The sequence below is a fragment of the Marinospirillum alkaliphilum DSM 21637 genome (genome assembly GCF_900119735.1).
Classification (GTDB): domain Bacteria; phylum Pseudomonadota; class Gammaproteobacteria; order Pseudomonadales; family Halomonadaceae; genus Marinospirillum; species Marinospirillum alkaliphilum.
The window spans coordinates 113128-220903 of sequence record NZ_FPJW01000001.1; the positions used below are offsets into that span (position 1 = coordinate 113128).

Consider the following 107776-nt stretch of genomic DNA (forward strand, 5'->3'; position numbering starts at 1 on the left):
CCACGGTGATCACCGGGTCATGGATGGCATCGGACAGGGATAACAGCATGGCAGGCTCCGGAATCAGCATAGGTAGAGTGTGACTTACATTCTAGCGGCTTTTTTATAACGGGTGGCAAGGCTTAAACCAAACCCAGCCCACCCGACAACCAGCGGCGGCGCTCCACAAACTCGTGCCGGAAAACGCCAGATGGGCCACCGGGCCACCAAAAGAGGTTAACCCCAGGCGCAGGAAAATCAGCAGGGTCGATAGAAAGGAAGCAGATTGATTCATCAGTTTTCCGCCAAAATGAATCATTCTACAGGCTGTTCATGACGGATTGATGCAAAATAAGGGAAACAGATCATCAAGTGAATGAATTGGGATGGCGTGTAAGAAATTCCTGATGGCAGCGACAGACCAGTATTCAAGCCGCTTATCCGAGGAAACAGACTGTGCTGAAAAAACTGGTTTTTTTGTCCTTTCTTGTACTGCTGGTGCTATTGATCTGGCAACTGGGCTGGCTGGACGCACTGACTTTCGAGAATCTGAAGCGTCAACAGGCCGAGTTGCTGGCCTGGCGTGATGCACAGCCCTTGCTGGTCAGTGGCTTCTACTTGTTGGTGTATGTGGGAATCACGGCCTTGTCACTGCCGGGTGCAGCGCTGATGACCCTGGCCGGTGGTGCAATTTTTGGGCTGGGCTGGGGGTTGTTGCTGGTTTCTTTTGCTTCAACGCTGGGCGCCACACTGGCGATGCTGGTATCCCGTTTTCTGCTGCGAGACTGGGTCAAGACTCGCTTCAGCAAAACCATGCAAAAACTGGATGCCGGTATTGAACGCGAAGGGGCTTTTTATCTGTTTGCCCTGCGTCTGGTGCCTGCTTTTCCCTTTTTTGTCATCAATCTGGTCATGGGATTGACCCGTATGAAGGTGTGGACCTTCTGGTGGGTCAGTCAGCTGGGTATGTTGCTGGGCACTGCTGTTTATGTGAACGCCGGAACCCAGCTGGCACAACTCCAGTCGCCTGCCGATATCCTGTCGATTCAGTTGCTGGGTGCTTTTGCCCTGCTGGGGGTGTTTCCATTGCTGGCCCGCAAGGGGCTGAGTGTGTTCAAAAGTCGTCAGGCACTGGGTCGCTGGAAAAAACCTCAACACTTTGATGCCAACCTGCTGGTGATTGGTGCGGGCAGTGGTGGACTGGTGTCGGCTTACATTGCTGCTGCAGTGAAAGCCAGGGTGATTCTGGTGGAAAAACACCAGATGGGCGGTGACTGCCTGAACACCGGTTGTGTGCCTTCCAAAGCCTTGATTCGCTCGGCAAGGCTTGCCCATGAGATGCGCCATGCCGATCATTTTGGCCTTGAAAAACAGCCGCCTGAAGTTGATTTTGCCGCAGTGATGGATCGTATTCACTCGGTGATCAAGGCGATAGAACCCCATGATTCTGTTGAGCGTTTCACCGGATTGGGGGTGGATGTGCGTCAGGGTACAGCACGCTTGCTGTCACCCTGGGAAGTGGAAATCACCTTGAACACAGGTGAAATCCAGCGGGTCACGGCACGCAGCATTGTACTGGCCACCGGTGCTGAACCGCTGGTGCCGGATCTGCCCGGTCTGGAGCAGGTGGATTATCTGACATCCGACAACCTCTGGCAGTTGCGGGAACGCCCTGAACGCTTACTGGTACTGGGTGGTGGGCCCATTGGCTGTGAGTTGGCGCAGGCCTTTCAGCGGCTGGGTTCACAGGTGACTCAGGTGGAGCGGGGGGCACGCATTCTGCCGCGTGAAGATCAGGATGCCAGCCAGCTGGTGATGCAGTACTTTCGTGATGAAGGGGTGGATCTGCGACTGGAACATCAGGCCTTGCGGATTGAAGTGGACGGCAAGCAACGCTGGCTGGTGGCGAGTGACAAGGCCGGTGAAGAAGTACAGCTACCCTTCGACCGCCTGCTGGTGGCGGTGGGTCGCAAACCGCGCCTGACAGGTTATGGTCTTGAAGAACTGGGATTGTTGCCGGATTCCGGTAAAACCCTGGATACCAACACCTACCTGCAAACCCTCTACCCTAATATTTATGCCTGTGGTGATCTGGTGGGCCCTTACCAGTTCACTCATGCAGCCTCCCATCAGGCCTGGCACGCCTCCGTGAATGCCCTGTTTGGTCAGTTCAAACGTTTTGCCGTGGATTATTCTTTTTTACCCTGGGCCACCTTCACCGACCCGGAAGTGGCGCGTGTGGGACTGAATGAGCAGGATGCCAGAGAACAAGGCATTCAATATGAAGCGACCACCTATGGCATTGATGATCTGGATCGAGCGCTGGCGGATGGGCAGGCTTACGGTTTTGTGAAAGTGCTGACAGTACCGGGCAAGGACAAGATCCTCGGTGTGACTCTGGTCGGGCCTCATGCCGGAGATCTGATCGCGGAATTTGTACTGGCGATGAAGCATGGCCTTGGCATGAACCAGCTGCTGGGCACCATTCACATCTACCCCACCATGACAGAAGCCAACAAATTTGCTGCCGGTCACTGGAAAAAAGCCCATGCACCGGAAGGCGTGCTGCGCTGGTTGAAAAAATACCATCAATGGCGGTTATAGGAGGAGAACGGTTTGAGCAAGGCCAGTGTGGTTATACCGGTGTTGAATGAGGCTGATCAGTTGACTGAACTGCTGAAAGCACTTCAACCCTTACGGGGTCAGGGAGTGGAGCTGGTGCTGGTGGATGGTGGCAGCAGTGATGCCAGTTGCAGTCTGGCAACAGGGTTGGTGGATCAGTTACTCGAATCACCGGCCGGACGTGCCATACAGATGAATCGAGGTGCGGCGGCAGCTCGTGGTGAGTGGTTGTTTTTCCTGCATGCGGATACCCGCCTGACAGCGGCTTCACAGCAGGCTTTGCTGGCATTGACTGAACGGGACAAGGCTTGCTGGGGGCGGTTTGATGTGTGCATTCAAGGTAAACACCCCCTGTTGTGGCTGGTGGCACGAATGATGAATCTGCGCTCCTGCCTGACCGGTATAGCCACCGGGGATCAACTGATGTTTGTGCATCGCTGCCTGTTTGATGCGGTGCAAGGTTTTGTGGAACAACCCCTGATGGAAGACATCGAACTGTCCAGACGCCTGAAAAAGATTTGCCGACCGCTTTGTCTGTCTCAACGAGTGATTACCTCGGGGCGACGCTGGGATCAACGCGGCTTCTGGTCCACTGTGGTTTTGATGTGGCGTTTGCGCTGGTGTTACTGGCGAGGTGTTGCGGCAGAGCAGCTGGCGCGGGAGTATCAATAATGCAGGACTCAGTATTGCAACTGGCTATTCTGGCGCGCGCACCGGTACCGGGACAATGCAAAACCCGCCTGATTCCGACACTCGGTGCTGAGGGTGCGGCCGCACTTCACGCGCGACTGGTGGAGTATTGTGTCAACACGGCACTGAAGCTGCCGGATGCAGTGGTGACCTTATGGACAGCAGGAGCGGCAAACCATGCTTTTTTTCAACAGCTGGCCGAGCGTTTTCCGCAACTGCAGTGGCAAGAACAAGTCACAGGTGATCTGGGCGAGCGCATGCATCAGGTGTTTGTTCATACCGGGCAACCGACCCTGCTGATCGGCAGTGACTGCCCGGCGCTGACGGTGGATCTGCTGCAAGACTGTGCCGATCACCTGAAGAATCATGCCGCTGTGTTTGTGCCTGCCGAAGACGGCGGTTATGTACTGGTGGGGCTGCAATCACCCTGCCGTGCACTGTTTGTTGAGGTGGACTGGGGTACGGATCAGGTGATGCTGCAAACTCGTCAGCGCTTGCAGCAACAACAGCTGCGCTGGGTGGAACCCGCCAGCCTGTGGGACGTGGATCGACCGGAAGACCTGTTGCGCCTGGATGTGTAAGATTTTGTCCGGTGTGGCGACCAAGCCTGATCTGAAGCTGTTTTCTGAATCGACCAATTTTGAGGAAAAACCATGCATGCCACCTTGCCCCGTTTGATTGCCACGGACTTTCCGGCCCTGCAGCGCAGCCGGCTGGAAGTGTTGCAGGCCAACATCACCCTGACCTGCAACCAGTCCTGCTTCCACTGCCATGTGGCTTCCAGCCCCAAACGCAAGGAAGCCATGAGCCATGCAACCCTGGAGCTGCTGTTGCAGATGCTGGATCAACACCCGTCCATTCACACCCTGGACATCACCGGTGGCGCACCAGAACTGCACCCGGAATTTCGCTGGCTGGTCAGTGAAGCGCGCAAACGCAATGTGACGGTGCTGGATCGTTGCAACCTGACCATTTTAAGTGAGCCGGGGCAGGAAGATACGGCGGCATTTCTGGCTGAACAGCAGGTGCAGGTGGTTGCATCCTTACCCTGTTACTCAGCAGAAAACGTCAATGCCCAGCGGGGTGATGGTGTTTTTGAAGCCAGCATCCGTGGGCTGAAGCAGTTAAATGCGCTGGGTTATGGTCAACCGGGAGCAGGGCTGGAGTTGCATCTGGTTTACAACCCACTGGGTCCCAGCCTGCCGCCGTCACAGCAATCACTGGAGACGGCCTACAAGGAACAGCTGCAAGCTCATTTTGGTATTCAATTCAATCATCTGCTGACTCTGGCCAATATGCCGATCCAGCGTTTTGGCAGCACCCTGATCAGCAAAGGCCAGTTTGAGCCCTACATGCAGTTGTTAAAAAGCAGCTTCAACGCCGCCACCCTGCCGGGTTTGATGTGCCTGAATACCCTGTCGGTGGATCATCTGGGGCAGGTGCATGATTGTGACTTCAATCAGCAACTGCAGTTGCCGCTGGGAGACGCGAGGCAACCCGTGCATCTGCAGGAGTTGCTGGATGTAGAACTGAATGGTCGACCCATCCGTGTGGCTGATCATTGTTATGGTTGCACTGCCGGGCAAGGCAGCAGCTGTGGTGGTGCGTTGACCGGTTAAAGGAGTGCAGCATGACTGACGAAGCCTGGTGGCGTGGTGGTGTTTTTCTGCTGGCGCTGTTGCTGGTGGCCAGCCTGGAATTCTGGCGACCCAAACGCGGCTGGCGTGAATCCAGAACCCGGCGCTGGGGCATTAACCTCAGCCTGATTGCCTTGAATGTGGTGATCCTGCGCCTGACGCTGGGTGCCGCAGCCATCCTGATGGCTGTGCATGTGCAGCAACAGGGCTGGGGATTGCTGAATCTGGTTGAGCTGCCGGTGTGGCTGAAGTTCCTGATCGGTTTGTTGCTGCTGGATCTGGCCATCTACCTGCAGCATGTGTTGTCTCATGCCCTGCCGATCTTCTGGCGACTGCATCAGGTGCATCATGCTGATCTGGATCTGGATGTCACCACCGGCCTGCGTTTTCACCCGCTGGAAATCCTGGTATCGCTGATCTACAAGGTGGCCGTGGTGGCTGCGCTGGGGTTGCACCCCCTGACCGTGCTGGTGTTTGAAGCCCTGCTGAATGCAGCATCCATGTTCAGCCATGCCAATATCCGCTTGTCAGCACAACTGGAGCGTATGCTGCGCTGGTTGATCATCACCCCGGACATGCACCGGATTCACCATTCCATCCACCGGGATGAAACCGACAGCAACTTCGGTTTTTTCCTGTCGATCTGGGACCGGCTGTTCGGCACCTATACTCAGGCACCTCGGGATGGTCATCTGCAGATGGTGCTGGGACTGGACTACTGCCAGCAACCCCAGCAGGTGGGCTTGATCAGGCTACTGCTGATGCCTTTTCGGCCTTTGCCAAAACCTGCTGCGGAGTCTGAAAAGCCCTAAGGCTTTCAGCGCCGGTTGAGTTGCTGCAGTAGCTGGTCAAGCACACCACCATGACTGAAGTGATCTGCCTGCGCCTGTTGCCAGCCACCAAAAAACTCATCCACCGTTACCAGCTGCAGCGCCGGAAAACGATCACTGAATTCAGCGGCGATGACGGGGTTGGCCGGGCGGTAATAATGCTGGGCAATCAGCCGTTGCGCTTCATCGGAGTAAAGGTGTTCCAGATAGGCTTCGGCTACAGTACGCGTGCCGCGTCGATCCACGTTGGCATCAATCACAGTCACTGGGGGTTCAGCCAGAATACTCAGTGAAGGTAAAACAATCTCGAACTGGCCGGGTGCCAGTTTTTCCATCGCCAGAAAAGCCTCATTTTCCCAGGCCAGAAACACATCCCCCAATCCACGCTGTACAAAACTATTGGTGGCACCACGCGCACCTGGGTCCAGCACTGGCACACGAGCAAAAAGCTGCTGTACAAAATTCCGCGCCTGCTCTTTGTTGCCGTATTTTCTTTCGGCATAAGCCCAGGCAGCCAGATAGTTCCAGCGGGCACCACCGGAGGTTTTGGGGTTGGGTGTGATCACCTGCACATCATCACGAATCAGATCATCCCAGTCCTGAATGCCTTTGGGGTTGCCGGATCGAACCAGAAACACCACGGTGGAGGTATAAGGGGCGCTGTTGTAGGGCAGGCGTTGTTGCCAGTCGGCGGGAATCAATTGGCTGCGTTCATGCAATTGGTCGATGTCATAAGCCAGCGCCAGCGTGGCCACATCAGCGGGCAAGCCTTCGGTCAGTGAACGTGCCTGGGTACCTGAACCCCCGTTGGACAGGCGAAAGTTCACCCGTTGTCCGGTTTGCTGCTGCCACCACCGGGCAAACTGCTCATTGTAATCCCGGTAAAACTCGCGGGTGGGATCATAAGACACATTCATCAGCGTAATGCTGCGGGCTTCCGCAGACAGACTGACCAGTAACAGCAAGGCAAGGGTGGTGGCAAACAAAAAGCGAATCAACAAGGACAGGGTGGACAGCATTTCCGGCTCCGCAGCATTCAATCTGGATCGTCTGGATCAAACAGTTGGCTGGCAGATTAAAGGAAAAGGCAATCAACAGAAAAAGAATAAAAATCTGTAGCGATAGCAGATTGTGGAATATGCAGTGCAGTTTTTCTTGGTTGGGTTTCATAAGTAATCACATTAAATTGACCAAACCGAAAAGAACAGAGTGAGTGCTTGCCATGAAAAACCTACGAATGTGTTGCTGTTGCTTGCCATCTGTTACGCCTTCAACCGTTTTTCAGGAGCAGCACCATGCCATTAACTTTTGTGATCGAACACCTGAATCAGCAATTAAAAACACTGCATCCCAGTGCAGCATTGAGTCGCCACGCTTCATTGGAGTATGAGCAGCAGGCTGTTTATGCCCAACTGGGCGAACTGCGACTCACCCCGGTACAAAGCAGTGTTTTTCGTATTGCCAATACGCAACGCGTTGCCAGTGACAGTCATCTACTGGTAACGAATTCCTCTGGAAGGCAGCAACCAGTTGAAGTGCTGTATTTACAGGTCTGGGATGCGGAAGACGTGATTTTTCTGGATCGTTTCCTGCGTACCCTGCATGCACTGCACCATGTCAACCAGCAGCATCAGGGTGCCACAGAGCAACTGATACTGGATGTGCACGCTCGCCATCTGAGTGCTGTACCCAGTGGGCACGGCCAGGTATTTGAAGGTTTGTTGTCCAGCCTTGGGTTGGCACCAGCGCAGATTATCCTGCGCCTGAACCTGCCGACCTGCGATGATTGCAGCGGTATTGAGCAGGCCATCAGCAGCTTTGCGGCTCGTGGTTACAGTCTGCTGGCTGCCTGTGAACACCCGGATTTATCGCAATTGAACCTGTTAAAAGACCTGGGTGTGCAACTGGTATCACTGAATCTGCAACATTTGCAGCAGCAGAATACGGACTGGGCTCAGGTTCGTAAATGGTCGAAAGTGGCTGGTTACCACGACCTGCAAACGCTGGTTGAAGGTGTTGCAACAGCGGCGGAACTTAATCTTTTACTGGATCTTGGTTTTCAACTGGTCAGCGGTTCATTGCTGAACAGCAGTGATCTTCAGCAGTTGATCACTGCAGGAAAGGCGGGTCAGCTTTTTGCTCAGAACTGTCGTTTACACCCCGAGATGGGGTTGGGTCTGTAACTTGGTGTGTCCTCCTCATTGTCAGACTTTGCCGCCAGCAATGGCGGCTTTTTTTTGGAAAAGAAAATGAACGTTGCCCTGGATGCCTTGCAACAACACTTTCAAAATGAACAACACAAACTCTGGGGGGGGTACTGATCCGCTACAGAAATCGCCTGAAGGTATCAGCGGTTTTTTTGCGCACCTGCAATTGCAGAGTTTTTTTCAGCCACTGCTGAATGCTGCCACCTTACAGCCGGAAGCCCATGATGATAAGACGCTCCTGCCGTGAGGGCGGGTGCGCCTTGAACTCTCATCAGTCATTCAGCCCAAACAGGCGCGCAGCATTCTCATAAAGCAGCTTTTCCAGTCGATCTTCCTTGAATCCCAGTTGCAGGGGCCGGCAAAAAAAGTGGGGGATGCGGGTTCAGTAATGCTGCCGAAAGCTTTCTGCCATCCTGGCCAGCTTGAACATTCTGTTGTTATCTCGAGCCTGTTGGTGTGCATCAGGCGCAAGAATCAGCATTAAGTAGTAATACTGTGGGTGGATTGCACCCTGACAATAGACCAGATGAATATCGCTGGTTCTTCGGAAGGGAGCAAGATGGGCTGGCCAATCAGGAGTGTTTGCAGGTTTCAAATGCAGGTGTTGAACTTCTTCGCTGCGGATCAGTGGCAGATTGCTTGGGTGATCATAAGGAACATCTCTGCCGAAGGTATCAGGCAATACACCAGAATCCTTGTATTGCCTGAAGTCACTCAATAGATTCTCCAGCTCTTGTTTGGGTAGTTGCTGTTTCAGCAACTGACTGGCAAACACCCGGATCATTCCACAAACACTAGGTCTTGATCAGAAGCGCTGTCCAGTAAGGAAGCACCCTGTTCTGCAATTTCCTTGAGCCGGGTTTCTTCTGGACGAAAGCGGGAACGGAAGGTTTGTACTCCCTGTTGTTCAGCGGCCTTTAGCAGCTGTTCGAAAACGGCAGCAGATACCATGTAACCGGCAGGTTTGTTGTTGGACAATACCGCAACCGGTTCGTTGATGAAGTACTGGGCTGGGTTTTTGCGTAAGTCCGTCATGCTGACGGTTTTTTCGGCAAGTATTACATGCATGCTCATAAAACACCTCTGCACTATTTTGTGCTTTATTGTGTATAGGATAGCATGTATTAAAAAATACGGAGTAGTGTGTGTTTTTTTGATTTTCAGGTCATTGTTGGCTCATCCCTGAGCCATGCGTTGATACTGGTCACTCGGTGGCTCAGGCCGCCGGGTGGGTTTCTTTCAGAAACACCTTGCTGTTCAGCGGTTTGATCCAGGCTTCATCCCCTTGCAGTAATCCAAGTGCACGGAACTGCTGTTTTGGCAGTTCTGCAGTGATTGGGTTGGGTGCTGCGTCGGCCTTGAGTTCCACTCTTACGGTGTGTCCGATGACGGTGACGTTTTCGATCACCGCGTGCAAGCCATCTCCGGCACTGTTGTCTGCACGTAATTCAATCTCGTGTGGGCGGATATAAGCCAAACCGTCTTGTTGTGCAGCATCACTGAGGTGAGGCGTTTCCAGTTGCAGTTCACCGATACGGGTTTGTCCCTGATCCACACGGGCATGAAACAGGTTGACCTTGCCGAGGAACTGGTAAACAAAAGGATTGGCCGGGTGATCATACACTTCTTCTGGCGTACCTTCCTGCTCGACCCGTCCGTGATTCATCACCACGATACGATCGGCCACTTCCAGGGCCTCTTCCTGATCGTGGGTGACAAACACACTGGTGACGTGGATTTCATCATGCAGGCGGCGCAACCAGCTGCGCAGTTCAGCCCGCACCTTGGCATCCAGCGCACCGAAGGGTTCATCCAGCAGCAGTACCTTGGGTTCCACCGCCAGTGCCCGCGCCAGGGCAATACGCTGGCGCTGACCGCCGGATAACTGGCTGGGGAAGCGATGGGCGGTCCAGTCCAGCTGAACCAGTTCCAGCAGATCCATCACTTTTTTGCGGATGGCTTCTTTGGAAGGTCGCAGTTTACGGGGCTTGACGGTCAAGCCATAGGCCACGTTTTCAAAAACGGTCATGTGTTTGAACAAGGCATAGTGCTGGAATACAAAGCCCACACCCCGTTCACTGACGTGCTGGTGAGTCTGGTCTTCACCATGAAACTCAATGCTACCGGAATCAGCCTGCTCCAGCCCGGCAATAATACGCAGCAGGGTGGTTTTGCCAGAACCGGATGGCCCCAGCAAAGCGGTCAATTGTCCTTCGGGCAGGTTCAGTGAGACATTGTCAACGGCGACAAAGTCTTTAAAACGCTTGTTGATCTGATTGATTCGAATGCTCATGAGGGTGTCCTGTAATCTTTAATGGGATGAACCGGTTTCGCCGCTGCGTTGTTCATGCCATTCGACAAAACTCTTCACTGCGATGGTGACCAGTGCCAGACCGGTGAGGATTGAAGACACGGCAAAAGCAGCAGTGAACATGTATTCGTTGTAAAGCACTTCGATGTGCAGGGGCATGGTGTTGGTTTCACCCCGAATGCGACCGGAAACAATGGCCACGGCACCAAACTCCCCCATAGCACGAGCATTACACAGAATGACGCCGTAAATCAGGCCCCACTTGATGTTGGGCAGAGTGACATACCAGAAGGTTTTCCAGCCGCTGGCACCCAGTGTCAGCGAGGCTTCTTCTTCCTGTTTGCCCTGTTGTTGCATCAGCGGAATCAGTTCACGCGCGACAAACGGTAGGGTGCCGAAGGCAATGACAATGACAATGCCGGGTACGGCAAAAATGATGCGCAGGTTGTGAGCACTCAGCCAGTCACCTAGCCAACCCTGCGAGCCGAACAGAATTACAAAGATCAAACCGACCACCACAGGAGAAATGGCAAAAGGCAGATCAATTACAGCCAGCAGCAGGGGTTTGCCACGGAATTCAAACTTGGCGATGGCCCAGGCAATGGCCACACCAAACACCATATTGATAGGAACAACGATCACCACCACTAATAGTGTCAGCCGGATGGCGTGGGCAGCATCCGGTTCGGTGACGGCGGCATACCAGACTTGCAGACCCTGCTCAAAGGCACCGTACAGCACCACCAGCAGCGGCAGCACCAGAAAAAGTGCAAGAAAACTCAATGCCAGGGCAATCAGTGACAGGCGAACCCAGTCCGGCTCTTCGGTGGCGCGTTTCCAGCTTCCGGCCCGATCCAGTGTCAGCGCCGTGTTTGCGGGGATGGATGACGACATGAAATGAATCTCCCTTCTCAGTGGGCAAAACGGCGGCTGGACCACCATTGCAGGCCATTGATGATGATCAGTAATACAAAGGCAGTCAGTAACATCACGGTGCCGATGGCGGCAGCACCGTTGTAGTCGTACTGTTCAGCTTTGGCGACTATCAGCAAGGGCGTGATTTCAGTCAGGTAGGGCATGTTGCCGGAGATGAAAACCACTGATCCGTACTCACCCAGCGCCCGTGCAAAAGCCAGGGAAAAGCCGGTCAATAGCGCAGGCAGCAGGGTAGGAAAAATCACCCGGCGCAGGGTGGTCAGACGAGAAGCCCCCAATGCAGCCGAAGCTTCTTCCAGCTCGCTTTCAAAGTCTTCCAGCACTGGCTGTACGGTTCGCACCACAAAAGGCAGCCCGATATAGGTAAGTGCCACCACCACACCCAGTTGGGTGTAGGCGACACGGATGCCAAAGACCTCCAGATACTGACCCACCCAGCCGGTGCTGGCATAAAGGGTGACCAGGGCAACACCGGCCACAGCGGTTGGCAGGGCAAACGGCAGGTCGATCAGGGCATCCACCACACGTTTACCGGGGAAGGTGTAACGCACCAGCACCCAGGCCACCAGTGCACCGAATACCAGATTGATGGAGGCACCAATCAGTGAAGCAAAAAACGACAGCCGGTAAGAAGTCACCACCTGAGGATGGCTGATGGCACGCCAGAACTCTTCCCAGCTCATCAGGCTGGTGTAGAGCAACAACCCGCCAACCGGGATGAAAAAGATAAAGGTCAGATACAACAAAGAAAAACCCAGCGTCATATGAAAGCCGGGCAGTACACTGGGTTGTCTTTTGAACAGTGGCATAAACTAACAATCTCCGTGATGGGTCCCTCAGGGATTCAGCAGTGCCCACCTCCTTGTGGGCAGAGTTCACATCAGCGGCGGTTACGAGCAATGTTTTCCAGGATGGCATCAAAAATACCGCCATCATTGAAGTGATCGTTCTGGGCCTTGTCCCAGCCGCCAAACACTTCATCAATGGTGAAGAAGTTCACTTTCGGGAAACGATCCGCAAACTCAGCGGCAATTTTCGGATTGGAGGAGCGGTAGAAGTGTTTACCGGCCAGACGCTGGGCATCGTCAGAGTAGAGTTCATCCAGGTAGGCCTGAGCCACGGTGCGAGTGCCTTTGCGATCCACATTGCGATCCACCACCGTGACGGGAGGTTCGGCCAGGATGCTCACCGATGGAACAACAATTTCGTACTGACCGCGACCCAGTTGCTCCACCGACAGGAAGGCTTCATTTTCCCAGGCGATGAACACATCACCGATACGACGCTGAACAAAGGTATTGGTGGCACCACGCGCAGCTGGATCCAGCACCGGCACGTTACCAAAGATCTTTTCTACAAACTCACGGGCTTTTTCATGGCTGCCGTATTTCTTTTCGGCATAACCCCAGGCGGCCAGGTAATTCCAGCGTGCACCACCAGAGGTTTTTGGGTTAGGCGTAATGACCTGCACATCATCACGGATCAGGTCATCCCAGTCCTTGATGTTTTTGGGGTTACCGGCACGCACCAGCAACACAATGGTAGAGGTGTAAGGAGACGAGTTGGCGGGTAAACGTTCCTGCCAGCCTTCTGGAATCAGTTGTGCGCGTTGACGCAGGGCATCCACATCATAAGCCAGTGCCAGAGTCACCACGTCGGCATCCAGTCCATCAATCACCGAACGAGCCTGTGAGCCTGATCCACCATGTGACTGACGGATATTGACCGTTTGCCCGGTCTTGCCACGCCAGAGGTTGGCAAAGTGGGTGTTGTATTCACGATAGAACTCGCGGGTCGGGTCATAAGAAACGTTCAGCAGGTTCACCGTCTGGGCACTTGCCAGTGCAGTGGTTCCCAGCAGAACCGAAGTCAGGGCGGCCGTGGCCAGTTTTTTCAGCATCGTTGCTTCTCCATCAGGGTTTTGTTTTGTGATGCTGCGGATACTAAGCGGCCAGACTTTTGCAAAAAACGAATAAAAGCTGAAATGTTAATCACAAAAACTGCTAATGAAGGAGTGTTGGCAGTTGCAGCCGCTATTGCAGAAAAACTGCTATGGATATTCATATTCCATATTTCTGGTTATATCTGCGCATGCTTAATATCGCTGCATCGAATAAACTTTTTGTGCGGTGCATGCATTCATCATGAATTTTCAACAGTTACGTATCCTGCGTGAGGCAGCACGCCAGAACTTCAACCTGACTGAAGTGGCCAATGCCCTGTTTACTTCCCAGTCGGGAGTCAGCAAACACATCAAGGACCTGGAAGATGAGCTAGGTGTGGAGCTTTTTGAGCGCAAGGGCAAGCGTCTGCTGGGATTCACTGGCCCGGGGCGGGAGATTCTGGATGTGGTGGAGCGCATCCTGCTGGATACTGCCAACATCAAACGCGTGGCACAGCAGTACACAGAAGAAGATGAAGGGCATCTAAGTCTGGCGACCACCCATACTCAGGCGCGTTATGTGCTGCCTGCCATCATTACTGAGTTCAAGAAAACCTTTCCACGGGTGCACCTGGAGTTGCACCAGTGTGGGCCGGAAGAAATTGTCAGTTTGTTGAAGGCCGGTAAGGTGGACATAGGTATAGCCACTGAAGCCCTGCATGATGAGCCCTCCCTGGTTTGCTTTCCCTTTCACTCCTGGCAGCATGCAGTGGTGGTGCCAAAACACCATCCATTATTAGAAGAAAAAAACCTGACGCTGGAAGCGGTTGCCCAGTATTCGATCATCACCTACCACCAGGGATACACCGGACGCCGCTCCATTGATTTGGCATTTGAACAGGCTGGTCTGAAACCGGATATCGTGATGTCGGCGCTGGATGCGGATGTGATTAAAACCTACGTGGAGCTGGGGCTGGGGATTGGCATCATTGCCTCGGTGGCCTGGCAGCCACAACGCGACAGTGAGCTGGTATTGCTGGACTCAACCGATCTTTTCCCGGTTAAAACCACCCAGTTGGCACTTCGCCGGGGGCACTACCTGCGCAGCTTTGCCCTGCACTTGGTGCAGCTCTGCTGCCAGAACCTGTCTGCCGAACAGATTCAGCAACAGGTACAGTGATCAGTGGATTCAAAACCCCAGCAGTTTTTTGCGCAGGGGTTTGATGATCAGTAATGCCAGAACCACCAGTGCCAACCACTCCAGCCATTCCGGCAGGAGTTCCTGTGCCTGGCTGGCGTGGATCACCGGGTTGATGCCCAGGGTTTGCAGTGTGGCATCCAGCAGCCAGCCGAGTAATACACTGCTGCCGAGAATGCCGGTCAGGTACAGTGCCAGTGCCCGGTTACCAAATTCCCTGCGAAATACGCCGAGTGTGGCCAGGCTGGTGACCGGCCCGGCCAGCAGGAACACCAGTGCCATGCCCGGTGACATGCCGGTCAGCAGCAAACCGGCGGCAATCGGGGTGGCGGCAGTGGCACAGATGTAAAGCGGTATTCCGATTACGGCCATCAGTAACAGCGACCAGAAATTACCGGACAAACCACTGAGCGCATCGGGTGGCAACAGGGTGATCAACAGCCCTGCCAGCAATAAACCGATCACCACCCAACGGCTGATGTCATCCAGCAAATCGGCAAAGGCATAGTGCAACCCCTGTTTCAGGCGAGTGGCAGGAGAAGTGGCTGTTTCGTCTTTTTTGTTGTCACAGCAACCACCGCAGCAGGCTGTTTTGGCCGGGGCAGGTTCAGTCAGTGGCACGGGTCTGGGTTGTTCAGTGGTGGCGACTAACAAACCGGTATTGATGGCGGTGAAAACGGCACCCAGTACCCTGACACCGGCCATCAAGGGGCCAAGCAAAACACTGGTCAGCAGGATGGAGTCCACACCGACACCGGGTGTACCAATCAGAAAGGCAGTGGTGGGGCCACGCCCGGCACCACCCCGATGCAGTGCCAGAGAGGTTGGTATGGCACCACAGGAGCAGATGGGCAAGGGTACACCGATCACTGCTGCCCGGCTGATGCTGCCGATACCACGCCCACCGATCCACTGCTGAATCAGGCTTTCCGGCATAAAAGCCTTGATCAACCCGGCCAGCAACAAACCCAGCAGCAGCCAGGGAGCGGCACTGAGCGCCACACTGAGAATACCGATGATCCACTCCATCGCTTGGCTCCTGATCAAGTTTGTTGATTTTACCCGCAGTCGCTGGTTTTTTCAGGCTGCTGTGGCCGCTGCTTTGCTGCCACCCAGCGTTGCAGGCAATGTCCGAGCAGCAGGCTGGGCAAAAACACCAGTGCTTCCCATGAGGGGTTAGCGATCAACGCTACAGCAGGACCTGGGCAATAACCACTGATGCCCCAGCCAATACCAAACAGTCCAGCACCCAGTAGCAATGAAGGAGTAATGGTGGTTTGTCCCGGCAGCCGAAATTGTTCAGCCAGCAGGGGGTGGCGGCGTTTCAGGATCAGGTGAAAACCGATCAGGGTTGTGCCAACTGCTCCACCCAGCACCAGCAACAGGCTGGGATTCCATTCACCGGCAACATCCAGAAAACCCAGTACCTTGAGTGGATCGGTCATGCCCGATACAGCCAGTCCCAGACCAAACACCAGACCGGCCAGCAATGTTGCCAGGTGGTTCATCACATTACTCCAAACAGGTGGCGTACTACAAAGGTGGTGAAAACAGCGGTGAGCATAAAAGTCAGTACCGCAGCCAGAGAGCGCAGGGATAAACGGCCCAGGCCACACACACCATGACCACTGGTGCAGCCCTTTGCCAGTGAAGTACCAAAACCAACCAGCACGCCGGCCAGAGCCAATAACCAGACTGGGAAACCTTCACGAGCCGCGGGGCGTTCTCCACCCAGGGCATAAAACATTGCAGCGCCTGCCACCAGACCGATCAGGAACAGGGCAGGCCAGAGGCGGTCGGGTAAAAACACCAGGCGATTGATCAGGCCACTGATACCGGCAATACGTCCGGTGAACAGCAGCAATAGACAGGCTGCAGCACCAATCAGCAAGCCACCGATCAGTGCCAGAAAAAGAGGGTCCAGGTTCATGTCAGAAAATCCGAAGTGTTGCTTCAGCAGAAGCTTTCCAAGAATTTTCTAATTATCGCACTGTCTGGTGGACTTTCCTATCAGCAGCCAGCTGGTGGTGGCAATTGTGGGGGATCAGGGTAAAGGTTCAGGCGGTTTGTTTTGCGGCGAGCAGTTGCCTGTCTATCAGCAGTGGTTGCAGGCTCAGAAATTCCTGAGCGGAAGCCTGCCAGGAGTAAAGGGCTGCGATCTCGGCACATTGCCTGCGATCCAGTTGCAGGGCAGCCAGGCAGGCTTGTTGCAGGTTGTCATCCAGCACCCCATTAATACCTTGTTGCACCACATCCAGCGGGCCGGGCACCGGAAAGGCGGCCACCGGAGTGCCACAGGCCATGGCTTCCAGCATCACCAGGCCATAGGTGTCTGTCAGCGAAGGGAACACCAATACCGAGGCTGCCTGATAAGTCAAGGCTAGTGCTTCACCCTGTTGATAACCGAGAAAGTGCACCTGTGGGTAAGCCTGTTCAAGCGCCTGGCGTTGTGGCCCGTCACCGATCACCCATTTTTCACCGGGCAGATCCAGTTCCAGAAAGGCCGACAGGTTCTTTTCCGGAGCCAGTCGACCGACATAAAGAAACACGGTTTTTCCGGATGCAGCCATTGCAGGGGCGGGCCGGAAAATACGGGTGTCCACACCCTTGCGCCATAACTTCAGGCGTTCAAACCCCTGATCACTGAACACCTGCTGCATGCGTTCGGTGGTGACCAGGATGGCCTGACTGGGTTGATGAAAATGACGCAGCAAGGCATAACTCCACCTGATTGGCCACCAGGGCCAGCGGCTGCTGACATATTCCGGAAAACGAGTGTGAATGGCGGATGAAAAGGCCAGTCCGTGCTGCGTCAGCCAATGACGGGCAGCCCAGCCCAGGGGGCCTTCGGTGGCCAGGTGCACGGCATCGGGGTTCAAGGCTTTCATGGCTTTTCCGACCTGCCACAGATTCCACACCAGCGGAATTTCCGGGTAGGTCGGGCAGGGCAGGCTGCGAAAATCTGCCGGAGACAGGATGCTCACCTGGTGGCCCAGTGCACCGAGTTCCTGTTGCAAGGCCTTTAGGCAGGTGACCACACCATTGACCTGGGGCTGCCAGGCATCAGTGATAATCAGCAGTTTCATGCTTCACTTCCGGTCACGGCAGTTTCTTTTTGCTGTTCGACCTTCTGCTGTTCGTTTTTCTGCTGCGTGTCGGTTAATCGCCAGAGTTCGATCTGGCCATCCCAGTTTTCAATCAGTGCCGTGCAGGACTCCACCCAGTCGCCACAGTTCAGGTAGTCGACTTCATTCACGCGGCGGATTTCGGCATGGTGAATGTGTCCGCAGACCACACCATCCAGACCGCGACGGCCACATTCATGGGCAATGGCTTCTTCAAAGTAACTGATGAAGTTAACGGCTGATTTGACCTTGTATTTCAACCAGGCAGACAGGGACCAGTAACCGTAACCCCAGCGTCGTCGCCAGTGATTGAGCCAGCGGTTCAGCACCAGCGTCACTTCGTAGGCTGAATCGCCGAGAAAGGCCAGCCAGCGGTGGTAACGGGTGATCACGTCAAACTGGTCACCGTGAACCACCAACAGGCGGCGGCCATCCAGTGTGGTGTGCACGGCCTCATCCACCAGACGGATATTGCCAAGGATCAGGCTGGCGTAACCACGCAGAAATTCGTCATGGTTACCGGTGACGTAGATCACTTCGGTACCCCGTTTGCTGAGGGTCAGCAGGCGGCGAATCACGTTGGTGTGCGCCTGGGGCCAGTAGATGCCACTGCGCAGTTTCCAGCCGTCAATGATGTCACCGACCAGATAAATGCGTTCAGCCTGGAACTGTTTCAGAAAGTCAGACAGGTGTTCTGCCTGGCAATCTCTGGTGCCTAGATGAACATCTGAAATCCACAGGGTGCGTACACTGCGCTTTTGATTCGGTTTGATGAACTGGGCACTGGTCATGGCCGATTACTCTGGCTGGTTTTTTCTGATTCTTCTTCTGACAAGTGAAACCTGTGTGAAAGACCTGTGATGTTTTGATGGCAGCGGGTGCAATTTTTTTGATCACTGCTAATCTTGACTGAAAGGTTGAATTCTTGAGCCATCTGGATCTGGGGAGCAGGAGCATGCATGGGGGCAGCGTCAGGAATGAAAGCAGCAGATGGTGGCATAGGATGCCTGCCAGATGGATGGCGGTATTGCTGCTGCTTCTGATGGTGCCCCCGTCACAGGCTCAGCCGCGTGAATTGCGTGTCGGTCTGTATGAAAACCCTCCCAAGTTGTTCATCGGGCCGCGGGGTGAACCTCGCGGCATGTTGATTGAGTTGCTTGATGAGATTGCACAGCGTGAAGGCTGGAGTATTGAGTATCACCCTTGTTCCTGGTTGAACTGTCTGGAGCAGCTGGCGGCGGGGCAACTGGATTTAATGCCTGATGTGGCCATTAACCCCGAGCGCTTACAGCGTTTTGATTTTCATACCTACCCGGCGCTGAATTCCTGGTCGCAGATTTACCGGCATCCCGATCAGCACATAGAGTCGCTGCTGGATTTACAAGGCAAACGTGTCGCCGTGTTACAGGGCAGTGTCCAGGATGCTGCCCTGCGTCAGTTACTGGCTGGCTTTGAAGTTGAGTTTTATCCGGTACCGGTGGTTTCCCTGGATCAAGCCTTTCGAGCCGTGGCTGAGCGGCGTGCAGACGCGGCCATTGCCAACTATCAGTTTGGTGGTTATCGCCATGGTGATTACGGACTGGTGGAAAGCCCCATTGTATTAATGCCCGCACGCATTTTTTATGGTGCGCCTCAGGGCCAGCAGCGGGATGTGCTGGCCCGCATTGATTTTTATCTGGAGCGCTGGCTGGCTGAACCCAATTCCCCTTATTACCAGATCATCCGTCGCTGGGGTGGTCAGCGTCCGGAAACGCTGGTGCCCGGTTTTGTCTGGCAGCTGCTGGCGGCACTGGTGGTGCTGGGGGTGGTGTTAACCGGTGGCATGTTGTTGTTGCGCTTGCAGGTTAAAAAGCGCACCCGGGAATTGGCAGCCTTGAATCGTCATCTGGAACATCTGGCTCACTATGATTTACTGACCGGGTTGCCGAATCCGATTCTGCTGGCTGACCGTTTGCAGTCCCTGATGCAACAGGCCAATGAAAATCAGACGCTGCTACTGGTTGCACTGATTGATCTGGATGGTTTCAAGCAGATTAATGATCGCCATGGCACCGATGTGGGTGATCAGTTGTTGATTGGACTAACACACCAGTGGCGCTCTTGCCTGCCGGAAAAATACCTGCTGGCGCGTTTGGGTGGTGATGAGTTTGTGGTCGTCATGCCGGGGTTAAAAAATCAGGAAGAAGGGGTGTATCAGGCGCGTTATTTACAGCAGTTGCTGGAGCGCCCGGTGACGCTTGGGGAAAGGGAGTTGCAGGTGTCTGGCAGTATAGGTTTGTGTTTTTATCCGCAGGGTGAAGAACACATCGAGGCTGAACAATTGTTGCGTCAGGCCGATCAAGCCATGTATCTGGCCAAACAGACCGGCAAGCACAGTTTTCAGGTGTTTGATGCTGAATGGGATCGCCATATCCGGGGGCAACACGAATCCCTTGAACGCATCCGTCTGGGGCTGAATCAGGAAGAATTTGTGCTGTTTTATCAACCCAAGGTGAATCTGCGTACCGGTCAGGTGGTCGGGGTGGAAGCACTGATCCGTTGGCAGCATCCCGAACGCGGTCTGTTGGCTCCGGGTGCCTTTTTGCCACTGGTGGCGGAGCAACCGCTGGATGCGGCACTGGGCTACTGGGTGCTGGAAACCGCCCTGCGCCAGATGAGTCATTGGCAGGCGACAGGCCACTCAGTGCCGGTGAGCATCAATATTTCAGCACACCACCTGCAGCAGCCAGACTTTGTGGCTCGTTTGCAGCTCTTGCTGGACAATCATCCGCAAATCAATCCTGCGGATGTGGAGCTGGAAATCCTGGAAACCAGTGCGCTGGAAGATGTGCAGGAGGTTTCTGCCGTGATGCGAGCCTGTTCCCGCCTGGGGGTAGGGTTTGCGCTGGATGACTTTGGAACCGGTTATTCTTCCCTGACTTACCTGCGTCGCCTGCCTGCCCAGTTATTAAAAATTGATCAGAGTTTTGTGCGCGATATGCTGCAGGATGAAGAAGATCTCGCCATTCTGGAGGGTGTGATTCGTCTGGCTGCAGCTTTCAGACGCCAGGTGATTGCTGAGGGGGTGGAAACCCTGCAGCATGGTAACGAACTGCTGAAGTTGGGATGTGAGCTGGCACAGGGTTATGGCATTGCCCGCCCCATGCCTGCTGCAGAAATTCCGGAGTGGATTAAACACTGGCAGCAGGCACCGGTCTGGACGGCTTGATGCTTGTGCTTCAAGTGGTGAAGCGCTGCAGCTGTTGCTCCAATCCTTGCAGTAACTGTTCCAGGCTTTGGCTGTTATGTTCCAGCTCACCAACAGCTTGTGTGGTTTCCTGATACAGCGCATGCATGCCATTGGCCAACTGACTGAGTTGATCAGCCGTCACACGTTGCTGACTGGCCGCTGAAGCGGTTTCCACATTGGCACTGTGAATGCCACCAACAGCCTGATTGATGTTGTTTAAAGAAGCCCCGGCCTGTTCCAGGTGATGGCTCACTTCATCGGCTTGTTGCAGGCTGAATTCCATTTTACTGACAGCCTGCTGGGCTGCCTGACGGTTGGCATCCAGCAAACGGCTGATTTCTACTGTGGCATCACGTGAACGCCCAGCCAGTGAGCGCACTTCATCTGCAACAACTGCAAAACCACGACCTGCTTCACCGGCTCTGGCGGCTTCTATGGCGGCATTTAATGCCAGCAGATTGGTTTGTTCGGCGATGTCGTTGATCACATTCAGGATGTTATTGACCTTTTCACTGTGTTCAGCCAGTTCATTAACCTTGCTGGCAGAATCACGCAGGGCCGATTCCAGTGTCTGGTTGTGCTGCTGCAGCGTTTGCACCAGTTGGCTGCCATTGGCGGCCAGCTGGCTGGCATCCAGTGAAGCTTGTTGGCTGGTTTCGGCATTGTTGGCTATACCATGAATGGCCTGGTGTAACTCCTCTACACTGGTCAGCATTTCCTGCAGGCGTTGTTGCCCCTGTTGCACCTGTTGATCCAGATTGTTGGCCACGCGTTGCCCCAGGCTGGAGCTGTTGGAAACTTCGGTGGTGGCGTGGATCACCTGCTGCAGGAGTTTGCGCACCTGTGCCAGCATAGTGTCAAAGGCTTGTGCTGCCTGCGCGGTTTCATCCTTGCCTGGCAGTGCCAGTTTGCGTGTTAAATCCAGATCCTGGGCAACACCTTCCATGGTGCGGGTTAATTGCAGGGTCGGGCCACTGATTTGTCGATAGATGAACCAGGCCACCAGAGCACCAGTAAACACCAGTAGCAGGTTGGATAGTCCGATCACTATGAGCCGCTGTCCAGCTGCTTGCAGCTCGGTATTTACCTGCTGTGCCAGGCTATCCAGCAGTTGCTGGCGCTGCTTGAGAGGCTGCTGCATCAGCTCATCTGTCAGTTGTAACCACTGGTCGGCAGGGGTGCTGAGGCCAAAGTTGCCATCCAGGTAAATCTGTTCTGCCAGGCTACGAATTTCACTGACCTGCTGATGCTTTTCACCCTGCAGCCATTGCTTTAACAGAAGTTCAGGATGGTCAGGCAGCTGGTTGTTGTAACTGTTGAAAAAGACCGATTGCTCACTCAGCAAACGCACAAAACGTGGGTAGGCTCCGGTTGGAAAATAGGTTTCCTCAAAAGCCACAGCCATCAGCAGGCGCTCTTCATCCAGACGAGTCACCGCCAGCAACAACGCGTGGTGTGCTGAGTGCCAGCGAGTGGTCAGGCCATCGGCGTGGCCGGATAAGAGTGTGGAGAAAAGTTCCAGCTGGCTGGCAAGCTGGTTGATGGGGTGATCAGCTTGTAACAAACCCGCCAGATTCAGCGGTGTATCAAGGCTTTCCTGTACTCGTGTGCGGTAATGCTGCAAGGGGCGTTGCAATTCAGTGGGTAAGGAAGCAGTTTGTTGGTGCAGTTGTTCCAGATTGCGCAGCAGCGAAGAAGAGGCAGCCTGAGCATTGTTGCCGGAAAGTTGAGCGCTGCGCAGTTGCAGGTAGTCACGCACCGACAGGTCGAGCTGGGTGCGAGCCTGTACCAGTTGTTGTTGCAGTTGCAGGCCAGCATAAAGCTGCAGGTCATTACGCGTGCTGAGGCCAGCATAAACCAGCATGCCCAGTAGCGGCGGCACCACTAATAACAGGAGTTTGACGCGCACGGAGATATTGCGCACGAACGTCAGCATAAGACTTTCCCCTTTGTTCTTTATCATTATTTTTTGGGAGCTGGGAGGGAGCTCACACGCCTCTGAGAGGAGAATCCTAGACGAAAGTCAAAAAAAAGCCATCATAAAGTGATAGCTTTTTGTTAATTGCTCTGTATTTTCTGTGTCGCTTTCTGGTGGGTGGGGTCAGTCCAGTCCGCCAAAACGTTTGTAGAAGCTGGCGTTGGGGGTTGGCAGGGGGCCGGAAGCATTTTCCAGGGTTTGATCCAGCCATTGTTCGGCACGAGCATAGATCAAACGGTAGAGATTACGGCATAACTGACGGGCGCTGCGGCCCTCCCAGTCGCCGGGCAGTAGTTCGTCCGGCAACTGCGGATCACGCAACAGTACCTTGCGGTATTCGTGAATCAGCAGGGTGCGGGCAATCAGGCATTCTTCCGGTGTCAGGCTGTCGTCGATTTTTAATTCCTGCCACAGCGGGCGGAACTGATTCAGAAAATTACGATAACGGTCAGCCAGGTGTTCCAGGTTCCAGCTTTCCTTGACCTGTAAGCGCAGGGCGCGGGAGGTGAGCAACTCCTGGGGTTCACTCTGCATCACGATGATGTCGTCGAGTGCTTCACGTTCTTGCAGCAGTGGCAGGATTTCACTGCGTTCAAAACGGGGATGGGCCATCACGCCTGGTGCCAGGCTACCAAAACCCATCCATTCCAGTTCTTCCTTGACGGTGCGGCGTTTGCTGTTGTCCAGTTGGGATAAAAACACCAGGCACCAACTGCCAATCCACTGCTCGGTTGAGGCGTTGTAAACCTGTTTAAAGGCCTGCTCAAAGCGGCGCAAACCTGGCCCGGTCAGGCTGTAATAACTGCAGCGGCCCACCTTGTCAGCCTGCAACCAGGATTCCCGTGTCAGGCGGAAGACGGAGGTGCGCACCAGGCGTTCACTGATGCCCATGGGTTCCAGTAGTTTCATCAGGCTGCCCAGCCAGACGGTGCCACCACGCGGAACAATGGCATCACCATAAAGGGTGATGATCAGGGAGCCAGCCCGTAGTGGGCGTTTTTGTTGAAAGTTGTGAACCAGCAGGTCCAGTTGGGTTTTTGCGGCCATGGCCTTTGCTTTTCCGTTGCTGAAGTCATACATCTGCACCGGCGTTATTATCCTTGTCTGGATGCGCAGGTAAAGCGCTGTGGACAAAGCTTTGCAGGATTTTGACTTCGGTCATTGTTGTTATTTGGTATCAGGCAAGCATGAAACTGGTTGACAGGCTCGTTATGATACAATAGTTTTTGATCTAGCTCATCAAATGTGTCGCTTTTGAGGGCTGATCTAGCCAGGAGTGATTCACCTTTTGTTAACAGTCTGCTGTTTCCGGTTTCGGGCATCTGCTGTTGTAAAGGGTATAAGTGATACGGATTTTCATTTCTTGGATGAAAGGTCTGTTTTGCTTTTGCAACAAAAATAAACGAGGGCAGCCACTGCCCCAATCTTGGAGAACAACAACAATGAGTAAAAAACTCTTGCGCCGTGCGGGCTTTCTGGCCGCAACCCTGGCTGCAGGCATCTTTGCAGGTGCTCAGGCCGCTCAGCCGATCAAAATCGGTTCCTTCCTCTCTGTGACTGGTCCGGCATCCTTCCTGGGTGACCCGGAATTAAAAACCCTGGAAATGTACGTTGAGCGTATTAACGAAGCCGGTGGTGTGCTGGGTCGTCCGCTGCAGCTGATTCATTATGATGATGCTGGCGATGCCTCTGCTGCACGTAACTTCGCCAGTCGCCTGGTGCGTTCAGACCGCGTGGATATCATTGTTGGTGGCAGCACCACGGGTACCACCATGGCTGCAGTACCGCTGATCGAGCAGGCACGTACGCCGTTTATCTCCCTGGCGGGTGCTGTGGTGATCACTGATCCGGTCAAACCCTGGGTATTCAAAACCCCTCAGTCTGACCGTGCCGCTGCCCAGCGTGTACTGCAAGACATGAAGGATCGCGGTATTACGCGTATTGGCCTGATTTCCGGTACTGACGGTTTTGGTCGTTCCGGTCGTGAGCAAACATTGGCAGTGGCTCCTGAAATGGGCATCGAAGTGGTTGCTGATGTGACTTACAGCCCTTCTGATACTGACATGACCGCCCAGTTGACCCGTATCCGTAACACCCCCGGTGTGCAGGCTGTGTTCAACTTCGGTTTTGGCCAGTCCCCAGCCATTGTGACGCGTAACTACGCACAACTGGGCATTGATCTGCCTTTCTATCAGTCTCACGGTGTAGCGTCTGACCGCTTCCTGGAACTGGTCGGCCGAGCGGGTGAAGGTCTGCGTCTGCCAGCTTCACCACTGCTGGTACCGGACTCTCTGCCGGATACCGACCCACAGAAGCGTGTGGTACAGGCCTACAAGTCTGCTTATGAGCAGCGCTGGAATACCCAGGTCTCTACCTTCGGTGGGTATGCTTTTGATGGTCTGATGCTGGCAGTAGAAGCCATTGAAAGAGCTGGCAGCACGGATCGTGAAGCAGTGCGTAAGGCGCTGGAAAGCATCCAGGGTTATGTGGGTGTGACAGGTGTTTTTAATATGTCACCGACTGACCATAACGGTGTTGGCCCTGAATCCTTCCGTATCCTGGAAGTACGCAACGGCCAGTGGCATCTGATTCAGTAATTCTTTTCTAAAACCTGCCTGACGGTCAGCGTTCCGGTGCCTTGATGGGTACCGGACTGCTGCCGGCTTTCGACGGGACAAAAACCATGTTCGCAGAATTTATACAATACCTGTTTACCGGTATCACCATTGGTGCAACCTATGCACTGGTGGCTCTGGGTTTTACCCTCATTTACAACGCCAGTCATGTGATCAACTTTGCTCAGGGTGAATTCCTGATGATCGGTGGCATGGCGACTGTATCCCTGCTGGGAATGGGATTCCCGATGCCTGTGGCGATCGTGCTGGCGGTGATGCTGGCCGGTATCATTGGTGTTGCGCTGCAGCGTTTTGCCATTGCACCGGCAAAACAGGCGGATGTGGTCACCCTGATCATTATTACCATTGGTGCATCCATTTTTATCCGTGGTATTGCCCAGCTGGTGTGGGGCAAGGAATACCACGTGATGCCGAATTTCTCCTCCGACGAACCCATCCGTTTATTCGGTGCCGTGCTGAACAGCCAGAGTTTCTGGGTGCTGGGCATTGGTGCCTTGCTGGTGGTGGCGTTGGTGCTGTTTTTCACTCGTACCCTGATGGGTAAGGCCATTCTGGCAACCTCCATGAACAAGGATGCAGCCCGCCTGGTGGGTATTCGTACCCAGATGGTGTTGATGCTGGCCTTTATGCTGTCCGCGCTGCTGGGCTCCATGGCGGGTGTCACGGTGGCTCCGATTACCTTCACTGCTTATGACATCGGCATCATGCTGGGATTGAAAGGTTTTGTGGCTGCTGCACTGGGTGGTCTGGGCAGTGGTGTGGGTGCAGTTGTGGGTGGCCTGTTGCTGGGGGTGGTGGAAGCCATGACCGCTGGTTACATCTCGTCTGACTACAAGGATGCCGTGGCCTTCTCAATGATTCTGCTGGTGCTCTTCTTCATGCCACGTGGTCTGTTCGGCAGCCGTGTTGTGGAGCGTGTGTGATGCTGAATTCGTTTATGCAGATGCGATTAAAAGGGCTGGTGATCCTGGCGGTGATCATCCTGATCCTGCCGCTGTTCATGAGCAACCCTTTTCACTATGACATGGCCACCCAGATTGCCATCATTGCTGCCACCGTGGTGGGGTTGAACCTGCTGGTGGGGTATGCCGGGCAGATCAGTCTGGGGCATGCCGGATTTTTTGGCATCGGTGCTTATTTCAGTGCGGTCATGACCAGCAATTATGACTGGCCACCCTTGCCAACCTTGCTGCTGGCCGCTGCGCTGGTGGGTGTGATTGCCTGGATTGTCGGGCGGCCGATCCTGAAGCTGAAAGGCCACTACCTGTCGATGGCAACGCTGGCAGTGGGTTTTATCATTGCCATCATCATCAACAATGAAGGTTGGATCACCGGTGGTCCGGATGGTATGCCGGTGCCTTCTTTCAGTGTGTTTGGCTGGGAACTCAGCTCCTTTAACCAGTACTCCTTCCTTGGTATGGAGGTGAACGGTTACAAGGCCTGGTACTTCTTTGCCGGACTGCTGTTGCTGCTGGCGGTGTGGGTGGCACAGAACATCATTGATTCGCCGATTGGTCGTGCACTGCGCTCGGTGCATGGCTCCGAGGTGGCGGCTCGCGTCGTGGGTGTGGATACCGCCCGCTACAAAAGCCTGGTGTTTGTGATCTCGGCTGTTTACGCCAGTTTGATGGGCAGTTTTTATGCACACTTCACCGGTTTCATTACTCCGCACATTGCCAGTTTTGAACACTCCATCGTGTTGATCACCATGGTGGTATTGGGCGGTATGGCCTCTACCTTTGGTGTGATTCTGGGCGCTGCGGTATTAAAGCTGTTACCCCAGGTGCTGGCTGATTTCCAGGAACTGGAAATGATGATGTTCGGTTTGATTCTGATGCTGACCATGATCTTCATGCCCAAGGGTCTGCTGCCCACTGCCCAGAAGCTGTTGAAGAAAAAGATGAGCCGGAAAAAAGTGGAGGAACAGGCATGAGCGCCCTGATCGATGTCAAAGGTCTGGACAAGGCTTTTGGTGGTGTGAATGCGGTCGAAGGCCTGAGCTTCAGTGTGGATGCCGGGCAGATCTATTCGGTGATTGGCCCCAATGGTGCGGGCAAAACCACCCTGTTCAACCTGATTACCGGCATTTACACCCCCACCAAAGGTGAAATTCACCTGAATGGGGAAAGTGTGGTGGGAATGGAACCCAACAAGCTGGCTGAGCGGGGCATGAGCCGTACCTTCCAGCAGATGCAGATTTGCATGAACATGACGGCGCTGGAAAACGTCATGCTGGGGCGACACCTGCAGTTAAAAAGCAATCTGCTGACTACGCTGCTGCGCCTGCCTTCACTGTTAAAGGATGAAGAAGACTGCCGCGACCATGCCATTGAACTGATGAAGTTTGTGGGTTGTGGTGAATACATCGAAAGTGATGCTTCGGCCATGTCTTACGGCGCGTTAAAGCGCCTGGAAATTGCTCGCGCACTGGCTGCTGATCCCAAGGTGATTCTGCTGGATGAACCGGCAGCGGGCCTGAATGGTACTGAAACGGCAGCACTGGAAGCATTGATCAAAAAAATCGCTGCACAGGGCATCACTGTGGTGCTGGTTGAGCATGACATGAAACTGGTGATGGGCATTTCCAACCGGCTGCTGGTGCTGAATTATGGTCGCAAACTGGCCGAAGGCACCCCGGAAGAAATCCGTAACAACCCTGATGTGATTGCTGCCTATCTGGGTGGCTGAGCGAGGAGGCAAGAACATGACGCAAGACCAAAATCAGATTGCGCCTGCCCGCTCCCGCAGTGAGCAGGCCATCCGCATCATCATTCGTGAACACCAGGGGTTGTGGCGGATCATTGATCTGCTGGACCAGTTGGAACAGGACATGAACATCAATGCCAGCCAACCGGATGAATTGTTGTTCAGTACCATTTTTGACTACATCGAACACTTCTCCAACCGAGTGCACAGCCAGCCGACTGAAATTCGTCTTTATAAACTGTTGCGCGAAAAGGCACCGGAAACCGCGCCGCTGCTGGATAAACTGGAAAAGGGTTATGTGGTTGGTCACCAGAAGTTGCTGGAGCTGCGCCAACTGTTGCGTGAGTGCATGGTCAACTGGCCAAATGGCCGGGAAGCCTTTGGTCACGCCCTGAGCCGCTTCAGTGTGGCGCTGCGCAAACACATCAAAAAAGAAGAAGGGGTGGTGATTCCCCGTGCGCGTGAAGTGCTGGCACCGGAAGACTGGGACCAGATCATCAGTGCGCGGGATCAGCAGGATGATCCGCTGTTTGGTGACCGGGTGCGCGAAGAGTTCCGTGAGCTGCGTCACCGCATCATCAGCCTGACTCCGGAACGCCTGGGTGGTCTGGGACTGGCGCATACCGGTCGAGTCACGGCCCACCATCAAGGGCAGGAAATGCTCTCGATCAAGGGGCTGGTGACTTCTTATGGTCAGATCGAAGTGCTGCATGAGGTGGATATCAGCATCAAAACCGGTGAAATCGTTTCACTGGTGGGTGCCAACGGTGCCGGTAAATCCACCCTGCTGATGACCATCTCCGGTTTGCAGCCCACCGACAAGGGGCAGATGCTGTTTGAAGGTGAAGATCTGGCAAAAATTCCGGCAGACAAGCGGGTGGCCAGAGGCATTGTGCAGGTGCCGGAAGGTCGTCAGGTTTTCAAGGACCTGAGTGTGCATGACAACCTGCTGCTGGGTGCTTACACTCGTGGCAAGACGCCGGAAGTGATGGAGGATCTGGAAAAGATTTACGGCAAGTTCCCGATCCTGCGTCAGAAACGCCATAACCTGGCGGGTGAGTTGTCCGGCGGTCAGCAGCAGATGCTGGCCATGGGACGGGCGCTGATGGCCAGACCCCGTTTGTTGTTGCTGGATGAACCTAGTATGGGTCTGGCACCGCTGATCGTGGAAGAAATCTTCCAGACCATTCGTGAACTCAAGGACGAAGGCATCACGGTGTTTCTGGTGGAGCAGAATGCGTCTCAGGCGCTGGCACTGGCGGATCGTGGTTATGTGCTGGAAACCGGCGAAGTGGTGCTGTCGGGTACCGGTAAAGAACTGCTCAGCAACGAGAAGGTGCGCGAAGCCTACCTGGGCATGTAAACCCTCTCAGGTTGTGAAAAGCACTGGCAGGTGACTGTCAGTGCTTTTTTTATGGGCGCATAATTTTTCGTTAACCAGGGTTGAGCATTTATGGTTGGAAAGAGTCGATAAGGCCGGGCTTAAATGTATAGAATTGGTATGGCGCAAATTAGGAAAAGAGCAGAAACCTTCTGTTGACATCCTGTAACCTGTCGGCCTAAGTTCATATTAATAATGTGCATCTGAGAAGCATCATGTCGTCAAAAGGTTTTGAGTTGCTGAAGATTTCTTCCGGCGAATTGCAGGCAGGGCAGCCTGCGCCTTGGGCTGTCTGCGATGCAAAAGGGCAGGAGCTGCTGAAAAAAGGTGCATTGGTTCCTTCCGAAGATTTTTTGCGGCTACTCGAACAGGTGGGCTACTTTGCCCGTGAAGTGGTTGCAGGGCCGGTTCGTCAACCGGTGACTTTTAAAGGCCGTGTTAACCCCTTTGCCGAGTTTGATGATCTGTGTCTGCAGCTGGAATCCCTGTTTGCAGACCTGGAAACACGCCGTCAGCTGTCACCAGGGAGTGTGAAGCGGCGCATTCAGGACATCATTGTTAACCTGCAGGGGTTGGTTCGTTATGATGCCGACGCGCTGATGGGCGCTGTGCACCTGTCGGATCGTTTTGAATACCATGTGCACCACCCGATGCAGATAGCGGTGCTGACAGAGCTGATCCTGGAGCGGTTGAAGGTGCCTCAGGATGTGCGTCTGAGTACCCTGTCAGCAGCCCTGACCTCCAATCTGGCCATGAACCCCTATCAAAAAGCACTCAACCAGCAAAAAGGTCCACTGAGTGACGCTCAACGCAAGATGATCAACACCCACCCGCTGATGAGTGCAAATAAACTGCGTCAATCAGGTGTGGATGATGAACTGTGGATTGAACTGGTCGAGCAGCACCATGAAAAGGTGGATGGCACGGGTTATCCCAGAGGCTTAAGGGGGAATCAAATTCGCCACGAAGCCCTGGTCCTGGCACTGGCTGATGTATATTCAGCCATGGTGACCCCCCGCGTGTATCGTGGCCCGCTGAAACTTACCGAATCCTTAAAAGACCTTTTTATTCAGCGTGGCAGCAGTTTTGATGACAAACTCACACGCATCTTCATCAATGAGCTTGGGCTGTATCCGCCGGGTATTTATGTTCGTCTGAACAATGGTGAGCTGGCTGTGGTGGTGGGGCGCTCCAGTGATTTTAAAGCGCCTTTTGTAGCCAGTATCAAAAAACCGGATGGCAACATGCATCCGTCTCCCCGCCGCCGTAACTCCGGTGAAGAAGAGTTTGGCATTCGCCACGTGTGTGATCCTACCGACCGGGTCAGAGTTGACCCTTCCCAGCTGTGGGGCTTTGATGCCCTGAGGGTCAACATCAAGGTTGACCTGAGCAACGTGGACCCATTCATTCGCGGGTTGCGTTGAACCTCGGCGTTAGATAAAAAATCTTATCTCGCACTTGCGCTATATGTTTTTGGTATAGCTGTTAGTTCCCCTGTGCCGTGTCTTCACCTGAAAAACTCAGCAAGAATGCAAACACTTGCTTCATGGCAGGTGCACCTCCGAAAGGAAATTCCTTGCTGTAACACTTATAAAAACAAAACAGGTGAATTATGAAATCAAAAAGCTTATCAAAAGCTCCATTATTTAATATCGGCAAACTGGCCGCACTGGCTGTTACGCCTCTGGCGGCTGCCATGTTTGCTGCTTCTGCCCATGCCGTGACCTTCCAGGCCAATGACAACACCACGGTTGGCATCGGCGGCATTATCTTTGCGCAGGCGGTATGGGCCAATCCGGACAATGATGCAGATCGCGGCAATGCCGATGCGGATACTTCCTTTGGCATCAATCAGGCAACAACGCGTCTGAATTTTGATATTCGTACCCGTACGGAATACGGCGAAGTACGTGTTTTGCTGGAGGATGAGGTGTCAGGGGCAACTCCGGGTCGACGTCATCGTGCCCTGTTCTGGGGTGATTATGTGGCAGGTTGGACCTGGTCAAACTTTGCCGATTTCACCGGTGGCGGTGAAGTTCTGGCGCCCGTGCCTCTGGCTGCGGGTTCTTCCTGGGCAAGTCGTAACTTCATCTTTGGCCGCAACTTTAACCTCGGTGATGCCGGCTCCTTTGCCGTGTCACTTGAGGATCGCCAGTTGCAGGGTGACAACGGTACTGCTGTGCCTGACCTGACCGCCAACTATCGTGCAACTTTCAATGGCATCGGGCTGCATGTCGGTGCCCAGATGTACCAGTTGGACAAATTTGATGGTTCCGGCGATTCCGAAGCCAAGACCCGCTTTATTGTGGGTGTTCGCGCGCCGGTAACGGATGATCTGACATTGCGTGCATCCTTCATCACGGATGAAGACAACTATGACGGTGTGGCTGTTTCAGCGCAGTACAAGCTGACTGATCGTCTGCGCACCAACCTGGTGGTTGAGCAGATCATGCACAGTGATGATGCCATGGGAACCCGCGGCGCTGGCAGTACCGTTGTACGTCGCCCAGCCGATCGTCCGAAAGGACTTTCCGGCCCGCGCCATGAAGATCACCAGAAAGTTTTCGTGAATGCGATTTACCGGACTCAGTTGGGTGTGGAGCTGGGTGGTGAAGTCGAAATCTACAATGATGACGACTACACCGATACCCTGCTGACTTTCCAGGCCAGGTACGGCTTCTAAGCGGTCTGTCAGCGATTGATGTACCTCAAGCAGTTATGTGGCGTTGCCCGTCTGATTCAGACGGGCTTTTTTAGCCTGAAAATATAACCATTTGATATGTATCAAAAAAGCAAGCCACAACAACAATAAGGAGGCGTTCCATGAAACGCTGGCTGATGATCAAGAAGCTGCTGCCGCTGGCACTGGCAGGCAGTATGACCTTCCTTTCTGCAGCTCAGGCAGCAGAACCCATCCTGATCGGGGCTGCTGCATCCAAAACCGGACCCATGGCCGGTGGCGCGGCAGTGACCTACTGGCCCAATGTCAAACTCTGGGAGCATGAGGTCAATGCCCGTGGCGGTCTGCAGATGGCCGATGGCAGCAAACGTCCGATTCGCATCATTGAATACGATGACCGCACGGATCCGGCGGAAACCATTCGTGCCGTGCAGCGTCTGGCCACCAATGACCGGGCCGATTTCATTCTGGCACCTTACAGCACCGGGCTGGCACTGGCTGCGGCACCCATTTTTGACCGTTACGGTTACCCGATGGTGAATGTCAGTACCATCACGGACCAGACCGATACCCTGTCAGCCCGTTATGAGCGGATATTCTTCACCCTGGGCAAAACTTCGGTGCTGGCTGCCGGTGTGGTGGATGCACTGGTCCAGTTGCGGGAAGCCGGTGAGATCGGCAACCGGGTGGCGCTGGTCAATGTTGCCGATGCCTTTGGCATCGAGTTGGCACAGGCTGCTCGTCCGGCACTGCAGGAAAAGGGGTTTGAAATAGTGTTCAACCGTTCTTACCCGCTGGGTACCCAGGATCTGACGCCGGTGATGCGCGGTGCAGCGGCTGCCCGCCCGGATGCCTTTGTGGCCTTTTCCTATCCGCCGGATACCTTTGCACTGACGGAACTGGCACAGGTCGAGAACCTTGACGTCAAGGTTTTTTACACCGCAGTGGGCACTCCCTTTCCGTCCTACAAGGGGCGTTTTGGTGATGCCATCAATGGTGTGATGGGTGTGGGTGGTGTCAATGCTGACTCTGATGCTTTTCAAGCCTATCAAAAGCGGCATCAGGAAGTAACGGGGCAAGCTCCAGACTTCTGGGCCAGTGCCGTGCAGTATGCCAGCTTCCAGGTGCTGGAGCAGGCCATTGAAGGGGTGGGTGGCGTTGATCGTGCTGCGGTGACTGACTACATCAAGAACAACACCTTTCAGACGGTGATGGGTGAGTGGCGTTTCGAGAACCAGCAGATCCGCAGTTACTGGACCGTGGGTCAGTGGCAGGACGGTGAGTTCAAGGGAATTGCTTCGGAAGGCAATCTGCCCGGTGCCGTGGCTCCAACTATCAAGAACGGCTGGAAATGATCAAGACGGTGCATCCATTCAGGGTGCACCGCCAACTGAGTGAAAAATTATGGTGATTCTGCTGACCGGATTGTTTCTGGGGGGGATTTACGCCCTGATTGCAATGGGACTGTCACTCCAGTATGGCGTGGCGCGCATCATGAATCTGGCCAGTGGTGAAATGCTGGTGGCCGGTGCCTTTGCCGGTTTCTGGGTGTATACGGCGTTCAGTGTCAGTCCTTATGTGGCGTTGTTTTTTGTGGTTCCTCTGGCATTTGCCTTTAACTGGCTGATTTACAACTGGTTGTTGTTGCCGCTGGTGCGCCGTGCAAAAAATCGTGGCCAGTTGGAAGTGGACAGCATTCTGGCCACCTTCGGCATGAGTTTTGTGCTGGTTGGAGTGATGCTGATGGCTTTTGGTGGCAGCTACTTCAGTTACTCCTGGCTGGCACGGCCGATTGAGTTGCTGGGCAGCAATTACAGCCAGAACCGGGTGCTGGCTTTTGCGGTGGCTGCGGTGATCTGTGGTGGTCTGTACCTGTTGATCAATCGCACCCGACTGGGATTGTCCATACGTGCGGTGGCGGTTGACCCCAGGGCAGCCGGACTGGTGGCCATTGATGTGAAAAAAGTGGCCGCCCTGACCTTTGCGCTGGGCGGTGCCGTGGCTGCAGCTGGTGGCACCCTGCTGAGCACCTTCCTGACCTTTGATGCTTCCATTGGTGTGGTGTTCACCATCAAGGCACTGGTGATTGTGATCATGGGGGGGGTTGGTGATATCCGCGGTGCCATTGTTGCAGCGCTTGCGCTGGGGCTGGCTGAAACCCTGGTGGCCACCCTGCTGGATCCGGGGCTGACACTGGCCGCCGCATACCTTCTGTTCATTCTGATTCTGTTGTTTCGCCCCCAGGGGTTGTTCGGGAGGAGTGCATTATGAAACAGCAGGAACTGATTCGCCTGGTACTGGTGGCGCTGGTGTTTGGTCTGCTGGCGCTGTTGCCATTGATACCCGCCAATGATCGCCTGATGGCACTGGCAGTGCCGATTGCCATGTATGCCGTGCTGGCTACATCCTGGTCACTGTTTTCCGGGCCGACTCACTACATCTCGCTGGCCACTGCAGCTTTTTATGGTGTCGGCGCCTATACCCTGGCCAATGGCCTGGAAGTGTTTTCCTATCCGCTGTTGCTGCTGATGGCGGCACTGCTGGGCGGAGGTCTGGCAGCACTGGTGGGCATGACCACACTGCGCCTGTCCGGGGTATATTTTGTGATCTTCACTCTGGGACTGGCTGAGCTGATTCGTCAGTTGGTGACCTGGTATCAGAACAACTTCACCGGCAGTCGGGGCAGTTATGTGTTCACCGATATCACCGAAGCACAGATTTACTGGCAACTGCTCGGGCTGCTGGCACTGGTGTTTCTGCTGGGCTGGCTGATCAACCGTTCACGTCTGGGTTTTGCCATCCGCATCATTGGCAATGATGAGCTGGTGGCCCGGCACAGCGGCATCAACACTGCCCGAACCAAAGTACTGCTGTTCATCTTGTCCGGCGCCTTTGCAGCCGTGGTGGGCGCAGTGATGGCACCACGTTTTGTTTATGTGGAGCCGTCCATGGCTTTTTCACCTCAGTTATCCTTCATGGTAGTGGTGATGGCCTTGCTGGGTGGGGTGCATCGCCTGTGGGGGCCGCTGCTGGGCGTGGTGCCTTTTGCCATTGTCTGGGAATTGATTGCGGCAAACTTTCCGGGGCAGACCGTGTTGTTCATGGGGCTGGCTTTCCTGGTGGTGGTTTATTTCATCCCGCAGGGTGTGGCCGGTGTGCTGGAGCAGCAACTGCATAAAATCAGGCAGCGCCGGGGAGGATGAGATGAATAAACCGACGGTACTTGAAGTACGCAACCTGACGCGCCGCTTTGGTGGCCTGGTGGCGGTCAACAACATCAGTTTTGATGTGCACGAACATGAGGTGGTGGGTTTGATCGGTCCGAATGGCTCCGGCAAGACCACTACCATGAACCTGATCTCCGGTGCCCTGCCGCCAAGCTCCGGTGAAATCTGGCTGGGGGACACCTGCATCTCGCGACTGCCGGCACGCCGGATTGCCCGCAGTGGTGTGGCACGAACCTTTCAGTTGGTGCGCATGCTGCCCTCCCTGTCGATTCTTGAAAATGTGAAAGCCGGTGCGGTGTTTGGTCACCAGCAGCTGTGGGGTTCCGAGCTGGATCACCATGCCCGGCGGTTACTGGAGCGGGTGGGGGTGATGCATGACCCTGATGCACCCACCTCCAGCCTGACCTACATCGATCAGAAACGGGTGGAGCTTGCGCGTGCCCTGGCATCCAATCCACGGGTTCTGCTGCTGGATGAATGGCTGGCCGGACTGAATCCCACGGAGCTGCAGCAGGGCATCGAGCTGATTGCAGATCTGCGTGATGAAGGGCGCACCATCCTGCTGGTGGAACATGTGATGGATGCCATTCGCAGCCTCTGTGACCGATGTGTAGTGATGAGCAGTGGCAGCAAGATCAGTGAAGGCGGCACGGAAGACGTGCTGTCTGATGCAGCAGTGATTGAGGCCTATCTGGGGAAAGACGATGAGTGATGATCAGGGTTTGAGCTGCCGGGATGTGGTGGTGGCTTATGGGCAGCATCCTGCACTTCGGGGTGTTTCCGTGCAGGTGGCACCCGGAGAGCTGGTGGTGATTCTGGGTGCCAACGGTGCAGGCAAGAGCAGTCTTCTGAATGCACTGGCCGGGCTGGTGCCCAGTCAACAGGGAGAGATGCTGCTGGGTCAGCAGCCGCTGACCGATCTGCCGCCGCACCGGATTGTTGAAGCCGGGCTGGCGCTGGTGCCGGAAGGGCGGGGCATTTTCGGTGACCTGAGTGTAGAGGAGAATCTGCGTCTGGGTGCTTATTCAGAACGTGCCCGCAAACAGGAGCAGCAGAATCTGGCGCTGGTTTACAGCCTTTTTCCGAAGCTGGTTGAGCGACGCCGACAGATTGCCAGAACCATGAGTGGCGGTGAGCAGCAGATGGTGGCCATCGGTCGTGCAATGATGTCGGCACCGGCGATCCTGATGCTCGATGAACCTTCACTGGGCCTGTCACCGCTGCTGACCTCTGAGCTGTTTCGTTCATTGCGCAGGGTGCGCGACACCGGTCTGGGCATTCTGCTGGTGGAGCAGAATGCCCGTCAGAGTCTGGCGATTGCAGACCGGGGTTATCTGCTGGAAAACGGTGAGATCATCGGCAGTGACCAGGCCGCTGCACTGCTGGCAGACCCTGCCGTGCAGCACGCTTATCTGGGCGGTGCTGCAGCAAAACGAGCGGGGTGAAATCAGATCGCTCAGCTCAGGCAGAGTTTTTTCAGCAGCCTGAGCAGTTCCTCGCGTTCACAGTCGCTCAGTGCTGCCGTGGTTTCCAGGTCGCAGCGCTGAGCGATTTCTTTCAGTTCATTCAGGAGCTTTTCACCCTGGCGGCTCAGGTAGAGTCCGTAAGAGCGCCGGTCAGTCTGGGAGCGAATGCGCAAGGCCAGGTTGCGTTGCTCCAGCTTGTTCACCAGTACCACTGCCTGAGGTGGCTCAATGGCCAGTGCCTTGGCCAGGTCTGCCTGCATGATGCCGGGGTTCTGTTCCAGGATGGCCAGTGCGGAAAACTGCGCAGGGCGAAGGTCGTAGGGTTCAAATGCCTCAACCACACACTGAAATGCTTTTAACTGGGCACGGCGCAGGGCATAACCCAGCAGATCATCCAGAAGAATTGTGCTGGGGCTGGTGGTACGGCTATTGACGGGATCCATGGCACTTTCCGATGTGATTGTGATGTTGGCAGCTGGTCATTTTAGTTTTTTTGCATCAGGGAAGCTATAAAAGTTTGTTCTATTAACTATCTTGTTTTTTGATCTTGTACTAGGCTGCAATCATGAAATATAGTTAATTAAGTTAACTAAATGGCTGCAGTACATCAGCCGCTTCATCAAAGCAAAACTTTCAACAAAACAAAACAAGAGAAGCAGATATGAGCAAATACAAGGATCGCTGGACCTGTATCAAGGCTGAAGTCACCGCTGAAGGCATTGGTTGGCTTTATTTCAATCGCCCGGAAAAACGCAACGCCATGAGTCCCACGCTCAACCGTGAAATGATTGATGCACTGGGTGCTCTGGAGCAGGATCAGGATGTGCGGGTGCTGGTGCTGACAGGTGAAGGGGATGCCTGGACTGCCGGCATGGATCTCAAGGAATACTTCCGTGAAGTGGACGGTGGTCCTGAAATCCTGCAGGAAAAGATACGCCGCGAGGCATCCGAGTGGCAGTGGAAACTGTTGCGCATGTACAGCAAACCGACCATCGCGATGGTCAACGGCTGGTGTTTCGGTGGTGGTTTCAGCCCACTGGTGGCCTGTGATCTGGCGATTGCGGCAGATGAGGCAGTGTTCGGTCTGTCAGAAATCAACTGGGGCATTCCGCCCGGTAACCTGGTCAGCAAGGCCATGGCAGATACCGTGGGTCATCGCCAGTCACTTTATTACATCATGACCGGTGATACCTTCACCGGCAAGGAAGCTGCTGCCATGGGGTTGATCAACTCCAGTGTGCCGCGCTCAGAACTGAAAGCGGCAGTGGTTGCGCTGGCAGGCAAGCTGCTGGACAAGAATCCGGTGGTGCTGCGAGCGGCCAAAAATGGCTTCAAGCGTTGCCGCGAGCTGACCTGGGAGCAGGGGGAGGATTACCTCTACGCCAAGCTGGATCAGGCACAGTTGCGTGATCCTGAAAAGGGTCGTGAACAGGGACTCAAACAGTTCCTGGATGACAAGAGCATCAAGCCGGGTCTGCAAGCTTACAAGCGCACCTGATTTGGCTGGCGGGGCCATTGATGGTCCCGCCTGTGGCAGCAAAATTATAAAAACAACAGCATAAGGAGGCCGGATCGGTGTCCGCCTTACTTGAACAGAAAAATGCCAGAAATGTGCGTATCGGTTATCCGGGTCTGCGGGTGACACAGCAGCAGGCTTTTCACCTGGAGCCGGCTGAGGCTTTGCAGCCCCTGCAGTCTCGCTTGCTGGACAGTCTGGTGAGCTGGGCTGAATTGCGTCCACATCAGACTTTTGTGGCCATGCGACAGCAGGGCGGTGACTGGCAGCACATCACCTATGCCGAGATGCTGCAGCAAGTGCGTTGCCTGGCCACCGGATTGCGCCAGTTGGATCTGGGGCCGGACAAGCCGCTGGCGATCCTGTCCGGCAATGACCTGCATCATCTGACCCTGGCTTATGCCGCCATGTATGCCGGTATTCCCTATTGCCCCGTTTCACCGGCTTACTCCTTGCTGGCCACAGATTATGAAAAGCTGGCCGCCATCCTTGAACAACTGACTCCCGGTGCATTGTTTGTCACGGATACTGCTCCGTTTGCAGCGGCCATCAGTGCCGTGGCAAAACCCGGTACCCCCCTGATCAGTGTGTCCGGCAGTGTTGAGGGTTTTCCGGCAGTGGCGTTTGCCGATCTTCAGCAACAACAGCCTGATGCAACCACTGAGGCCGTGTTCAGAGCCACCGGGCCGGATACCCTCGCCAAGATACTTTACACCTCCGGTTCCACCAGTCAGCCCAAGGGAGTGATGACCACCAACCGGATGCTGTGCGCCAACCAGCAGATGTTGCTGCAGACCTTTCCCTGTTTTGCAGAGCGACCGCCGGTGCTGGTCGACTGGCTGCCCTGGAATCATGTGTTTGGTGGCAGTCACAACATTGGCATCGTGCTTTATAACGGCGGCACCCTTTATATGGATGAAGGGCGTCCCACGCCTCAGTTGTTTGCTGAAACCCTCCGTAATCTCAGGGAGATTTCACCCACTGCCTATCTCACGGTGCCGCGAGGCTGGGAAGAGCTGGTCACAGCACTGGAGCAGGATGCAGATTTGCGTAACACCTTCTTCAAGCGCATGCAGTTGTTCTTTTTTGCGGCCGCCGGGCTTTCCGATGCTGTACGACGGCGCCTGGATGCCGTGAGTCTGGCTCATTGTGGTGAGCGGATTCGCATGATGGCCGGGCTGGGTATGACCGAAACCGCACCTTCCTGCACCTTCACCACCGGTGATGTGGATCTGCCCGGTTACATCGGTCTGCCTGCTCCGGGTTGCCAGATTCGCCTGGTGCCGGTTGGTGACAAGCTGGAAGCCCGTTATCGTGGCCCGCATGTCACCCCCGGATACTGGCGTGCCGAGCAGCAAACCCGTGCGGTTTTTGATGAGCAGGGTTATTTCTGTTCCGGTGATGCCATCCGTTTTGTTGATCCAGAGCGTCCCGAGCTGGGCCTGATGTTTGATGGCCGCATTTCCGAGGACTTCAAGCTCTCCACCGGTGTGTTTGTCAGTGTCGGTCCCTTGCGCACCCGCATCATTCTGGCTGGTTCACCGGTGATTCAGGATGTGGTGATCACCGCTCCGGATCAGGATGAAATCGGTCTGCTGGTTTTCCCGCGTGTTGAGGCCTTGCGTGAACTGCCAGGTGCAAAAGCGGATGCCTCACTGGCCGAGCTGATCAGCAGTCCTGCTGCCCGGACCTGGCTGCAAGACTTGCTGCAAGAGGTCAACCTTGAGGCACGAGGCAGCTCCAGCCGTGTGGCCTGGGCCTGCCTGCTGGCTGATTCACCCTCCATCAACAAGGGCGAGGTGACCGACAAGGGCAGCATCAATCAGCGCGCAGTGCTGCAGCATCGGGCAGCAAAGATCACCGCACTTTATGCCGGTGAAGACAGGGATCGGGTTGATGCTGACCCCATGAAGTCCTGAGTGACTGGAGAAAATCGATGTGGCGTTATCAGGCACCGCTGAAGGACATGCAGTTTGTATTGAAGGAATGGCTGCAGGCTGATTCCTTCTGGCAACAGCATTCGCAGTATCAGCAACTGGATGCGGAAACGGCCGACCAGATTCTGGAGGAAGCCGGTCGTTTCTGCAGTGAGGTGCTGGAGCCACTGAATGGCAGCGGTGATCTGGAAGGTTGCCGACTGGAACAGGGTGAGGTGAAAACCCCGGCAGGTTTTCCACAGGCCTGGCAGGCATTTGTGGATGCCGGATGGCCTGCAATGGCCTGCAGTGAGGACTGGGGTGGGCAGCAGTTACCGCAAGTGCTGCAGGCTGCCGTGACGGAAATGATTTATGCCTGCAACCATGCCTTTGGCATGTATTCCGGCATTGCGCACGGGGCCTATGAGTGCATTTCCCGTTTTGCCTCGGCTGAATTGCAAGATCGATACCTGCCGAAGCTGGTGTCCGGTGAGTGGTTGCCAACCATGTGCCTGACCGAACCTCAGGCGGGCAGTGATCTGGGGCAGCTGCGCTGCAAGGCTGAGTCGGACGGCAAGGCGCATCGACTGACCGGCAGCAAGATTTTCATTTCCGGTGGTGATCAGGACCTGACCGACAACATCATCCATCTGGTGTTGGCTCGCCTGCCGGATGCACCAGTCGGGACCCGTGGCATTTCGTTGTTTCTGGTGCCCAAATGGCTGGACCATCCCGGTGGGCAGCGCAATGCAGTCTACTGTGACAGCCTGGAAAAGAAGATGGGCATCAGAGGCAGTGCCACCTGCAGTCTGAGTTTCCAGGGAGCCACCGGCTGGCTGATTGGTGAACCCCATGCCGGTCTGCAGGCGATGTTCAGCATGATGAATGCAGCACGCCTGTCAGTGGCACAGCAGGGGCTGGGGCATGTCGAGGCGTCGCGCCAGCGGGCCGCAGCTTATGCGCTGGAGCGAACCCAGATGCGGGCACCACCACCACCGGGTGAGCTGTTACGTGACCCTGCCCCGCTGCACTGGCATCCGGCCATGCGCCGCAGATTGCTGGAGCTGAGGGCTTTCAGTGAAGGCATGCGGGTGATCGGTTACTGGACTGCACAACTGCTGGATCAACAGGATGAAGCCCTGGCTGGTTTGCTGACACCAGTGGTGAAGGCGTTTTTCACTGATCGCAGCTTCAGGCTGGCCAGCTCGGCCTTGCAGGTGTTTGGTGGTTACGGTTACACCCATGAATACGGCATTGAACAAACCCTGCGGGATAGCCGCATTGCCATGATTTATGAAGGCACCAATGAGATTCAGGCCAATGACCTGCTGTTGCGTAAGGTACTGGCTGATCAGGGGCAGCAACTGCAGCGTTTGCTGGCGTTGGTGGATGCCGAAATTCAGCAGGCTACATCTCACAGCGAGCTGGACGCTTATTGGAGGCATCTGCAGCAGTTGACCCAGGCATTGCAGCAACTGGTTGAGCCATTGCAGAAGACGCCGGACGCTGAGCGTCCGCTGCGCGCCGCCGATGACTTTCTGCAATTGATGGGCCTGTACCTGCTGGGCTATGGCTGGCTGCGATCGGCGCGCCTTGCGTTGCAGGCGAAGGGCAGCGCCGGCCCGGTTTTTTATCAGCACAAGCTGGCCACGGCAGATTTTTATTTCCGCTATCTGTTACCGGAAGCGGATTACCGAATCAGGATGGTTGAAGCCTCCTGTTATCCTCTGGCTCACCTGAGCTGGATTGAGTAACACAAGACGCACAAGTCAGAACAACAACAAAGAGGGCGAAGTGATGTTCAGAAAAAGCAAAACCCTGGCAGTCATGCTGACCGTGGCCGGACTGGGTCTGTCGACCATGGCAACAGCTCAGACCCAGACGCTGCGTGTGGCGCATTTCATGCCAACCACCGCACCCTTGCACTCACGCTTCATACAGCCCTGGTGTGACCGGATTCAGGAAGAGTCCCAGGGTCGCCTGCAGTGTGAGATTTATCCGGCCATGCAACTGGGTGGCACACCACCGCAACTGATCAATCAGGCGCGTGACGGTGTGGCGGATATCATTTTCACCCTGCCGGGTTATACACCGGGTCGTTTTCCACTGACGGAAATGTTTGAATTGCCGTTCTTCACGGCGGAGCAGAAAAACTCTTCCATGGCACTGTGGGATTTCATTCAGGAAAACAGTCTGCAGGAATTTCGTGGCGTCAAACCCCTGATCACGGTGGTGAATGGCTCAAACTACCTGCACTTCCGCAATCGCCAGGTGCAAACCCTTGAAGATCTCCGGGGTGTTTCCATTCGAGGGCCGTCTCGTCTTGGTAATCGACTGATTGAAGCACTGGGCGCCACCCCGGTCGGCATGCCGGTGACCCAGATGGGTGAGAGCCTGTCGCGCGGCATCATTGATGGCACTGTTTTGCCCTGGGAAGCAGTACCTGCCTTCCGTCTGCATGAGCTGACCCGTTACCATGCCCTGACAGAAGGGGATTACACCATGCTGACCTCCACCATGGTGTTTGTGATGAATGAACGCCGTTACAACAATCTGCCGGATGACCTGAAGAAGGTGATTGACAACAACTCCGGCCAGCAGGCTTCCGGCTGGGGTGCCGAGGTGCTGATGTCCGGACATGAGACCGGCATGCGCATGGCACGTGATGCAGGCAATACCATCTATGCCATTGAGCCTGCAGAAATGCAGCGCTGGAGACAGGCCGGTCAGACGGTGATTGATCGCTGGATCCAGGAAAATACCAGCAACGATGTAAATGCGCGTGCCTTGTACGAGCGGGGCCAGGAGCTGATCCGTCAGCACTCCGACCGTTTGTGATGCGGCGCTGAAAGCCAGGTTGACCGGCTCAGGAAAAGAGCTGGTCAACCTGTTGTTGCACCAGATCCATCACGGCTTTCTGGGTCAGGGTTGTCGGACGTCGGGCGCTGCAGGCCATGTAGAGTTTGATGTGCAGGCAGGGATCAACAATCGGGCGAGCCAGCAGTTGATGCTGGGCACCCAGACTGTTGACGGCATGGATGGACAGCACGGCCGATCCGGCACCATCAGCAACCAGATCCAGAATGGCATTGATGCTGTCAATTTCCAGCACGATGTTTGGTTTCAGTCCCAGTGCAGCCAGTTCCGATTCCACAAACATGCGAATGGCATTGTGTGGGCTGGGCGTGATCAGTGGGTGGTCAGGCAGTTCTTTCAACGGCACGGCCAGCTCTTCATCCGGCAGGCAGCGGGCACTCTGAACCAGATAAAGGGGCTCTTCGGCCAGTGGCAGCAGGTCAACTTCCGGTGAAGGGGCGGCATTGTACAGCAGCGCCAGATCCAGTCGTCCGGCAGTCAGTGACTCGACCATACCGGATGACAAGCCTTCGGTGACGGACAGGCTGGCTTCCGGCAGATGGGCCTTGAAGGCATGAATCAGCGGTACGGTGAGCACTTTTGAAAGACTGGGCGGCAGACCGACAGCAACCTTGCCGACCAGGCTGCCGCGAACCCGTGACAGCTCCTCACGGGTGCGGGCGATCTGGTGCATGATGCCGCGACCATGATCCAGCAGCATCTTGCCGGCTTCGGTCAGGGTGACACCACGGCCATTGCGCAGCAGCAGGTTCTGGCGCAACTCCACTTCAAGCAAACGCACCTGACGACTCAGTGCCGGCTGGGCAATGCCCAGATCAATGGAGGCGCGGGTAAAGCTGCCCAGCTCCGCCACACGAATGAAGTATTCAATCTGCTTCAGATCCATGATGTTGCTCTGTTGTTATTGGTATGCAGTCATGGTAACAGATATTGCAAATTTATATAACAGTTAGCTGGATATGTCTGTGGAGCTGGTTCCGGCCCGGAGCGAAGATGCCGGGCTGACTTGTCATCCCAACCCGAGTTGATTTCTGCATGTCCAATCTGTTCACTGTACTGGCCCTGTCCCTGTTGCTTGGCCTGCAACCCCTGACCACTGACCTGTATCTTCCGGCACTGCCTTTCATCACGGATTTTTTTGATGGCAGCATGGGGCAGGCACAGTTGACCTTGTCTGCCCTGTTACTGGCCTTTGGTGCTTCCCAGTTGATCTGGGGGCCTATATCCGATCGCTTCGGCCGTCGACCGGTGTTGTTGTTCGGTCTGACGCTTTACACCCTTGCCGCCATTGGCAGCACCTTTTCCTTTTCCATGGAAAGCCTGATTGCCTGGCGCGTGCTGCAGGGGGCTGCAATGGGGGCGTCCATCATGTGTGCACGGGCGCTGGTCCGGGATCTGTTTGATGATCCGGTAGCCGGTGCCAGATTGATGAGTCAGGGGTTGACCGGGCTGGGCGTACTGGCCTGCATCAGTACACCGATTGGTGGCCTGCTGACGGATCTGTTTGGCTGGCGCATGGCCCTGATGTTTCTGGCGCTGGCAGGGGTGGCATTGCTGGTACTGCTGGCATGGCGTCTGGAAGAGACCCTGAAGGCACCCAGTCTGGATGCACTGAAACCGGCTTATCTGGTGCAGACCTGGCGCAGCATTCTCGGTAATCGGGTGTTCTGGGGCTTTGCCCTGTTGCAGGCTGGAACCTATGCCGGGCTGTTTGTGTTTCTGGTCAGTTCTTCTTTTGTGTTCATCCGACTGCTGGGTGTTTCACCGACCGTTTACGGTCTGCTGATGTTCTCCATGTCGATTGCCTTCATTCTGGGCACCATGTTGTGCCGTCGACTGCTACGCCATTATTCGGTGCCCCGCACCGTGGCTGTCGGTGGCACCTTATCCCTGCTGGGAGGAAGCCTGCTGGCGGTGTTGTCACTGCTGGGTGTGCAGAGCCTGCTGGCCATCATGTTACCGGTGTATCTCTTCATCATGGCACATGGCATTAACCAGCCCTGTTCGCAGAGTGGTGTGATGGGACCTTTCCCGCGTGCAGCCGGTGCTGCCTCGGCCTGGAGCAGTTTCATCATGGTGCTGGTGACTTTTGTGATCGGTCACTGGCTTGGGCAGTTCATGGGCGACAGTGTTTATCCGATGACGCTGGGCATGTGGTTCTGTGGGATTTTCATTGCACTGGTGGCCTGGGTGCTGGTTCCTTTTGCTGCACGCAGTGGCGTGCGTCACCACTCGACAGGCTGATGAAAAGTACCAGTTATTGCATGGCATGCACTGGATCGTGAGCCATTCAATTTTTGACTAGCAGCTAGTTCGCAAGGCCTCAGGTTGAATCTGTGGCAAAAGGGTAGAGTTGTCCTTGTCAGGTTCCGGCCAATGATGGCCGGCCCATCAAAACAACAATGACGATGACTCATGCAAAAAGCCATTCCTGCCCTGTTCATGCGCGGTGGTACATCCCGCGGTCCTTTTTTTAATGCGGCAGACCTGCCCGATGATGCGGTTGCCCGTGATCAGGTGTTGCTGGCGGTGCTGGGATCACCGGACCGGCGTCAGATTGACGGCATGGGTGGTGCTCATCCACTGACCAGCAAAGTGGGCATTGTGTCGCCCAGCCAGCGCCCCGGCATCGATCTGGAATTCCTGTTTGCCCAGGTGACTCCAGACAAGGCCCTGGTGGATACCACCCCCAACTGCGGCAACATGCTGGCTGCCGTGGTGCCTTTTGCACTGGAGACCGGGCTGGCGCAGGCACAGGGAGACACCACCACGCTGCGGGTGCTGACACTCAATACCGACATGGCCGCTGACATCACCGTGCAGACACCGGATGGACAGGTGAGCTATCAGGGAGATGCCAGGATTGATGGTGTGCCCGGCACTAGTGCGCCGGTGACGATCAGCTTTCTGGATACTGCAGGTTCAGTTTGCGCCGGGCTGCTCCCCACAGGCAAGGCCTGTGATGAGATTGATGGTCTGCAGGTCACCTGCATCGACAATGGCATGCCGATGGTGCTGCTGCGCGCGGAGGATGTCGGCCGCAGTGGCCATGAAAGTGTGGATGCACTGAACCGTGATGCTGAACTCAGGGCCCGGCTGGAATCTCTGCGCCTGAAGGCTGGTGTGGCCATGGGGCTGGGTGATGTCAGCAGTAAAACCTACCCCAAGATGTGCCTGATCAGCCCTGCCCGTCAGGGTGGACATCTCAATACCCGCTGCTTCATCCCACATGTCTGCCATGAAGCACTGGGTGTGCTGGCCGCTGTCACGGTGGCCACTGCCTGCGTGTTGCCCGGATCCGTGACTGAGGGTGTGGCGGTGGTGCCGGATGGACAGGTGAAACACCTGTCGATTGAACACCCGAGTGGTGAGTTCACTGTGGAGCTGGAAACCGATGCGGCCGATCCCGGAAAAATTATCCGTGCGGCCCTGCTGCGAACCGCACGTTTACTGATGCGCGGCGAAATCATGATTCCAGCGGACAGCTGGAAGTGAACACTAATCAGTCCAACGGACAGAACCCTTGCGGAGCCAGAACATGATCATTGATATTCACGGCCACTACACCACTGCCCCCAAGGCACTGGAGGACTGGCGCAACCAGCAGATCGCCAGCCTGAAAGACCCTGCGCTGGCACCACGGGTGGCTGATCTGACAATCAGCGATGACGACATCCGGGAAACCATCGAAAGCAATCAGTTGAAACTGATGAAGGAGCGGGGGCTGGACCTGACACTCTTTTCGCCCCGTGCCAGCTTCATGGCCCACCACATCGGTGACTTCAACACCAGCGCCACCTGGGCCGCCATCTGCAATGAGCTTTGTTACCGAGTGGCTGAGCTTTTTCCGGAAAACTTCATCGGTGTGGCGATGCTGCCCCAGTCGCCGGGCGTGGATCCGAAAACCTGCATTCCGGAGCTGGAAAGGTGCATCAATGAATACAACTTTGTCGGCATCAACCTCAACCCGGATCCGTCCGGCGGTCACTGGAAGGAGCCACCACTTTATGACCGTCACTGGTACCCCATCTACGAAAAAATGGTTGAACATGACATCCCAGCCATGGTGCATGTCAGCACCAGTTGCAACGCCTGCTTTCACACCACTGGTGCCCACTACCTGAACGGTGACACCACGGCTTTCATGCAATTGCTGGAATCGGACCTGTTCAGTGACTTTCCCGAACTGCGCTTTGTGATTCCGCACGGTGGCGGTGCTGCTCCTTACCACTGGGGGCGTTTCCGTGGCCTGGCGCAGGCGCTGAAAAAACCGGAGCTGGAAGAACACCTGCTGAACAATGTCTGGTTCGATACCTGCGTTTACCACCAGCCCGGCATCGACCTGCTGACGGATGTGATTCCGGTGAAAAATGTACTGTTTGCCTCGGAAATGATTGGTGCAGTACGTGGTGTGGACCCGCGCACCGGCCACAACTTTGATGACACCAAACGCTACATTGAAGCGGCTGACCTGACGGCTGAAGAGCGCTTCCAGATCTACGAAGGCAATGCCCGTCGGGTTTACCCGCGGATGGATGCCATTCTGAAAGCCCAGGGTCGATAAACACTAAACATGAACAAGCAGCCATCCAGGATATCACTCGGGAAGGTGGATGCAGGCGGGGGACACGCACCTGGGCCTGTGCAGCCACCCAGGATATCACTCGGGAAGGTGGCCGCAGGCGGGGGACACGAGCCTGAGCCTGTGCAGCCATCCAGAGGAATGGTGATTCAGGAAATGAACAGGAGAAGGTCATGACAGAGTATTACAACCAACTGGGCGTGGTGAAACGCACTATTCAGCGTGCAGATCCGGCCGCAGTGGCAAAACTGTCGCGTTTTGGCACGGCCACCATCCATGAGGCCATGGGGCGGGTCGGACTGATGAAAGCCTGGATACGACCCATTTATACCGGTGCTTATGCCTGCGGCACTGCGGTGACCGTGCTGCTGCAGCCGGGTGACAACTGGATGATGCATGTGGCTTCCGAGCAATTGCAGCCCGGTGACCTGGTGGTGGCTGCCTGCACCACTGAAAACACCGATGGTTTTTTTGGTGATCTGCTGGCCACCTCCTTTCAGGCCCGTGGTTGCAAGGGACTGATCATTGATGGTGGCGTGCGGGATGTGAAGGACCTGACCGCCATGCAGTTCCCGGTGTTTTCCAGAGCCATCAATGCCAAGGGTACCGTCAAGGCCACCCTGGGGTCGGTCAACATCCCGGTGGTGTGTGCCGGTGCACTGGTGCACCCTGGTGATGTAGTGATTGCTGATGATGATGGCGTGGTGGTGGTGCCTGCAGCCCAGGCCCAGCAGGTTGCTGATGCTGCCGAAGCCCGCGAAAACAACGAGGCATCCAAGCGTGAACGCCTGGCTTCCGGTGAGCTGGGACTGGATATGTACAAGATGCGTGAAACCCTGGCCGCAGCAGGACTCAGGTACATTGACTGACAAGGAACTCATGATGCGTTTTGAAAAAACTCCCGGCTGGCTGGACTGGTATGCCAACCCCTCCCGGCCGTGCTTCAAGGTGCCGGATGGTGCAGTGGATGCTCATTGCCACGTTTTCGGTCCCGGTGATCAGTTTCCCTATGCGGCAGAGCGTAAATACACTCCCTGTGATGCCTCCAAAGACCAGTTGTTTGCCCTGCGGGATCAACTGGGTTTTGCACGCAATGTGATTGTGCAGGCCACCTGCCATGGTGCAGATAACCGGGCGTTGGTGGATGCACTCAAGGCTTCTAAAGGCAAGGCACGAGGCATCGCCACGGTGCGCCGCGACGTCACTGATGCCGAATTGATTGAACTGCACGAAGCCGGTGTGCGAGGCGTGCGCTTCAATTTTGTGAAGCGGTTGGTGGATTTCACACCAAAGGATGAGCTGCAGGAGATTGCTGCACGCATCGCCAGGCTGGGTTGGCACATCGTGATTTATTTTGAAGCAGTGGATCTACCGGAACTCTGGGATTTTTTCACTGGTTTGCCGACCACTGTAGTGGTGGATCACATGGGGCGTCCGGATGTAAGCAAACCAGTGGATGGCCCTGAATTTCAGCTGTTTGTGAAGCTGATGACCGAGCATCCGAATATCTGGTCCAAGGTCAGTTGTCCGGAGCGCTTGAGTGTGACCGGCCCGAAAGCACTCAAGGGTGAACAGCAGGCCTACCAGGATGTGGTGCCTTTTGCCCGTCATCTGATTGAGCGTTTTCCTGATCGGGTGCTCTGGGGAACCGACTGGCCCCACCCTAACCTGAAAGACCACATGCCGGATGACGGGCTGCTGGTGGACTTTATTCCACAGATTGCCCTGACACCGGAAACCCAGCATCTGTTGCTGGTGGACAACCCGATGCGCCTGTACTGGCCAGAGGAGGTAAAGTGAAAGGCTATAACGATGCATTCAAGGATGTACCGGGAACGGTAATCTTTGATGCCACCCAATCGCGGATTGGTTTTCATCTGAACCAGTTCTGCATGTCACTGATGAAAGCGGAAAACCGGGAAGCCTTCAAGGCTGACGAGCAGGCTTATCTGCAGCTGTACCCGATGAGTGATGAGCAGCGGCAGGCAGTGCTGGACCGGGATTACAATCGCATGATTGCACTGGGTGGCAATATCTATTTTCTTGCCAAGATCGGTGCAACTGATGGCAATTCCTTTCAGAAGCTGGCCTCTATCATGACCGGGGTATCAGAAGAAGAATATCGCAACATGATGCTGGCCGGTGGTCGTTCACCGGAAGGCAATCGCAGTAAATCGGAGGATCGTTGACATGGCACGTATCACTGGTGGCATCACCACCTCTCATGTTCCGGCCGTTGGTGCCGCAATCGATCTGGGTAAAACCGGCGAAGACTACTGGCAACCGCTGTTTGCCGGTTATGAGTTTTCAAAAAAGTGGATGGCTGAAGAAAAACCCGATGTGGTGATTCTGGTCTACAACGACCACGCTTCGGCATTTTCATTGGAACTGATCCCAACCTTTGCCATCGGCTGTGCAGAAAGCTTCCAGCCTGCGGATGAAGGCTGGGGACCACGCCCTGTGCCAACCGTGCAGGGGCATTCCGAACTGGCCTGGCACATTGCCCAGTCGACCATCCTGGATGAGTTTGACATGACCATTGTCAACAAGATGGATGTGGATCATGGCCTGACGGTGCCGCTGTCACTGGTGTTCGGTGAGCCGGAGCAGTGGCCCTGCAGAATCATTCCGCTGGCGGTGAATGTAGTGCAGTATCCGCCACCCACCGGCAATCGCTGTTATAACCTGGGCAAGGCCATTCGCAGAGCAGTTGAATCCTTCGGTGAAGACCTGAATGTACAGATCTGGGGCACCGGTGGCATGTCGCATCAGTTGCAGGGGCCACGTGCCGGCCTGATCAATCAGGCGTTCGACAAGGCCTTTCTGGATCAACTGGTGAAGGATCCCGAAGCCCAGGCCCGGGTGCCGCACATTGATTATGTCCGTGAGGCCGGTTCAGAAGGCATCGAACTGGTGATGTGGCTGATCATGCGGGGTGCACTGGATCTGGATGTGGAAGAGGTATACCGCTTTTATCACGTTCCGGCATCCAATACTGCGGTGGGTCACCTGATTTTGAAGAACAGAACCTAACCCAACCTAACCCCGAAATGTTTCACTCAGCATCAAGGAGTGCAGGATGAAAACAATTAAAGTCGCATTGGCCGGTGCCGGTGCTTTTGGCATCAAACATCTGGACGGCATCAGGAATATTGATGGTGTGGAGGTGGTTTCCCTGATCGGTCGTGATCTGGAAAAGACGCGCACGGTGGCCGAAAAATATGGCATAGGTCATGTCACCACTGATCTGAATGAAACGCTGGCAATGCCTGAAGTGGATGCAGTGATTCTCTGCACCCCGACCCAGATGCATGCCTCTCAGTCACTGGCCTGTCTGAAGGCTGGCAAGCATGTGCAGGTGGAAATTCCGCTGGCCGACAGCCTGAAGGATGCGAAAGCAGTGGTTCAACTGCAGCAGGAAACCGGCCTGGTGGCCATGTGTGGCCATACCCGCCGTTTTAATCCCAGCCACCAGTGGGTCAATGAAAAAATTCGCAATGGTGAGTTCAACATCCAGCAGATGGATGTGCAAACCTATTTCTTCCGCCGCAGCAACATGAATGCGCTGGGTGAACCTCGCTCCTGGACCGATCACCTGTTGTGGCACCATGCCGCGCACACCGTGGACCTGTTCATTCACCAGACCAGTGGTGACATCGTGCAGGCCAATGCCGTGCAAGGTCCGATCCACCCGGAGCTGGGCATTGCCATGGACATGTCCATCCAGCTGAAAAGCAGCACCGGTGCCATCTGCACCCTGTCGCTGTCGTTCAACAATGATGGCCCGCTGGGTACCTTTTTCCGTTATATCGGTGATACCGGCACTTATATAGCCCGCTACGATGACCTGGTCAACGGCAAGGAAGAAGCCATTGATGTCAGCCAGGTGGATGTCTGCATGAATGGCATTGAACTGCAGGATCGGGAGTTCTTCCGTGCCATCCGTGAAGGCGATGAACCCAACTCCAGCGTGGCACAGGTCTTGCCATGTTATCGGGTATTGCAGCAGCTGGAAGCACAGTTGAATGCGGCAGGTTGATCACTAACCGGAGGAAACACCATGAACACCAAGCCTGTGAAATCCACACGCCGACTGGGCCGTTTTGAGGTTTTTCCTCTGGGGCTGGGTTGCATGAACCTGAGCCATGCCTATGGAGTGCCACCGGATCGCAGGCAGGCTGAACAACTGTTGTTGGGTGCACTGGAACGGGGTGTGAATCACTTTGATACAGCTGCGCTGTATGGTTTTGGTGCCAATGAACAACTGGTTGGCGAGGTGCTGGCACCGCACCGTGAGCATTTTCATCTGGCCAGCAAATGTGGCATGACCGGGGTGGATGGCAAGCGGGTGATTGACGGGCGGCCGGAGACGATTCTACGCACCTGTGATGAAGCCTTGGCACGCCTGAAAACCGATCACATCGACCTTTATTATCTGCATCGCTGGGACAAGCAGGTACCGATAGAAGAGAGTGTTGGAGCTCTGGCCGAGTTGGTGCAGCAAGGCAAGGTGCTGGATATCGGGCTGTCGGAGGTCTCTGCCGCTACTCTGCGCCGTGCCCATGCCGTGCACCCGGTGGCTGCCTTGCAGACTGAATACTCCCTGTGGACCCGCAATCCGGAGATTGCGGTGCTGGATGCCTGCCGTGAACTGGGTGTCTCCTTTGTGGCCTTCAGTCCGCTGGCAAGGGGTTTTTTATCGGGTGCTTTCAACAGTCTGGCAGATTTTGATGCGCTGGATGCCAGAGATATTCGTCGTGGCATGCCCCGTTTTCAGCCGGACAACCTGCCAACCAACCTTGCCTGGTTGCAGCAATACAAAAGGCTGGCAGAAGAGGTGGGTTGCAGTCCGTCCCAACTGGCACTGGCCTGGTTACTGCACAAAAATGACCAATTGATTGCCATTCCCGGTACCACCCGTCCCGACCATCTGATCGACAATCTGGCAGCCATGGAACTGCAACTGGATGCAGCGCTCATGCAGCAGCTGGAGGCATTGATCAACCCGCAGACGGTTCAGGGTGCCCGCTACAATGTCGCCACCCAGCAGGAAATTGACACCGAGGAGTTCTGATTTCTCCAGGTTATAACATTTCCTGATATCTGCTATCCGACTTCAAGTCTTTATCAGGGCAAGGAAAAGCCAGAAACTGAAAATCACTGAGCAGCCGATGTGCTGCCAGATACACAAAAACAACTATAAACGCGAGGTTTACCATGTCCTTTCGACGTTTGACTCTGGGCCTGCTGGCCACTTCAATGCTGGCTGCAACCGGCCTGGCACAGGCTGAAACGGTCAAGCTGCGTGTGCATCATTTCCTGCCGCCGACAGCGCCTGCCCAGGCAAAGTTCATTGATCCCTGGTGTGCAAAAATCAAGGAAGAGTCCCAGGGCCGGCTGGAATGTGAAATTTATCCTGCCATGCAGCTGGGGGGATCACCATCCCAGTTGATCAACCAGGCGCGTGACGGGGTGGTTGACATTGCCCTGACCCTGCCAGGTTACACTCCGGGTCGTTTCCCGGTTTCTGAAGTTTTTGAACTGCCTTTCATCATGAAAGACCAGAAGGCCAGTTCGCGAGCGCTGTGGGATTTCATCCAGGAAAATGCCATGGAAGAGTTTCGTGGCGTCAAACCGATAGCCACCTGGTTGAATGGTGCTTACCACATCCACCTGCGTGATAAAAAAGTAACCACCCTGGAAGACATGCGGGGTCTGCGCGTGCGAGCACCTTCACGCCTGGGTAATCAGATGCTGCAGTCACTGGGTGCGACACCTGTCGGTATGCCAGTGCCTCAGATGGCTGAAAGCCTGTCTCGCGGTGTGATTGATGCAGCCATTGTGCCCTGGGAAGTGATTCCGTCCACTCGTGCTCATGAAATGACCCGCTTTCATGCGGAGGCGGTGGCTGAAACGGCGATGATTTCCGCCACCGTGATCTTTGTCATGAACGAGCGCAAGTACAATAGCCTGCCTGATGAGTTGAAGCGTGTGATTGACAACAACTCCGGGCGCGAAACCTCGGCCTGGGTGTCCGGTGAGTTTGAAGCTGCCAATGCTGCCGGTCGCAATGCCGCTCTGAACCGTGGCAATGATGTTTATGCCTTGTCCGGCACTGAAATGCAGCGCTGGGTGGAAGCAACACGCCCGGTGCTTGCCAGCTGGATTGATGACATGAACAAGCGTGGTGCCAATGGTCAGGCGCTTTATGATCGTGCTGTTGAATTGATCAATCATTACAACTGAACCCGACCCGTAAACCAGGACATCCTGCTGCTGTTCGCAGCAGTCAGGGTGCTTCAGAGGCAAGCTTCATGTCTGAAATGTCAACTCCTGCTCAACCCGGTGAAGGCAGCAACCTGCTGTACAAACTGATCGAATGGATCTGCCTGGCTTTTGCTGTCATCGGTGGCCTGATCTTCATTCTCGAATCAGTGATGACGGTCATCAGTGTGCTGGGGCGGGCGGTGTACAACCAACCCATTCAGGGTGATTACGAAATAGTGCAAATGGTTTCAGCCATGGCCATTGCCTTGTGTCTGCCCTATTGCCAGTTGCGCCGGGGTCACGTGTTTGTGGACTTCTTCACCCTCTGGGCTCCGGAGCGCCTGAAAAAGGCACTCGACAGTCTGGCGGCACTGTTGCTGGCGCTGGTGGCTTTTCTGCTTTGTTGGCGGGTGTATCACGGTTATCTGGACATGGTGGACTACCAGGAAACCACCATGGTACTGGGTTTACCCATCTGGTGGACCTACATCCCAATGATTCCTGCATTTTTCATGCTCGGTGTGGCAGCTCTGGTCACCTGCTTGAGCGACCTGAAGGAGCTGTTTAAATCATGACAGGTACAATGATTGGCATCATCATGATGCTGGTACTGATGGGCATGCTGGTGATCCGGATTCATATTGGTATTGCCATGTTCATTGTTGGTGCCGTGGGTTACATCTGGATTTCCGGCTGGTTTCCGCTGATCAGCTTTCTGAAAAGCATGCCTTACAGCCGCTTTTCCATCTATGACCTGTCAGTGATTCCGCTGTTTCTGCTGATGGGTCAGTTTGCCACCCATGGCGGCCTTTCAAAGGCACTGTTCCGCGCCGGTAATGCCTTCATTGGCCACTGGCGTGGTGGTACCGCCATGGCGGGTGTGGCTTCCTGTGCCGGTTTTGGTGCCATCAGTGGTTCTTCGCTGGCCACTGCCGCCACCATGACACAGGTGGTGCTGCCGGAATTGCAGCGCAAAAAGTACAAGGATTCCCTGGCCGCCGGGTCCCTGGCTGCCGGTGGCACCCTGGGGATGTTGATTCCACCATCAGTGCCGCTGGTGATCTACGCCATTCTGGCGGAACAGAACATTGCCAAGCTGTTCATGGCAGCCTTTGTGCCGGGCTTGATTGCTGTGGTCAGCTACATGCTGGTGATTGGCATCATCACCCGTGTTGACCCTGCTTCCGGTGGTGAGCTGGATGCACCTCACAGCTGGAGTGAGCGGATTTACACCCTGATCAACACCTGGCCGGTGCTGCTTATTTTTGCTGCTGTCATCGGTGGGATTTACAGCGGTATCTTCACTCCGACCGAAGCGGCCTCCATTGGTGTGATGGCGACAGGCTTCATGGCCTGGAAGACCGGTGGATTAAAAAACGGTGTCTGGCTGGATTGCCTGACCGGTACAGCAACAGCCACCGGCATGATGTTTCTGATACTGCTGGGTGCAGACATGCTGAATGCCTTCATGGCCATCAGCCAGATTCCTGCCAATTTTGCCAGCTGGATTCAGGGGCTTGGACTCAATCCCTTTGTGGTGCTGTTTGCACTGATTGTGATCTACATCCTGCTCGGTTGTGTGATGGACTCCCTGTCCATGATCCTGCTGACCGTGCCGATTTTTCTGCCGGTGGTTCTTGGCATGGACTTCTTCGATCTGAACATGGAGCAGAAGGCCATCTGGTTCGGCATTCTGGCGCTGGTGGTGATGGAAATCGGCCTGATCACACCACCGATCGGCATGAATGTGTACATCATTGCCAACATGGCCAAAACCATTCCGATGGCCACCATCTTCCGCGGTGTCTGGCCTTTCCTGATTGCTGATGTGATGCGGATCGTACTGCTGGTGGCGTTCCCGGTTCTGTCGCTGGGTCTGATCAGTTGGCTGGGTGGATAGGGTACTGCTTCCTTGCCGCGATGACAGGAGCCTCAGAGGTTCCTGTCCGGTCAGCAGGCCTCAATAACAACAATGCAGAGGTTGTCATGAATGCAAGGTTCACTGCTTCGGCAGCAGGACGTTTTTCCGTCCGCAATATCCTGTACATGGCCATTTTTTATCAGATCTTCATTGCCATCTTTGTGGGCGTGATCGGTTTGCAAGGCATGCAAGGCCAGTTGCAGGGCTTTGATCAGACCTATCATCACCGCATTGTGCCGTTGAACGGGTTGAAACACCTGTCGGATCGTTACTCTATTGAACTGACCCAGTCGGTGCAGCAGGTTCGGGATGGTACGCTGGATCCTTACACTGCTGCTGAAAATATTCAGCAGACCTATGATGCCATCACCGCAGGTTGGGAAGCGTACCTGGCGTTGCCTCAGACGGCTGGTGAACAACAGCTTTACCGGCAACTGAGTCCGCAGCTTGAGCAGGGGCACGAGATGATTCGTGGCATTATCGGGCAGTTACGCCTGGGGGCCACCATGGAGCTGCACTTTGTTGCTGAAACCGAGCTTTACCCGGCCATCAATGCGCTGGTGGGGGGCATCGGCAATTTGATTGAAGTGCTGTTGCAGCAGACCGAAATGGATTACTTGCAGCAGCAACAGGATTTTCGTCAGGCGGTGTGGACGGTGGTGGGGGTGATCCTGTTTGCTGCCATCACTTCAGCGGCTGCCGGACTTTATTTTGCGCGGTCAATTCTGATGCGTCCCCTGAAGGAAGCCATGCGTTTTGCCCGGGATATTGCCAGCGGTCAGTTGAATACAGCAATCAGTCTTCGGCGACGTGATGAAATCGGTGAACTGGTTCAGGCGCTGCAGCAGATGCAGCAGGAGTTGCGACGGATGGTGGAAACCATCCAGTCCAATGCGGAACAGATTGCTGCTGCCAGCGGTGAGCTGGCCGGTACCACCGATGCCATTTCCGAGGCAACCGATCAGCAGTCCGAGGCGGCGCTGAAAATCAGCAGTGCCATTCAGCAACTGCGCAGTTCAATCGAGAACATCAATCTGCTCACCGGTGAAGCCAGGAACATTTCCCGCCACTCCGGTGAGCTGTCCCGCCAGGGTGAGCAGGTGTTTGAAGCCGTGATCCTTGATATCCGCCGAGTTGCGGAAATTTCTGCTCAGGCTTCGGACTCTGTCACGGTGCTCGGACAGCATTCTGATCAGGTCACCCAGGTAGTCACAGTGATCCGTGATGTGGCGGAGCAGACCAATCTGTTGGCCTTGAATGCGGCGATTGAGGCGGCACGGGCAGGCGAACAGGGGCGGGGTTTTTCAGTGGTGGCGGATGAAGTACGGCAACTGGCAGAACGTACAGCGGCCTCCACCCGTGAAATCACCCAGAAGGTCAATCTGATCACTGAAGGAACTGCAGCAGTAGTGCAGGTGATGCAGCAGCAGGTGGAGCAGGTACAGGAAAGTGTTCAGCAGGCCGGGCATGCCGGTGAGGTGATCCGTGATATCAGCAAGGCGTCTGCGGAGGCCGTGAATCGTGTGGGGCAGGTCTCTTCGGCACTGGATGAGCAGACACGCACCAGTGCCGAGGTGGCCGAGAGTGTTGAGCAGATTGCCCGCATGAGTGAGCAGAACAACCGGTCTTCCACCGAGGTGGCCAGTTCCAGTCGACGTCTGGCCGAGCTGTCCAGATCCCTGCAGGAAACCGTTCGGCGTTTTGTGCTCTGAAAGGCTGTTGATGAAAGCAAACAGGCGGTCATTTTACTGGCCGCCTGTTTTTTGCCGCATGCTGCGTGATTCAGCTGTCGTTGGTGTTTTCCAGTACCAGCACCCCGGCGCCGGTGTTGGAGATGGGGGCATGGTAGTGTTTGTGCACCACTTTCACCTCAGGCTGCAAGGCGCCACGCATCACCATCCACATGATCACCTCAATGCCTTCGGTACCGGCTTTTTCCATGATTTCCGTGTTGCTCAGTTGAGTCAGCCATTCCGGATCATGGATGATTTTTTCCATGCACTGCAGGTCAAAATCCGTATCCAGAATACCGGCACGTTCTCCCTGCAACTGATGCGACAGGCCGCCGGTTCCGAAAATCACCACCTTCAGGTCTTCCGGGTAAGACTCAATGGCCTGGCGCAGAGCCTTGCCCAGTGCAAAACAACGGCGTGCACCGGGCAAGGGGTGTTGTACGGTATTCACCGCCAGTGGCACCACCTTGACCGGCCATTCGTCCAGATGGCGCCACATCAGTGCCATGGGCACCACCAGGCCATGATCCACCAGCATTTCCTGACAGGTGGCCATGTCAAAATCGCTGTTGATCAGTGATTCAGCCAGATGCCAGGAAAACTGGGCATCACCCTTGAAGGAACTCAGTGTTTTCAGTCCCCAGCCTTCATCAGCATTTTCATACTGATCGGCACAGCCAATGGCAAAGGTCGGTACCTGATTCAGAAAGAAATTCAAGCCGTGATCGTTGTACACCACGATGGCAATATCCGGTTTCACCTCATCCAGCCAGGCCTTGACCGGTTCATAACCATCAAAGAAACGTTTCCAGTAGGGATCCTTTTCCAGCTTCTGGCTCATCGCATTGCCGATGGCCGGAATGTGTGAGGTGGTGAGCCCACCAACAATCTTAGCCATGCCAGTAACCTCCGGTTTTTCTGAGCTTCTCTTCAAACCCCTGCGCCTGATTCACCAGGTGCTGCTTGAATTCGGGCGTGGTGATGCCGTGAAAGGATGCTCCGGCATCCTGAACCGTCAGGCCATGGAACACCGCAATCTTGGCCAGATAATAGATATTGCCGCCCAGTTGCAGCAGCTTCAGAAAATCGCCCCTGAGTACCGCCTCACGCTGTTCATCACTGAGGTTGTACTTGCGGCAATAGGCATCCATGTCACGGGCAAACTCGTCCCGGTTGGCCTGTTCATTGAATGAAAAGGCCATGCGGTTCAGGTTGTAACCCGAGTGGGAGCGTTGACCGTCAAAAACATAGGTGCCGGGAATGGCATCATAGTCGTGCTGTTTCCAGACCATGGGTTTGGCCCTCCTGACGTTGTTTATTTCAGGTCTTCAAACGGCAGGCCGACATACTGCTCGGCAATCACACGCTGGCCATTTTCCGTGTTCAGGAAATAATCCAGCTCGGACTCCATGAAGCGCTGAAAAGTCTGTGCATCGGTGCCATTCACGTCCAGGTTGTCGTACTCGTGCATCATGTTGGTCATCCACCAGGAGAAGCGCTCACCGTGCCAGACACGGCGCAGGCAGATGTCGGAATACTGGTTGATGCAGTCCTTGTCACCTTCCCGGTAAACACGGGTCATCACCTTGTAGAGCGTGGCCACATCGGAAGCGGCCAGATTCAGACCCTTGGCACCGGTGGGCGGCACGATGTGGGCGGCATCTCCAACCAGGAACAGCTTGCCGTACTGCATGGGCTCACAGACAAAGGAGCGCAGCGGAGCAATGCTTTTTTCAATGCTGGGGCCGGTGACCAGTTTGTCGCGTACCGAAGCGGGCAGGCGTTTTTTCAGTTCGGCCCAGAAGGCATCATCCGGCCAGTCCTCAACCTTGTCGGTCAGAGGCACCTGCAGGTAATAACGAGAGCGTGTTGATGAACGCTGGCTGGCCAGGGCAAAACCACGATCTGTCTTGCTGTAGATGAGTTCGTCATGCACCGGTGGTGTGTCAGACAGCAGACCCAGCCAGCCAAAAGGATAAACGCGCTCAAACTCGGTGCGTACCTCGGCAGGAATGGTCTGGCGGGAAACACCGTGAAAGCCGTCACAGCCCGCAATGTAGTCACAATCCAGACGGTGGGTTTCACCCTCAAGCGTGTAGGTGACGTAAGGCTGTTCGGATTTGACGTCATGCAATTGCACATCCTGAGCTTCGTAAACCGTGGTCTGGCCGGAGGCCTTGCGGGCATTCATCAGGTCCAGGGTGATTTCGGTCTGGCCGTAACAGACCACAGCATCACCACCGGTCAGTTTTTTCAGATCAATGCGGTGCCGCTGGTCATTGATGCACAGCTCCACGCCATCATGCACATGACCTTCCTGATCCATGCGTTCGGCAACGCCGGCTTCCCGCACCAGGTTGACAAACCCCTGTTCGAGAATGCCGGCCCGGATGCGGCCCAGCACATAATCGCCGGTCACCCGTTCCAGAATCACATTGCTGATGCCCTGTTTGTGCAACAACTGGCCCAGCAGCAGGCCGGAAGGCCCGGCACCGATGATGGCAACCTGGGTTCTTGATTTGTTCATTGCTCACCTCTTTTGTTTTTGTCTTTGTGTCAATTGGGTGAGTCAAGGATCCGTCAGGGTGTTTTTTGACTGAAGTCAGGTTTCGAGCAAAAACTGGTACTTTTCTTTCAGTGGTCCGATCAGTGGCAGTGGGTGTGTTCGTGCTGGGCACGGTATTCGCGGGGTGAGCAGCCCTGGTGCTGGCGAAACAGACGAGAAAAATAGGCCGGATCACTGAAACCCAGTTCAAAGGCAATCTGTTCAATGTGGATGCGGGTGTAGATGAGTTTGCGCCGTGCTTCCAGCAGCAGGCGTTCCTGTAGCAGTTGTTTGGCGTTGCAGTTCAGCAGGTTGCGGCACAGGCGATTGAGGCGGGCCGGTGGCAGGTTCAGTTCGCGGGCATAGTCTTCCACCTTCCACTGCTCAGCATAATGCTGTTCCACCAGATGGCGGAAGCTGCGGATCAGCGACAGGCTTTGATCCGGGTTCTGTTGTTCCAGTCCCAGATCCAGCCATTGGCGTTTGAGCGACATCATCACCAGCCGCACCAGCCATTTCTGAACCAGAAACTGGCCGGGGCGTTCGGAATTGAGTTCCTGCTGGATATCGCTCAGGTAACCTTGCAGGCGTTGCAACTGCAGGTTTTCTGGTGTGAAGCGAATCATCTGTGGCGCAGACAGTAGCTCGGAAAAATGCCCTGCAGTGTGGCTGTAATCCTGATCTTCCAGCAGGTCCAGTCCAAAGGTGAGCACCGATCCTTCGGTGCCGGGGGCAAAATGAAAAGCATGCACGGCACCCGGTGGAATGCAGATGGCCACCGGACTGTTGCATTGCTGACGTTGTTCATCCAGCAACACCTCAGCGGAGCCGCTACTCATCACCACCACCTGATACAACTGGCCGTGTCGGTGCGGTCGGATCACCCAGTTGTTGGAAGAGCTGCGGGTGGAGATGCTTTCAATGTGCAGGGACTCCAGCACACTTTTTTCCGGCTGTTCCCCGTAAAGGGTGAAAAAGGGAATCTGTGCGAGGCTATTCATTGCCGGCTCCGATGGTCAGTCAGCATTGCGGATCTAGGTTAGTGTCAAATCACCCCTGTGGCTATCGCATCCTGTTATAGCTGTTAGAGCCATGTAAAAGGCTTGTATCTGGTACAAAAGCATCCTACTCTCACCCTGTAATTAGTTAAGCAGTATAACTATTGTTTTGCATCAACAAAAATAACAGGAGCAACTCAGATGTTCACAGTCCATTCCATGATCAATAATCAGGATTGCCCGGCCACTGGCGGCAAGACTTTTGATGTCATCAGCCCGGTGACCGGTGAAGTGGTGACCCGCGCTGCAGCATCCACCCCTGCTGATGCAGTGAAAGCGGCTGATGCTGCAGCTGCAGCTTTTCCTGCCTGGCGCGCCCTGGGACCCAATGCACGCCGCGCCCTGTTATTGAAAGCAGCTGATATCCTTGCCACCAAGGGTGAGCAGGCGTCCAGTCGCATGACTGCTGAAATGGGTGCCACAGGCCCCTGGGGTGGTTTCAACACCCACTTTGCCTGCGGTGTGTTGCGTGAAGCTGCTGCCATGACCACGCAGATTGCCGGTGAAGTGATTCCATCTGATGTACCCGGTAGTCTGGCAATGGGCATTCGTCAGCCGGTGGGTGTGGTGCTGGGTATTGCGCCCTGGAATGCCCCCTTGATTCTGGGAGTGCGTGCCATTGCCATGCCACTGGCCTGCGGCAATACCGTGGTGTTCAAGGCATCCGAGCTGTGCCCGGCCACACACCAGTTGATCAGTGATTCGATGCGTGAAGCCGGTATTCCGGAGGGTGTCATGAACATGGTGATCAATGCACCGGAAGATGCTCCGGAAGTGGTCAAAGCCCTGATTGATCATCCGGCGGTGCGCCGCATCAACTTCACCGGTTCCACCCGGGTTGGCAAGATCATTGCCAAACTGGCAGCCGAACACCTGAAGCCAGTGTTGCTGGAACTGGGCGGCAAAGCACCGTTGCTGGTGCTGGATGATGCTGATGTGGATGCAGCCGTGAATGCGGCAGCCTTTGGTGCCTTCATGAACCAGGGGCAGATCTGCATGTCAACCGAGCGCCTGATTGTCACTCCGGCTGTTGCTGATGCGTTTGTCAGCAAGCTGGCAGCCAAGGCCCAGGCGCTGCCGGTGGGTGATCCGGCCGGTGGCAATGTGGTGCTGGGTTCCGTGATCAACAGCCATTCCACGGAAAAACTGAAAGGACTGATTGATGATGCGGTCGGCAAAGGGGCAAAACTGGTTGCAGGCGGCAAGGCGGATGGCAATCTGATTCAGGCCACGGTGCTGGATGGCGTTGACAGCAGCATGCGGATCTACAGTGAAGAGTCTTTTGGTCCAGTGGTGTCGGTGATTCGTGCGAAGGATGAAGCGAATGCCCTGCATCTGGCCAATGACTCCGAATATGGTCTGTCCAGCGCCATTTTCAGCCGTGATGTGTCACGGGCCATGCAACTGGCAGCACAGCTGGACAGTGGCATCTGCCATATCAACGGTCCGACCGTGCATGACGAGGCCCAGATGCCTTTTGGTGGTGTCAAGGCCAGTGGTTACGGGCGTTTTGGTGGCAAGGCTGCAATCAATGAGTTCACCGAGCTGCGCTGGGTCACCAGCCAGACTGGCGAGCGGCATTATCCTTTCTGAGTTGACGCTTGCTGAATTGACGTTTTCCCAGTCGAAATGACGCAGCTGTAAACTTCAGGCTGTCCACCTTGTGGACAGCCTTTTTTCGATCCGTTTCAACGGGTTTTCAAAACCAGTTTCTGCAGCAGTTCGACCAGTTGTTCGGCACCTTCCTGCCAGTTTTCTTCCAGCATCATGCCGTGGCCGGTGTCCAGCCAATAGGCCTGGGTGCCATAGGTGCTGGCAGTGAGTTGCACCATGTCCGGTGGAATCAGCCGGTCGTGGCGAGCTCCTACCACCACCAGCGGTGTGCGGGCCACTGCCCAGGGTGCAGGCAGATCCTGCCAGCTCATGTCCCATAACAGGGGCAGGGATTCCCGCACCATCTGTTGCATCCACTGCAGCATCTTGTGTCCGTTCACCGGGCGGGCAAACATGAAGTGGGCAAACTCATGCGGTGCCACGGTTTCCGGCAGCAGGTAGTTTTTGCTCATGCTCAGCGCCTGCAGCGGGTTGCTGAGAAAGCTGCTGAAAGAGACGGGCAACAAGCCCTGCGGTGGAATACTGGCCAGCAGCAGTGCACCGCGGCCGCGATACTGTGACAGGTAACTCTGTACCACCATGCCGCCCATGGAATGACCCACCAGCAGGGGTTGCTGGCCGTGGCTCTGTTCTATGGTGCGAATGGCATCAGCCAGATCCTGCACGTATTCCTGCAGACTGTATTGTCCCAGTGGGTCGGGTGCCGAGGACTGACCGTGACCACGAAAACTCAGGGCGTAGGCATGAAAGCCCTGTTGCGCAAACCAGTCCAGATAATATTCGGCCCAGATCCAGGCGCCGCTGAAAATACCATGCACAAACAGTACCGGCGGTGCGTCCTGTTGATCCGTCAGACGGTATTGTAATTCCAGGCGGGGAATGGGGTTGGCCGGAGTGCGGAACATCAGGGCAGGAATCAGGTTCATCGTTTGCTTCCTTTGACGACAGATGAATGCTGGTCAGTTTGTCCTGAGGCAGAATGAAAAGCAATGGCAGGATCATGAACAAAAAAAGCCACCCGGTGAAACCGATGGTGGCTTTTTGCTGATGCAGCTTTCATATGCAGGATATGAAGCGGGAATGCTGGTCGGAGTGAAAGGATTCGAACCTTCGACCCCTGCCTCCCGAAGACAGTGCTCTACCAAGCTGAGCTACACTCCGAACGCTGCATATCATAATGATTTGCCCTTGATATGCAAGCGATTTGTTCAGCCGACCAGGCGTCCGATCAGGCTGCGCTGGTCCACTTTCACTTCGCTCAATTCGACCTGAATCCGGTCGGTGAGACGGTAACGTATGGCGTCACCAATCATGATCCAGCCGTGTTCCGCATCGGCATTCATTTCTTCTTTCACGGCATGAATGCTGGAAGCGGGTACAAACACCACCGCACCATTGGCCTGCAGTCGGGCGCGCAGACCACCGCGGTTGATGCTGATGATTTCGGCATCAAAACGCTCGCCGATCTGTTCACTCAGGAAGCGGGCATAAAGCCAGTCCTTCACATCCCGTTCAGCCAGTCGGTTGATGCGACGGGCTGCGGTCAGTTGTTCGGTCAGGGTGTCTTCCAGCGGGTGCGGCGTGACACCGGCCAGCACTGCTTTGATCAAACGGTGGTTGACCAGATCGCCGTATTTGCGAATCGGTGATGTCCAGGTGGCGTACTGTTGCAGGCCCAGGCCAAAGTGCGGACCCGGCAGGATCGACAGCAGTGAATAACCCTGATCCTTGCGCAGGCGCGCATCCAGCCAGCCGGATGGCAAGTCATCCAGTGCCAGTCGCAGGTGACGGAAACCGGCCAGGGTGTCCAGGGTTTCGGCATTAAAGGCTTCGCCGTGGTAATTCAGTCCCTGTTCTTCAATCAGCTTCAAGGCATGGCCGATTTTTTCAGGGTCAAAGCCCTGATGCACGTTGTAGATGCCCTGACCGACTTTTTCTGCCAGCAGGTCTGCTGCACAGGTGTTGGCCAGCAGCATGGCTTCCTCCACCATCTTGTGGGCCACTCGACGCTCTTCAGCAAGAATGTCCGTGACCTTGCCATCGGCATCCAGCACAAAGCGGTAGTCCGGCTGGTCGCGGAACACCAGTGCATGATCATGTCGCCATTGCAGGCGGGTGGCAGCCAGTGCCTGTAATTGACGCAAGGCATTGGTCAGGCTGTCACTGGTCGGTTGCCAGTCGCCCTGACCCTCCAGCCAGTCGGATACCTTCTGGTAGTCCAGGCGGGCGCTGGACTGAATCCAGGCCGCAGTGAAGTCAGCCGGTCCGACCAGATTGCCAGCGGCATCAATGCGGATGCTGGCCACCAGTGCCGGGCGTTTCTGTCCTTCCATCAAGGAACAGAGATCGTCGGACAGGGTTTTCGGCAGCATGGTGACGGTGCGGGCCGGCAGGTAAAGGGTGAAGGCACGGGTGCGGGCCTCAATGTCAGCGGCACTGCCTTCGAGCACATAAGCAGAAGGGTCAGCAATGGCGACTTTCAATTCCCAGCCACCGGCATCCAGCGGGGTGATGGCCAGTGCATCGTCCATGTCCAGAGTGGAGTCACTGTCGATGGTGAAAAAGGCTTCTGCCGTCAGATCCTGGCGCACCAGCCCTTCCGGGTCGGTCAGGGTCCAGTCTTCTTCAATCACCGGTTGTTCATGGGGCAGGTCGTGCCGTGCCAGAATCACCCACCAGGGAGCGTAGTGATCCTCGGCAGTGGCAATCAACTGAGTGACTTCAACAAAAAAGCTCTTGTCAGCCGGTTTCAGCGGATGGCGTTCCAGAAAAGCCACCACCCAGTCACCGTCCTTCAGGCTGCTTTCATCCAGCCCGGAAACACTTTTGCCTTTTAACGGCTGCTTGATGGAGGGGTGATCAGGCACCACTGCCAGTTTGCCTTGCACCCGCTGGATGCGGCCGATGAAACGGCTCAGGCTAGCTTCCAGCAATTCCTCGGGTTCAGCGGTCTGGCGCTGTTCACCCTTCTTGTCGGTTTCTTCATGCAGGGCGGCGCGCACCAGATCACCGTGCAGCACCAGCTTCATCTGCGGTGGTGGCACAAAATAACTTTTGCCGTCTTCGGTTTCCAGAAAACCAAAACCCTTGTCAGTGGCCTTGATGCGCCCTTCCACACGCGGTGTGGACTCACGCAACTGGGATTTCAGCTGCGACAGCAGGGCGTTGTTTTTCAGCAGAGCATTTTGCATGGAACCAACCTGTTCAGACGGCAAAAAAGAAGGGGCTCACTATACCGCCAGCCGGTGACGAAACAAGCCTTTTTGGGTAAACAGGCTTTTTTCCGGCTGGCACCTTGTGTGGGTCGGCAAGGGGTTATTCAGCAGGCCGGTCCGGGATCATGAATTGCTGAATCTGCATCTGGCGCATTTCACTGGGGCTGGGGCCGACAAAATGCCCGTACCAGACCGGAGCGGTGCCAATCAGGAAACCGGCGACTGCCAGCGCGGTGCCCAGCGTGCGGCGTTTTTCCCGCAGGGTCAGGCCAAGAATCACAATCACCACGCCAATGAAGTGCAGAAACACAATGCTGGGTGCCATAAAAAGGGTCCTGTTGTTAAACTTCGAAATCAGGTTTCGGATTCTACCCCATTCATCTTGCTGATTTCATTGCCGGAGCGCTTATGTTGCATCCCCGCAGTTTTTCCCACCAACAGGCTGAAGTCATGCTGGCTGCAGTGCAGATGACCAGCAGTGAAGACTGGGCCCACAATCGTGACACGGCTGCCCGACTGCTGGCCGAGGCAGCAGGTTCCGGTGCAGAACTGGTGGCCTTGCCGGAGTTTTTCCCGTTATTACATCGGGATGAACAGGCCAAATTTGCCCTGGCTGAACAGGATGGGCAGGGGCCCATGCAGGATTTTCTGGCTGAGCAGGCGCAGCGACTGGGTATCTGGCTGGTGGGTGGCAGTGTACCGTTAAAAAGCCCGTTTCCTGATCGACTCACCAACACCTGCCTGGTGTATGGCCCGGACGGCGGTCGGGTGGCTCGTTATGACAAGATTCACCTGTTTGGTTTTCAGCGCGGGGAAGAGCGTTACAACGAAGCCAGCAGCTTTGTGCCGGGTGATCAGCCGGTGACCTTTGATACTCCCTTTGGTCGGGTGGGGCTGGGCATCTGTTATGACCTGCGTTTCCCTGAGCTGTTTCGCCAGTTGGACAGTGTTGACCTGCTGGTGTTGCCTTCGGCCTTTACGGTGCCGACCGGACGGGCGCACTGGGAGTTGTTGCTGCGTGCCAGGGCGGTGGAAAATCTCTGTTACCTGCTGGCACCGGCACAGGCCGGTGAACATGCCAGTGGCCGTCGCACCTGGGGGCATTCAATGCTGGTCGATCCCTGGGGGGAGGTGCTGGCCTGTCTGCCGGAAGGTGAGGGTGTGATAACCGGTATGTTCAGCAGCCAGCGGCTGGCCGAGCTGCGTCAGCAGTTACCCGCACTTGAGCATCGCCGTCTGTAAGCAGTCATTGCGCCCGGACAGCTCAGCACGGTCTACTCAGGAAAAGGGTTTTTCCGGTACCCCGTTTTTAATCCACAGCTCCAGCAGTTCTTTCAGGACCGGCAAGGGTGACTGTTCCGGCTCCCGTTCAGCGGTCAGCAGGGTGACCGGGCCAGTCTGCAGGGCATGGATCAGTTCATCGGTCTTGTCGGGCTGCTGGTAGAGTTCGTCGCGGTAATAACGGGCAAAGTTTTTCCAGTCCAGTTCACCCTGGGCCAGCTGACGCTTCAGGCCACTGCTGGGTGCCACCTGCTGACACCAGAGGTCGATGTCCAGATCCCGCTGATCCCGCCCGTGTGGCAACAGTCGATCCACCAGAATGCGGGTGCCATCCTGCGTTTCTTTGGGGGCGTAAAGCCATTTGATGTGGAGCTTGTCGGTCATGGCTGGATTCCCTGTGCAATTGGCCTGACGCTGGCGCGTGTCTCAGTTAGAATAGGCCACTTTATCTTGTTCCCGCGGGGGTTCTTTTGTCTGTCTCCTTGTCCGATTGGCTGCGTCCTTTCATTTCCCTGTCTTGTGATGACCGCGAGACAGGAGAGATTTTAGCCGAATGTCGCCTGTCGCAGCTAGCGGATGCTTACCCGTTTCTGTATCTCTGTTGGCAGCAGTCCACTGCTTCTTCCTTGATCAACGGCTTGCTGGTGGTTCAGGCCATGCAGCGGCTGCACTGGATCAGCGAAGCAGAGGCAGATGCCTGGCAGGGGTTGTTTGCCCGCCATTTGTTGTTGCGTTTTCCCCGCTGGCAGACCTGGCTGGCGGAACTGGAGCATGAAGGTTTTTCAGCACCCCGGTTACAGCAACTGGCAACCGCTGATTTTTCCGCCTGGAACCAGCTGGAGCAACCGGCGGAATCCCTGGCGGCTTTAACTCGGCGTTTGCCGGAGCCACTGCGGGTGCGCAGCACCCCGATGGGTTATGCACTGGCAGTGCGTGCATCCAGTTTTGTGGTTTATGGTCAGCCGTTGAATGACCCGGAGCTGTTGCGTCAGCGTTTCTGGCCAGATGTGCAGGCCACCCTGAATGATTATTGGCAGGTGCATTCCGCCACTGATTGCCGCCAGCTGCTCTATTGGTTGTGCGGACAGGGTCAGCGTTATGCCTGGCAGCTGGATTTTCAGTGGTTGCAGCAGGCTTCTGATGAAGACCATGAACTTTGGCGCAGTGAACTGCCGGAAGGGTTTGATGGTTATGGTGACCTTCTGGAAACGCTGGTCGAATTGCCCCAGCTGGATGTGGCCGCCTGGGACTGGGTACGCATGGCGGACCTGGCACTGGCCGGATATCTGGCCGGTTACCTGACCGCCACCGAATGGCGCAGTGTGGCGCTGGTGGCCCTGTGGCTGCTGCGCAGCCAGTATCAGAACTGGCAACAACTGCGTGACAGTTACCTGCTGGGTTATCAGCTGTGGCAGACCCAGACCAGTTTCACCCTCAGCCCCGAGCTGGAGCAGACCTGGGCACTGCTGACGGAATCGCCCTTTTCACCCTGCAATCAACTGGACTGGCAGGCCCTGTCTCTGGATCACCCGGATTTTCGTGATGCCATCCAGCATTTTTCCGCCCGCCTGGATGATCCACTGTTGCTGGGTTGCCTGGTTGCCAGCCTGCGGGATGATGCCTGCCTGCTGACCGGTCTGGAACCGGGTAGTCTGCCCGCTTCACGGCGCAATGATGCACGTGAATACCTGTTTGCCGGGCTCGACATCCAGGCTGAAGAAGGCCTGACCACTACGCTGGCGCGTTTCTGGCAGCCGGGACGGGTGCATCATTATGATCAACTGGCGCTGAATGCACGGGTCGGACGGATTCCCCAGTTGCCTGACAATCTGGCGGCAGTGCCGGAAGTCTGGGATGCCTGGCAACAACAGGCCCCCTTGCTGGCTGATCTGGTGAAGCAGCCCGCCGGGGTGGTGATGGCGGAAAAGTATGCCTTTTATCTGGTCAAGGCACTGGAAACCGGCCATTACCCGGAAACTGAAGCCCGCCAACTGGCGCTGGCACTCAAGGATTACCTGAGCTGGCACTACCCTTCCGCCATGCAATTATTAAAAGCCTGGCAGGGCTGGGATGAAGTGCTGACTCTTGGCGGTGAGGAAAAACCCCTGCAGGCTGAACTGGAATGGCACCTGAAAGATCCCGGCAGCCTGTTCCGCTTCCTGCCCTGGAAACGCCCGCCCACCCGTTTCACCGAACCGGGTAAACCGGTCAGTGAAGCCGATCTGGCGACACTGAATCTGGTTGGGCCGCTGACCGGCATTCACTGGTCCTGGCCGGAAAAACTGCCGATGGGCCCACGTGAGGAGCTGCGCAATCTGCTGCAGGAAACTCACCTGTTCCAGCAGGAAGAAGATCTCAAGGACTACCTGAATCACCTGTTCCAGGCCGGTGACCGTCAGGAGTTCATGATTGCCTTTTCACCCTTCACCCTGAATCCGGCCAGGCTCGATATCGAAATCGAAACCCATGAGCAGGAAGAGCGGGATGAAGAGCAGGAAGCCTATTACCAGCGGCTGTTGCGGGTGAAGCACAATACCCTGGGCATCAATGATGTGGACCTGGCCGCCTGGGACATGGTGCAGCTGGTGGATCTGGCGGTGGCCGGTTATCAACTGGACTGGCTGGACGATGCTGAGCTGCTGGACTGGCTGGCGCGGATACGCGGCCTGATCACCCGTGAATACCACGGTTGGGCAGACTTTGCCCGTGCCCTGCTGGCCGGTTACAACTTCTTTATGAATGAAAGTGACAACCGCGCTGAACTGCTGGAAGTTTTCAGTCAGCGACTGCTGAGCCTGTTGATTGCAGTACCGCCCCAGGGCGGCCTCTGGTACACCCTGGCCTGGCCGGGTGAACGCCAGCGCGACTGGCATCAGCAGGCGACGGCACTGGGCAGTGCTCGCCGCCGATTACACTGAACCGATGAAAATTGTATCCTGGAATTGCAATGGCGCACTGAGGCGAAAGTTGGCACAGGCTGATAGCCTTGATGCTGATGTGCTAGTGATTCAAGAGTGCGAAGACCCGGCTTGCTCTACGGACGAATACAAAGCATGGGCAGGGAGTTATCTCTGGATTGGTGAGTCAAAAAATCGTGGTATTGGTGTGTTTCCTAAAAAAGGCTGCACAGTTCAACGCTTAAACTGGAGTGGCTTTTTTCATTTGCCTGGTCTGCAAAGTCAAAGTGAAACGCTATGCTGGAGCACAGAAGACCTTCGTTTGTTTTTGCCATTCACAATTAATGAAAAGATCACTGTATTGGCTGTATGGACCAAAGGCAGTAATAACGAGTCCTTTGGTTACATTGGGCAATTCTGGAAGTACCTTCAAATTCACCGCTCAGACTTGCACAAGCCTGGCACGGTCATTCTTGGCGACTTCAACAGTAATTGTGTTTGGGACAAACCAGATCGCTGGTGGAATCACTCGGATGTAGTGGCGGAACTCAGTGTGCTGGGATTTCAGAGCCAGTATCATCATGACTCAGGGGAACAGCAGGGGTGTGAAACCCGGCCAACTTTCTTCTTGCAGCGTAATCTCCAAAAACCCTATCACATAGACTATTTTTTCACGTCCTCGGACCTAACCGAGTCGTCGGAGCTGTCAGTGGGCGGCTATGAAGACTGGATACCCTTCAGTGACCATATGCCTATGACCCTGCTGCTGGGAGGGGATAAATGGATCCATTAGCTTTAGCTGTTGGTTTCCTGCTACGTTGCTCATAACCAACTGTTGTAGTGCGTTTATATTTTGCCAGCCTACCACCGAGTGTTGTAATTGCTGCGCTTCACGGCCAGTGATTGGTTAAGTCAGTTAAGTAGACAGGCTAAAAGATTCACGTTATGAGCGCAGGCCAGGCAAGGCGAAATTGACCGAGAAAGCGCAGTTTACACGTAGTAAATGAGCATTTTGAGGTCAATTTCAACGCAGCATGGCCAAGCGCAATAGTGAATCCTAGCTGCGCCCGTGGGGGCTATCCAGGTCCAGTAGTGGTCCTTCAGGCACCACCCGGGTGGGGTTGATCATGTCGTGGCTCTGGTAGTAGTGGCCTTTGATGTGCTGGAAATCAACGGTTTCCTTCACGCCGGGCCACTGGTACAACTCTTTCAGGTAACCCTGCAGGTTGGGATAGTCGGCAATGCGGCGCAGGTTGCATTTGAAGTGCCCGACATAAACGGCATCAAAACGGATCAGGGTGGTGAACAGCCGCCAGTCGGCTTCGGTCACCTGATCACCACAGAGATAACGCTGCTCACCCAGCCGTGTTTCCAGCCAGTCCAGCGCCTTGAACAGCGGAACCACAGCTTCTTCATAGGCCTCCTGGCTGGTGGCAAAACCTGCCTTGTAAACCCCGTTGTTGATCTCGTCATACACCCGCGCATTCACTGCATCAATTTCACTGCAAAGATGATCGGGATAGTAGTCCCCGGCAAGGGCACCGATACCATCAAAGGCTGAATTGAACATGCGAATGATGTCGGCAGATTCATTACTGACAATGGTTTGCCGGTGTTTGTCCCACAGCACCGGCACGGTGACGCGGCCGGAATAGTCCGGGTCTGCCTGAGTGTAAATCCGGTGCATGTAATCCGCCTGAAACAGCGCGTCAGCAATCACTCCGGGGCCGGGTTCAAAGGTCCAGCCGTGTTCAGCCATGTACCAGTGCACCACGGATACATCAATCAAGGCTTCCAGCCCTTTCAGGCGACGAAAGATCAGGGTGCGGTGAGCCCAGGGACAAGCCAGTGACACATACAGGTGATAACGACCACCCTCGGCCTTGAATCCTGCCTTGCCGCTGGGACCGGCTGAACCATCAGCGGTGATCCAGTTGCGGAACTGACTTCTGGAACGCTCAAAACGTCCGCCGGTTTCTTCGGTGTCATACCACTGATCGTGCCACTGACCTTCAACAAGCAAGCCCATCAATCTCTCCAGTGCAGTTATTCTGTATTATCAGAAAGTTATTCTAAAAGAATCAGACCCCTGCAACTGCCGCAGGTTCAGGGTGCAGGCAATACATCCACCGCCACATGCAGATCATGTGCGCCGCCACCATTCATCACGCCTTTCAGCGGGGTGACATCAGCATAGTCCCTTCCCCAGCCGAGTGTCAGGTAACGCTCGGAAGGGGTGCTGCCGTTGGTGGGGTCAATTTCCATCCAGCCCCAACTGGGCACAAATACACCCAGCCAGGCGTGGCTGGCGTCAGCCCCCAGCAGTTTTTCCTGCCCCGGTGGTGGCAGGGTTTCCAGATAACCACTGACATAACGGGCGGCCAGACCGATGGAACGCAAGGCCCCGATGGCCAGGTGGGCAAAGTCCTGACACACCCCCTTGCGATTGTGCAGCACATCCAGCACCGGCGTGGCCAGGGTACTGAATTCCGGGTCGTATTTGAATTCGGTGAAAATGCGTCGATTCAGGTGCAGGATGGCTTCAATCAGCGGACGGCCCGGTGTGAAACTTTCCATGGCAAACTCGGCCAGCTCCGGTTGACGACGGATGAAGGGGGAGTCCAGGGTGAACAGTCGGGCTTCCAGGCAAGCGGCCTCGGTGACCGGGTTCTGGTGGTGGCTGCCGGGTGCCATCTGTTCAGCCACGGTTTCCCAGGGGGTGGTCATGCCGATGTCCGGTTGCGGGCGTGGCTGGGTAGTGACCTGGCTTTCCACCGTCACTTCCAGACTGTCATGGATGTCCTGAATGGCAAAATACACCACTCGATTTCCAAAAAAATCACGCCGTTCATGCTGGCGCAGCGGTTCCGGGGTGATGATCAGTCGGGTGTTTTCACACTTCTGCCAGGGCAGGTCCCGCAACAGCAGTCGTGCCTCGTTGTGGCTGAGGGTGACACTGCTGGTGTAGTCGTAACGGGTGGTGTGGCGCAGCAGGTATTTCATGTTGACGGCTCTCATACACTGGTCTGCAGGGTGACCAGCTGCCGTGGTGTTTCGGCATGGCTGAAGTGACTGTGCGAAATGGCGTCGGACAGGCTGGAAATGGGATCAATCAACTGGTCCAGCAGGGCCTCCAGTGCCTTGCGGGCATCTCTGGAGGTATCCAGATCCACCAGGCTGTCGAGATCCACCAGGTGCAGACGGCTGGTGGCTTCAATCACCAGACGGGTTTCCCGGCTGCGGAAGGGCGAAGAACCCGGCTGCGGCAGGCGTTCAATCTGGCGGCCCAGTCGCTTCAGCATGTAGCCGACCGAGCGCGGATTGGTTTCATCAAACAGCAGCAGATCCAGAATGGCGGTCGGGTGCAACTGTGAGCGGTAACGGCGGCGATATACCGTGAGGTTGTCGGTGGTTGCCAGCACCACTTCCCACAGGGGAATGCCCGGTTGCTGGGCGGTGATCAAAGCCAGTTTCAGCAGTTCGAGGCTGGTCAGCAGGCGCTCAATGAAACGGCCGATGTCCATGAAACGCCAGCCGTAATGGTGCGGCATGGTTTCATTGCACAGCCCGAAAAAGGCGGCCAGATGGGTGACCAGGTCTTCCAGACTGCGGCGCCCACTGCTGGCACCCTGGGTGCGCGGCAGGTCATTGAATTTCTGACGCAGGCTGTTGAGGGTACGCCAGGCATCATCACCCAGGTGATCACGCACTGCGCGGCTGTTGCGCAAAAAGTGGCTGAACAGCCAGGGCAGGCCATCCATGCTCTGTTCACCCAGTTGATCCAGCAGTTTTTCACGCAGCAGGATGAACTGGCGGCTGCTGCGGGAATTCATCTTGCGGGCACGAATCAGTGCCGGGGTGTCTTCGGTGGAATCAAAGTCCGGCAGCTCCACTTCCAGTGCGGTGAACAGATCCGGTAGCAGTGTCTGGTCCAGCGGTAACTGGCCGTCTTCCAGCAGATGCCCCAGGGTTTCACGCAGCAGGCGGGTGCGGTTGTCCAGGCGTTCACCGTAACGACCCATCCAGAACAGGCTGTCGGCGACACGACTGGGCAGGTCCTTGCCGTCACGGGTGACCAGTACCGGGCCGTGGGCCTGGCGCAGCAGACTGACGTGCGGCTGGGTGACTGGTGCCAGTACCCAGATGTCTTTCACCAGGGTGCTTTCCATCACCGGGGTGCCGGGTTCAGCAACCCAGGCCAAGCCGCCGGGCATGATGCGGTGCTGACGCTCACGCGCCGGTTTTTTCATTTCACCCGGATCAGCCAGGCTGAACAGGCGCAGGTTCACCGGCTGGGGTTGCAGGCGTTGTTCGCGGCTGTTGAAACTGGGGGTGGAGGCGGCCTGCATCGGCAACTGGCCAACATAAAGGTGTGGTGAGTGCTGCATGGCCTGCTGCAGGCGTTCACGCTGGCTGGTGGTCAGGTGTTCGGGATGGATCACCGTGCCGGGGTCGCTGATGTCGCGCAGTTGCCAGCGGGGTGGGAACTGCAGCAGGTCTTGCAGGTGTTCAGGTTCACCGCACCAGCGGGTTTCACGGCCTTTCAGCAGCAGTGGCTCACCCAGTAGAAACTCGCACAGTGCAGGCATGAAGCAGGTCAGTGCCGGGTGTTCCAGCACACCCACACCCAGGGTGTTGGCAATTTCCACTTCGCCACGACGGGCTGCCTGCATCAGACCGGGCACACCCAGCAGGGAATCACCGCGCAGTTCCAGCGGATCACACCAGGGATCGGTGATCTGGCGCACAATCACGTCCACGGTTTTCAGGCCACCGAGGGTACGCATGGCCACCTGACCGTCACGCACCACCAGGTCGCCGCCTTCCACCAGTGAGAAGTTCATGTAGTTGGCCAGCCAGGCGTGTTCAAAATAACCGGGGCTGCCAGGGCCGGGGGTCAGCAGCACAATATTGGGTTCTTCGCGGTGGTGTTGGGCCAGCTGTGCCAGGCAACGGTGCTGTGCCTGCAGAAAACCGGCCAGTCGCCGCAAGGGTGCATCCCGGTAGAGGGTGGACATGGCACGTGCCAGCAGGATGCGGTTTTCCAGCGCATAACCGGCACCAGAAGGCGCCTGGGTCCAGTCGGCCATCACTCGCCATTCACCCAGGTGATCACGAATCACGTCCATGCCGTGGAAAATCAGCATCGGGCGTTCCGAGCGGTGTTGATTGTCCGCCGCAGCAAACAGCCAAGCCGGGTGGGTGTAAACCAGTTCGGGAGGCAGGATGCCATCACGGATCACCCGGCGTTCACCGTAGAGGTCTTCAACCAGGGCTTCCAGCAGGCGGCTGCGCTGAATCAGGCCCTGTTCCAGCGGTTCCCAGTCCTGGGTACTGATCACATAGGGCAGGGGGTCCAGTTGCCAGGAGCGCAGTTTACCGGCATCGTCTTCATAAACGTTGAAGGTCACACCGTTTTCATGCAGCAGGTTCTGCACTTCTTCTGAGCGCTGGCTCAGCCCATCCAGACCCAGATCAGCCAGTTCATCCAGTACGCCTTGCCAGCGGGCACGAATATTGCCATCCGGTTCGACGAGTTCGTCATAACCCGGCGTGACCGGGTAGTTGTCCAGCAACTGGCGCAACTCGTCACCGAGTGCAGAGGTATTCAGCATGACAGAGATATTCCCGATGGCATTTAGCTGCTATTGTCACCAATTATTGTCACCTCCCACAAGAGGCGCGTATTCAGGGAGTCCAAAGGCATGAAGCTTTATTCCTGCACTGGCTGTGGTCAGTTGGTGTTTTTTGAGAATACCCAGTGTAATCACTGTGGTGCACTGCTGGGCTTTGTACCGGAACAACTGACGTTAACAGCCTTTGAACCGGTGGATGGAACCCTTTGGCGTCCCCTGGGACAGCAGGATTTCACTGTTCCCCTGTATCGCCAGTGCAGCAACTATCAGTACCAGGCCGTGTGCAACTGGATGCTGCCAGCGGATGATCCGCATGATTTCTGTATTGCCTGCCGCCTCAACCGCACCATTCCGGACCTTGGCCAACCACAGAATCGCGGGTTCTGGCTGAGCCTGGAAACCGAAAAACGCCGCCTGATCTACAGCCTGTTGCAACTGGGGTTGCCACTCATCTCCCGCTCAATTGATCCGACCGGGCTGGAATTTGATTTTCTGGAAGACACTGAACCCACCTTTTCTGAAAGTGGGCGGGTGCTGACCGGTCATTCCGAAGGCCTGATCACGCTGAACATTGCTGAGGCTGATCCGGTGCGGCGCGAAAAGATGCGCAGCCGCATGGCAGAACCTTATCGCACCCTGTTGGGGCATTTTCGCCATGAGTCCGGCCACTACTACTGGGACCGACTGATCCGCAACAGCCAATGGTTGTTTGCCTTCCGGGAGCTGTTCGGGGATGAGCGCCAGGATTATGCCGCCGCCTTGCAGCGGCATTACAGTGAAGGTGCCAGCGGTGACTGGCAACAGCAGCATGTCAGTGCTTATGCCAGTGCCCATCCCTGGGAAGACTGGGCAGAAACCTGGGCGCACTACCTGCATATTCTGGATACCCTGGAAACCGCTGGGCAGTTTGGCCTGAGTGTGCAGCCTTCATTGAGTGGTGCTGCCGGTGTGCAACTGGCTCAGGGGTTCAATCCGGCGCTGGGTGCCGATTTTGACTGGCTGATCCAGACCTGGCTGCCACTGACCACCGCACTCAACAGCCTGAATCGCAGCATGGGGCATGATCATGCCTACCCGTTTGTACTGGCCCCGGCAGTGATCAACAAACTGCGGCTGGTGCATCAGGTGATCATGGCACAGGGCTTGCTCTGATTTATTCAGGTTTCTAAAGTCGTTTATTCGTGAGACAGCGAGGGAATACGTCACCATGACCATCCGTGTTGCATTGAAGCACCATACCCGTTACGACTTTGACAAGCCGGTAAAGCTGTCACCTCACCTGATACGTCTCAAGCCTGCTCCCCATTGCCGCACCCCGATTGACAGTTATTCCCTGAAAATCACCGGCGGTGAATATTTCATCAACTGGCAGCAGGATCCCTTCGGTAACCATCTGGCACGGCTGGTGTTTCCGGACAAGGTGAAGTTTTTGCAGGTCGAAGTGGAAGTGGTTGCCCCGATGACGGTGATCAATCCCTTTGATTTTTTTGTGGAAGAATCCGCCGAGCAGTTTCCTTTTTCTTATCGTGACAGCCTGAAACGCGATCTGGCTCCTTATCTGGAAGTGACCGAATCCGGCCCGTTGTTGATGGAGTGGTTGACCGAGGTGCCACGTGAACCGGCAGCCATTGTCAACTTCCTGGTCGCAATCAACCAGCGTTTGCAGCAGGACATTGCTTATACCGTGCGGCTGGAACCGGGGGTGCAGACGGCGGAAGAAACCCTGGAAAAACGCCTGGGTTCCTGCCGGGATTCGGCTTGGCTGCTGGTGCAGATCCTGCGGCATCTGGGGCTGGCGGCCCGGTTTGTATCGGGTTACCTGATTCAGTTGACGCCGGATGTCAAAGCGCTGGATGGCCCGTCCGGCACGGAAGTGGATTTCACCGACCTGCACGCCTGGACGGAAGTGTTTGTGCCCGGTGCCGGTTGGATCGGTCTGGACCCTACCTCCGGCCTGCTGGCCGGGGAAGGCCACCTGCCGCTGGCAGCCACTCCGGAGCCAACCTCTGCCGCCGCCATCACCGGTTTTTCTGATCCCTGTGAAGTGACCTTTGATTTTCACATGGAAGTCACCCGCATCCACGAAGAACCCCGTGTCACCAAGCCCTACACCGAAGACGCCTGGCAACAGATCCTGCAACTGGGTGAACAGGTGGATGAAGTGCTGGAAGCGGAAGACCTGCGCCTGACCATGGGTGGTGAGCCCACTTTTGTTTCGATTGATGACATGGATGCACCAGAATGGAACACGGCCGCGCATGGGCCCACCAAACGGGGCCTGTCTGAACAGTTATTAAAACGCCTGCGTCCGCGTTTTGCGCCCGGCAGCCTGATGCATTACCAGCAGGGCAAGTGGTATCCGGGTGAAAGCCTGCCGCGCTGGGCGCTGGCCTGTTACTGGCGCAAGGATGGTCAGCCGTTGTGGCGGGAAGACCGCTGGCTGGCCGACATTACCAAAGATTACGGCGTGGGTGTGGCACAGGCCGGTGCTTTTTCTGAAACCCTCACTCGTCGGCTGGGGGTCAGTGCCCGCTGGCTGATCCGTGCGTATGAAGATGCCTACCATTACCTGTGGCTGGAAAGAAACCAGCCGGTGGATGTGGAGCTGGAAGGCGAAAACCTCAAGGATGATGAAAACCGTGCCCGTCTGGCCCGCTTGCTGGAGCGTGGGCTGGATGAAGTCACCGGGTTTGTGTTGCCGCTGGCGCGTCCGGAGCCCGGCAAGGGTTGGACATCCGGCCACTGGCCATTAAAACGCAGCAACCTCTACCTGTTGCCCGGTGATTCCCCGATGGGATTACGCCTGCCGCTGTCGGCCCTGCCGCGAGCCGGACGGGATGATCAACCACAGCCATCCAGCCTGTTTGAACCCCGCCAGCCACTGGCTGACCTGCATGGTGAAATGGCCAGCCGTTACAGCAGTTGGCAGACACAGCAACCACAACGGCTCAGTGACCAGTACCCGGATGAACCGGGTGCGAAAGTGATTCACACCGCGCTGTGCATTGAACCGCGTGAAGGCAAGTTGTTTGTGTTCATGCCACCGCTGCATGATCTGGAAGCCTGGGTCGAGTTACTGGCTGCAGTGGAACAGACGGCCGCCCAGTTGCAGCTGCCGGTGTGCATTGAAGGTTATCCGCCACCGTCTGACCCACGCATTGAAAAATTCATGATCACCCCGGACCCCGGTGTGATTGAGGTCAACATCATGCCCGCCCGCAGCTGGCCGGAGCTGGTGCGCAACACTGAAATTCTTTATGAAGAAGCCCGCCAGACGCGACTGGGCACCGACAAGTTCATGCTGGATGGGCGTCACACCGGCACCGGTGGCGGTAACCACGTCACCCTTGGTGGTGAAACCCCGGTGGACTCCCCCTTCCTGCGTCGCCCGGATCTGCTGGCCAGCATGCTGACCTACTGGCAACACCACCCCAGCCTGTCTTACCTGTTTGTGGGGCTGTTCATGGGGCCCACCAGTCAGGCGCCACGCATCGATGAAGCGCGCCATGAAGCTCTGTACGAGCTGGAAATTGCCCTGCAACAGATGCCAGTCGGTGAAGTCACCCAGCCCTGGCTGGTGGATCGCCTGCTGCGCAACCTGCTGACCGACATCACCGGCAACACCCACCGGGCTGAATTCTGCATCGACAAGCTGTATTCACCGGATAGCCCCACCGGGCGTCTGGGACTGCTGGAGCTGCGCGGTTTTGAAATGCCGCCGCATGCCCGCATGAGTCTGATGCAGCAACTGCTGATTCGTGCACTGGTGGCGCGTTTTGCCCGTGAACCCTATCGCAAGCCGCTGGTGCGCTGGGGCACCAGCCTGCATGACCGCTGGATGCTGCCGCATTACCTGTGGCAAGACCTGCAGGACGTACTGAAGGATCTGGCCGACTTCGGTTTTGATTTCCAGCCGGAATGGTTTGCTGCCTTCCTGGAATTCCGTTTCCCCAGTTATGGCCGGGTGACCTACGACGCGGTGCAACTGGAACTGCGTCAGGCGCTGGAACCCTGGCATGTGCTGGGTGAAGAAGTCAGCGGGGGTGGTACCGCCCGTTATGTGGATTCCTCCGTTGAACGGCTGCAATTGAAGGTGAAGGGCTTTAATCCGGCCCGTCATCAGGTCACCTGCAATGGCCGCCTGCTGCCACTGCAAGCCACCGGTGTGGAAGGCGAGGCGGTGGCCGGGGTGCGTTACCGTGCCTGGCAACCGCCATCTGCACTGCATCCGATGATTCCGGTGCATGCACCCTTGGTGTTCGACCTTTACGACAGCTGGAATCAGCGTTCACTGGGCGGCTGCACCTACCATGTGTCGCATCCGGCAGGTCGAAATTATGAATCTTTCCCGGTCAATGCCAATGAAGCCGAAGCCCGGCGTCTGGCCCGCTTCTGGCCACAGGGACACAGTCAGGGACGGATGCAGCCGGCACAGGAACCAGTGAATCGGGAATACCCCTGCACGCTGGATCTACGTTGGCATCACCGGGCCAGGGATTGATCTGTATTGCGTTGAAACCGACGCTGTGATAACTGGTATACAGATTGCAACAAAGTCGTCATGGAAAACAACAAACCGGCCTCAGGCCTGGTTGCAGTAAGGGGAAGTCAGTCAGATGAGCAAGATCAACTGGAACAACTACGCCTTTAATGGCTTTTATGATGAGCTGATGGCCGCCCCCGGAGTGCCGCATCCTGCGGCCAGAATGCTGTGTGAATACCTGGCGCAACTGGATGCGCGAGAGCTGAAAGAACACAAGCATGCGGCTGAAGTGGCCATCCAGGTGATGGGCATCACCTTCACCGTCTATTCCGAAGGCAGCATGATTGACCGGGCCTGGCCTTTTGATATTGTGCCCCGAATCATTCCACTGGATGAATGGCAACGCACCGAAGCAGGGCTTAAGCAACGGGTGCAAGCCCTGAACATGTTCATTGATGACCTTTACCATGATCAGAAGGTGGTCAAAGATGGTGTTTTACCCAAAGAAATCCTCGCTCAATCGGTGAATTTCCGGCCTCAGTGTGTGGGCATCAACCCGCCGCACCATATCTGGGCACACATCTGTGGCTCCGATCTGGTGCGTGATAAAGACGGCGCCCTGTATGTGCTGGAAGACAACCTGCGGGTGCCCTCCGGTGTGTCTTACATGCTGGAAAACCGCAACGTCACCAAACGCATCCTGCCGGAGCTGTTTGCCACCGGGCGCATTCAGCCGGTGGATGACTACTGTTCCAACCTCTATGACATGCTGGCTGCCATGTCACCGCGTCCCGGTGATGACCCGCAGATTGTGGTGATGACACCCGGCATCTACAACTCGGCCTATTTTGAACATTCCTACCTGGCCCAGCAGATGGGTGTGGAACTGGTGGAAGGTTCCGACCTGCTGGTGGGGGATGATGATTGCGTTTACATGCGCATGGTGGATGGCCTGAAACGGGTGGATGTGATCTACCGCCGCATTGATGACCTGTTCCTCGATCCGGAAGCCTTTAACCCGGAATCGACACTGGGTGTGGCCGGGCTGATGCGTGCCTGGCGCAAGGGCAAGGTGGCACTGGTGAATGCACCCGGTGCCGGCGTGGCCGATGACAAGGTGGTTTATGCCTTTGTGCCGGAGCTGATCCGTTATTATCTGGATCAGGAACCGCTACTGCCCAACGTGCCCAGCTACCTGTGCATGCGGGATGACGACCGGCGTTATGTGCTGGACAACCTGGATAAACTGGTGGTTAAACCGGCCAATGAATCCGGTGGTTACGGCATGCTGGTCGGTCCTCATTCCACCAAGGCAGAACAGAAGCAATTTGCCGAGCTGATCAAGGCCAACCCACGCAACTACATGGCCCAGCCGACCCTGTCCCTGTCCACGGCACCCACCCTGTGTGATGGTGTGGTGGAAGCCCGCCATGTGGATCTGCGGCCGTTTATCCTGTCGGCCGGTAACCAGACTCACGTCACCACCGGTGGTCTGACCCGTGTGGCACTGACCCGTGGCTCGCTGGTGGTCAACTCCTCTCAGGGGGGCGGCAGTAAAGACACCTGGATTGTGGATGTGGACAACCTCGATGGCGCGCTGTCACCCAGCCAGTCGCAGCATCAGAATCAGGGAGGTGAGTGATCATGTTGTCTCGTGTTGCTGAAAACATCTACTGGCTGGCCCGTTACCTGGAACGTGCCGAAGACACCGCGCGACTGATCAGCGTTAACAGCCACCTGCTGCTGGATTTTCCACGGGCCACCAGCCTGGGTTGGGACTCCCTGGTGAACATCACCGGCAGCGAAGCCATCTTTGACAAGCACTATGACAAGCGTGATGAAACCAGTGTGCTGAATTTCCTCTGCGGGGATCGGCGTTACGGTGGTTCCATCATCTCTTCGCTGGCTGCTGCCCGTGAAAACCTGCGCACCACGCGAGACATCATGCCGCGTGAAATCTGGGAAGAAATCAACCAGCTTTACCTGGATACCGACAAACAGGTGCAGGCAGGCATCAACTCCCGCAACCGTGATAACTTCCTGAAACGGGTGATTCGCAGTTGCCAGACCGTCACCGGCCTGATTGAAGGGTCACTCAGCTACACCCAGGTGCGTACCTTCCTGCTGCTGGGTCGCCACCTGGAACGCGCCGACATGACCACCCGCATCATCGATGTGCGCTCAGCCAACCTGCTGCCGCGTTCCCCGGAAGAACTCACCCCCTTCGAGAACCTGCAGTGGATGAGTGTGCTGAAATCCCTCACCGGCTACCAGATGTACCGCCAGCAGGTACGCCTGCGGGTGAAAGGCCCGGACGTGCTGCGCTTCCTGCTGCAAGATAAAGCCTTCCCCCGTGCTGTGGCCTGCAGCCTGCGGGAAATGGTGCAAGTGCTGGAAGCCCTGCCGCGCCACGAACGAGTGCAACAAGTGGTGGACGACCTGGTGAAACTGCTGATTGCCGCCGACGTGGAAAGCCTCGCCGCCGAGCCGGAGCAACTCCACCTGTTTGTGGACGAACTGCAAATCGGCTTTAACCAGGTGCATGGAGCCATCGCTGAAAACTACTTTGGTGCCACTGATTAACTGATCTGCTTGACTGGCTACCAACTGAAGCCCGACCTGAAAAGGCCGGGCTTTTTACTGAGCTGAATCAAAACCTATGTAGTGTTCAGCTAATCCCAGACAGGAGCTCATGCATGGGTTTCTATTCTGCCAGATAGCTTCTGTATTACCCACTGATTCAGGCTGGCGTGATGTGTTCTGGCTTCTTCATCCAGTTGGCGATGCAGCTCTGGTGGAATACGCAGATTAAACTTTCCTGAATAGGGTTTATCTGGTTCTTTCCCTTCTGCTGCACAGAACTCCAGATAGTCATCCACGCTATCCTGGAACGCCTGTTTGAGCTCTTCAACACTGCTGCCTTGAAAGGTAATAACATCCAGTATCCCCAGAATTTCTCCATGGAATAGTTCAGCGTCCTGATCAAACTCAATATGTGCCTTGTAGCCTCTATGTTGCATCATGGCTGTACTCCTGCATTACTTAAGAAGCGCCTTACGGATTTTACAGCACCTTTGTCTGTTACCCGTTCTGGGTGTGGGCGATGAAATACAGCCAGGCACCCATTCAGGTTTACTCTGACACGGGAACCTCTCCCTTCTGATATTTTTGCGCCCAGTGCTGTAAACAATCCCTCAATGTCTGACCAATGCAGATCGGACTGTATAGGATCACTGAAAACTTTTTGTAAGGTTTTTTTGTGCTTGCTGTTCATACAGTACCATATTTTAGTATCACCCTTCCAGCCCTTTCCCCGCGCCTTTGCGGGCGATCAGTTCGATTTTGTAGCCATCGGGATCTTGCACAAAGGCGATTTCGGTGGTGCCGCCAAGCACCGGGCCGGGTTCGCGGGTGATGTTGGCTCCGGCTGCGCGGAGTTTGTCGCAGGTGCCATAGATGTCATCCACGGCGATGGCGATGTGGCCGTAACCGCTGCCCAGGTCGTATTCACTGGTGTCCCAGTTGTGGGTCAGTTCAATCACGGCCTGTTCGGATTCCGGGCCGTAACCGACAAAGGCCAGGGTGTAGCGGTATGCTTCGTTTTTGCTGGTGCGCAGCAGTTGCATGCCCATCACTTCGGTGTAGAACTTCAGGGAGCGGTCCAGGTCGCCAACGCGCAGCATGGTGTGCAGGATTCTCATGAGTCTGTGTTCTCCTCTGGTTCATCAAGGGTGTAAATCCGGGTGGTTTCGCTGCGGCCGCGCAGTTGCACCTCGTCAATGTAACGGGTCGCAATGTCATTGCCGAGCTGCTGCTGTACGGCTTCACTGACCAGCACCTGGGTGCCGTATTCCTTGTTGATGCTTTCCAGTCGTGCCGCCAGGTTCACGGCATCACCCAGTATGGTGTAGTTGATGCGTTCGCTGGAGCCGATGTTGCCCACCAGGGTTTTGCCATAGTGGATGCCGATGCGGGTGTGGAAGGGCGGCAGGCCCAGGGCTTCGCGCTCGGCATTGTAGGCTTTCAGTTTGCGCATCAGCATCTGGGCACTTGTGACCGCACGATGCACCGGATGTTCCACTTCCAGCGGCGCGCCCCAGAAGGCCAGCACGGCATCACCGATGTATTTGTCGATGGTGCCTGCGTTGTTCATGATGGTGGTGGACATCAGTTCAAAGTATTCGGACAGCTGTTCGGTGAGTTCCGCCGGTGACAGTTGTTCGGAAATGCTGGTGAAGTTTTCGATGTCGGTGAACATCACCACCAGCATTTTTTCTTCACCGCCGATGCGGGTTTCAACACCAGATTCAATCAACTGGCGCACCAGGGTTTTGGGGATGTAGCGAGAGAAGGCCGACATGCCGTTTTTCAGGCTGTTGAGCGCATCCTGGGCCATGTGGATTTCGGTGATGTCGGAATTGGTCGGGATGGTGAAGCTGGTGTTCAGGGCTTTCAGCTCTTTGGCCTGCCAGGCCAGTTCGGCAATCGGGCGACCCATGCGTCGGGCCAGCACATACACCAATGCAATGAACACCAGCAGGATCACAAAAGACACCAGCATGGAGTGGCGTGCAGTGGCACGAGCCGGCGCAAACAGCACGTCTTCGGGAATCAGGGCTGCCAGCATCCAGCCGTGCTGGCCAAAACGTAGTTCTCGCAGCGAGTAGAGCAGGTCGCTTTCCTTTTCCAGCGGCAGGGTGCCACGCTGGCTACCCTGCTGATACAGGCGATAGACCTGTTGCAGGTTGTCACTGCAGAGAGTGCCGTCACAGGAGGTCACCACAATGCTGCCGTTGTTGTCATACAGCACCAGCTCTCCACCGAGGATTTCAGCCTGACGTTGCATGTAGCGCTGCAGTGCATCGAGGGTGATGTCCATGCCTGCCACCTTGATGCGCAGGCCGGAATCATCAAACAGCGGCACTGATAGCGTGATGCCGCGTTGTTCGGTCTGATCAAAGCGATACACCGAACTCATGAAAGGATTGCGTCGATCCACCGCCTGCAGGTACCAGTCCTGCAGCAGTGGATCATGTTCAGCCAGGCGGCTTTCGATGATGCGGGTGTTCAGGTCTTCATCCAGGTATTCAATGATTTCCACCCGCTGGCCTTGCACTGGTGCCAGGTGCCGCAGGGAGGGTTCAGGATGCTGGCGGGCTTGAAAATAGCGTCCTTCACTGTCGGCCAGATAAATGCTGGAGATGTACCGGTTGGACAGCCGTTCTTTCATCAGGCGTTCCAGTTGTGGTGTTTTTTCCAGACGGCTGGAATCACTTTCCAGTGCCAGCAGGGTACGCAGGTGACTGGCAGACTGGGAGAAGTGCTGGCTCAGTCGCGCAGCCACGTTTTCGGTGATCTGTTCCGTCAGTTGTTCAGACAACTGCAGGGCACTGCGATGTGACTGGCTGTAGTTGAACAGGATGATCAGGCTGCCGACCAGGATGGTGAGGGTGGCAAACAGCATCACCTGGTTGAAGGTGAAGCTGCGGGTGCGGTGGGGAAGATTTTTAATCGCGGACATGGACACCGGCCTCCCTTGCTGCAGTCAGAAATGCATTCCAGTGTTGTTGGTAAAGGGTTTCTCCCGTGGCAGACAGGGGCAGCAGAAAGCTGTTGCCTTCCGTCAGGCGCTGGGTCATCCAGTTGGCGGTGCGCGGGGCTTGTCCCTGTGTGGTCAGTAACGGTGAGCGGTAGCCGGTATGCAGTGCCATCAGGCTGTTGGCTTCGATGTCGGTCAGGTGAGCCAGCAGTTTTAATGCATCATCGGGTCGGCTGCTGCTTCTGGGGATCACCAGCAGATCCATGCGTTGAACGGCCTGCCCTTGAGTGACGGTGTTTTCCAGCGAAGTGAAGGTGTAACCATTGCGGCTGCGCATCAGATGGCTGGCTTCACCCTGATGCAGGTGTGCCAGTCGGATCTGTTCCCAGCGCAGCAGTTGCAGGATTTCATTCGGCCCGGTGATGCTGTGCAGGCTGGGCAGCAGGCTGTGTAACCAATCGCTGGCGGCTTGCAGGTGTTCAGGCTGTTCGCTGTTCAGTGGCAGATTCAGTGCCCGAAAAGCCAGCGCAAACACTTCACGCGGATCATCCAGCAGTGCCAGTTGACGCTCATGACCAGGCTGGGTGAGTTGGTTCAGGTTGCTGAAGTGAGTGGTGCTCTGCTCCGGGCGCAGGATACCGGCATTGCGCCAGAGCAGCGGGCGGCTGTAGTGATAGTGGGGATCAAAACTTTTGCCATGCAGTCCGCTGTTGAGCAAAGTCAGCGCAGGCAGGGATGTTGCCGGCAGGGAGATTAACGCCTGTTGCAGTTCGGGAGTTAACTGGTGGGCAGGCAGCAGCACCAGGTCCGCCTGCTCCGGCAGTGAGCGGTTATCGGCCACTGCCCTGTCATCCGCTAAAGGCGTGTAACGTACAGCCAGGCCGGTGCGAGCTGTGAAGCTTTGCAGCACTTCCACCGGCAGATACCCCGGCCAGCCGTACACCTGTAAATAAGGGGTTTCGGCCAAGGTGCCAGTGCTGAACAGCCATAACAGCAAAAGTGTGTTTCTGAGCCGGACAACAGCATTCATCAGTGCTCTCCTTGCAGTGCTGGTTATCAGAAATTCAGGTTATTCGGTGTTGGGTTTGCCAATCCACACCCTGACTTTTTTCAGCCAGGGCAGATCACTGGCTTTTTCCAGTAAACGGGTTTCCAGTGCTGAAATCTGTTCAGGCTGCACCTGATCCGCACTGTAGAACAGATCCACATCAATACCCAGATTCAGATAATGCAGGGTGGTGTGGTGGGGGCGTTCGTAGTCGGGATCACCCACCCAGCGCTGGTGCAGGTTGTTCAGCACTTCCGGGCGCAAGGGCAGCATGCGTGCCGGGTCGGGATTGTCGGTTTCGGCGTCATCTTCCGGGTCGATGTGGAAGGTGACATCGGAGATGTGTTCAAATTCATCACGCAGTTGTCGGGCCACCCAGACACCAATTTCATGGCCTTCGGATACACTGGCATAAGGAGCCACCTGCAGGTGGATATCCAGCAGGCTGCGGCTGCCCATGGTGCGGGTGCGCAGGTGGTGAACATCGCGCACACCGGGAACACTGCGGGCAATTTCACGGATTTTTTGTGTTTCTTCATCCGGCAGTGCGGTATCCACCAGTTCCTTCAGGCTGTTCCAGATCAGCTTGATGCCGATGCGTGCCACCATGATGCCGACAATCACTGCCGCCAGTTGATCCAGCCAGGGGAAGCCGAGTAGTGCGCCGCCGATGCCAACAAACACCACAATGGAGGACAGGGAATCGGTACGATGGTGCCAGGCATTGGCCTCCAGCAGTTTGGAGTTGATCTTGCGGGCAATCCGCAGGGTGTAGCGGTAAATCCACTCTTTGCTGAGAATGGACGCTACGGCCACCAGCAGTGCAATGGCACCGGGCGTCATCAGCTCACCGGCGTGCAACAGACGAGTCAGACTGTCCCATACCAGTGCACCGGCCACCGCAATCAGGATGGCACCCAGCAGCAAGGTTGCCAGGGTTTCGTAGCGGTCGTGGCCGTAGGGGTGATCCTGGTCGGGTTTCTGACGGCCGAAGTGAGTGGCGCCCAGCACCAGAAAATCACTGAGCAGGTCTGACAGGGAGTGGATGCCGTCAGCCACCAGTGCTGCAGAGTTGGCCCAGAAGCCGACCAGGATCTTGGCGATGGCATTCAGGGCATTGACCACCATGCCAATCAGGGTGACCTTGTGGGCGGCGCGTGTTTCGACATCCTGGATGCTGGACATACTGGCTTACCTTGCGTTCTATAAAGGTTGGCTGAGTCCGGGGCCGTTTACAAACGACCCAGAAAGTTTTTCACCGGGTTGGCATACATGGCCAGCCACTGGGCCTGATACTCTTCGGGGCAAGCCGCCAGACGTTCATTAAAGGCGGCGCGCACTTCGGTGTCAAAAGACGGAATGGCAAAGTCACCTTCCTGGTGCAAGGCTTCCAGCGCCAGGTAATTGCTGGGGAACAGGCGGTAGAGACGACGGATCTGTTCATCCACGGCAGCAGCCACTGCATCAGCATCTTCAAAATCACCATCCAGTGGCTGACCAAAGGCAACATGCACCCGCCCTTTGTAACCGGCAATGCCCTGGGCGATGCTGTCGATGTCTTCAAACTCACCCTTGGCGTAGTGGCCATCTTTCTGTTTTTGCACCACTTCACGGGATTTTTGCACATCCAGCGGATCATATTCGTAGCTGAGCGCAACCGGCACGATGTTCAGGTCGTGGATGGTGTCAGCAAAGGCTTTGCCGCTTTTCTTTTCAGCCATGCAGAACATCTTGATGATGGCCGGATCAGTGTGATCAATGCCGTCTTTGGCGCGACCTTCCTTCTGGGCAATCCAGATGGACTGGTGTTCTTGTTTGATGCTGTGGTGAATGTACTGGGACAAGAGGTTAAAAGCCGCCATCATCTGGCGGATGCCCTTGGCCGAGCGCTGCACAATAAAGCTTTTGTTCAGACGCATCAGGTCGTTGACATAGGGTTTTTTCAGCAGGTTGTCACCAATGGCAATGCGCACAGTGTCCATGTTGTTGATATGCAGGGCATAGTTCACAAATGCCGGGTCCATGGCGATGTCACGGTGGTTGCTGATAAACAGGTAACTCTTGTTTTTATCCAGGTGCTCGATGCCATCCACGGTGAAACCCCGGGTGGTGGTGGCAATCATGCGGGCCATGTAAACACCCACATACACCTGCAAATCACTGATGGAGCCAATGCGGATCACACGACTGGCCAGCGCGCGGCTGATCATCCAGCGCAGTGCCGGGGCGAGAAAGCTGTCGGCCAGGCGGGGAAATTTAAAACGCAAAATGGCACGCAGTAATTCCGGATCTTGCGGCAGGCGATCCAGCACTTCGCGAACTTCTTCATCACGATAAGGACGGATGGCGTCAAAGGCCTCAGGTGAGGCGTTCATCAGACTGGTTTCCATGCTTCGGGCAAACCTCGGTATTCGGATCAGGGCAGCAGGTTATCACTTAAACCCTGATGCACGGCCAGCAGGCGGTCGATCAGGGCAGACAGGGTATTGCTCATCAGGATGAACTCGGCATCCAGGGCGATCAGTGGGTCCTGGTCCGGGTTGACATCTGCGGCTTCTTCCAGCAGTTGTTCAGCAAAGTTCAGGCTTTTCAGCGTTAGCTGATCAGTCAGGGTAAAGTTGACCTGTTGTTGCCAGTCCAGCCGCAATTGGGTGACACGTTTACCCGCTTCCAGCAACTGGCGGATTTCATCACTGGCCAGATCCTGGCCTTTGCAGCGCATCACCGACTGTTCGTCTTCAGCATCGCGCAGCTCACAGCTGTCCAGCAGCTCAAAATCAGATGGGCCGCCTTCAGCCACCCAGCCGGTCATCACCTGTACTGGAGCCAGCTGGGTATTCAGTGGCACCACCGGCAGACTGCCGAGGCCTTCACGCAGCAGATTCAGTGCCAGTTCGGCCTGTTTGTCGCTGGTGGTATCCATCATCACGCGGTTATTCTGCCCATCCAGCCATACCCACAGGTGGCGTGAACGGGTAAAAGCCTGTGGCAGCAGGGTCAGGCGCAATTCTTCAGCCAGATTCTGGCGCTCTTTACGGCCAACACGGCGTTGTTCTTCGGCTTCCAGCGCTTCAATGCGTTCCTGTAATTGTTCCCGCACCACCGTGGATGGCAGGATTTTTTCTTCGATCTTCAGTTTCAGCAGCCAGTGATCCCCCTGACTGTGTACCCTGAGTTTGCCACCGGCCGGTGATACCCAGCCGGCAGTGCTGTCTTCCTGGCTGCCGCAGTGGCGGAAGGGGCGAACAGCCAGTGCCTGCTCCAGTTTGTCGCTGTTCCAGTTTTGCGGGGTACGTGCCTGATAGATGCGTAAGGCTTTAAACCACATTCAAAAAATCCTTCCATTCAGTGAGCCGGGTATTATCCCTGATCCTGAAGTGGGAAGCCACCGAAAGCAAAAGACCCGTGCCTGGGCACGGGTCTGGGCATCTCCCCGGTCGGGTGTGACCGGGCGAATGGGGGTCAGGAGTTGCCGGTGATGACGGCGGGGTTTTTGTGGATGGCAGATACGCCACGCATTCCTGACCACATGTCTTCGCGGCCTTCACGCCAGCCACTGAGCCAGCTGGTGCGCAAGTCTTCCTGTTGGGTCGGGCATTTTTCCCGCGACTGACCAGCCAGGCCAGCCTGGTATCCACGGGTGTAAACACGGTTTGCACGATCTCGTTTCTGACGCTTCATAGAGTACGGCCTCTCTTGCTTTGATGTAAGATACAGCTTTCCATCTACTTCCAACGGCAGGTCACCACCTGGCAAGTGCCTCAAGCTCTATTGATAGGCCAGATGACATGTGAATGACAGCTTTTTTTATTTATCGTTTCAGTGCTTCCGATTGCTCCTCACAATAAGGCTTAGATATGTCATCCCTGAATCAGCTCCACACCCTGCATGTAGCCTGCTCCCGAGGCCTTGAATCCCTGCTGGCGGAGGAGTTGCTGCAACTGGGGTTTGTCTCGGCCAGAGCAAGAGTGGGTCGAGTGACCGGCGAAGCCACGCTGGAAAATGCTTACCGTGCGGTGCTCTGGTCACGACTGGCCAGTCGCGTGCTGTTGCAGCTGGAAGAATCTTCAGCCCAGAGTGCAGAAGAGCTGCAAGAGTGGCTGGCACTGGTGGACTGGAGTGAACACCTGTTGCCGGAAGGCAGCCTGGCGATTGATGTGATCGGCACCACCCCCCAGTTGCGCAACACCCACAATACGGCTTTGCAGGCCAAGGATGCCATTGTCGATTATTTCCGCCAGCAGCGCGGGCAGCGTCCTTCGGTGGAAAAAAATCGCCCGGATGTGCGTTTTCAACTGAGGTTTGAGAAGGGCCATAAAACCCTGCTGAATCTGGATCTGGGTGGTGTTGGCTTGCATCAGCGCGGTTATCGCCTGCAGGCTGGTCTGGCACCCTTGCGGGAAACCCTGGCGGCCGGTTTGCTGATGCGTGCCGGTTGGCCCCGGTTGTATGCGGAAGAAGGCGCTGCGTTGCTGGACCCCTTCTGTGGTTCCGGTACCCTGCTGGCTGAAGCAGCCTTTATGGCGCTGGATATTGCACCGGGGCTGCTGCGCCCTTGGCACGGGCTGGAAAACTGGCTGGGACATCGCCCGAAACTCTGGCAGGATCTGTGTGAAGAGGCTGAAGCCCGCCGTGCTGCTGCGGCCAGTCGTGAACTGAATCTGGAAGGCAGTGACCAGGATGCCCGAGTGATCCAGATGGCCCGTGACAACCTGGAACGTGCCGGGCTCTTGCATCAGGTGCGTCTGATCGAACGGCCACTGAATGCCCTGCCTCCTGCCTTTGCCGAGCGTGGCCTGTTGATCACCAATCCACCCTACGGTGAGCGCCTGGATGAATTGCCGAAACTGGCGGGTGTTTATGCTGAGCTGGGGCAGCGGGCGGTGCGGGATTACCCCGGCTGGCGACTGGCGCTGTTCACCAATAATCAGGAACTGGCCTACCGGGTGCCGCTGAAACCCTACAAAAACTATCCCTTGCAACATGCCTCACTGGAGTGCCGCCTGTATCTGTTTGAAGTGCCTCAGCAGCAGGCCGGCAGCTTGACTGAGGCTTCTTCACGGACCGACCGGTTGCAAGGTGAGCCATCTGTTGCTGCCCCCATGCCGGTGGTGTTGAGTGAGGGGGCGCAGATGTTTGCCAATCGTCTGGGCAAGAACCTGAAAAAACTGGCGCGTTGGGTCAAGCGGGAACAGATTGAGTGTTATCGGGTGTATGACGCCGACATGCCGGAATATGCCCTGGCAGTGGATATTTACGGGGATCAGGTGCATGTGCAGGAATACGCGCCACCGGCCAGCATTGATGAAGGCAAGGCACAGAGGCGCCTGATGGAAGCCCTGCAAGCCATGCCATCCGTGCTGGGCGTCTCTGCCGATGCCATCCACTTAAAACAGCGTCGCCGTCAGAGCGGCAAACAGCAGTATGAAAAGTTCGGCGGGCAGGGGGTGTTTTTCCCGGTGCGTGAAGGCCAGGTGCAACTGCTGGTCAATCTGACTGATTATCTGGACACCGGACTGTTTCTGGATCATCGTCCGGTACGCCTGCGCATTGGCCAGGAAGCCCGTGCCACGCGTTTCCTCAACCTCTTCTGCTACACTGGTGCTGCCACCGTGCATGCGGCCGTGGGTGGTGCCATCCACACCACCAGTGTGGATCTGTCCAACACCTATCTGGGCTGGCTGGAACGCAACCTGAAACTGAACAAGGTGGATCTGAAACGCCACAGCCGGGTGCAGGCAGATTGCCGCGAATGGCTGAAGCAGGATCGGGGTGCTTATGACCTGATCTTCATGGACCCGCCAACCTTCTCCAACTCCAAACGCATGCAGGGCACACTGGACATCCAGCGGGATCAGGTGGAGCTGGTGCACCTGGCCATGCAGCGCCTGAGCACTGACGGCCTGTTGATCTTCTCCAACAACCTGCGTGGCTTCAAAATCAGTCCCGAACTGGAAGAAGACTTCGAAGTGGTCGATATTACCCGCAAGACCCTGGATCCGGATTTTGAACGCAACAGCAAAATCCACCAGTGTTTTGAAATCCGCCACCGCTGATCTTTCTAATGTCACCTGTCGAATGGTGGTCGATTCAAACGACCAGACCTACCGGATCATCTGATCCGGTAGGACAACGTTTCGGGAGGTTTACATGCAACTGCAACAGAAAATTATTCCCTGTCTCTGGTTTGATGATCAGGCCAAGGCTGCAGCGGAGTATTACGTTGGAATTTTCCCTTCATCTCGCATCACCCACATCAGCCGTTATCCCGATGCCGGGCAAGAGATCCATGGCAAGCCACCGGGCTCAGTATTAACAGTCAGCTTTGAACTGGATGGTTGTCCGTTCACGGCACTCAATGGTGGGCCTCACTTCAGGTTCAATGAAGCCATTTCGCTGCAGGTGATCTGTCAGGATCAGGCTGAGGTGGACCATTACTGGTCGGCACTGGCGGCAGGTGGTGATCCTGCAGCACAGCAATGCGGCTGGCTGAAAGACCGTTTTGGTTTGTCTTGGCAGGTATTTCCGGATGAGTTGACTCACATGCTGGATGACCCAGACCCTGACAAGGCAAATCGGGTGATGGAAGTCATGCTGCAGCAGAAAAAGATTCAACTGGATGCGTTGCAGCGTGCTTATGCCGGATGACCCTTTAACCTCTGCGCCGGACATTCACCGGCAACTGGATCAGCTCTATCGCCAGCATTCCCGTCAGGTGCTGGCAACCCTGATTCGCCTGCTGGGCAGTTTTGAGCTGGCCGAGGATGCCCTGCAGGAAGCCTTTGCACAGGCAGCAAGGCACTGGCCGCAACAAGGCATACCGGCGCAACCATTGGCCTGGCTGATCAGTGCCGGACGTTTTCGCACCATCGACAGGTTGCGTAAACAAAAGCATGAAACAGCCCTGCCACCCCGGGAGGTGGAACAACTGATCGAAAGCCCCGAAACGACTGGTGACGAAGTGATAACCGATGACCTGTTGCGGCTGATTTTCACCTGCTGTCATCCCGGACTGGGGCGTGAAGCCCAGCTTGCATTGACCCTGCGTGAGGTCTGCGGCCTCACCACCGAACAGATTGCCAGTATTCTGCTGCAGAAACCCGCCACCCTGGCACAACGGATTGTGCGTGCCAAACGCAAGATCCGTGATGCGGCCATTCCCTATGAAGTACCGGAGCAACGTGAGTTGCCGGAAAGACTGCAGGCGGTGTTGCAGGTGATTTACCTGGTGTTCAGTGAAGGTTATGCCTGCAGCAGTGGTGAGCAGTTGCTGGACGTGCAGTTGTCGGCGGAAGCCATACGTCTGGCCAGACAGCTGGTGCAACTGCTGCTGGCCACTGAAGCCATGGGGTTGCTGGCTTTGTTGTTGCTGCAGGATTCCCGGCGTGAGACACGGTTGGATGCTGAGGGTGATCTGATCACTCTGGAACAGCAGGATCGCAGTCGCTGGGATCAGGCACAGATTCATGAGGGCCAGGCATGGCTTGAGCGGGCTTTAAAACAGGGGCATGCGGGTATTTATACCCTCCAGGCGGCCATTGCGGCCTTGCATGCTGAGGCGGCAACACCGGATGCAACGGACTGGGGCCAGATTCTGGGATTATATGACCACCTTCATCATCAGCTGCCCACTGCCGTGGTGGCATTGAATCGTGCCGTGGCCCTGGCCATGCACCGGGGACCTGAGGCTGGTCTGGTTGCCCTGCGTGCGCTGGCTGCGGAAGGGCAGTTGCAGGATTATCATCTGTTTCATGCAGCTGTTGCTGATCTGTATCGACGCAATGACCAGTTGGATCTTGCCATGCAGGCCTATCAGCAGGCGCTGGCCTTGTGTGAGCAGGAGCCTGAACGACGTTATCTGAAAAAACGCCTGGAGCAGTGTCGATTTCAGCAGGTCAGGGACGACAAGAGATACCAGAACAAGGGTCTCGACAGATAACAGGAGTGAAAACGATGAAATTCATGATGATGCGCAAGGCAGACAGCAAAACCGAACAGGGCTGCATGCCTTCAGATGAGCTGCTGCAATCCATGGGTGAATACAACAGACGAATGCATGATGCGGGTGTGTTTGTTTCCGGAGAAGGCCTGCGACCGACATCGGAAGGGTATCGCCTGACGTTCCGCGGCAGTGAACCCCTGGTGACCCAGGGACCTTTTACCGAAACGAGAGAACTGCTGGCCGGTTTCACGGTGCTGGAAGTGGATTCACCGGAACAGGCCATCGAATGGGCAAGACAGTGGCCACGCGAGGATGTCGGTGACGGTGAGCTGACGCTGGAGCTACGGCGCTATTATGAGCTTGCAGACTTTGCCGAAGGTGAGGGGCTGGAAGTGCATCGCCAGCTTGATCAACAACTGACCCGGCAGCCATCCGGCATCAATAGCTATTTGATGTTCAACGGTCACTGCCGGGAAGCACTGAGTTTTTATGCCGATCTGCTGGGTGGTCGTATCGAGGCACTGCTGACTCATGGTGAAACACCTGCTGCCAGTGAAGTGGCTGCTGACTGGCAAGACAAGATCATTCATGGTTGCATTAACATCGGCGGACGCCGTCTGATGGGCTCAGATGCACCTGCCGACCACTATCAGCTACCCAGGGGCATGATGGTGCAACTGGAATATGCACAGGTTGAACAGGCGCAGCAGGTGTTTGAACAGCTGGCAGCAGGTGGGCAGGTGCAGATGCCTTTTGGCGCAACCTTCTGGGCAGAAGGGTTTGGCATGCTGACGGATCGGTTCGGCATCGGCTGGATCATCAACTGCTCGCATTGTAATGGAGAGGATTCATGAAATATCTGGCACTGGTTTATTACCAGGAAAGTCAGGTTAATGCCATGTCTGAACAGGAATGGCATGACCTGAATCAGCAGTGCATCGGCTGTGTTGAGGGGTTGGTGGAAAAGGGCAAGTATCTGGCAGGGCAGGCGCTGCACCCAACGGATACTGCTACCACCCTGCGCATGCGTAATGGTGAGTTGCTGATTTCGGATGGTCCTTTTGCAGAAACCCGCGAGCAACTGGCGGGCTTTTATCTGCTGGATGCTCAGGATCTGAATGAAGCCATCCAGCTGGCCAGTAAAATACCACCGGCCCGATTCGGCAGTGTGGAAATCCGTCCGGTGCGGGAATTGCCACCCAAAGATCCGGTCTGATCAGTCCGGATCTGCTGACTGCTTCTGGTTCTGGTTCTGACGGTTTTCTGCTTTATGCCGATACATGGCCTTGTCGGCATGTTGCAGCAGTTCGGATGCGCTTTCACCGTCATCAGGATAGGTCGCCAGCCCCAGGCTGGCGCTGATGTTCAGGGTGATGGTGTTCAGCATAAAAGGCTCTGCCACGGCAGCGGCCAGTTTGTCCATCACGCGGGCCGGTTCATCCGGGTTGCTGATCTCTGGCAGCAGCACCACAAATTCATCACCACCGATGCGGGCCAGCAGGTCTGTGCTGCGTAATTGATGTTGCAGTCGTTGTGCCACGGCTTTGAGCAGTTGATCACCCACTTCATGGCCCCAGGTGTCGTTGACTGGTTTAAAACCATTCAGGTCGATGAAAATCACTGCCAGTGAGTGACTGTAACGCTGGGCCTGAGCCAGTTGCACGTCCAGTCGCTCCATCAATTGCAGGCGATTGGCGATGCCTGTCAGGGAGTCGTGTCGGGCCAGAAAATGCATTTGTGCTTCGGCTTCATCTTTGGCTTCCAGCGTCCGTTCCAACTGGTGTTTGAGCTTTAACAGGCGCTGGCCACTGTGGTATTGGTGCAAACCGAAGGCCAGCAGCAATCCCATGCCCAGCAATGAAGCCGCCAGAATGACCAGAATCACACCAAGGTTGCGGGGCTGGTTCACTTCAATATGGATGTGGCGGTTCAATACAGCCTGAACTTCCTGTTCAGTGAGGGTGGCAATCGCCAGATTCAGCTGGTCGCGCACGGCCTGATGTTCCGGCAGCAAGCCAATCCGCAACTGGTTGCGGTACTCCGGTATGGCACCCACGATCCGCAGGTTGAACCAGCCTTCCTTGCGGATGGTGTAAGCAGCCACGGTTAAAGAGCGAATGGTGAAGTCGGCCAGTCCTTTGTCGATCAGGTCAAAGGCTTCAAACTCGGATGCAACCGGAATCACCGTGAGATCGGGAAAATCCCGCCTGACCCGCTCCATGATGGAGGTGCCACTGGGCAATGCCACCCGGCTTCCAGCCATGCCTTGCAGGCTGCGCACATAAGGGTGATCGCTGCGGGCAATGATGACATTCGGATCAGTCAGGTAGGGTTCGGTGAATATCAACCACAGGCTGCGTGCTTCGGTCTGGTTCAGCAGTGCCAGCGCATCACAGTCACCCACCTGGGCCATGGCCAGGCTTTCATCCCAGTCACGGCTGGGTTGCACTTCATAGTCCAGACCGACACGGGCAAAAATCATGTCCAGCAGGTCGGCAGCGATGCCAATGAACTCACCTTCCGGTGTCAACCTTTCCAGTGGTTCCCAGTCAGGGTCAATGCACATGCGTACCGGTGGTGTGGCGGCAGACTCAGCACTCCAGGCAGGCAGAGTCGACAGCATCAGCGGCAATAACACCAGCCAGGCGTAAAACCAACGGATGTGGGTGGGGGAGGTTACTGACGAGGCTGCATAAGCGGGGTGCATCATTGTCTGGTGGTGCCCTGCAGAGGGTGTAATCAATTGTAAGCATATTGATGGAGTGATGTCACTTCAGAGTTTCAGTCAGGTCTTGCGACAAGACACCACAGGGACTACGGGTTAACCCTTCTTTGACTTTGGTCTATGCTGGCGGCACAAAAGCTATAAGATTTATTGATAACTGATAAGAAACCAGAATAGTGAGCTTGCCATCATGAGAAGACCTGTCCGTATTGCCATCACCGGAGCTGCCGGTGCCATCAGTAACAGCCTGTTGTTCCAGCTTGCTGATGGCAGCATGATGGGTGACGACCAACCGGTGATCCTGCAATTGATTGAAATGCCAGAGCGTATGGAAGCCTTGCGTGGACTGGCAATGGAACTGGAAGACTGTGCCTTTCCGCTGCTGCATACCATCACCCTGCATGACAATGTGGAAGAGGGATTCAACAATGCCCATTACGCCATCCTGATTGGTGCTCGCCCACGCGGACCGGGTATGGAGCGGCGTGATCTGCTGGAAGTGAATGCCGAAATTTTCACCCGCCAGGGCAAGGCATTGAATGATCATGCCAACCGTGATGTGAAGGTACTGGTGGTGGGCAATCCGGCCAACACCAATGCGTTGATAGCCAGCCGTAATGCGCCGCGTCTGTCTCCATCACAATTCACTGCTTTGACCCGGTTGGATCACAACCGTGCCAAAGGCATCCTGGCCAATCATACCGGCGCCAACCCACAGGATATTGATGGCATCATTGTCTGGGGCAACCATTCCACGACTCAGTTCCCGGACTTGCACCATGCTCGGGTATTGGGTGAGCCGGTACTGAATCAGATAGATGATGGCTGGTACAAAAACGAATTCATTCCCCGGGTACAAACCCGTGGCGGGCAGATTATTCAGGCGCGAGGTGTATCCAGCGCAGCATCTGCCGCTCAGGCAGTGATTCACCACATGCGGGATTGGGTGCTGGGTACACCCTCAGGGCAGGTTGTCAGCATGGGTATTGTCAGTGATGGCAGTTATGGCATCACCAAGGGTATCTTCTATTCTTTCCCGGTGCGTTGTAACTATGGCCGTTACCAGATTGTGCGGGGTTTGCAGTTGAATGACTTCAGCCTGCAGATGATGAAAACCACTGAAACCGAACTGCTCGAGGAAAAGGCTGCAGTGGAGCACCTCTTGCCTGCTGAAACCGCAGCTTCTCATGAGAATCTGTCCATTTGCCTGCGTTCTGGTGTCACCCTTTATGCTGACGGCACCGGCCCGGAATCAGCTTCCAAATACCTGACCACCAACCGGGTGATGTAACGCCCTGAACCCTTTGATCCCTGTCTGGGGTCAAAGGGGCTTCTGATCCGACAATTCTTGTTTTAAACCCGACAAAACCCCACACAAGTCTTCTTTTGCACATCCCTTCTTTGTGCGACTTCTGCCAAATATTGCGCCAGATCAACGGATTGGGCGTGTTGCCGAACTGGCACAGGCTTTGCCACAGCAAGGTAACGCAGTCCGTCAGAGGCTGTTCACCCAGAAGAGATTCGGAGGCTTGTCATGATCACCCTTACCCCCAAGGCCCAGGAAACCATCGCCCGCTTTATTGAACAGGCAGGTATGCCGGTGGTTGGACTGCGCATTTCCGTTTCGGATGGTGGCTGCTCCGGGCACAAGTACGCCATGCAGCTGGAAACTGAAGCCGGTGCTGAAGATCAGGTACTGCCTTTTGGTGACGTCAGCCTGTTGGTCGACCCGACCAGTTTCCCGATGCTGGACGGCTGCACCGTGGATTTTGTGGAAAGCCTGGAAGGCAGTGGCTTCAAGTTTGAAAACCCTAACGCCAAGGCTGCCTGCAACTGCGGCAAGTCTTTTGCCGCCTGAGGAGGAACAGATTATGTGGGATTATTCCGAGAAGGTTCAGGAACACTTTTACAACCCGCGTAATGCCGGTGCGCTGGAAGATGCCAATGGGGTGGGTGATGTCGGCTCGCTGTCTTGTGGTGATGCCCTGCGTCTGATGCTGAAGGTGGAGCCGGAAACTGAAGTGATTCTGGATGCCCGTTTTCAGACCTTTGGTTGTGGTTCAGCCATAGCTTCTTCTTCGGCACTGACCGAAATGATCAAGGGCAAAACCCTGGATGAAGCACTCAAGGTCAGCAATCAGGACATTGCTGATTATCTGGATGGTTTGCCGCCGGAAAAAATGCACTGTTCGGTGATGGGGCGTGAAGCCTTGCAGGCCGCCGTGGCCAACTACCGGGGTGAAGTCTGGAGTGATGATCACGAAGAAGGCGCACTGATCTGCAAGTGTTTTGCCATCGATGCGGTGCTGATTGAAGACACCATTCGTGCCAACAGCCTCAGTACGGTGGAAGAAGTCACCAACTACACCAAGGCCGGTGGCGGCTGTTCAGCCTGCCATGAAGGCATTGAAGAAATTCTTGCCAAAGTGATGGCTGAGCGTGGTGAAGCCTTCAGTGGTGATGCGGCTCAGGTGGTGAATGCTGCACCGGTCAACAAGAGTGTCGACCAAGTACAGGCTGATGCCATGGCGGCACTGACCCAGATTGAAATGCCTGTTGCTGCAGCCGGTGCAGTACCGGCAGCCAGTGGTGCACCGAAGCTGACCAACCTGCAGCGCATTCGCAAGATTGAAGAAGTGATTGAGCGGGCCCGTCCGGCGCTGCAGCGGGATCGTGGTGACATTGAGCTGATTGATGTGGATGGCCGCATGGTTTACGTCAAGCTGACCGGTGCCTGCAGTGGTTGCCAGATGGCCAGCATGACCCTCAGTGGCATCCAGCAGCAGATGATGGAAGAACTGAAGGAATTCATCCAGTTGGTTCCGGTCAGCAAAGCGCCTGCCACAAGTGCCTGATTCATCACGGGGGTATAACGCATGAACACCATTTATCTGGACAACAATGCCACCACCCAGGTTGATCCTGCGGTTGTGGAAGCCATGCTGCCTTATTTCACCGAGCAGTTCGGCAACCCGTCTTCCCTGCACAGCTACGGTAACCGTGTGGGTCAGGCATTAAAAGCTGCCCGCCAGCAGATCCAGCAACTGCTGGGTGCCGAACATGAAACCGAAATTGTGTTCACCTCCTGCGGAACCGAAAGTGACTCCACCGCCATTCTTTCCGCATTAAAGGCTCAGCCGGAGCGCAAGGAAATCATCACCACGGTGGTGGAGCACCCGGCCGTACTGGCCTTGTGTGAGTACCTGGAAAAAGAAGGTTACACCGTGCACTACCTGAAGGTGGACGGTAAAGGGCGGCTGGATCTGGATGAGTACCAAAGCCTGCTGAGTGACCGGACCGCCATTGTCAGTGTGATGTGGGCCAATAACGAAACCGGCACCTTCTTCCCGGTGGTGGAAATGGCTGAAATGGCCTGGAATGCCGGGGTGATGTTCCACACCGATGCGGTGCAGGCGGTGGGCAAGATCCCGATGGATCTGAAAAACACCAAAATTGATCTGCTCAGCATTTCCGGCCACAAGCTCCATGCCCCCAAGGGCATTGGTGTGCTCTACCTGCGCCGTGGCACCCGCTTCCGTCCACTGCTGCGTGGTGGGCATCAGGAGCGTGGTCGTCGTGCCGGTACTGAAAACTCGGCTTCCATTGTGGCACTGGGCAAGGCCGCAGAAATGGCACTGGCCGCGATGGAGCATGAGAACACTGAAGTCAAGCGCCTGCGCGACAAGCTGGAGCAGGGCATCCTGGCTCAAGTCAGCCATGCTTTTGTCACCGGTGACCCGGATAACCGCCTGCCCAACACCTGCAACATCGCTTTTGAATACATTGAGGGTGAGTCGATCCTGCTGCTGCTGAACAAACACGGCATTGCTGCATCCAGCGGTTCGGCCTGCACCTCCGGTTCACTGGAGCCTTCCCACGTGATGCGAGCGATGGGGCTGCCTTACACCGCCGCCCACGGCACTGTGCGTTTTTCCCTGTCGCGTTACACCACCGAAGCGGAAATCGACAAGGTGATTGAAGTGCTGCCGGGCATCATCGACCAGTTGCGTAAACTTTCACCCTACTGGAAAGACGGTGCCCCGGTTGAAGAAGCCTTTGATCCGGCTTATGCCTGATACGCCAGATGAACAGGAGCCACCCATGACTCAGCCCAGACACATCATCATTGATGACACCACCCTGCGGGACGGTGAGCAGACTGCCGGGGTGGCGTTCACGCTGGATGAAAAGCGCGCCATTGCCACCCGGCTGGATGCCCTGGGTGTACCCGAACTGGAAGTGGGTATTCCGGCGATGGGTGAAGTGGAGCGGGATGACATTCGTGCCCTGGCCGCTTTGAACCTGTCGGCTGAACTGGTGGCCTGGGGGCGCATGCACCCGGATGACCTGAAAGCCAGTGCCGGGCTGCCGATCCAGTGGCTGGACCTGTCGATTGCTTCTTCTGATCTGCATCTGGAGCGCAAGATCAGAAAAAGCCGTGACTGGGTGTTGCAGCAGATTCGTGAGCTGGTGCCGCGTGCCTGTGATCTGGGCTACCGCATCATCCTGGGTTGTGAAGATGCCTCCCGTTCGGACCCGGAATTCATGCTGCAGCTGGCGGAAACCGCCCAGCAGGCCGGAGCCAGTCGCATCCGTTTTGCCGACACCCTGGGCATCATGGAACCTTTCGGGGTGTATGAGCGCATCAGCCAACTGGCCAGCCGTTGTGACCTGCAGATTGAAATGCACGCCCACGATGACCTGGGGCTGGCGACTGCCAACAGTCTGGCGGCTGCCCGTGCCGGTGCCACCCACATCAACACCACTGTGAACGGCCTGGGTGAACGTGCCGGTAATGCCGCACTGGAAGAAGTGGTGCTGGGTCTGAATCAGCTGTATGGCATGGACACCGGCATCAGCCTGACCGCCTTCCCTGAGTTGTCTGCACTGGTGGCTCAGGCCTCCGGTCGTCCGGTGAGTTGGCAGAAAAGCCTGGTGGGTGAGGGCGTGTTCACTCACGAAGCAGGCATTCATGTGGATGGCCTGTTAAAAGACCCGCTGATCTATCAGGGAGTTGATCCGGCGCTGCTGGGTCGCAGTCATCAGCTGGTACTGGGTAAACATTCCGGCAGCCGTGCTGTGCAAGCCAGTTATGCCCGTCTGGGCATTCAACTGAGTGTTGAACAGGCACGCCTGCTGTTGCAGGAAATCCGCCGCCGCAGCGGCCTCAACAAACAACCCCCGCGGGATACTGAACTGCTTAGCCTGTATCAGTCCCTTTCTGTGAATTCTTCTGCCGTGATGTGAGGTGTGTATGTTGGATGCCGATGAAATCGAATCCCTTGAGGACTTTGACGATGCACTGCAGGAGCTGGAAAGTGCCGAAGACTTTCTGGTGTTTTTCAAAATTGAATACGATCCGCGTGTGGTGCAGGTGAATCGCCTGCATATCCTGCAGCGTTTCCACAATTACCTGGCTGCCCAGCCGATGCCGGAAACCCTGGATGCCCGCTTTGAGCATTACCAGCAACTGCTGGGGCAGGCCTACCTGAGTTTTGTCAATTCCAGTGCCCAGCAGGAAAAGGTGCTGAAAATCTTCAAGCGTGGACAGCCCGGCAGTGGTTTTGTGTCCCTGGGTGCCATTGGAGGTGTGAAATGAACCCGATTTATGACTATGGCGATGAAGTGCGGGTGATCCGCAATGTGCGCAACGACGGCAGTTTCCCTGGTAAGGACAAGGGCGACCTGTTAATCCGCAGGGGCCAGACCGGCCATGTGCGCAACATCGGCACTTTTTTGCAGGATCAGATCATCTACACCGTACACTTCATCGAAGAGGACCTGCAGGTCGGCTGCCGTGAAGAAGAGCTGGTACCAGCCTCCGATCCCTGGACACCCAGCCTGTTTGAAAGCCGCGAAAAGGTGCATTCCCGCCTGGCCTTGTCGCTGCGCGGTGAAATTGTGGTGGAGCCCGGCACCCTGGGCGAAGTGTTGAAGGTGAATCGGGATGATCCCGAAACCGGAGTGACCTATCACATCCTGTTCCCCGGTCATGTGCTGGCCGTACCGGAGCAGGCACTGATGAACCAGCAGGAAGCCGCTGCACTGGGTTACCGGGAGCCGGAACATGCTACAGCTGACTGAAGCCCAGGCGCTGGCCTATCTGGGATTGAAAATAGCCGATGCCCGTTACGGCAAACAACTCAATGAGCTGGAAGGAAAAGAGTTGCAGGAAGTCATGGCGCAGGCCGAGCGCCAGTACCGGCTGGAAGAAAAGGTACTGGCCGCGCCGGAAAGCCAGCAGGTGCACCTGCCGGAAGCCACTCTGGAAGATGCCTGGCTGCGCATTCGCGGACGTTATGAAACAGAGCAGGAGTTTGAGCAGGCACTGGCACTGGTGCAATTGACTCCCAAGTCTTACCGTCTGGCACTGAGTCGTGAACTGCGGATTGAAGCCGTGCTGGAAAAGGTTGCCAGCCGTGCTGAACCCGTTTCCGACGAAGCCGTGGCACGTTTTTATCACCAGTACCCAGACAAGTTCACCATCCCGGAAAAGCGCCGCACCCGTCACCTGCTGATCACCGTGGATGAAAACCGTGCCGATGCCGGTGAGTTGCTGGTACTGCAACAGATGGAAGCCATCCGTGCCCGCCTGTTAAAGCGTCCGGAGCTCTTCTCCGAACTGACCCTGCGGCATTCCCAGTGCCCCACCGCGGTGGAAGGTGGACAGCTGGGACTGGTCACCAAAGGGCTGCTGTTTGAAGCCCTGGATCAGGCACTTTTTGAAATGCAGGCCGGAGACATCAGCCCGCCCCTGCGCTCACCTCTGGGGTATCACATCCTGTATTGCGAGGCCATCATCCCGGCTGAAAACACCAGCCTGGAACAAGCCCGTCCCAAAATCCTCGAATACCTGCAAGACAAACAACGCCAGCAACTCCAGAAACGCTGGATGCTGCAGCTGTAACACTTGCCCCGTATAAAACAACCAGCCATCCGGTTTACCCCGGGTGGCTGGTTTTCTTTTCCTACCCATCCCCAGCCTGGCTTTTTCTTTTACAATGCTTTGTAACTTCCAGCGCATGATGAATGCGATGAACAAAGATCTACGCAGCTCATATAGTCAATCAATGGCACAATGTAACCTAAGCAGGAAGGATGGAAGCTGCCTCATTGTGAGGCTTGGGGGGGGGAGGGGCAACAATACTGGGGGAAGTCCGCTCAATGGGATTAGGTTTATCGAGGAATAGAGCATCTGAAAAAAGATGACTCCTTGAAAAAAGCCTATTTCCATAAACAAATGGCGCCTTTAAAAGATTGGGTGCAGAGTTAAATGTGAAAGGTGCTGAGCACGTGAGTTTCGTTGAATAGAAGCGGTTGACTCAGCGGTACATTTTGTTAGAGTACAGATCGGTTCAATTACGGTTGGTAGAATTTACACAAGGGTGCAATCGGTATAATACCAGATACTTCTGGACGTCTATGAGACTCCACAGGGTTTACCTGTCTTTATTTTTACTGGTGCTTGATAGTCAATTTGGTTCTGCCGCTATATGGGACAAGAGTGATTCTATGCTTCTCCTGAAGGTGAAATGCTTTGCATATGCTTTAAGCACCTTAATTTGGAAGAGTTATTTTTAACAATAAATATCTGTTACAGTAGATATTAAATAGTGTTAGACGGATATAAAATATAATGGAGTAAAAATGACAGTAAAAGTATTTATTAGCTATTCACACAAAGATGAAGAGTTTAAGAACAGCTTGACGGAGCACTTATCTGGTCTTTTAAGGTCTGGTGTTATTAGTGAATGGAATGATAGGAAAATAGTTCCTGGAACTAATTGGAGTAATGAAATAAGTGAAAATCTGAAGGATTCTGATTTAATTTTGTTTCTAATTAGCTCGTCTTTCTTGAGTTCTGACTATTGCGTGAATATTGAAGCAGAAACAGCTTTATCAATGCATAAGTCAGGGGAGGCGCAGCTCATACCAATTGTAATTAGATCAGTTGACTGGTCTGACACACCACTCTCTGAGTTGCAAGGTCTTCCTAAGGATGCTCAACCAGTAGCTCTATGGCCAGATAGAGATGAAGCATGGGTTAATGTGATCCACGGAATAAAAAAGAATATAAGTGAGTTTAAGCCAAAAAAAAATGCAGGCATTAAGCTGGTTGATTCAGGGGGGGTACACCCTACTGAATCTATTCTGGATTGGATAGATGATACAGAAATAATGCTAACCCACAGGAAGGTGAATAGGATAAAACTATCGGATATTTACACTATTCCTGATGTTGAAATTGATAGTGAGCCTAAAAATGAATTAAGGACTTATAGAAGTGCTTGCTTTTTACCTGGCAAATTTGAGAGATTTCTCGTATTTGGCGAGGAACAGCAGGGTAAAACTTCACTTTTAAAGTACTACTATAAGTCATTTTTAGCGCAATCAAAAATTCCATTAATATTGGAGGGGGGTAGTGTTAAGGACTCAAACCCTGAAGTTATAATAAAGAAAGAGCTTGCTCGACAGTATTGCGGGGTGTCATATGAGTTCTTCATAAGCTCGAATGATAAGGTTGTAATAATTGACAACATTGATGATATTGGGCTCAATCGAAAGTATCGGGATAAGTTCATAACTGAGATCTGCAATTTGTCTGGCAAGTGTATATTCACACATCAGTTAGCTTTTTCATTGCTTATAGATGAGATACCTGCTCTTGATGATTTTGCTCAAGCCGAAATTATGGGGCTTGGAAATAAAAAGAGGGAGGAAATTATTCAGCGGTGGATATCGCTTGGAGTAGAGCAAACCATCACTGAAGAAGATCTTTATACAAGATGTGATGAGCTTAAAGATACAATTAATTCGGTGGTAAAAAAGAATATTGTTCCACCAAAACCAATTTATATATTGATGCTTCTTCAAATGTTTGAGGCGCACACAAATTTAAATCTTGAGCTTTCTTCGCATGGACACTGCTATCAGCAGCTTATTTACCAGTCATTTGAAAATGCAAAAATAAACAAGAGGGATTTTGATAAGTACCTAAATGTACTAACAGAGCTTGCTTGGTGGATATTTGTAAATAACAAAAACCCTAACGAAGCTCAGCTTGATGAGTTCTTTGAGGAATATTGCAAGTTGTACCTGGATGTAGATAAAGAGGTTGTTATATCTAGGCTTTCAAGCCATTCTATTTTACAGGTTAAAGAATTTAAAACCGGATTTAAATATCCATATATATATTATTTTTTTGTTGGAAAGAAGATTTCTGAGTCCTACTTGGAGTATGTGGATATTCAAGATAAAGTAAGCTACCTTCTGGATAATCTTCATAGGGAAGATTTTGCTAATATTTTAATATTTGTGGCTCATCACACAAAAGATGGATGGGTAATAAATCTTCTTAAAAAGGTACTTTCTGAACTATTTGATGAACACCCATCTGCAACGCTTGATACAGATCAGCTATCTTTCATGAATGACTTTATGAGACAAATTCCGGAGCTTATTCTGGAGCAGAGAGAAGTTCAAAAGGAGCGTGATGCCTATAATGAAAAGCTAGATGTTAGTGAGCGATCTCAGAGTGATGAAGATGAGTTTGAGTATCCTGGTATACTGGCTGATATAAATAAAACTTTTAAAGGTATGGAAATAGCTGGTCAAATAATTAGAAATCGCCATGCCTCATTGAAGAGGGATTCACTAAATGTTTTAGCTGAAAATGGAATTAATGCTGGGCTTAGATTTTTAAAGTATTTTATCGCCATGTCTGATATTGCAAAAAATGAAATTGTAAAAGTTATTTCATCTCATCTCTCAGAGAATCCAAGACTTACAAATGATGAAATTGAGAAGTATGCTGAAAATGCTTATCTACATCTAACCTACGGTGTAATAAATAGTGTGGTTCGAAAAATTGCCGCTTCAGTTGGATCTAAGGAGGCTATGGAGATATATAGATCAATAGAGGAAAAGGAGCCGACGCCTGCACTGCTGCTTCTTAAGCAGTCTATTGAGCTCCATTTTTTGAAGCGTATTGATATAAAAAGTATCGCTAAGAGTGTTGAGAAATTAAAAGGAAATTTTGTCTGTACTCGGATTTTGAAAGAGCTGGTAATTCAGCATATTTATATGTTTCCTGTCGATTACAAGGAGAAACAGCAACTATCGAGGCTATTAGGCCTATCAGTTAAAGGTCAGCAATTAATGGAGCAAAAACAGAAGCGTATCGGATAGTCTAAGGTTACGGTACTTGGGTTTCATGGGTTTCATGGGTTTCATGGGTTTCATGGGTTTCATGGGTTTCATG

At 55.3% G+C, this 107776-nt stretch carries 98 protein-coding genes and 1 tRNA gene (1 of these 99 cut by a window edge); 59 read left to right on the top strand and 40 right to left on the bottom strand.

Annotation, left to right across the window (positions count from 1 at the left end):
* A protein-coding gene (locus BT114_RS00545) for a pyridoxamine 5'-phosphate oxidase family protein (RefSeq protein ID WP_143142737.1) crosses the window boundary here: on the bottom strand, window positions 1–49 show its 5' portion. The gene continues 794 nt to the left of window position 1, outside the view; 49 of the gene's 843 nt are visible here — the first part of the coding sequence; it begins with the start codon at window positions 47–49; the stop codon falls past the left edge of the window.
* Between the two features lie 54 nt (window positions 50–103).
* Window positions 104–274: a hypothetical protein gene (locus tag BT114_RS14855; RefSeq protein WP_425434759.1), complete on the bottom strand. Its 171-nt coding sequence runs from the start codon at window positions 272–274 to the stop codon at window positions 104–106.
* Between the two features lie 164 nt (window positions 275–438).
* On the opposite strand from BT114_RS14855, the gene BT114_RS00550 reads away from it, so the two are divergent.
* The 5 genes from BT114_RS00550 to BT114_RS00570 all read left to right on the top strand — a co-directional run bounded on the left by BT114_RS00550 (window position 439) and on the right by BT114_RS00570 (window position 5740).
* Window positions 439–2583, top strand: a complete 2145-nt coding sequence (locus tag BT114_RS00550; protein ID WP_072324842.1) for an FAD-dependent oxidoreductase — start codon at window positions 439–441, stop codon at window positions 2581–2583.
* A gap of 12 nt (window positions 2584–2595) precedes the next feature.
* The gene (locus BT114_RS00555) at window positions 2596–3273 is read left to right on the top strand and encodes a TIGR04283 family arsenosugar biosynthesis glycosyltransferase (protein ID WP_072324373.1); all 678 of its coding nucleotides are present in this window, start codon (window positions 2596–2598) and stop codon (window positions 3271–3273) included.
* Window positions 3273–3872 (top strand): TIGR04282 family arsenosugar biosynthesis glycosyltransferase, encoded by a 600-nt coding sequence (locus BT114_RS00560; RefSeq protein ID WP_072324374.1) that lies wholly within the window; start codon window positions 3273–3275, stop codon window positions 3870–3872. The genes BT114_RS00555 and BT114_RS00560 overlap by 1 nt, the downstream gene beginning before the upstream one ends.
* A 72-nt stretch (window positions 3873–3944) precedes the next feature.
* The gene (gene arsS, locus BT114_RS00565; RefSeq protein ID WP_072324375.1) at window positions 3945–4910 is read left to right on the top strand and encodes an arsenosugar biosynthesis radical SAM (seleno)protein ArsS; all 966 of its coding nucleotides are present in this window, start codon (window positions 3945–3947) and stop codon (window positions 4908–4910) included.
* 11 nt (window positions 4911–4921) lie between these two features.
* The gene (locus BT114_RS00570; RefSeq protein ID WP_072324376.1) at window positions 4922–5740 is read left to right on the top strand and encodes a sterol desaturase family protein; all 819 of its coding nucleotides are present in this window, start codon (window positions 4922–4924) and stop codon (window positions 5738–5740) included.
* A gap of 5 nt (window positions 5741–5745) precedes the next feature.
* Here BT114_RS00570 and BT114_RS00575 read toward each other — a convergent pair whose 3' ends face one another.
* Window positions 5746–6777 (bottom strand): sulfate ABC transporter substrate-binding protein, encoded by a 1032-nt coding sequence (locus BT114_RS00575; protein ID WP_072324377.1) that lies wholly within the window; start codon window positions 6775–6777, stop codon window positions 5746–5748.
* A gap of 276 nt (window positions 6778–7053) precedes the next feature.
* Here BT114_RS00575 and BT114_RS00580 point away from each other — a divergent pair, with 276 nt between their 5' ends.
* A complete protein-coding gene (locus BT114_RS00580; RefSeq protein WP_072324378.1) occupies window positions 7054–7941 on the top strand; it encodes an EAL domain-containing protein in 888 nt (295 codons plus the stop codon).
* Between the two features lie 406 nt (window positions 7942–8347).
* Here the strand turns inward: BT114_RS00580 and BT114_RS00590 are convergent, their stop codons facing one another.
* The 6 genes from BT114_RS00590 to BT114_RS00615 form a co-directional block, all read right to left on the bottom strand.
* The gene (locus tag BT114_RS00590) at window positions 8348–8749 is read right to left on the bottom strand and encodes a type II toxin-antitoxin system YafO family toxin (protein WP_072324380.1); all 402 of its coding nucleotides are present in this window, start codon (window positions 8747–8749) and stop codon (window positions 8348–8350) included.
* On the bottom strand, window positions 8746–9033 hold the full coding sequence (yafN, locus tag BT114_RS00595; protein ID WP_072324843.1) for a type I toxin-antitoxin system antitoxin YafN: 288 nt from the start codon (window positions 9031–9033) through the stop codon (window positions 8746–8748). The genes BT114_RS00590 and yafN overlap by 4 nt, the downstream gene beginning before the upstream one ends.
* A 148-nt stretch (window positions 9034–9181) precedes the next feature.
* Window positions 9182–10258 carry a sulfate/molybdate ABC transporter ATP-binding protein gene (locus tag BT114_RS00600; RefSeq protein ID WP_072324381.1) on the bottom strand — a complete coding sequence of 359 codons (1077 nt, stop codon included), beginning with the start codon at window positions 10256–10258 and terminating at the stop codon, window positions 9182–9184.
* Window positions 10259–10276: 18 nt separating this feature from the next.
* Window positions 10277–11170, bottom strand: coding sequence for a sulfate ABC transporter permease subunit CysW (cysW, locus tag BT114_RS00605; RefSeq protein WP_084661752.1), 894 nt, complete (start codon window positions 11168–11170; stop codon window positions 10277–10279).
* A gap of 17 nt (window positions 11171–11187) precedes the next feature.
* A complete protein-coding gene (gene cysT, locus BT114_RS00610) occupies window positions 11188–12021 on the bottom strand; it encodes a sulfate ABC transporter permease subunit CysT (RefSeq protein ID WP_072324382.1) in 834 nt (277 codons plus the stop codon).
* Between the two features lie 71 nt (window positions 12022–12092).
* A complete protein-coding gene (locus BT114_RS00615) occupies window positions 12093–13112 on the bottom strand; it encodes a sulfate ABC transporter substrate-binding protein (protein WP_072324383.1) in 1020 nt (339 codons plus the stop codon).
* A 244-nt stretch (window positions 13113–13356) separates the two neighbouring features.
* On the opposite strand from BT114_RS00615, the gene BT114_RS00620 reads away from it, so the two are divergent.
* Window positions 13357–14274 carry a CysB family HTH-type transcriptional regulator gene (locus BT114_RS00620; protein ID WP_072324384.1) on the top strand — a complete coding sequence of 306 codons (918 nt, stop codon included), beginning with the start codon at window positions 13357–13359 and terminating at the stop codon, window positions 14272–14274.
* Between the two features lie 9 nt (window positions 14275–14283).
* Here BT114_RS00620 and BT114_RS00625 read toward each other — a convergent pair whose 3' ends face one another.
* The 5 genes from BT114_RS00625 to BT114_RS00645 all read right to left on the bottom strand — a co-directional run bounded on the left by BT114_RS00625 (window position 14284) and on the right by BT114_RS00645 (window position 18208).
* Window positions 14284–15321, bottom strand: a complete 1038-nt coding sequence (locus tag BT114_RS00625; protein ID WP_072324385.1) for an SO_0444 family Cu/Zn efflux transporter — start codon at window positions 15319–15321, stop codon at window positions 14284–14286.
* 29 nt (window positions 15322–15350) lie between these two features.
* Window positions 15351–15800, bottom strand: coding sequence for a DUF6691 family protein (locus tag BT114_RS00630; protein WP_072324386.1), 450 nt, complete (start codon window positions 15798–15800; stop codon window positions 15351–15353).
* Window positions 15800–16222 (bottom strand): YeeE/YedE family protein, encoded by a 423-nt coding sequence (locus BT114_RS00635; protein WP_072324387.1) that lies wholly within the window; start codon window positions 16220–16222, stop codon window positions 15800–15802. The genes BT114_RS00630 and BT114_RS00635 overlap by 1 nt, the downstream gene beginning before the upstream one ends.
* A 127-nt stretch (window positions 16223–16349) precedes the next feature.
* Window positions 16350–17378: a glycosyltransferase family 4 protein gene (locus BT114_RS00640; RefSeq protein WP_072324388.1), complete on the bottom strand. Its 1029-nt coding sequence runs from the start codon at window positions 17376–17378 to the stop codon at window positions 16350–16352.
* A complete protein-coding gene (locus BT114_RS00645) occupies window positions 17375–18208 on the bottom strand; it encodes a UDP-2,3-diacylglucosamine diphosphatase (protein ID WP_072324389.1) in 834 nt (277 codons plus the stop codon). Before BT114_RS00645 ends, BT114_RS00640 begins: the two co-directional genes overlap by 4 nt.
* 212 nt (window positions 18209–18420) lie before the next feature.
* Between BT114_RS00645 and BT114_RS00655 the strand changes: the two genes are divergently transcribed.
* Window positions 18421–20625, top strand: coding sequence for a putative bifunctional diguanylate cyclase/phosphodiesterase (locus BT114_RS00655; RefSeq protein ID WP_072324391.1), 2205 nt, complete (start codon window positions 18421–18423; stop codon window positions 20623–20625).
* A 10-nt stretch (window positions 20626–20635) separates the two neighbouring features.
* Here BT114_RS00655 and BT114_RS00660 read toward each other — a convergent pair whose 3' ends face one another.
* The gene (locus tag BT114_RS00660; RefSeq protein WP_072324392.1) at window positions 20636–22582 is read right to left on the bottom strand and encodes a methyl-accepting chemotaxis protein; all 1947 of its coding nucleotides are present in this window, start codon (window positions 22580–22582) and stop codon (window positions 20636–20638) included.
* Window positions 22583–22747: 165 nt separating this feature from the next.
* Window positions 22748–23671, bottom strand: coding sequence for a phenylacetic acid degradation operon negative regulatory protein PaaX (paaX, locus tag BT114_RS00665; RefSeq protein WP_072324845.1), 924 nt, complete (start codon window positions 23669–23671; stop codon window positions 22748–22750).
* A 395-nt stretch (window positions 23672–24066) separates the two neighbouring features.
* Between paaX and BT114_RS00670 the strand changes: the two genes are divergently transcribed.
* The 12 genes from BT114_RS00670 to BT114_RS00730 all read left to right on the top strand — a co-directional run bounded on the left by BT114_RS00670 (window position 24067) and on the right by BT114_RS00730 (window position 36699).
* Entirely contained in the window at window positions 24067–25221 is a 1155-nt protein-coding gene (locus tag BT114_RS00670) for an ABC transporter substrate-binding protein (RefSeq protein WP_072324393.1), read from the top strand.
* 86 nt (window positions 25222–25307) lie between these two features.
* Entirely contained in the window at window positions 25308–26183 is an 876-nt protein-coding gene (locus BT114_RS00675; protein WP_072324846.1) for a branched-chain amino acid ABC transporter permease, read from the top strand.
* Entirely contained in the window at window positions 26183–27193 is a 1011-nt protein-coding gene (locus tag BT114_RS00680; RefSeq protein WP_072324394.1) for a branched-chain amino acid ABC transporter permease, read from the top strand. Before BT114_RS00675 ends, BT114_RS00680 begins: the two co-directional genes overlap by 1 nt.
* Complete coding sequence (locus BT114_RS00685; RefSeq protein ID WP_072324395.1) at window positions 27190–27948, top strand: ABC transporter ATP-binding protein; 759 nt, start codon at window positions 27190–27192, stop codon at window positions 27946–27948. Before BT114_RS00680 ends, BT114_RS00685 begins: the two co-directional genes overlap by 4 nt.
* Window positions 27949–27964: 16 nt before the next feature.
* A complete protein-coding gene (locus tag BT114_RS15310) occupies window positions 27965–29329 on the top strand; it encodes an ATP-binding cassette domain-containing protein (protein WP_072324396.1) in 1365 nt (454 codons plus the stop codon).
* Between the two features lie 233 nt (window positions 29330–29562).
* Window positions 29563–30771 (top strand): HD-GYP domain-containing protein, encoded by a 1209-nt coding sequence (locus tag BT114_RS00695; RefSeq protein ID WP_072324397.1) that lies wholly within the window; start codon window positions 29563–29565, stop codon window positions 30769–30771.
* Between the two features lie 188 nt (window positions 30772–30959).
* Window positions 30960–32030 (top strand): hypothetical protein, encoded by a 1071-nt coding sequence (locus tag BT114_RS00705; protein WP_143142738.1) that lies wholly within the window; start codon window positions 30960–30962, stop codon window positions 32028–32030.
* Window positions 32031–32170: 140 nt separating this feature from the next.
* Window positions 32171–33382, top strand: a complete 1212-nt coding sequence (locus BT114_RS00710) for an amino acid ABC transporter substrate-binding protein (RefSeq protein ID WP_072324400.1) — start codon at window positions 32171–32173, stop codon at window positions 33380–33382.
* A gap of 49 nt (window positions 33383–33431) precedes the next feature.
* Entirely contained in the window at window positions 33432–34298 is an 867-nt protein-coding gene (locus BT114_RS00715) for a branched-chain amino acid ABC transporter permease (RefSeq protein ID WP_072324401.1), read from the top strand.
* Window positions 34295–35230 carry a branched-chain amino acid ABC transporter permease gene (locus BT114_RS00720; protein WP_072324402.1) on the top strand — a complete coding sequence of 312 codons (936 nt, stop codon included), beginning with the start codon at window positions 34295–34297 and terminating at the stop codon, window positions 35228–35230. Before BT114_RS00715 ends, BT114_RS00720 begins: the two co-directional genes overlap by 4 nt.
* Window position 35231: 1 nt before the next feature.
* The gene (locus BT114_RS00725; protein WP_072324403.1) at window positions 35232–35966 is read left to right on the top strand and encodes an ABC transporter ATP-binding protein; all 735 of its coding nucleotides are present in this window, start codon (window positions 35232–35234) and stop codon (window positions 35964–35966) included.
* Window positions 35959–36699, top strand: a complete 741-nt coding sequence (locus BT114_RS00730) for an ABC transporter ATP-binding protein (RefSeq protein ID WP_072324404.1) — start codon at window positions 35959–35961, stop codon at window positions 36697–36699. Before BT114_RS00725 ends, BT114_RS00730 begins: the two co-directional genes overlap by 8 nt.
* A gap of 11 nt (window positions 36700–36710) precedes the next feature.
* Here the strand turns inward: BT114_RS00730 and BT114_RS00735 are convergent, their stop codons facing one another.
* Complete coding sequence (locus BT114_RS00735; protein ID WP_072324405.1) at window positions 36711–37163, bottom strand: MarR family transcriptional regulator; 453 nt, start codon at window positions 37161–37163, stop codon at window positions 36711–36713.
* Window positions 37164–37381: 218 nt separating this feature from the next.
* Here BT114_RS00735 and BT114_RS00740 point away from each other — a divergent pair, with 218 nt between their 5' ends.
* The 4 genes from BT114_RS00740 (at window position 37382) to BT114_RS00755 (ending at window position 42990) form a co-directional block, all read left to right on the top strand.
* Window positions 37382–38218: a p-hydroxycinnamoyl CoA hydratase/lyase gene (locus tag BT114_RS00740; protein WP_072324406.1), complete on the top strand. Its 837-nt coding sequence runs from the start codon at window positions 37382–37384 to the stop codon at window positions 38216–38218.
* Between the two features lie 77 nt (window positions 38219–38295).
* Window positions 38296–40155 (top strand): feruloyl-CoA synthase, encoded by a 1860-nt coding sequence (locus tag BT114_RS00745; protein ID WP_072324407.1) that lies wholly within the window; start codon window positions 38296–38298, stop codon window positions 40153–40155.
* Between the two features lie 17 nt (window positions 40156–40172).
* The gene (locus BT114_RS00750) at window positions 40173–41906 is read left to right on the top strand and encodes an acyl-CoA dehydrogenase family protein (RefSeq protein ID WP_072324408.1); all 1734 of its coding nucleotides are present in this window, start codon (window positions 40173–40175) and stop codon (window positions 41904–41906) included.
* 43 nt (window positions 41907–41949) lie between these two features.
* A complete protein-coding gene (locus tag BT114_RS00755) occupies window positions 41950–42990 on the top strand; it encodes a TRAP transporter substrate-binding protein (RefSeq protein WP_072324409.1) in 1041 nt (346 codons plus the stop codon).
* A gap of 28 nt (window positions 42991–43018) precedes the next feature.
* Here BT114_RS00755 and BT114_RS00760 read toward each other — a convergent pair whose 3' ends face one another.
* Window positions 43019–43915 carry a LysR substrate-binding domain-containing protein gene (locus tag BT114_RS00760; RefSeq protein ID WP_072324410.1) on the bottom strand — a complete coding sequence of 299 codons (897 nt, stop codon included), beginning with the start codon at window positions 43913–43915 and terminating at the stop codon, window positions 43019–43021.
* Between the two features lie 149 nt (window positions 43916–44064).
* Between BT114_RS00760 and BT114_RS00765 the strand changes: the two genes are divergently transcribed.
* The 13 genes from BT114_RS00765 (at window position 44065) to BT114_RS00825 (ending at window position 57511) form a co-directional block, all read left to right on the top strand.
* Window positions 44065–45273 (top strand): Bcr/CflA family efflux MFS transporter, encoded by a 1209-nt coding sequence (locus BT114_RS00765; RefSeq protein WP_072324411.1) that lies wholly within the window; start codon window positions 44065–44067, stop codon window positions 45271–45273.
* Between the two features lie 171 nt (window positions 45274–45444).
* Complete coding sequence (locus BT114_RS00770; RefSeq protein ID WP_072324412.1) at window positions 45445–46524, top strand: 4-oxalomesaconate tautomerase; 1080 nt, start codon at window positions 45445–45447, stop codon at window positions 46522–46524.
* A 43-nt stretch (window positions 46525–46567) separates the two neighbouring features.
* The gene (locus BT114_RS00775; protein ID WP_072324413.1) at window positions 46568–47593 is read left to right on the top strand and encodes an amidohydrolase family protein; all 1026 of its coding nucleotides are present in this window, start codon (window positions 46568–46570) and stop codon (window positions 47591–47593) included.
* 191 nt (window positions 47594–47784) lie between these two features.
* Complete coding sequence (ligK, locus tag BT114_RS00780; RefSeq protein ID WP_072324414.1) at window positions 47785–48480, top strand: 4-carboxy-4-hydroxy-2-oxoadipate aldolase/oxaloacetate decarboxylase; 696 nt, start codon at window positions 47785–47787, stop codon at window positions 48478–48480.
* Window positions 48481–48493: 13 nt separating this feature from the next.
* Window positions 48494–49411: an amidohydrolase family protein gene (locus BT114_RS00785; RefSeq protein ID WP_218163429.1), complete on the top strand. Its 918-nt coding sequence runs from the start codon at window positions 48494–48496 to the stop codon at window positions 49409–49411.
* Window positions 49408–49800 (top strand): protocatechuate 4,5-dioxygenase subunit alpha, encoded by a 393-nt coding sequence (ligA, locus tag BT114_RS00790; RefSeq protein WP_072324416.1) that lies wholly within the window; start codon window positions 49408–49410, stop codon window positions 49798–49800. The genes BT114_RS00785 and ligA overlap by 4 nt, the downstream gene beginning before the upstream one ends.
* Window position 49801: 1 nt before the next feature.
* Complete coding sequence (locus BT114_RS00795) at window positions 49802–50644, top strand: class III extradiol dioxygenase subunit beta (protein ID WP_072324417.1); 843 nt, start codon at window positions 49802–49804, stop codon at window positions 50642–50644.
* Between the two features lie 46 nt (window positions 50645–50690).
* Entirely contained in the window at window positions 50691–51650 is a 960-nt protein-coding gene (locus BT114_RS00800; protein ID WP_072324418.1) for a Gfo/Idh/MocA family oxidoreductase, read from the top strand.
* Between the two features lie 21 nt (window positions 51651–51671).
* Window positions 51672–52685, top strand: coding sequence for an aldo/keto reductase (locus tag BT114_RS00805; RefSeq protein ID WP_072324419.1), 1014 nt, complete (start codon window positions 51672–51674; stop codon window positions 52683–52685).
* 143 nt (window positions 52686–52828) lie between these two features.
* On the top strand, window positions 52829–53857 hold the full coding sequence (locus BT114_RS00810; RefSeq protein WP_072324420.1) for a TRAP transporter substrate-binding protein: 1029 nt from the start codon (window positions 52829–52831) through the stop codon (window positions 53855–53857).
* Between the two features lie 68 nt (window positions 53858–53925).
* Window positions 53926–54453, top strand: a complete 528-nt coding sequence (locus BT114_RS00815) for a TRAP transporter small permease (protein WP_072324421.1) — start codon at window positions 53926–53928, stop codon at window positions 54451–54453.
* Complete coding sequence (locus tag BT114_RS00820; protein ID WP_072324422.1) at window positions 54450–55778, top strand: TRAP transporter large permease; 1329 nt, start codon at window positions 54450–54452, stop codon at window positions 55776–55778. Before BT114_RS00815 ends, BT114_RS00820 begins: the two co-directional genes overlap by 4 nt.
* 86 nt (window positions 55779–55864) lie before the next feature.
* Window positions 55865–57511, top strand: a complete 1647-nt coding sequence (locus tag BT114_RS00825; RefSeq protein WP_072324423.1) for a methyl-accepting chemotaxis protein — start codon at window positions 55865–55867, stop codon at window positions 57509–57511.
* Between the two features lie 70 nt (window positions 57512–57581).
* On the opposite strand, the gene BT114_RS00830 is transcribed toward BT114_RS00825, so the two are convergent.
* The 4 genes from BT114_RS00830 to BT114_RS00845 form a co-directional block, all read right to left on the bottom strand.
* On the bottom strand, window positions 57582–58430 hold the full coding sequence (locus tag BT114_RS00830) for a class III extradiol dioxygenase family protein (protein ID WP_072324424.1): 849 nt from the start codon (window positions 58428–58430) through the stop codon (window positions 57582–57584).
* Window positions 58423–58824: a protocatechuate 3,4-dioxygenase gene (locus tag BT114_RS00835; protein ID WP_072324425.1), complete on the bottom strand. Its 402-nt coding sequence runs from the start codon at window positions 58822–58824 to the stop codon at window positions 58423–58425. The genes BT114_RS00830 and BT114_RS00835 overlap by 8 nt, the downstream gene beginning before the upstream one ends.
* A 23-nt stretch (window positions 58825–58847) precedes the next feature.
* Window positions 58848–60059, bottom strand: a complete 1212-nt coding sequence (gene pobA, locus BT114_RS00840) for a 4-hydroxybenzoate 3-monooxygenase (protein WP_072324426.1) — start codon at window positions 60057–60059, stop codon at window positions 58848–58850.
* Between the two features lie 119 nt (window positions 60060–60178).
* Window positions 60179–61078: a helix-turn-helix domain-containing protein gene (locus BT114_RS00845; protein WP_072324427.1), complete on the bottom strand. Its 900-nt coding sequence runs from the start codon at window positions 61076–61078 to the stop codon at window positions 60179–60181.
* A gap of 198 nt (window positions 61079–61276) precedes the next feature.
* Between BT114_RS00845 and BT114_RS00850 the strand changes: the two genes are divergently transcribed.
* Window positions 61277–62728, top strand: coding sequence for an aldehyde dehydrogenase (locus BT114_RS00850; protein ID WP_072324428.1), 1452 nt, complete (start codon window positions 61277–61279; stop codon window positions 62726–62728).
* A 95-nt stretch (window positions 62729–62823) separates the two neighbouring features.
* Here BT114_RS00850 and BT114_RS00855 read toward each other — a convergent pair whose 3' ends face one another.
* From BT114_RS00855 to BT114_RS00870, 4 genes are all read right to left on the bottom strand, one after another.
* Window positions 62824–63675: an alpha/beta hydrolase gene (locus tag BT114_RS00855; RefSeq protein ID WP_084661760.1), complete on the bottom strand. Its 852-nt coding sequence runs from the start codon at window positions 63673–63675 to the stop codon at window positions 62824–62826.
* 158 nt (window positions 63676–63833) lie between these two features.
* Window positions 63834–63910 (bottom strand) — tRNA-Pro (locus tag BT114_RS00860).
* Window positions 63911–63957: 47 nt separating this feature from the next.
* Window positions 63958–65940 carry an exoribonuclease II gene (locus BT114_RS00865; protein ID WP_245770365.1) on the bottom strand — a complete coding sequence of 661 codons (1983 nt, stop codon included), beginning with the start codon at window positions 65938–65940 and terminating at the stop codon, window positions 63958–63960.
* Between the two features lie 124 nt (window positions 65941–66064).
* Window positions 66065–66289 (bottom strand): DUF962 domain-containing protein, encoded by a 225-nt coding sequence (locus tag BT114_RS00870; protein ID WP_072324429.1) that lies wholly within the window; start codon window positions 66287–66289, stop codon window positions 66065–66067.
* 83 nt (window positions 66290–66372) lie between these two features.
* Between BT114_RS00870 and BT114_RS00875 the strand changes: the two genes are divergently transcribed.
* Window positions 66373–67206 (top strand): carbon-nitrogen hydrolase family protein, encoded by an 834-nt coding sequence (locus tag BT114_RS00875; RefSeq protein WP_072324430.1) that lies wholly within the window; start codon window positions 66373–66375, stop codon window positions 67204–67206.
* 36 nt (window positions 67207–67242) lie between these two features.
* On the opposite strand, the gene BT114_RS00880 is transcribed toward BT114_RS00875, so the two are convergent.
* The gene (locus tag BT114_RS00880; protein WP_072324431.1) at window positions 67243–67629 is read right to left on the bottom strand and encodes a DUF488 domain-containing protein; all 387 of its coding nucleotides are present in this window, start codon (window positions 67627–67629) and stop codon (window positions 67243–67245) included.
* An 86-nt stretch (window positions 67630–67715) separates the two neighbouring features.
* Here BT114_RS00880 and BT114_RS00885 point away from each other — a divergent pair, with 86 nt between their 5' ends.
* Window positions 67716–70163: a YbeU/YbeR family protein gene (locus BT114_RS00885; RefSeq protein ID WP_143142739.1), complete on the top strand. Its 2448-nt coding sequence runs from the start codon at window positions 67716–67718 to the stop codon at window positions 70161–70163.
* A gap of 4 nt (window positions 70164–70167) precedes the next feature.
* Window positions 70168–70935 carry an endonuclease/exonuclease/phosphatase family protein gene (locus tag BT114_RS00890; RefSeq protein WP_072324849.1) on the top strand — a complete coding sequence of 256 codons (768 nt, stop codon included), beginning with the start codon at window positions 70168–70170 and terminating at the stop codon, window positions 70933–70935.
* Window positions 70936–71199: 264 nt separating this feature from the next.
* Here BT114_RS00890 and BT114_RS00895 read toward each other — a convergent pair whose 3' ends face one another.
* The 3 genes from BT114_RS00895 to BT114_RS00905 form a co-directional block, all read right to left on the bottom strand.
* Window positions 71200–72171 (bottom strand): glutathione S-transferase family protein, encoded by a 972-nt coding sequence (locus BT114_RS00895; RefSeq protein ID WP_072324433.1) that lies wholly within the window; start codon window positions 72169–72171, stop codon window positions 71200–71202.
* A 77-nt stretch (window positions 72172–72248) separates the two neighbouring features.
* Window positions 72249–73145, bottom strand: a complete 897-nt coding sequence (locus tag BT114_RS00900) for a transglutaminase family protein (protein WP_072324850.1) — start codon at window positions 73143–73145, stop codon at window positions 72249–72251.
* Window positions 73146–73156: 11 nt separating this feature from the next.
* Window positions 73157–75757 carry a circularly permuted type 2 ATP-grasp protein gene (locus tag BT114_RS00905; protein ID WP_072324434.1) on the bottom strand — a complete coding sequence of 867 codons (2601 nt, stop codon included), beginning with the start codon at window positions 75755–75757 and terminating at the stop codon, window positions 73157–73159.
* Between the two features lie 90 nt (window positions 75758–75847).
* Here BT114_RS00905 and BT114_RS00910 point away from each other — a divergent pair, with 90 nt between their 5' ends.
* From BT114_RS00910 to BT114_RS00925, 4 genes are all read left to right on the top strand, one after another.
* Window positions 75848–76930 carry a zinc-binding metallopeptidase family protein gene (locus BT114_RS00910; protein ID WP_072324435.1) on the top strand — a complete coding sequence of 361 codons (1083 nt, stop codon included), beginning with the start codon at window positions 75848–75850 and terminating at the stop codon, window positions 76928–76930.
* Window positions 76931–76985: 55 nt separating this feature from the next.
* On the top strand, window positions 76986–80279 hold the full coding sequence (locus tag BT114_RS00915; protein ID WP_072324436.1) for a transglutaminase family protein: 3294 nt from the start codon (window positions 76986–76988) through the stop codon (window positions 80277–80279).
* A gap of 115 nt (window positions 80280–80394) precedes the next feature.
* The gene (locus tag BT114_RS00920; RefSeq protein WP_072324437.1) at window positions 80395–81903 is read left to right on the top strand and encodes a circularly permuted type 2 ATP-grasp protein; all 1509 of its coding nucleotides are present in this window, start codon (window positions 80395–80397) and stop codon (window positions 81901–81903) included.
* Window positions 81904–81905: 2 nt separating this feature from the next.
* Window positions 81906–82844, top strand: coding sequence for an alpha-E domain-containing protein (locus BT114_RS00925; protein WP_072324438.1), 939 nt, complete (start codon window positions 81906–81908; stop codon window positions 82842–82844).
* Between the two features lie 107 nt (window positions 82845–82951).
* Here BT114_RS00925 and BT114_RS00930 read toward each other — a convergent pair whose 3' ends face one another.
* From BT114_RS00930 to rmf, 9 genes are all read right to left on the bottom strand, one after another.
* Window positions 82952–83284, bottom strand: coding sequence for a type II toxin-antitoxin system HicB family antitoxin (locus BT114_RS00930; protein ID WP_218163430.1), 333 nt, complete (start codon window positions 83282–83284; stop codon window positions 82952–82954).
* The gene (locus BT114_RS00935; protein ID WP_072324439.1) at window positions 83281–83535 is read right to left on the bottom strand and encodes a type II toxin-antitoxin system HicA family toxin; all 255 of its coding nucleotides are present in this window, start codon (window positions 83533–83535) and stop codon (window positions 83281–83283) included. Before BT114_RS00935 ends, BT114_RS00930 begins: the two co-directional genes overlap by 4 nt.
* Before the next feature lie 19 nt (window positions 83536–83554).
* Entirely contained in the window at window positions 83555–83962 is a 408-nt protein-coding gene (gloA, locus tag BT114_RS00940) for a lactoylglutathione lyase (protein WP_072324440.1), read from the bottom strand.
* Window positions 83959–85782, bottom strand: coding sequence for an adenylate/guanylate cyclase domain-containing protein (locus BT114_RS00945; protein WP_072324441.1), 1824 nt, complete (start codon window positions 85780–85782; stop codon window positions 83959–83961). Before BT114_RS00945 ends, gloA begins: the two co-directional genes overlap by 4 nt.
* On the bottom strand, window positions 85769–86830 hold the full coding sequence (locus tag BT114_RS00950) for a type 2 periplasmic-binding domain-containing protein (protein WP_072324442.1): 1062 nt from the start codon (window positions 86828–86830) through the stop codon (window positions 85769–85771). The genes BT114_RS00945 and BT114_RS00950 overlap by 14 nt, the downstream gene beginning before the upstream one ends.
* Window positions 86831–86869: 39 nt before the next feature.
* A complete protein-coding gene (locus BT114_RS00955; protein WP_072324443.1) occupies window positions 86870–88033 on the bottom strand; it encodes a cation diffusion facilitator family transporter in 1164 nt (387 codons plus the stop codon).
* A 47-nt stretch (window positions 88034–88080) separates the two neighbouring features.
* Window positions 88081–89238: a 1-acyl-sn-glycerol-3-phosphate acyltransferase gene (locus tag BT114_RS00960; RefSeq protein WP_072324444.1), complete on the bottom strand. Its 1158-nt coding sequence runs from the start codon at window positions 89236–89238 to the stop codon at window positions 88081–88083.
* A gap of 26 nt (window positions 89239–89264) precedes the next feature.
* On the bottom strand, window positions 89265–90176 hold the full coding sequence (locus BT114_RS00965) for a recombination-associated protein RdgC (protein WP_072324445.1): 912 nt from the start codon (window positions 90174–90176) through the stop codon (window positions 89265–89267).
* Window positions 90177–90310: 134 nt separating this feature from the next.
* Complete coding sequence (gene rmf, locus BT114_RS00970; RefSeq protein ID WP_072324446.1) at window positions 90311–90529, bottom strand: ribosome modulation factor; 219 nt, start codon at window positions 90527–90529, stop codon at window positions 90311–90313.
* Between the two features lie 176 nt (window positions 90530–90705).
* On the opposite strand from rmf, the gene rlmKL reads away from it, so the two are divergent.
* The 5 genes from rlmKL to BT114_RS00995 all read left to right on the top strand — a co-directional run bounded on the left by rlmKL (window position 90706) and on the right by BT114_RS00995 (window position 96006).
* The gene (gene rlmKL, locus BT114_RS00975; protein ID WP_218163431.1) at window positions 90706–92904 is read left to right on the top strand and encodes a bifunctional 23S rRNA (guanine(2069)-N(7))-methyltransferase RlmK/23S rRNA (guanine(2445)-N(2))-methyltransferase RlmL; all 2199 of its coding nucleotides are present in this window, start codon (window positions 90706–90708) and stop codon (window positions 92902–92904) included.
* 94 nt (window positions 92905–92998) lie between these two features.
* Window positions 92999–93496 carry a VOC family protein gene (locus tag BT114_RS00980; RefSeq protein ID WP_072324447.1) on the top strand — a complete coding sequence of 166 codons (498 nt, stop codon included), beginning with the start codon at window positions 92999–93001 and terminating at the stop codon, window positions 93494–93496.
* Window positions 93486–94787: an RNA polymerase sigma factor gene (locus BT114_RS00985; RefSeq protein ID WP_072324448.1), complete on the top strand. Its 1302-nt coding sequence runs from the start codon at window positions 93486–93488 to the stop codon at window positions 94785–94787. Before BT114_RS00980 ends, BT114_RS00985 begins: the two co-directional genes overlap by 11 nt.
* 14 nt (window positions 94788–94801) lie before the next feature.
* Window positions 94802–95644, top strand: a complete 843-nt coding sequence (locus BT114_RS00990) for a YciI family protein (protein ID WP_072324449.1) — start codon at window positions 94802–94804, stop codon at window positions 95642–95644.
* Window positions 95641–96006 (top strand): YciI family protein, encoded by a 366-nt coding sequence (locus BT114_RS00995; protein ID WP_072324450.1) that lies wholly within the window; start codon window positions 95641–95643, stop codon window positions 96004–96006. The genes BT114_RS00990 and BT114_RS00995 overlap by 4 nt, the downstream gene beginning before the upstream one ends.
* On the opposite strand, the gene BT114_RS01000 is transcribed toward BT114_RS00995, so the two are convergent.
* On the bottom strand, window positions 96007–97500 hold the full coding sequence (locus BT114_RS01000) for a diguanylate cyclase domain-containing protein (RefSeq protein ID WP_084661761.1): 1494 nt from the start codon (window positions 97498–97500) through the stop codon (window positions 96007–96009).
* A 205-nt stretch (window positions 97501–97705) separates the two neighbouring features.
* On the opposite strand from BT114_RS01000, the gene BT114_RS01005 reads away from it, so the two are divergent.
* The 9 genes from BT114_RS01005 (at window position 97706) to BT114_RS01045 (ending at window position 107703) form a co-directional block, all read left to right on the top strand.
* A complete protein-coding gene (locus BT114_RS01005) occupies window positions 97706–98806 on the top strand; it encodes a malate dehydrogenase (protein WP_072324451.1) in 1101 nt (366 codons plus the stop codon).
* A gap of 243 nt (window positions 98807–99049) precedes the next feature.
* Window positions 99050–99373 (top strand): HesB/IscA family protein, encoded by a 324-nt coding sequence (locus tag BT114_RS01010; RefSeq protein ID WP_072324452.1) that lies wholly within the window; start codon window positions 99050–99052, stop codon window positions 99371–99373.
* 13 nt (window positions 99374–99386) lie between these two features.
* On the top strand, window positions 99387–100370 hold the full coding sequence (gene nifU, locus BT114_RS01015) for a Fe-S cluster assembly protein NifU (protein ID WP_072324453.1): 984 nt from the start codon (window positions 99387–99389) through the stop codon (window positions 100368–100370).
* Between the two features lie 21 nt (window positions 100371–100391).
* Window positions 100392–101591 carry a cysteine desulfurase NifS gene (gene nifS, locus BT114_RS01020; RefSeq protein ID WP_072324454.1) on the top strand — a complete coding sequence of 400 codons (1200 nt, stop codon included), beginning with the start codon at window positions 100392–100394 and terminating at the stop codon, window positions 101589–101591.
* A gap of 25 nt (window positions 101592–101616) precedes the next feature.
* Window positions 101617–102762, top strand: coding sequence for a homocitrate synthase (gene nifV, locus BT114_RS01025; RefSeq protein WP_072324455.1), 1146 nt, complete (start codon window positions 101617–101619; stop codon window positions 102760–102762).
* A gap of 7 nt (window positions 102763–102769) precedes the next feature.
* A complete protein-coding gene (gene nifW / locus BT114_RS01030) occupies window positions 102770–103114 on the top strand; it encodes a nitrogenase-stabilizing/protective protein NifW (RefSeq protein WP_072324456.1) in 345 nt (114 codons plus the stop codon).
* Window positions 103111–103599: a nitrogen fixation protein NifZ gene (locus BT114_RS01035; RefSeq protein WP_072324457.1), complete on the top strand. Its 489-nt coding sequence runs from the start codon at window positions 103111–103113 to the stop codon at window positions 103597–103599. The genes nifW and BT114_RS01035 overlap by 4 nt, the downstream gene beginning before the upstream one ends.
* The gene (nifM, locus tag BT114_RS01040; RefSeq protein WP_072324458.1) at window positions 103583–104422 is read left to right on the top strand and encodes a nitrogen fixation protein NifM; all 840 of its coding nucleotides are present in this window, start codon (window positions 103583–103585) and stop codon (window positions 104420–104422) included. The genes BT114_RS01035 and nifM overlap by 17 nt, the downstream gene beginning before the upstream one ends.
* Before the next feature lie 740 nt (window positions 104423–105162).
* Window positions 105163–107703 (top strand): toll/interleukin-1 receptor domain-containing protein, encoded by a 2541-nt coding sequence (locus tag BT114_RS01045; RefSeq protein WP_072324459.1) that lies wholly within the window; start codon window positions 105163–105165, stop codon window positions 107701–107703.
* Window positions 107704–107776: the final 73 nt, after the last annotated feature.

What these genes read in the sequence shown, in the direction of transcription:
- BT114_RS14855 (WP_425434759.1), bottom strand. Translation starts at nt 274, where the DNA reads ATGAATCAATCTGCTTCCTTTCTATCGACCCTGCTGATTTTCCTGCGC.
- BT114_RS00560 (WP_072324374.1), top strand. Translation starts at nt 3,273, where the DNA reads ATGCAGGACTCAGTATTGCAACTGGCTATTCTGGCGCGCGCACCGGTA.
- arsS (WP_072324375.1), top strand. Translation starts at nt 3,945, where the DNA reads ATGCATGCCACCTTGCCCCGTTTGATTGCCACGGACTTTCCGGCCCTG.
- BT114_RS00570 (WP_072324376.1), top strand. Translation starts at nt 4,922, where the DNA reads ATGACTGACGAAGCCTGGTGGCGTGGTGGTGTTTTTCTGCTGGCGCTG.
- BT114_RS00575 (WP_072324377.1), bottom strand. Translation starts at nt 6,777, where the DNA reads ATGCTGTCCACCCTGTCCTTGTTGATTCGCTTTTTGTTTGCCACCACC.
- BT114_RS00580 (WP_072324378.1), top strand. Translation starts at nt 7,054, where the DNA reads ATGCCATTAACTTTTGTGATCGAACACCTGAATCAGCAATTAAAAACA.
- BT114_RS00590 (WP_072324380.1), bottom strand. Translation starts at nt 8,749, where the DNA reads ATGATCCGGGTGTTTGCCAGTCAGTTGCTGAAACAGCAACTACCCAAA.
- yafN (WP_072324843.1), bottom strand. Translation starts at nt 9,033, where the DNA reads ATGCATGTAATACTTGCCGAAAAAACCGTCAGCATGACGGACTTACGC.
- BT114_RS00600 (WP_072324381.1), bottom strand. Translation starts at nt 10,258, where the DNA reads ATGAGCATTCGAATCAATCAGATCAACAAGCGTTTTAAAGACTTTGTC.
- cysW (WP_084661752.1), bottom strand. Translation starts at nt 11,170, where the DNA reads ATGTCGTCATCCATCCCCGCAAACACGGCGCTGACACTGGATCGGGCC.
- cysT (WP_072324382.1), bottom strand. Translation starts at nt 12,021, where the DNA reads ATGCCACTGTTCAAAAGACAACCCAGTGTACTGCCCGGCTTTCATATG.
- BT114_RS00615 (WP_072324383.1), bottom strand. Translation starts at nt 13,112, where the DNA reads ATGCTGAAAAAACTGGCCACGGCCGCCCTGACTTCGGTTCTGCTGGGA.
- BT114_RS00620 (WP_072324384.1), top strand. Translation starts at nt 13,357, where the DNA reads ATGAATTTTCAACAGTTACGTATCCTGCGTGAGGCAGCACGCCAGAAC.
- BT114_RS00625 (WP_072324385.1), bottom strand. Translation starts at nt 15,321, where the DNA reads ATGGAGTGGATCATCGGTATTCTCAGTGTGGCGCTCAGTGCCGCTCCC.
- BT114_RS00630 (WP_072324386.1), bottom strand. Translation starts at nt 15,800, where the DNA reads ATGAACCACCTGGCAACATTGCTGGCCGGTCTGGTGTTTGGTCTGGGA.
- BT114_RS00635 (WP_072324387.1), bottom strand. Translation starts at nt 16,222, where the DNA reads ATGAACCTGGACCCTCTTTTTCTGGCACTGATCGGTGGCTTGCTGATT.
- BT114_RS00640 (WP_072324388.1), bottom strand. Translation starts at nt 17,378, where the DNA reads ATGAAACTGCTGATTATCACTGATGCCTGGCAGCCCCAGGTCAATGGT.
- BT114_RS00645 (WP_072324389.1), bottom strand. Translation starts at nt 18,208, where the DNA reads ATGACCAGTGCCCAGTTCATCAAACCGAATCAAAAGCGCAGTGTACGC.
- BT114_RS00655 (WP_072324391.1), top strand. Translation starts at nt 18,421, where the DNA reads ATGCCTGCCAGATGGATGGCGGTATTGCTGCTGCTTCTGATGGTGCCC.
- BT114_RS00660 (WP_072324392.1), bottom strand. Translation starts at nt 22,582, where the DNA reads ATGCTGACGTTCGTGCGCAATATCTCCGTGCGCGTCAAACTCCTGTTA.
- paaX (WP_072324845.1), bottom strand. Translation starts at nt 23,671, where the DNA reads ATGGCCGCAAAAACCCAACTGGACCTGCTGGTTCACAACTTTCAACAA.
- BT114_RS00670 (WP_072324393.1), top strand. Translation starts at nt 24,067, where the DNA reads ATGAGTAAAAAACTCTTGCGCCGTGCGGGCTTTCTGGCCGCAACCCTG.
- BT114_RS00675 (WP_072324846.1), top strand. Translation starts at nt 25,308, where the DNA reads ATGTTCGCAGAATTTATACAATACCTGTTTACCGGTATCACCATTGGT.
- BT114_RS00680 (WP_072324394.1), top strand. Translation starts at nt 26,183, where the DNA reads ATGCTGAATTCGTTTATGCAGATGCGATTAAAAGGGCTGGTGATCCTG.
- BT114_RS00685 (WP_072324395.1), top strand. Translation starts at nt 27,190, where the DNA reads ATGAGCGCCCTGATCGATGTCAAAGGTCTGGACAAGGCTTTTGGTGGT.
- BT114_RS15310 (WP_072324396.1), top strand. Translation starts at nt 27,965, where the DNA reads ATGACGCAAGACCAAAATCAGATTGCGCCTGCCCGCTCCCGCAGTGAG.
- BT114_RS00695 (WP_072324397.1), top strand. Translation starts at nt 29,563, where the DNA reads ATGTCGTCAAAAGGTTTTGAGTTGCTGAAGATTTCTTCCGGCGAATTG.
- BT114_RS00705 (WP_143142738.1), top strand. Translation starts at nt 30,960, where the DNA reads ATGAAATCAAAAAGCTTATCAAAAGCTCCATTATTTAATATCGGCAAA.
- BT114_RS00710 (WP_072324400.1), top strand. Translation starts at nt 32,171, where the DNA reads ATGAAACGCTGGCTGATGATCAAGAAGCTGCTGCCGCTGGCACTGGCA.
- BT114_RS00715 (WP_072324401.1), top strand. Translation starts at nt 33,432, where the DNA reads ATGGTGATTCTGCTGACCGGATTGTTTCTGGGGGGGATTTACGCCCTG.
- BT114_RS00720 (WP_072324402.1), top strand. Translation starts at nt 34,295, where the DNA reads ATGAAACAGCAGGAACTGATTCGCCTGGTACTGGTGGCGCTGGTGTTT.
- BT114_RS00725 (WP_072324403.1), top strand. Translation starts at nt 35,232, where the DNA reads ATGAATAAACCGACGGTACTTGAAGTACGCAACCTGACGCGCCGCTTT.
- BT114_RS00730 (WP_072324404.1), top strand. Translation starts at nt 35,959, where the DNA reads ATGAGTGATGATCAGGGTTTGAGCTGCCGGGATGTGGTGGTGGCTTAT.
- BT114_RS00735 (WP_072324405.1), bottom strand. Translation starts at nt 37,163, where the DNA reads ATGGATCCCGTCAATAGCCGTACCACCAGCCCCAGCACAATTCTTCTG.
- BT114_RS00740 (WP_072324406.1), top strand. Translation starts at nt 37,382, where the DNA reads ATGAGCAAATACAAGGATCGCTGGACCTGTATCAAGGCTGAAGTCACC.
- BT114_RS00750 (WP_072324408.1), top strand. Translation starts at nt 40,173, where the DNA reads ATGTGGCGTTATCAGGCACCGCTGAAGGACATGCAGTTTGTATTGAAG.
- BT114_RS00755 (WP_072324409.1), top strand. Translation starts at nt 41,950, where the DNA reads ATGTTCAGAAAAAGCAAAACCCTGGCAGTCATGCTGACCGTGGCCGGA.
- BT114_RS00760 (WP_072324410.1), bottom strand. Translation starts at nt 43,915, where the DNA reads ATGGATCTGAAGCAGATTGAATACTTCATTCGTGTGGCGGAGCTGGGC.
- BT114_RS00765 (WP_072324411.1), top strand. Translation starts at nt 44,065, where the DNA reads ATGTCCAATCTGTTCACTGTACTGGCCCTGTCCCTGTTGCTTGGCCTG.
- BT114_RS00770 (WP_072324412.1), top strand. Translation starts at nt 45,445, where the DNA reads ATGCAAAAAGCCATTCCTGCCCTGTTCATGCGCGGTGGTACATCCCGC.
- BT114_RS00775 (WP_072324413.1), top strand. Translation starts at nt 46,568, where the DNA reads ATGATCATTGATATTCACGGCCACTACACCACTGCCCCCAAGGCACTG.
- ligK (WP_072324414.1), top strand. Translation starts at nt 47,785, where the DNA reads ATGACAGAGTATTACAACCAACTGGGCGTGGTGAAACGCACTATTCAG.
- BT114_RS00785 (WP_218163429.1), top strand. Translation starts at nt 48,494, where the DNA reads ATGCGTTTTGAAAAAACTCCCGGCTGGCTGGACTGGTATGCCAACCCC.
- BT114_RS00795 (WP_072324417.1), top strand. Translation starts at nt 49,802, where the DNA reads ATGGCACGTATCACTGGTGGCATCACCACCTCTCATGTTCCGGCCGTT.
- BT114_RS00800 (WP_072324418.1), top strand. Translation starts at nt 50,691, where the DNA reads ATGAAAACAATTAAAGTCGCATTGGCCGGTGCCGGTGCTTTTGGCATC.
- BT114_RS00805 (WP_072324419.1), top strand. Translation starts at nt 51,672, where the DNA reads ATGAACACCAAGCCTGTGAAATCCACACGCCGACTGGGCCGTTTTGAG.
- BT114_RS00810 (WP_072324420.1), top strand. Translation starts at nt 52,829, where the DNA reads ATGTCCTTTCGACGTTTGACTCTGGGCCTGCTGGCCACTTCAATGCTG.
- BT114_RS00815 (WP_072324421.1), top strand. Translation starts at nt 53,926, where the DNA reads ATGTCTGAAATGTCAACTCCTGCTCAACCCGGTGAAGGCAGCAACCTG.
- BT114_RS00820 (WP_072324422.1), top strand. Translation starts at nt 54,450, where the DNA reads ATGACAGGTACAATGATTGGCATCATCATGATGCTGGTACTGATGGGC.
- BT114_RS00825 (WP_072324423.1), top strand. Translation starts at nt 55,865, where the DNA reads ATGAATGCAAGGTTCACTGCTTCGGCAGCAGGACGTTTTTCCGTCCGC.
- BT114_RS00830 (WP_072324424.1), bottom strand. Translation starts at nt 58,430, where the DNA reads ATGGCTAAGATTGTTGGTGGGCTCACCACCTCACACATTCCGGCCATC.
- BT114_RS00835 (WP_072324425.1), bottom strand. Translation starts at nt 58,824, where the DNA reads ATGGTCTGGAAACAGCACGACTATGATGCCATTCCCGGCACCTATGTT.
- pobA (WP_072324426.1), bottom strand. Translation starts at nt 60,059, where the DNA reads ATGAACAAATCAAGAACCCAGGTTGCCATCATCGGTGCCGGGCCTTCC.
- BT114_RS00845 (WP_072324427.1), bottom strand. Translation starts at nt 61,078, where the DNA reads ATGAATAGCCTCGCACAGATTCCCTTTTTCACCCTTTACGGGGAACAG.
- BT114_RS00850 (WP_072324428.1), top strand. Translation starts at nt 61,277, where the DNA reads ATGTTCACAGTCCATTCCATGATCAATAATCAGGATTGCCCGGCCACT.
- BT114_RS00855 (WP_084661760.1), bottom strand. Translation starts at nt 63,675, where the DNA reads ATGAACCTGATTCCTGCCCTGATGTTCCGCACTCCGGCCAACCCCATT.
- BT114_RS00865 (WP_245770365.1), bottom strand. Translation starts at nt 65,940, where the DNA reads ATGCAAAATGCTCTGCTGAAAAACAACGCCCTGCTGTCGCAGCTGAAA.
- BT114_RS00870 (WP_072324429.1), bottom strand. Translation starts at nt 66,289, where the DNA reads ATGGCACCCAGCATTGTGTTTCTGCACTTCATTGGCGTGGTGATTGTG.
- BT114_RS00875 (WP_072324430.1), top strand. Translation starts at nt 66,373, where the DNA reads ATGTTGCATCCCCGCAGTTTTTCCCACCAACAGGCTGAAGTCATGCTG.
- BT114_RS00880 (WP_072324431.1), bottom strand. Translation starts at nt 67,629, where the DNA reads ATGACCGACAAGCTCCACATCAAATGGCTTTACGCCCCCAAAGAAACG.
- BT114_RS00890 (WP_072324849.1), top strand. Translation starts at nt 70,168, where the DNA reads ATGAAAATTGTATCCTGGAATTGCAATGGCGCACTGAGGCGAAAGTTG.
- BT114_RS00895 (WP_072324433.1), bottom strand. Translation starts at nt 72,171, where the DNA reads ATGGGCTTGCTTGTTGAAGGTCAGTGGCACGATCAGTGGTATGACACC.
- BT114_RS00900 (WP_072324850.1), bottom strand. Translation starts at nt 73,145, where the DNA reads ATGAAATACCTGCTGCGCCACACCACCCGTTACGACTACACCAGCAGT.
- BT114_RS00905 (WP_072324434.1), bottom strand. Translation starts at nt 75,757, where the DNA reads ATGCTGAATACCTCTGCACTCGGTGACGAGTTGCGCCAGTTGCTGGAC.
- BT114_RS00910 (WP_072324435.1), top strand. Translation starts at nt 75,848, where the DNA reads ATGAAGCTTTATTCCTGCACTGGCTGTGGTCAGTTGGTGTTTTTTGAG.
- BT114_RS00915 (WP_072324436.1), top strand. Translation starts at nt 76,986, where the DNA reads ATGACCATCCGTGTTGCATTGAAGCACCATACCCGTTACGACTTTGAC.
- BT114_RS00920 (WP_072324437.1), top strand. Translation starts at nt 80,395, where the DNA reads ATGAGCAAGATCAACTGGAACAACTACGCCTTTAATGGCTTTTATGAT.
- BT114_RS00925 (WP_072324438.1), top strand. Translation starts at nt 81,906, where the DNA reads ATGTTGTCTCGTGTTGCTGAAAACATCTACTGGCTGGCCCGTTACCTG.
- BT114_RS00930 (WP_218163430.1), bottom strand. Translation starts at nt 83,284, where the DNA reads ATGATGCAACATAGAGGCTACAAGGCACATATTGAGTTTGATCAGGAC.
- BT114_RS00935 (WP_072324439.1), bottom strand. Translation starts at nt 83,535, where the DNA reads ATGAACAGCAAGCACAAAAAAACCTTACAAAAAGTTTTCAGTGATCCT.
- gloA (WP_072324440.1), bottom strand. Translation starts at nt 83,962, where the DNA reads ATGAGAATCCTGCACACCATGCTGCGCGTTGGCGACCTGGACCGCTCC.
- BT114_RS00945 (WP_072324441.1), bottom strand. Translation starts at nt 85,782, where the DNA reads ATGTCCGCGATTAAAAATCTTCCCCACCGCACCCGCAGCTTCACCTTC.
- BT114_RS00950 (WP_072324442.1), bottom strand. Translation starts at nt 86,830, where the DNA reads ATGAATGCTGTTGTCCGGCTCAGAAACACACTTTTGCTGTTATGGCTG.
- BT114_RS00955 (WP_072324443.1), bottom strand. Translation starts at nt 88,033, where the DNA reads ATGTCCAGCATCCAGGATGTCGAAACACGCGCCGCCCACAAGGTCACC.
- BT114_RS00960 (WP_072324444.1), bottom strand. Translation starts at nt 89,238, where the DNA reads ATGGAAACCAGTCTGATGAACGCCTCACCTGAGGCCTTTGACGCCATC.
- BT114_RS00965 (WP_072324445.1), bottom strand. Translation starts at nt 90,176, where the DNA reads ATGTGGTTTAAAGCCTTACGCATCTATCAGGCACGTACCCCGCAAAAC.
- rmf (WP_072324446.1), bottom strand. Translation starts at nt 90,529, where the DNA reads ATGAAGCGTCAGAAACGAGATCGTGCAAACCGTGTTTACACCCGTGGA.
- rlmKL (WP_218163431.1), top strand. Translation starts at nt 90,706, where the DNA reads ATGTCATCCCTGAATCAGCTCCACACCCTGCATGTAGCCTGCTCCCGA.
- BT114_RS00980 (WP_072324447.1), top strand. Translation starts at nt 92,999, where the DNA reads ATGCAACTGCAACAGAAAATTATTCCCTGTCTCTGGTTTGATGATCAG.
- BT114_RS00985 (WP_072324448.1), top strand. Translation starts at nt 93,486, where the DNA reads ATGCCGGATGACCCTTTAACCTCTGCGCCGGACATTCACCGGCAACTG.
- BT114_RS00990 (WP_072324449.1), top strand. Translation starts at nt 94,802, where the DNA reads ATGAAATTCATGATGATGCGCAAGGCAGACAGCAAAACCGAACAGGGC.
- BT114_RS00995 (WP_072324450.1), top strand. Translation starts at nt 95,641, where the DNA reads ATGAAATATCTGGCACTGGTTTATTACCAGGAAAGTCAGGTTAATGCC.
- BT114_RS01000 (WP_084661761.1), bottom strand. Translation starts at nt 97,500, where the DNA reads ATGATGCACCCCGCTTATGCAGCCTCGTCAGTAACCTCCCCCACCCAC.
- BT114_RS01005 (WP_072324451.1), top strand. Translation starts at nt 97,706, where the DNA reads ATGAGAAGACCTGTCCGTATTGCCATCACCGGAGCTGCCGGTGCCATC.
- BT114_RS01010 (WP_072324452.1), top strand. Translation starts at nt 99,050, where the DNA reads ATGATCACCCTTACCCCCAAGGCCCAGGAAACCATCGCCCGCTTTATT.
- nifU (WP_072324453.1), top strand. Translation starts at nt 99,387, where the DNA reads ATGTGGGATTATTCCGAGAAGGTTCAGGAACACTTTTACAACCCGCGT.
- nifS (WP_072324454.1), top strand. Translation starts at nt 100,392, where the DNA reads ATGAACACCATTTATCTGGACAACAATGCCACCACCCAGGTTGATCCT.
- nifV (WP_072324455.1), top strand. Translation starts at nt 101,617, where the DNA reads ATGACTCAGCCCAGACACATCATCATTGATGACACCACCCTGCGGGAC.
- nifW (WP_072324456.1), top strand. Translation starts at nt 102,770, where the DNA reads ATGTTGGATGCCGATGAAATCGAATCCCTTGAGGACTTTGACGATGCA.
- BT114_RS01035 (WP_072324457.1), top strand. Translation starts at nt 103,111, where the DNA reads ATGAACCCGATTTATGACTATGGCGATGAAGTGCGGGTGATCCGCAAT.
- nifM (WP_072324458.1), top strand. Translation starts at nt 103,583, where the DNA reads ATGCTACAGCTGACTGAAGCCCAGGCGCTGGCCTATCTGGGATTGAAA.
- BT114_RS01045 (WP_072324459.1), top strand. Translation starts at nt 105,163, where the DNA reads ATGACAGTAAAAGTATTTATTAGCTATTCACACAAAGATGAAGAGTTT.